Below are 113,391 nucleotides of genomic sequence, written 5' to 3'. Positions count from 1 at the left end.
CCTGCACCACCTCGAGGCCTGCGATGTCGGCCTCCACGCGCATCGGGGCCTCGAACGCGCTCGCGCCGTCGCGGTGCGGGAACCTGGTCATCCGTCGACACCCCCTCGTGTGGTTGGCCCCCACCACAGCCGGGTCTACGGCACGGCGACGAGCGCGCGCGACGCCCCTTCCTCGATGTGGAAGATCAACTGTCGCGGATCCGCTGCTGGATCAGCGAGGCGGCGCCGATCACCGCGGGTGTGAGCGCGTCTAGCCGGGCGGCGATGACGCACACGGCCGCCACCGGCTCCCCGATGCCGAGCGGTACGGCCGCACCGAGTGCGGCGACGGACGGGTCGGTCTCGCCGAGGTTCGTCGCCCATCCGCGGACTCGGCCGAGCTCGCGTTTCAGGTCGTCCCAGCCGGTGATCGAGCGTGCGGTCGTGCCCTCGAGGTGGCGGCTCGGGTAGCGCTCGCGCAGGGCGCGGTGTAGGGCCCGCTCACGCGGTCCTGCGGAGCGAACCCCGCTGGCACGCAGGTCGCGAGCAGCCGGTGCGCGGTGGGCGCGGCGACGTCCACCTCCCGCGACACCTCGGTGACCGACACCGACCCACGCCGCGTCAGCAGGCGGACCGGCGCGAGCACCGCGGCCGAGCTGATCGCCGCCTGGTGTTTTTTCCGCGCGGGGGAACGGACGGCGTCAGCGTCGGGTCAGATCGGCGAGGTCGATCGCGAATCGATGCCCTGCGACCTCGAGATCGACCACGCCGGTGTGCTCGCCGGACAGTTCGTACGTGCCGTCCACCAGGGTGTAGGAGAGCAGGCTCGCCGGCGCGTCGAGGTCGATGATCCAGTACTGGGGGATGCCGGCCTCGGCGTACTCGGACAACTTGAGCACGCGGTCGACGCGCCGAGTGCCGTCGGACAGCACTTCCACGGCGAGCAGCAGGCCGGCGCCCGTGACCCGGGCCGGGTTGGCCTCGTAGAGCTCGGTGTGGGTGACGAGTACGTCCGGCCTTCGGACCGTGAGCGGCTGGCCTGTGAGTACCACCTCGCCTTCGGTCACGGCGACGAGGTTCGCCGGGAGCTGGTCATCGAGCCGGTTGCTGAGGCGCGACCCGGCACGCAGGTGCCAGAAGAGCGGCGCGGGCGACATGGCGATGACCCCTTCCACGAGCTCGAGCCGGACCCCGTCGGTCTCGGGCAGGGCATCCCACTCCTCCAGGGTGAGCAGGTGGTCGGGCCATGGGACGGTCAGCGACCGGGTCATCGCCACCTCCTTCTGATGCGTGCAGATGGTCCCACATCGCACCGACGCGGTGGGCGAGTTCGGAGAGTGTCGGACGGAGGTGGCAGGCTGGGTGCGATGACTACCGAGGCGGACGGGCTGTTCGAGCTGGACGAGCCGGACCCGATGCCGCCGGTCGACGAGGCCGGGGCGCGGGCCACGGCGCCGCTCGCCGTCCGGATGCGCCCGCGCACGCTCGACGAGGTGGTCGGGCAGGCCCACCTGCTGCGTCCCGGTGCCCCGCTGCGCCGGCTCGTGGAGGGCGGGGCGGCCGCGTCCGTGCTGCTCTACGGACCGCCCGGCACGGGCAAGACCACGATCGCCCGGCTGCTCGCGGGCGTGGGGAGCCGGCACTTCGTCGCGCTGTCGGCGCTCTCGTCGGGCGTGAAGGAGTTGCGGGCCGTCATCGACGACGCCCGGCGCCGCCGCGACCGGCTCGACCAGCAGACGGTGCTGTTCATCGACGAGGTGCACCGCTTCTCCAAGACCCAGCAGGACGCGCTGCTGGGCGCGGTGGAGGACCGGCTCGTGCTGCTCGTCGCGGCCACCACGGAGAACCCGTCGTTCTCGGTGGTGGCGCCGCTGCTGTCGCGGTCGCTGGTGCTGCAGCTGCAGTCGCTCACCGACGACGACGTCCGCGGGCTGTTGCGCCGTGCCGTCGCCGACCCGCGCGGGCTCGGGGACGCGGTGTCGCTCGCCGCCGACGCCGAGGACGCCATGGTCCGGCTGGCCGGCGGCGACGCCCGGCGCGCGCTCACGGCGCTCGAGGCGGCCGCGGACGGCGTCACGGGCACCGGCGCAACCGAGATCGACGTCGCCGCGGTCGAACGCGCGGTCACCGAGGCCACCGTGCGCTACGACCGCCAGGGCGACCAGCACTACGACGTGATCAGCGCGTTCATCAAGTCGATCCGCGGCTCCGACCCGGACGCCGCGCTGCACTACCTCGCCCGCATGCTGGTGGCGGGGGAGGACCCGCGCTTCGTCGCCCGGCGGCTGATGGTGCACGCCAGCGAGGACATCGGCCTCGCCGACCCCACCGCCCTGCAGGCCGCCGTGGCGGCCGCCCAGGTCGTGCAGCTCGTGGGGATGCCGGAGTGCCGGCTCGCGCTCGCCCAGGCCACCGTCCACCTGGCCACGGCGCCGAAGTCGAACGCCGTGATCACCGGCATCGACGAGGCGATGGCCGAGGTGCGCGCCGGCGCCGCGGGGGCGGTTCCCCCGCACCTGCGCGACGGCCACTACGCCGGCGCGCAGAAGCTGGGCAACGCCGTCGGCTACCGCTACCCGCACAACACCACCGACGGCGTTCTCGCGCAGCAGTACCCGCCCGACGGCCTGGTGGGCCGCGACTACTACCGGCCGTCCGCACACGGCGCCGAGCGTGCGCTCGCCGAACGGCTGCCCAGGCTGCGTCGCGTCGTGCGGGGAGAGCGTCCGTAGAACCACGGATCCGGACGCGGCGGGTGGATGGCACGCTCACCCGGTGTCGATGTTCAGCCTCGTCGCGATCGCCTTCGCGGGCATCCTGGGATTCCGCGCGTACACGCACGTCCGGGTGGCGCTGGCCGGGCGGTCCCGGCGCCGGCGGTCGCTCGGCGCCACCCCGGTCACGGTGGCCGAGCTCGTGGCGATGGCGGACGCCGCGCGCGCGGAGCTCGGTCCGGGCGTGTTCGACCAGCACGTCGTGGTCTCGGGCCCGGCCGAGCGATCGGCGGACGGGGCGCTCGAGGCACCCTTCAGCGGGACGTCCTGCCTCTGGTACCGGGCGACGACCATCCGGGTCGTTGCGGACCGGGACGGTGGCACCCGCCACGAGATCGACGCCGACACCACCAGCCGGCGGGAGTTCCGGCTGGTCGACGGCGGCACCGAGCTCACGGTGCGGCCCGGGGCCACCCGGATCGAGGGCTCGACGCAGACGATGGACCAGCTCGTCGAGAGCCCCGACGAGGGAATCGACCTCGGCCTGGTGCGGATCGTCTCCAGTCCGGACCGCACGATCCGCCGCGAGTGGGTCGTCCGGGCCGGGACGCGGCTCACCGTCGTCGCCGACGTGAAGGACGTCGCGGGGAGGCTCACGGCCGAGGAGCGGCCGGACGCGCCCATCCGGATCACGACCGACAGCTCGTCGGAGGCGGTCGAGGCCGACGAGCGGGCCGAGCGCGCCGGGTGGCGGTCGGGTGCACTGTGCGCGGCCGGGGCGATCGCCGCGCTGCTCGTCGCCGTGATCGGTACGTTCTGACCTCGCGGTGGGCGGGACGAGGGCGCCTGCCGCCTACCGGCGTTCCGCGGATCGCCCCATGCGGACGGCGTCGACATCGGCCGGGTTCCACGCCGGGTCGCGGCCCAGCAGCGTGAGGACGCGGGTCCAGGCGTCCGCGTCCTGCGGTGCGGGGCGCGCGTGGGCGAAGGAGGCGCCGGGAGTCTCGCGGTACTCGTCGTCCGGGATCTGCTCGGACATGGCGAGGGCCGCGCCGACGACCTCGGCGTCCAGGTCGCTGACGTAGTCGTCCTGGATCCCGAGAGTCGTGGCCACGTCCCAGCCGTGCACCAGCGTGTCGATCAGGTGCATCTGCACGACGACCGGCGCGGGCGCCCGGCGGTCGAACTCCGCCAGCAGGACGAGGCCGTCGGCCCCGTCGGCGAACGCGGCCACCACCTCGTCGAGGCCTTCCGCGAGGGTCGCGGCGGGGGACGGGCCGAGCGGGTGCGGGGCGTAGGCCGACACGCCCGCGTCGTCGCCGGCGCGGGTCGCGCGGACGGCCGCGGCGAACCCCCGGTCCTGGCCCGTCATGTGTTCCAGCAGGGTGCGCAGGTCCCAGCCGGCGCAGGGGGTGGGGCGGTCGAGGTCGGCGGGCGTGATCCGGTCGATGACGGGACGGATGCCGGCGACGGAGCGCCGGTGCAGTTCGACGATGTTCTCCATAGGTAGATAGTCTACCGCAGTAGACGATAGGTCAAGGGATACCGTTGTCCCGTGGACGGGCAGCGACACGATCTCGGCGCGGCCTTCGCCTGGCTCGCCCGCGCGATGATCACGGCGGAGGAGCCGATCCTGCGCGCCCACGACGTCGAGATGTGGGACTACGTCGTGCTCGCGACGCTCGAGCGCGGGTCGGCGCCGACCCAGTCGGAGCTCGCGGCGGCCTCGGGTCGGGACAAGACGCGCCTCATCCCGATCCTCGACCGCCTCGAAGCCCGCGGCCTGGTGCGGCGCACGCCCGACCCGGCGGACCGGCGCAACCGCATCGTGGGGCTCACCCCGGCGGGGCGGGAGGTCGTGGCGTCCTGCCGGGAGGGGATCCGGGCGATGGAGGCGGAGTTCCTCACCGGCCTCGAGCCGGGCGAGCGCGCCACCTTCGTCGCCGTCCTGGACCGGCTCGCGGACGTGGTCCGCGAGCGCTGAGTCCGGCCCGTTGACGCCGGATAAGTTCTACCGTAGAACTTAGCCCGCCACGACGAGGTGAACGGAGCGCGCCGATGACGCGGCCCCCATCGACCCAGCCCGCCGCAGACCCGGTCCACCTGCGCGCAGGCGGGGTGAGCGTCGTCCTCGGAACCGGCGGTGATCGGCTGCCCGCGGTGCTGCACTGGGGTGCCGACCTCGGCGAGCTGACCGCCACCGACCTCGCCGAGCTGGCCGGCGCCGGCGTGCCCGCCACCGTTCCGAACGACCTCGACCAGGTCACCCGGGCCGGGATCCTCGCCGAGCACGCCGCGGGCTGGACCGGCCGGCCGGGCCTCGCCGGGCAGCGCGCGGGCCGGGCGTGGTCGCCGCTGTTCACGCTCACCGACCTCGCCGTCGAGCACTCCGTGGACGGCGGGGGACGCGTCCGCGCGACCGGCCGGGACCCCGAGGCCGGCCTGGACCTGCACCTCGAGCTGGAGCTGCTGCCCTCCGGTGTGCTGCGCCAGCGCGCCGGCGTGGCGGTTCCGGCCGGCAGTGACGTGCTCGGGGACGCCGAGCCGTTCGTCGTCGACGGGCTGGCCCTGACGCTGCCGGTTCCGCCGGTCGCCACCGAGCTGTTCGACCTGGCCGGGCGCTGGGGACGCGAGCGCGCGCCGCAGCGGGCGCCGTTCGTCGTCGGCATCCACTCCCGGGAGAACCGCCGCGGCCGCACCGGCCCCGACGCCCCGCTGGTCCTCGCCGCGGGCGCGGCCGGTTTCGGCAACTCCGCCGGCGAGGTCTGGGCGGTCCACGTCGCCTGGAGCGGCAACCACGTCACCTACGCCGAGCGCCTCTCCACCGGCGCCGCCGTGCTGGGCGGCGGTGAGCTGCTGCTGCCCGGGGAGGTGCGGCTGGGGCCGGGGGAGTCCTACACCGGCCCCTGGGTCTACGCGGCGCACGCCGTCGACGGGCTCGACGGCATCGCCGCGCGGTTCCACACGATGCTGCGCTCCCGCCCGCACCACCCGGTGCAGCCGCGCCCGGTCGTGCTGAACACGTGGGAGGCCGTCTACTTCGACCACGACCTCGACCGGCTCGTCGAGCTCGCCCGGGTCGGCGCCGACGTGGGCGTGGAGCGCTACGTGCTCGACGACGGGTGGTTCCGCCACCGCCGCTCCGACCACGCGGGCCTGGGTGACTGGTACGTGGACGAGGACGTCTGGCCCGAAGGCCTGCACCCGCTGGTGCGGGAGGTGCGGCAGCGGGGCATGGAGTTCGGGCTGTGGGTGGAGCCGGAGATGGTGAACCCCGACTCGGACCTCGCGCGCGCCCACCCCGACTGGATCCTGCGGACCGGCGGCCGGCTGCCGATCCCCTCCCGGCACCAGCAGGTGCTCGACCTCGCCCACCCGGACGCCTACGCGTTCATCATGGAGCGGCTCGACGCGCTGCTCACCGAGTACCCGATCGCCTACCTGAAGTGGGACCACAACCGCGACCTGGTGGACGCCGGGCACGGCCCGCTCGGCGTGCCCGGCGTGCACGCCCAGACCCGCGCCGTCTACCGCCTGGTCGACGAGCTGCGCGCCCGCCACCCCGGCGTCGAGATCGAGTCCTGCTCGTCCGGCGGGCTGCGCGTCGACCTGGAGATCCTCGAACGCACCGACCGGATCTGGGCCAGCGACATGATCGACCCCCTCGAACGCCAGCAGATCCAGCGGTGGACCGCGCAGCTGCTCCCGCCCGAGCTGGTCGGCTCGCACGTCGGCTCCCCGCGCTCGCACTCCACGGCGCGCACGCACGACCTGTCGTTCCGCGCCGGCACGGCGCTCTTCGGCTCGTTCGGCATCGAGTGGGACGTCACCACCGCCGGACCGGAGGAGCGCAAGGAGCTCGCCGCGTGGGTGCAGCTCTACAAGGACGTCCGCGGGCTGATCCACACCGGCACGGTGGTCCGGGCCGACCAGCACGACCCGGCGTTCGCCCTGCACGGTGCCGTCGCCCCGGACCGCTCCGACGCCCTCTACGCGCTGGTGCAGCTGGCCACGCCGGTGACGTCGGTGCCGGGCGCACTGCGGCTGCCCGGCCTCGACCCGGACCGGCGCTACCGCGTCACCACGCAGGCTCCCGGTGACCGCCCGTCCCTGCGGGCGCGGCAGGCGCCCGGGTGGCTCGCCCGAGGGGTCGAGCTGCCCGGGCGCGTGCTCGCCGAGGTCGGACTGCGCGCGCCGGCCCTCAACCCCGAGCAGCTCCTGCTCCTGCGCGCGACGGAGGTGGCGTGACGTCCACCGTCGCCGTGCCCGCGGCGCGCACGTCCGCCGTGGCCCGGCCCACCCGCCGGAACCGCCGCGAGACGTGGGTGGCGCTGGGCTTCATCCTCCCGACGGTCTTCGGGTTCGCAGTGTTCTACCTGTGGCCGTCGCTGCGCGGGCTGGGCCTGAGCCTCACCGACTACGAGTTCTTCTCCGCGACCTCGTTCGTCGGTCTCGGCAACTACCAGCGCCTCCTCACCGACGAGACGTTCTGGAACGCCATGCTCGTGACGGTCGAGTACGTCCTGCTTAACATCGGGTTCCAGACCGTGCTGGCCGTCCTGCTCGCGGTGCTGCTGCACCGGCTCACCCGTTCCGTCGTGATCCGCGGCCTCGTGCTGCTGCCGTTCCTGGTGGCGAACGTCGTGGTCGCGCTGCTGTGGTTCTGGATGCTCGACGCGCAGATCGGGATCGTGAACCAGGTCCTGTTGTGGTTCGGGCTCGGCCCGGTCTCGTTCTTCGGCAGCGAGTCGTGGGCGATCCCGACGATCGCGTTCGTCAACACGTGGCGCCACCTCGGGTACACCGCGCTGCTGATCTTCGCGGGGCTGGTGATGATCCCGCGGACGCTCTACGAGGCCGCCCGGGTGGACGGGGCGAGCGAGTGGCAGATGTTCCGGCGGATCACCCTGCCGCTGCTGCGCCCGGTGCTGGCACTGGTGCTGGTGGTCACGGTCGTGGGCTCGTTCCAGGTGTTCGACACGGTGGCCGTCACCACGGGCGGCGGGCCGGCCGACGCCTCGCGCGTGATCCAGTACTACATCTACGACCTCGCCTTCCAGCGCCTCGACTACGGCTATGCCTCGGCGGTCTCGGTCGTGCTGCTGGTGGTCCTGTCCGTCATCGCCTTCGTGCAGCTGCGGCTGATGCGGGCGAACGAGTCGGACCTCGCCTGAGTCCCCGCAGGAGCTGACATGGTCACCGTCGACGTCGCTGCCGCTCCGACCGGTCGTACCCGGGGTCAGGAGGCCGGCGGCCCCACGCCCGGGCGGGTGCTGGCCTGGGCCTGCCTCGTCCTGATCATCGCGATCACGCTGTTCCCGTTCTACTGGATGCTGCGCACCGCGCTCTCCAACGGCACCACGCTCGCCACGGCCGGCACCTCGTGGCTGCCGGTGGACTTCACCTGGGGCGCGTTCAAGCGCGTCCTCGGGCTGGCCACGATCGAGGAGGCGCAGGCGGAGGGCGGCTCGGGCGCCGCCGTCGACTTCTGGGTCTACCTGCGCAACTCCGTGGTCGTCGCGGCACTGATCACGGCCGGGCAGGTGTTCTTCGGAGCCCTCGCCGCCTATGCGTTCGCCCGGATGAGGTGGCCGGGGCGCGACGCCGTGTTCTTCGTGCTGCTGACGGCGCTGATGGTGCCGCCGATCTTCACGCAGCTGCCGAACTTCCTGCTGATGCGCGACCTCGGGATCCTCAACACCTACGCCGCGATCGTGCTGCCGTTCTTCTTCATGACGCCGTTCGCGGTGTTCTTCCTGCGGCAGTTCTTCCTCGGGATCTCCCCGGAGATCGAGGAGGCGGCCCGGCTGGACGGCGCGGGCCACGTCCGCACGTTCTTCCGGATCATCGTGCCGATGAGCTGGGGGCCGATCACCACGCTCGCCCTCCTGCAGTACGTGCAGGCGTGGAACGAGTACCTGTGGCCACTGCTGGTGGGCAGTGAGCGGGGTGTCCGCACCCTGACGGTGGCGCTCGGCGTGTTCCGGTCCCAGACGCCGCAGGGCAACCCGGACTGGCCCGGGCTGATGGCGGCCACGCTGATCGCCGCGCTCCCGGTGCTCCTGCTGTTCATCGCCTTCGGGCGCAAGATCGTCGACTCCATCGGCTTCTCGGGGATCAAATGACGCACAAGCGCACCCGTCCCGTCATCGCCCTCGCCGCTGCCGCCGTCGTCTCGCTCGCCTCGGCCTGCGCCGCCGAGCGTCCACCCGCCGAGTCGGGCGGGTGGGACGACACCGGCGAGGTCACCTACTGGATGTGGGACTCCGCCCAGCTGCCCGGTTACCAGCAGTGCGCGGCCGACTTCGAGGCCCGCAACCCGGACATCCACATCGCCGTCGAGCAGATCCGATGGGACGACTACTGGCACCGCCTGCTCACCGCGTTCGTCGCGAACGCCGCCCCGGACGTCTTCGTCGACCACACGTCCAAGTACGGCGACTACACCTCCCGCGGCCTGATCGAGCCGCTCGACGAGCTGATCGCGCGGGACGGGCCGGACCTGTCCCAGTTCGTCGAGGGCACCCCCGACCTGTGGGTCGGCGACGACGGCAAGCGCTACGGCCTGCCGAAGGACTTCGACGCGGTCGGCGTCTTCTACAACGTCGAGATGGCGCAGGCCGCGGGCATCACGCCGGAGCAGATGCAGGACCTGACCTGGAACCCGCGGGACGGCGGCACCTTCGAGGACGTGCTCGCCCGCCTGACCGTCGACCGCAACGGCGTGCACGGCGACGAGCCCGGCTTCGACAAGAACGCCGTCGCGACCTACGGGCTCGGCCTGGCCCCCAACCTGGGGGACGGGGCGGGGCAGACCCAGTGGTCGATGTTCACCGGCGCGCTCGACTGGTCCCACACCGACCGGCCGCTGTGGGGCACCCGCTGGGGCTACGACGACCCGCGGTTCCAGGACACCGTCCGCTGGTGGCGCAGCCTCATCGAGAAGGGGTACATGCCGCCGCCGGAGCTGGCGGTGGGTGGCCAGCTGTCCCAGCTGCTCCAGGCCGGCCGGGCCGCACTGGTCACCGACGGCTCGTGGAACATCAGCACGTACGCGAGCCTCGGCGGGATCGAGCTGGCGACGGCGCCGACGCCGATCGGTCCGCGCGGACACCGCTCGTCGATGACCAACTCGCTCTCCGACTCGATCGCGGCCGGCTCGCCGAACAAGGGCGCCGCCTGGAGGTGGGTGCGCTACCTCGCCTCGCCCGAGTGCCAGTCGGCGGTCGCGAAAGCCGGGGTGGTCGTGCCGGCCACCGCGTCGGTCGTGCCCACCGCCGAGGCGGCGATCGGCGAGCACGGGCTCGACATCACCCCGTTCACCCGGCAGCTGAAGGAGGGCACCGCGTTCCCGTACCCGGCGTCGCAGCATGCGGCCGACGTCGACTCGATCATGGGGACCGCGATGGAGCGGGTGATGGCGGGCAGCGCCGACCCGTCCTCGCTGACCGCGGCGAACGAGGAGGTCAACGCCCTGTTCACGCAGGGTTGAGCGGCAGCCCCAGGACGCTCGCACACCAACTTCGGTGCTCACACACGAACTGCAGTTGGTGTGTGAGCACCAGAGTTGGTGTGCGAGCGCCTCGGACAGTCAGCCGAGCACGTGGGCCTGCACGGCAACCGCCGCGGCACCGCGCGCCCATTCCGTGAACGGGAACGGGCGCACGTCCAGCCGCACCGGGGCGAGCGGGGGTTTGCGGTTCTCCTCCAGCGCGGCGTCCAGCGCGGGCCGGGCGACGTCGACCAGGCCGATGCCGTCGCCGGTGAGGATCACGAGCTCCGGGTCGAGCAGGTTGGCGAAGTCGGCCACGAGCACGCCGAGCGCGCCGGCCGCGTCGTCGGCGACGCGGCGGGCGGCCGCGTGCCCCTCCGCCGCGAGCGCCAAAGCCTCGGCGTAGCCCACCGGCCGGCCGAGCGCCTGCGCGACGGCCCCGGAGATCGCGCCGGACGAGACGAGGCCCTGCGCGCACCCGCGGTGTCCGTCCTCGCACACCACCGAGCTCAGGACCGGGCGGTGCCCGATCGAGCCGCCGCCGCCGTGCGCCCCCTCCACCACGAGGTCGTGCACGACGATCCCGCAGCCGACGCCCGCCCCGATCGTGATCACGAGCAGGGACCGGAGGCCGCGACCGGCGCCGAACCAGTGTTCGGCCGCGGTGAGCGCGCGGACGTCGTTGTCGACGACGGCGGGCAGGCCGGTGGCCTCGTGCAACATCGCGGCGAGCGGGACGCGCTCGTCCCAACCGAGGAAGTGGGCGCGCGCGACGTCGCGGCGGTCGACCACGAAGCCGCCGATCCCGACCCCGAGCCCGACGGCGCCGGGGTGCTCGGCCCGCAGCAGCCGGGCGGCGTCGGCGGCCGCGCCGACCACGGCCGCCGGGTCCGTGCCGGGCAGCGGGCGGGTGTGTTCGGCGAGCACGTGCGCGCGCAGGTCGGTGACGACGGCGAAGAGCGTGTCACCGGTGATCTTCATGCCGAGGAACCGGCGCGTGGTCGGCCCCACGTCCAGCGGGAGCGACGGCCGGCCGGTGCGCGCGGGATGCTCGGAACTCCCCTCGACGAGCAACCCGGAGTCCACGAGCGGACGGGTGAGGCGGGTCAACGAGCCGGGGGAGAGGCCGAGGCGCCGGGCGAGCTGCGCGCGGGGGAGCGGGCCGAACCGCAGGACCTCGACGGCGACGCGCTGGTGGCTGCCGTCGAGCGCGCTCCAGTCGGCGGAGGGCGGGGTTTGTTCCGCGACGGAAGTCACCGGATGACGATACCGGGCCCCCGGCCGCGTCGCCGTTGATTTCACCCGCGGAAGACCGCGTGACCCGGCGTCAGGATGCCGGCGGGGTCGTACCGGCGCTTCAGGTCGACGAGGTGCGGCCAGCGGTCGCCGTAGTGGTCGCGCCAGTCGGCGGGCGCGCTCGGCACGGTGCCGATCGGGTAGCGCGTGCCGCCGGCGGCCAGGGCCCGGTCGAGCAGCCGGCGGTTGCGCCGGAGCATCGCGGCGCCGAACCCGGGGCCGGCGTCCGGCGGTCCCGCGGTCATCACGGTGAACAGGTGCACGAGGTCGCTCCCGTCCGGTGCCGGCAGGCGCAGCGACGGACGGGTCAGGGCCGCCCGGCGGTGGGTGTAGAGCAGCACGAACCCGCCGACGCCGACGTCGGCCGGTGCCATCTCGGCGAGCGTCGCACCGACGACCTCCTCGACCCGCGAGTCGGGCAACCACACCGTGAGCCACGGCTTGGGCAGCGCGTCCCAGCCGATCGCCGTCCGCAGCTCGGTCACGGCGTCGTCGATGCGCGTGACGTGCTCCAGGTAACCGGCCTCGTGGACCTCCACACCCGCGGGAGGGGCGAGCTCGCCGTCGAAGGTGAAGGCGTTCAGGTGGTGCAGCTCGCCCGTCTCACCGGGGCGCCACCATTCCCCGAAGACCTCAGTGACCTCGCCACCTCTCACCAGCGCACGGAGGTCGGCGAAGAACTCGGCCGGGTCGGTGTAGGGCCGCGACCAGCCGCGCACCCTCACCGGCGTGGGCACCAGCCCGACCGTGGCCTCCGTGATGATCCCGAACTGGCCGAGCCCGGCGAGCACGGCCTCGAACAGCTCGCGGTCCGCCCCGGGCGAGCAGCGGCGCAGCTCGCCGTCCCCGGTGACGACCTCCAGCTCGTGGACGTGGTCGACCTGGGCGCCGGACGCGACGGCGGGTGGGATCCCGCCCACCGACAGCGTGCCGCCGACCGTGAGGCCGAGGTAGCCGGTGGCGGCCGGGATCGCGAGGCCGTGCGGCGCGGCGGCGCGGGCCAGCTCGAGCCAGGTGGTCCCGGCCCCGACGGTGGCCCGGTCCGGACCCACGGCGCGGACGCCGGACAGCGCCGTCGCGTCGACCACGACCCCACCGGGCACGAGCGACTGCCCACCGGTGGTGTTGCCCAGGCCGCGCGCCGCGATCGGGATGCCGTGGCGCCGGCAGTACCCGACCACGCGCGCCACGTCCTGCGCCGAGCCGGGCCGCAGGACGGCGGCCGGCATCCCGGTGCCGATCCGGCCGGCGTCGACGGCGCAGCGGTGCCGGGTGTCGGGATCGACGTGGAGGGAGCCGTCGAGCCCCGGGACGTCGCCGGGAAGGGCAGCGGGGTCTCCGACCATGCCTGCTTGCTACACCGCCACCGCTCCGGTGGGGACGCGCGGGGTCGAGAGGAGCTTCCGCAGCTCCGATCGCGTACCCCGCTTCTCGCCGGTGACCGCGAACCAGGCCAGGCCGGCGTCGGACACGTCGCCCTTCTCCGCCACCTCGAGCCGCGAGTACAGCCACTCCATGTCGGGGCCCAGCTTCTTCAGGTAGTCCCAGTCGGACAGGTCGGTGGGGCCCAGGTTGCCGTTCTGGTCGGGGATCTGGACGCGCTGGCAGCCCAGCTCGATCACGTCGTCGTAGGAGTGGCCGTCGTGGTCGGTCTTCCCGTGGGTCTGGTTGAAGCTGCCGTCACCGTGCGACACGCACTTGACGTGCCGCCGGGCCTGCGGTGACGCCTTGTCGAGGGCCATCCACGTCGTCTCCATCGGCCCGGCGAGCAGGATCGTCAGCTCGTTGCCGGGGCCGGAGGCGTTGATCTCGGCGGTCAGGGCCGCGACGCCCGCGGCGAGGCCCTCGGGGTCGGCGCCGTCGTAGAAGCGGGAGGTGTCGAACCCGAACCGCTTGCCCCCCTCCAGGACGCTCTCGGTCATGTTCTTGCGGTGCTCCGGGTCGGAGTCCCAGATGTGGTTGTCGTAGATGTAGTTGACGACGTTCTTCTGCAGGCCGCTCTGGGCCAGGATCGCCAGCGTCATGGCCGACGACGCCCAGTCGTCCTCGTCGTGCTGGTTCCCGTCGGCCGACAGCGCGATCCGCCCGACGCCCTCGGCGGGAGCGGTCGAGGCCGCGGGGGCGACGGGGCCGGCGACGGTGGGGATCGACGTGGCGACGAACGCGGCGAGGGCGGCTGCACACCAGGAGATCACGCTCCGCATCCTGCGCGCCACGGCGCGCGCCCGCGGCGGTTCGGCGGCTACGTGCCGCCGCCGGGTGGCAAATGATCACCCGTCAGGGTGTCACGCGGGCTCTCGAACGACCGGGCAGCTCATGCACCGGGGCCCGCCGCGGCCACGGCCGAGCTCGCCGCCCGGGATGTCGAGCACCTCGATGCCGGCGCGGCGCAGGAAGCGGTTGGTGGTGACGGTGCGCTCGTAGGTGACCACCACCCCGGGCGCGACCGCGAGGGTGTTGCACCCGTCGTCCCACTGCTCGCGTTCCGCGGAGTGCACGTCCTGCACCGGGGTGAGCACGCGGATCGACGGGAGCCCGAGTGCGTCGGCGATCGCGCGGTGCATGTCCTCGGGCGGGTGGTCGTGCAGGTCCAGCTCCTTCTCGGTGTCGCCGGGCCGGATCGTGTACGCGGGGAGCATCCCGAGCCCCGCGTACTGGGTGAACGTCTCCGGGTCGACCATCGTGAGGACGGTGTCGAGGTGCATGAACGCGCGCGCCTGCGGCATCCGCAGCGCCACGATGCGGTCCACCTCGCCGCCGGCGAACAGGCGCCGCGCCAGCCGCTCCACCCCCTGCGGCGTGGTGCGCTCGGACAGGCCGATCAGCGCGGCCCCGCCGCCGAGCACGAGCATGTCGCCGCCCTCGGTGGTGGCCGGCCCGTTCACCGCGCCCGCGGACCAGACCGCGAAGCCCGCGCCCGCGAACAGCGGGTGCCAGCGGTAGACGGCCTCGTAGTGCACGGTCTCGCGCATGCGGGCCTTCTTGCGCATGCTGTTGATCGCGACCCCGCCGTAGATCCACGCCGACGTGTCGCGCGTGTAGAGGTGGTTGGGCAGCGGCTCGAGCACGAAGTCGTCGGGATCGAGCACGTGGAAGGCGATCGAGCGCGGCTCCGGGATCCGGTCGAGCACCTCCCGTTTCGTGATCCCGCCGACGAGGTGGTCGGTGAGCGTGGCGGGGTCCATCGCGTCGAAGCAGTTGCGCAGCGCGTCGATGGCCAGCGGCCCGTACACCCGGTCGTCGAAGATCCGGTCCAGCACGTACTTGCGCGCATCCGGGATCTCCAGCGTGCTGCGCAGCAGGTCCCCGAACAGGTGCACGGTGACGCCCCGGTCGCGCAGGAGCGCCGCGAACCGGTCGTGCTCCTCCTGGGCACGCGCCACCCACAGCACGTCGTCGAAGAGCAGGCGGTCCTTGTTGCCCGGCGTGAGCCGTTTCAGCTCCAGGCCCGGCCGGTGCAGGATCACCTCGCGCAGGACGCCGACCTCGGAATCCACCCGGTACATGCCCGACATCCTGCCGCGTCGCGGCGCCACCGTGGGGGGACGATGGGCGGGTGCAGCTGGACCGCCTGGACTCCGACATCATCGCGCTGCTGGTCGAGGACGCCCGCCGCAGCTACGCCGAGCTGGGGCAGCGGGTCGGCCTGTCCGCGTCGGCGGTGAAGCGGCGGGTCGACCGGCTGCGGGCCGGCGGCGCGATCACCGGGTTCACCGTGCGGCTCGACCCCGGCGCCCTGGGCTGGGAGATCGAGGGCTACGTCGAGCTGTACTGCCGCAACAGCACCGCGCCCGGCGTGATCCGGAAGGCCGTGGACCGGTTCCCCGAGGTCGTCGACGCCAGCACGGTCTCCGGCGACGCCGACGCCGTGCTGCGGATCCTCGCCACCGACATGCGCCACTTCGAGCAGGTGCTCGAGCAGATCGGGGCCCAGCCGTTCGTGGCGCGGACGAGGTCGGTGCTCGTGCTCTCGCCGCTGCTGCGCCGCGCGTCGACACCGCCGCCGCGCTGAGGCTGGAGGCCCTCCGGCCCACGCCGGTCTGCCGCTCACACACGAACTCTCGTGCTCACACACGAACTGCAGTTGGTGTGCCGCCACCACAGTTGGTGTGCGAGCCCTGCGTCGACGCTTGCGTAGCCTTCCGGTGCTGGTGTGACCCGCCGGCGACCAACGCGTGCGCGAGGAAGGTCGGGTTGTGTCCTCCGCCTACCTCCGCCGGTAGTCGCCGTCGCGCTTCTCGAAGAACGCGCGCAGCGCCTCCTGGTGGTCCTCGGTGTGGAACATCTCGAGGAACTTCGCCCGCTGCAGGCTCTGGCCCTGCGCGAAGTCGAGCTCGAAGGCCCGGGTGACCGAGGACTTGGTGGCCTCGACCGAGAGCGGGGCGCGGGTGGCGATGCGGCGGGCCTTGGCCAGCGCGGCGGGCAGGAGGGCGGCGGGCTCGTGGACCTCCGTGACGAGCCCCCAGTTCAGCGCCTGGTGCGCGTCGTAGCGGGCCCCGGTCAGCAGGATCTCCTTCGCCGGGCCGAGACCCACGACCCGCGGGAGGCGCCAGAAGCTGACGATCAGCCCGACGTTCACGCCTGCCGCCACGAAGAACGCGTCGGTCGAGGCGATGCGGATGTCGCAGGCGAGGGCGAACTCGAGCCCGCCGCCCACCGTGGCGCCGTTGATCGCCGCGATGACCGGGGCGCGGAAGGCCTCGAGGTCGCCCAGCATGCCGCCGAAGTCGTCCAGGTAGGCGCCCAGCTCGTCGTCGGTGAGCGCCTCGTCCTCCCGCAGGTTGGCGCCCGAGGTGAACGCCCGCCCGGTGCCGGTGACGACGAGGCAGCGGATCGCGTCGTCGGCCGCGAGCAGTTCGAGCCCACGGCGGAACGACTTGCGGCTCTCCCAGCTGAAGGCGTTGGAGGGCGGGCTGTCGATCGTGAGCACCGCGATGTGCGGGGTCTCGTGGTGCAGGGTCACGCCGGTGCCGAGCTCGGCCGTCGTCATGGGTCTCCCCTTCGCTCACTCCGTGGACAGGCGGCGGCCGAGCAGGCGCACGGCCAGCATGGTCACGCCGATGTTGATGGTCAGGACGACGACGGAGAGCGCGCCGGCGAGCTGGTAGCGCGACTCGTTGGCGAACCCGTAGAGCACGGTGGCGATCGTCGGGTTCGCGCCGGTGTAGAGGAACACCGACAGCTCCAGCTCGCGGAACAGCAGGACGAAGTTGAGCAGGGCCGCGGCGAGCAGCGACGGCCGCAGCAGCGGGACGGTGACGCGGGTGGTGGTCCGCAGCCACGGGGCGCCGAGGCTGCGGGACGCCTCTTCGACCTCCGACCCGATCTGCCCCATCCCGGCGTGCACGTAGGCGTAGGTGAGGGGGAGCGCGTTGCCGATGTAGCCGATGAGCAGGATCAGCAGCGTGCCGCCGAGCCCGAACGGGACCCCGGCGTAGGCGATGATGATCCCGATGCCCAGGATGGCGCCGGGGAACGCCAGCGGGGCCGCCATCACCGGGCCGACCAGCGCGTTGCTGCGTGCCCGCGTCCGGTGCACCAGCCACGACGCGACGAGGGCGATGACGATGGCGCCCGCGGTGCCGCCGACGGCGAGCGCGAAGCTGTTGCCCATGGCCGCCGCCACCCGGGGCTGGCCGAACACGGCCGCGTAGTTCTGGGTGAGCACGAAGTTGTCGGGGCCGAACGGGAGCCCGATGGCCCGTCGCATCGACGTGGCCAGCAGGATCCCGAACGGCAGGATGATGCTGAGCACCAGCACGAGCGAGCAGAGCCCCACCGCGAGCGGGGTGTACGCCCCGAGCCGGACCGCGTCCTGGCGTCCGGGCTTGCCGCCGATCACGGTGAACCGGCGCGTGCCGACGAGCTTGCGCTGCACCAGCAGCAGCACCGCGACGAGGACCAGTACCGGGACGGAGACGACCGCGGCCACCTCGATGCGGGGTGGGAAGTTCATCAGGCTGAGCAGCACCGTCGGGATCGTCTGGAACTGCGCGGGCGCACCGAGCAGGGCGACCGGCCCGAAGATCACGAACGAGGTGACGAAGACGAGGATCGTGCCCGCGACCACGGACGGGAGGACCAGCGGGAAGGTCACCGTGGCGAGGACGCGCAACCGGGACGCGCCGAGCCCGGACGCCGCGTGCTCCATCGCCGGGTCGATCCCCTCGAGGGAGGCGGCGACCGGCAGGAAGACCAGCGGGTACAGGAACAGCGCGAGGACGAAGATGATCCCCCACGGCGTGAAGATGTCGAACGGGGCCTCCTCGAGCCCGAACAGCGCCATCAGGAAGTGGTTGAGCACCCCGCTGCTCGGTCCGAGCAGCAGGATCCAGCCCAGCGCCGCGATGAAGCTCGGCGCGGCGAACGTGAGCAGGGCGCTGGCGCGGAAGAACCCCTTCAGCGGCATGTCCGTGCGCACCACCAGCCACGCGATCGGCATGCCGAGCAGCAGGCTGCCGACCGACGTGCCGACGGCGATCCACAGCGAGTTGAGCGTGGCCTCCAGCAGGAGCGGTTCGGTGGCCAGCACGGCGTAGTTGCCGAGCGAGACACCGCCGTCCTCGCCCAGGAAGCTCTGCCCGAACACCAGCGCGATCGGGTAGCCGACCATGGCGAGCACCGCCAGCGCCCAGGCCACGCGCAGCAGCCGCTCGGCCGAGGGGCGCCGCTCCGTTCCCGCGGCCGAGCGGCGCGGCCGGACGGTGACGGCCACCGTCAGCGCCGGAAGAGCTGGTCGAAACTGCCGCGCAGGTCGTCGCGGACCGCAGCGACCTCCTCGACGCTGGTGGTGAGCAGCTTCCGGTCGCTGATGTCCTGCGACCCCGGGGGCGGCGGCACGCCCTCGAGCACACTGCGCGCGCCCTGCTCGGCGAGGGCCCGCTGGAACTCGTCGCTGAGGTGGTAGCGCACGGTGAGCGCCGCGGCGTTGGGGTGCGGGGCCTCGGCGAGCATCGCGATCTCGCTGGCGAACACGGGCACGCCGTCGGTCGGGTAGGCGATGGCGAGCGGTTCGCCGCCCGCGGCCGCGGAGAGCACCGCGGACTCGATCGCCGGGATCCCGATGTCGGTCTCGCCGGTGAGGACGAGCTGGGGCAGGGCGAGGCTGCTGTCGGTGACGATCGGCTCGCGCGCGGCCAGGTCGTCGAGCCAGCCGTCGGGGTACAGCTTCGTGAGCATGGCGTAGAACGACAGCGCGGTGCCCGATGCGCTCGGGTCCGAGGTCACCATCCGCCCGAAGTCGCCGGTGGCCAGCTCGGCCCAGGTCGGCGGCAGTGCCGAGGCCTCGGTATTGGCGGAGTTGTACATGATCCCGAGCGGGATCTGGCTGTAGGGCAGCTGCGCGTTGGACGGGTCGTCGAGGCCATCGACCACCGCGTCGAGGTTGGCGACGCCGGCGTCGGCGATCACGCCCTCGTCCGACCACGCCTGCATCGTGGCGGGGTCGGTCAGGCTCACGACGTCGGCGCCCAGCCGGCCGCTGGCCAGCTCGGCGGAGATCGAGTTCGCGATGTTCCCGGAGTCCTCCCGCGTGAACGTCACCTGCAGGCCGAAGCGCTCCTGGATGCGTTGCTGGAGGAGCTCGAGGGCCTCGCGGGTGTGGCCACCCCCGTAGAGCACCACGCCGCCCTCCGCCTGGGCGCCGGAGATGAGCTCGGCCGTGATGCCGGGGATCTCGCCACCTTCCGCTGAGCCCGCGCCGGAGGCGGATCCGTTGCCGCAACCCGCGAGTGCCGCGGCGGCGAGGGGGACGGTCAGGAGGGCGGCGGTTCGCCCGCGCCATCGAGAGTGGAACACCGCCAGTCCTTTCTCTAGTGGGTCGCGCCCGCAAGGGGGACGGGGTCCGCGGCCGGGACCGGGTCGTCGAGGACGGCGGCCGCGTCCGGCTCGACCTCGACGCGGACGCGGGCGCCGACCGCGAGCCTGCGCGACCCGGGGCCGTTCGCCCGGACGGGGACGGGCTCGCCGGGGACGTCGAGCTGGTACTGCACGAGGTCGCCGAAGAACAGGGCCTCGGCGATCCGGCCCGTCGCCTCGGCGTCGTCCTCGACCGGCACGAGCGCGACGTCCGCGGGCCGGATCGAGACCGCGACATCGGTGCCGGAGCGCACCTCGTGCGCGGTGGTCACGTCGACGTTCCCGAGCACCCGCAGGTACCCCCGGCCCGCCGGGCTGCCCGAGGCGGCGACGATGTTCGTCGCGCCGAGCGCCCGGGCGACGTAGCTGTTGCGCGGCCGCCGGTAGACCTCCTCGGGCTCACCCAGCTGCGCGATCGTCCCGGCGTTCATGACGACGAGCCGGTCGGCGAGCGACAGGGCCTCGGCCTGGTCGTGGGTGACGTAGAGCATGCTCACCCCGAGCGAGCGCTGGATGCGCTTGACCTCGGCGCGCAGGTCCTCGCGCAGGCGGGTGTCCAGGTTCGACAGCGGCTCGTCGAGCAGCAGCAGCGCGGGGTCGTTCACCAGCGCCCGTGCCAGCGCCACCCGCTGCTGCTGCCCGCCGGAGAGCTGGTGCACGTAGCGCCCGCCCATGTCGGGCAGCTGCACCATGTCCAGCGCCTCGGCCACCCGGCGCCGGACCTCCGCGCGCCCGACCTTCGCCGTGGTCGGTCCGTAGCCGACGTTCTGGTCGACGGTCATGTGGGGCCACAGGGCGTAGCTCTGGAACACGACCGACATCCGCCTGCGCTCCGGCGGCACGAACGTGCCGGAGCCGGCCAGCGTGCGGTCGCCGAGGCGGATCTCGCCGTGGTCCGGGCGCTCGAACCCGGCGATCATCCGCAGGCAGGTGGTCTTGCCGCAGCCGCTGGGGCCGAGCAGGACGACCGCCTCCCCGTCGTCGACGGACAGGTCGATGCCGTCCACGGCGGTCGCGGTGCCGAACCGCTTGGTCAGCTGCGACAGCACGAGGGGTGTCATGCGCGCACCTCGGCGGGCTCACGCGCGACTCCGGCGGCGAGCAGCTCGTCGATCTCGGCGCCGTCCAGCCCGGCCTCGGCGAGCACCGCCCGGGTGTGCTCGCCCAGCAGCGGTGCGGTCCGCCGGATCCGCGCCGGGGTGGCCGAGAGCTTGACCGGCGGGCCGATGTGGCGGACCTCCCCGAGCCGGGGGTGCTGCGTGGACACCAGCATGTCGCGGGCCTGGACGTGCGGGTCGGCGTAGACCTGCTCCAGGTCGTACAGCGGGCCGCACGGGACGCCGGCGGCGGACAGCGCGTCGACCCACTCGTCGGTGGTGCGGCGGCGCAGCCGGCACGCCAGCTCGTCGGCGAGCTCGCCCCGGTGGGCCATGCGGGCGCGGTTGTCGGTGAACCGGTCGTCGGTCAGCAGCTCGGGGCTGCCCAGCACCTCGCAGAAGCGGACCCAGTTGCGCTGGTTGGCCGCGCCGATCGCCACGTGCCCGTCCGCGGTGGGCAGCACCTCGTAGGGCGCCGACAGGCGGTGGGCCGACCCGAGCGGGCCCGCGACCTGCCCGCTGCCGAACAGCAGTGCGGTCTCCCACACGGTGTAGGCGATGCCGCCCTCCAGCAGGGAGGTGTCGACCAGCTGGCCCTGCCCGGTGCGCAGGCGGTGCACGTAGGCCGAGAGCACCCCGTACGCCCCGAAGAGGCCCGCGTTGAGGTCGCAGACGGGAACGCCGACCTTCACCGGGCCACCGCCGGGTTCCCCGGTCATGCTGATCAGCCCGCTCATCGCCTGCGCGACCAGGTCGAAGCCGCCCTGCCGGGAGTAGGGGCCGGTGGCACCGAACCCCGAGATCGAGCAGTAGACCAGTTCCGGCCGCAGCTCGCGCAGGTCGGCGTGGCCCAGCCCGAGCCGGTCGAGCGTGCCGGGCCGGAAGTTCTCGACCAGCACGTCCGCCCCGGCCACCAGGCGACGCAGCGCGGCGGCGCCCCGGGCGTCCTTCAGGTCGAGGGCCAGCCCGCGCTTGTTGCGGTTCATCGCGGCGAACGCGGGGGAGGAGTCGACGTCGGCCCCACCCATCGCGCGGGTGTCGTCGCCCCGGTCCGGCCGCTCGACCTTCACGACGTCGGCGCCCATGTCGGCCAGCAGCGCCGAGCAGTAGGCACCGGCCATCACCTGGGTGAGATCGAGAACGCGCACTCCGGCCAGTGGGCCATCCGCGACGTCGTCGGGCACGGTGCCTCCTCGGCAATGGTCCACAGAGTGGAACACCATGGCTGGGAATGGAACACTTGTGCGGTGGCTACGGTAGGCGGGAGTGATCGGAGCGGTCAAGCGGTGAGAAGCGTTGCGGCGGCGCTGGCCGTGCTCGAGGCCGTGTCGGAGCGCCAGCCGGCCGGGGTCTCGGAGCTGGCGCGGGCCCTCGGGCTGCCCAAGTCGACGACGCACCGGATGCTGGTCACGCTGTCGGACCTGGGGTGGATCCGGGCCACCGACGACGCGCCCACCCGATGGCTGATCACCTCGAAGGCCTCGGCGATCGGTTCACGCCTGCAGCCCGCCCAGGAGCTGCGCGCGGCGGTGGCGCCGGTGATGCGGGCGCTGTCGGGCACCACCGGCGAGACCATCCACTTCTCGGTGCCGGACCAGCGCTGGATCGTGTTGATCGACAAGGTCGAGGGCGAGAACGAGGTCCGGACGACGGCCACGATCGGCCACCGCGCCCCGGCCCACGCCACGTCGGCGGGCCAGGCCGTGCTGGCCGCGCTCCCCGAGTCGGTGTGCCGCACCCTGCTCTCGGCGGCCCCGCTGGAGGCGCTCACGCCCAAGACCATCGTGGACCTCGAGCAACTCATGACCGAGCTGACCGCCGTGCGCAAGCGTGGGTACGCCCGGTGCCTGCAGGGCCGGCACAGCGACGTCGCGGCCACCGGCGCGGCGGTGTTGAACAGCGTCGGGTCGCCGGTCGGGGCGCTGAGCATCTCCATGCCCGTCCACCGGTTCCCCAGACGGCTCTGGGCCGAGTACGGGCGGCTCGTCATGGCGGCCGCGGCGTCCTGCAGCGCCTATCCCGGCATCGGCGACCGCTGACCCGAGGCCCCCCACCCGCGGCGCCGCAGTGCGGTGTTCGGCTGTTGTCAACCGCGTCCGCATCCGCGAAGATCGGTGATCGACGTGATCAGAGCCCGTGCCGCCTTCTTCCTCTGGAACGAGTGCACCGACTCGCCGAACGGAGACCCGTGACCTGGGAAGAAGACGGCGAGCTCGTGACCGCTCTGGCGCGCAGCGGTGTGGCCCGAGCCGCTCCGGAGGAGCTGCCCCAGTTCGAGGTCACCGCGCGTGCCTTTCTCGCCGCGCCGCCCCGGGTCACCCGGCTCAACCGTCGAGGTGACCCTCTCGGGCTGGGACTCGAAAGCGTCGACGTCCTCGCGAGTACCGTTGCGCTGACCATTACCGTCGAAGTGCTCAAGCACTTGGCGGAGCACTACTCGGACAAAGTCGCCCACGGGCTGTGGAGGAAGGTCCGCGCGGCGATCGGCAAGCGCCGTTCCCCGGGGGCCGACACGCGGGAAATGGTCCTTCCAGAGCTCTCGGCGGCGCAGTTGGACGAGGTGCACGCACTCGTCAAGCGCCGGGCGAGCGCACTGGACCTGTCCGAGGAGAAGGCCGCTCGCATCGCGGACGGAATCGTGAGCGAGCTGTCCAGGCGGATCGGCCCGCCGCCGGGCGATGACGGGTGAGACCGCGCGACCCCGCCTCGACCCGTTCGTCGTTCCGTCGGGAACGGGTCTTCGCTTTGCTCTGATCATCGCCGCCAGCTCGACGCTCGCCGTCTCGACCCTCTCGCAGATGACGGCGTCCTGGATGGGCGTCGCCCAGGCCGAGGTGCTCGAGTACCAGATCTGCATGAGGGCGCGCGGGCCGGGCGAGGCCGCCAACCCGTGCCGGGATCCCCGTGTCGAGTACGGGGTGTGGCCTGCGGTGAGCGCGCTGGTGTTGTTCTGGGCCGCCGTGTTCCTCGTGTACTGGTGCATCCCCGCGTGGCGGGTGCGCCGGAGGCGCTTGCACCGCCTCGGCGGTGACCTGCTGCCCGAACTGGTGGCCCACGTGCGTGGCCTTCAGCAGGAGGTGTCGGTCGGGACGAGGATCACCTATCTGCTGGCTCCGCTCGATTCGCGGGTCGCAGGCCTCGCGTTCGGACGGGTCGGCCGTCGCTACATCGTGATCAGCGGGGGCCTCGCCGCGCTCTTCGTCCGCGACCCGCGGGCTTTTCGCACGGTGCTCCTGCACGAGCTCGCACATTTCCGGAACCGCGACGTGGACATCGCGTTCCTCGTCGTGGTGACGTGGCGGGTCTCGCTCTTCCTCCTGATCTACCGCCTCCTGGCGAACTCGGTGAACATCGCGCTCGGCAGATTCCCGGACTTCGGGGTCCTGAGCGAGATCGCCGCCACGGCGGCGGCCGCCGGGTTGGCCGTGCTCGTGCCGCTCACGCGCAACGCCGTCCTGCGCAGCCGCGAGCTCTACGCCGATGCCCGCACCACGCTCTGGTCGAACGAGCACGCCGAGTTCCAGCGATTGTTCGACGAGTACTCACGTGGCCCGACCGGAAGGTCCGCACCGCTGATGCGGGTTCATCCACCGATGGAGGAGCGGCGAGAAGCGCTCACCGATGCGAGCAACCTCTTCGCGTTCGGCTTCTGGGACGCGTTGGGAACAGGTGCCGTCGTTGCGCTCTCGCACGTCGGTCTCGCCGTGTTCCTCGCACATCCGACGGGCTCGCCCGTGGATCAGGTCAGCAGCCGGGTGGCGATCGTGTGCGCAGGCACATTGCTCGCCGCGTGTGTGGTGATCTCGGCGTGGCGGGTGTCGCTGCGGCGCTTCGTGCGTCGAGAGCGGGTGGACGTGAACGGAGCCGGCGTCGGTATCGCGATCGGGATCGGCGTCGCGAGCCTGGCCAGTCCGACGCTGGCGAACCTGGTATCCCGCGTGCCGGTGGCGTCGGCGAGTGCAGTCCTCGTTCTCTGGTGGCCGATCGTGTTGCTCAGCGGCTGGCTCATCGTCCGCTGGTGCGCATCGCTCACCGCTTCGTGGGTGCGCGTGGCGGCCGGCCGCCGCCGCCCGGCGCTGGTCGTGGTCGGGGTGTCGGTTCTGGCGGCGACCCCGATGACGATCTGGCTGCACCTCGTCCTCCAGTTGCGTGATCTGGCTGTCGTCGGGGAGTGGATCGGCACGTTCGACTCGGTCATCGCCACCTTCCTCTTCGCTGTTCTCGTCGATGTCATCGTCAACGCCGTGCCGGCGCTCGTGTTCGTGCTGTCGCTCGTGCTGCTCCCGCTCGCGGGCCGTACCTGGGCGAACCGGCGGGATCGCAGGCGGCGGCCCGGCACGTCCGTCGTGTCGGAGAATCGGGCGTTGTGAGTGACCACAGTGCCCCGAGCGCCGCCGAGGCTCCGGACCTGCTTCGTGCCAGAGCGGGCGACGACGCCGCGTTCACCCGGCTCGTCGCACCGCTGCGCCGGGAGCTGCACGCCCACTGCTACCGGATGCTCGGCTCCGTCCACGACGCCGAGGACGCCCTGCAGGACGGCCTGGTGCGGGCGTGGAAGGCCCTCGCGGGCTTCGAGGGCCGCAGCTCGCTGCGCTCCTGGCTCTACTCCGTGGTCACCCACGCCTGCCTGGACGCGGCGCGCCGGCGCGGCCGCCGGGCCACGCCGGTCGACCTCGGCCCGGCGAGCGAGCGCGCCGTCACCGACTCCGCGCCGCGCACCGACGTCGCCTGGCTCGGCCCGTACCCGGACGCGATGCTCGCCGAGGCGCGCCAGGAGCAGCGGGAGGCGGTCGAGCTGGCCTTCGTCGCCGCGTGCCAGCACCTGCCGGGCAACCAGCGCGCGGCGCTGCTGCTGTTCGACGTCCTCGGCTTCTCCGCCGCGGAGATCGCCGAGATGATGCGGACGTCGCGGGCGTCGGTGAACAGCGCCCTGCAGCGCGCCCGCGCGGTCGTCGCGCAGAAGATCCCGCCCCGCACCCAGCAGCAGACGCTGCGGGAGCTGGGCGACGCGCGGCTGCGTCGGATCGTCACCGGGTTCTCCGGCGCGCTGGAGCGCCGCGACACCGACGGCCTGGTCGCGCTGCTCACCGAGGACGTCACGTGGACGATGCCGCCGCTCCCGCACTGGTACCGGGGCCTCCCCGCTGTCACCGACTGGGCGGAGCAGGTGCCCCTGGGCTCCTGCGGGGCGTGGCGGCACCTGCCCACGGGCGCGAACGGCCAGCCCGCCGTGGCCTGCTACCTCTGGGACGACGCGGCCGGGGCGCACCTGGCGTGGGCGGTCAACGTCCTCACCCTGTGCGGTGACCGGATCGCCGGGATCACCTCGTTCCTCGGCGGTGAGCAGGTCGCCGCGTTCGGGCTGCCGGCCGCGCTCCCCTGATCGTCCGCGCTCGAATCGAGCGCGGCACCTGTGGAACTCGCAACGATCCTGCGCGAAGAGGGAGGACTTCGCGATTGTCGGTCGACCGGGCCCCTTCCTACCGTGATCAATGTGACCAGCATCCTCCCCCGGCCGGTTGCGGCCCCCGAACCCGTCGCCCGTCAGCGCCACTACCTGATGTGCCGGCCCGCGCACTTCGAGGTCCGCTACGCCATCAACCCGTGGATGCGCCCCGGCGCGCCCGTCGACCGCGGGCGGGCCCTCGCCCAGTGGGAGGCGCTGCGGCAGACCTACCTGGACCTGGGCCACCGCGTCGAGCTGATCGACCCGGTCCCCGGCCTGCCCGACATGGTGTACGCCGCCAACGGCGCCACCGTCGTCGGCGGCACGGTGCTCGGCGCCCGGTTCCGCCACCACGAGCGCGCGGCGGAGGCCGGCGCCTACCTCGCCTGGTTCGAGGCGGCGGGCTACCGCGTGGTCGACCCGGAGTTCGTGAACGAGGGCGAGGGCGACCTCCTGGCCGTCGGCGGCGTCGTGCTCGCGGGACACGGTTTCCGCACCGACCCCCGCGCCCACGCCGAGGCCGCCGCGGCGCTCGGGCGCGAGGTGGTCCCGCTCCGGCTGGTCGACCCGCGCTTCTACCACCTCGACACGGCGGTGGCCGTGCTCGACGACTCGACGATCGCCTGGCTGCCCGCCGCGTTCGACCCCGCGTCCCAGGAGATGCTGCGGACGCGGTTCCCCGACGCCGTGGTCGCCGACCCGGCCGACGCGGCCGTGCTCGGCCTCAACGCCGTGAGCGACGGCCGGAACGTCGTGCTCCCCGCACCGGCCACCGGCCTGGCCGCCACGCTGCGCGAGCGCGGGTACACACCCGTGCCCGTCGACCTGTCCGAGCTGCTCAAAGGGGGCGGCGGACCGAAGTGCTGCACGCTGGAGGTGCGCTCGTGACGCTCATGCAGTCGGCGACGGAAGCCCACGAGGAGCTCGTCGAACGGCACTCGGCGCACAACTACCACCCGCTGCCCGTCGTGGTGGCCGAGGGCAGCGGGGCGTGGGTCACCGACGTCGAGGGCCGCCACTACCTCGACTGCCTGGCGGGCTACTCCGCCCTCAACTTCGGCCACCGCCACCCCGCGCTCGTCGCCGCCGCGCACCGCCAGCTCGACCACCTCACGCTCACCAGCCGCGCGTTCGGCAACGACCAGCTGGGCCCGTTCTGCGCGGAGCTGGCGGCGCTCGTCGGCAAGCAGCGGGTCCTGCCGATGAACACCGGCGCGGAGGCCGTCGAGAGCGGGCTGAAGGTGGCGCGCAAGTGGGGGTACGAGGTCAAGGGCGTGCGGGCGGACCGGGCGCGGATCGTCGTGGCCGCCGGCGGGTTCCACGGCCGCACGATCAGCATCGTCGGCTTCTCCACCGACCCCGACGCCCGTGGCGGTTTCGGGCCGTTCACCCCCGGCTTCGACGTCGTGCCCTACGGCGACCTGGACGCGCTCGCCGCGGCCGTCACCCCGGACACGGTGGCCGTGCTGCTCGAGCCCGTGCAGGGGGAGGCCGGCGTGATCGTGCCGCCCGACGGCTACCTGGCCGGCGTCCGGGCGCTCTGCGACGCCGCCCGCGTGCTCTTCGTGGCCGACGAGGTGCAGTCCGGCCTGGGCCGCACCGGGCACGTCCTCGCGACGCGGGGCGCGGGAACCGACGCCGACGTGTACCTGCTGGGCAAGGCGCTGGGCGGCGGGATCCTGCCGCTCTCGGCCGTGGTCGCCGACGACGACGTGCTCGGCGTGCTGCGACCCGGCCAGCACGGCAGCACGTTCGGTGGCAACCCGCTCGCCTGCGCGGTCGGCCGCGCCGTGCTGGGCCTGCTCGCCGACACCGGGCCGCACGGCGTGCTGGCGGCCGCGCGGCGCCTGGGGGCGGCGCTGCAGGCCCGGTTGACCGGCCTCGTGGGCCACGGTGTCGAGGCGGTGCGGTGCACCGGCCTGTGGGCGGGCGTCGACGTCGACCCGCGCCTCGGCACCGGCCGGGCGGTCAGCGAGGCGCTGGCCCGGCGGGGCGTGCTGGTGAAGGACACCCACGGCTCGACGATCCGGCTGTCCCCACCGCTGGTGGTGACGGAGGAGGAGATCGATTTCGCGGTCGACGCGCTCTCCCGGTCGCTGGCCGAGCTCGCTGCGCACTGATCTTCCCCACTGGTCTTCCCCGCTGATCTTCTCGGGGTACCCTCGGCGCCGCAGCAGCCGAGAGGGGAGAACGGGATGTTCTGGACGGTCGTGGGCTGGATCGTGTTCGGGCTGATCGCGGGCTACATCGCCCGCGCCATCGTGCCCGGCAAGGACGACATCGGAATCCTTCGCACGATCGTCCTGGGTTGCGTGGGGTCCGTGGTCGGCGGGCTGATCTTCGGGCTGCTGACGGGTGGCCTGCGCGGCTTCGAGCCCACCGGGTGGATCGGGTCGATCATCGGCGCGATCGTCGTGCTCATCGCGTACAACCAGATCACCGGGCGCAAGCGCAACCGCGCCTGACCACGCCCGACCGCCCGGCGGTCACGATTCGGGGCGGTCGCCCGGTGGTGCGGGCCGCTCGTCCGAACCTGCTCGGCGGAACGGCCGCTCATCGGTACCGGCGTTCGCGAGCAGTTCGGGGCGCAGCATCCCGAACAGCACGGTCAGCAGCAGCTCCGCCGTGAGCTCTGCGGGCTCGTCCTGCCGATTGATGCTGCGCAGCAGCAGCAGGTTGACGACCATTCCGCTCACTTCGAGCGCGCTCGGGAACGGGCGCAGCTCGCCCGTGCGCTGGCCGTGCTCGATCAGCTTCCGCAGCGGGGTGGGCACGGGCGCCAGCGTGCGCGGGTCGACGTCGTCGGCCGGGTTCGGCGGGCCGGAAACCTTGATCGTGTACTCCTCGACCGCCGACCAGAAGGCGGCCGTGAGCTTGCGGTTCCGCCCGCTGATCCGGGCGAGGGCCCTGATCTGGTCGGTGAGCGCGTCCGCCACGGGCCGGCCGATGGCGATGTCGTGCTGGGCCTCGGTCAGCAGCGGACGCACCAGCGGTTCGTACACGCAGCCGACGAGCACGTGCTTCGACGGGAAGTGGTTGTAGGCCGTCGCGGCGCTGACCCCGGCCGCGGCCGCGATGTCCTCCATCCGGGTGTCCGCCCACCCCCGGCTGCCGAACGTGGCATCGGCGGCGTCCAGCAGCGCCCGTCGCGTACGGTCGCGCTTCGTCTGTGCCGCCCGGGCGCGCGGATCGTCCGGTTCAGCGGCGGCGGAGGCTGCCATTGAGCGCAGCGTAACCGCTTTCGAGTCGAACTGCTCTTGACTCCAACTTGGGTTGGACCCAAACTCCGTGCTTGAACGTCGAACGACCCGATTGCCGCAGGGCACGGCGGTGATCGGCCGGAGGGAACCGGAACGGGCGGGCGCCTGCAGTCGGGGGACTGGGCAGGTATCACCGGCCGCTCCGGCCACTCCTCCTCAGCATGGGCAACGCAGATCAGTAACACCGAGCACGACTCCGCACGAACGCAGTACGCGCCGTCCGGCCGACCGGCGGCACGCAGTCGCCCGCGGTGCGTCCGCAGGGTGCAGGGGAGGGGAACCCGATGAACGCGACCGATCTGTTGTCCGACCGTTTCCGCCGACGTCTCGGGGCAGCGTCCGCCACCACGTCGCCCGTCACGGCAGTCCCGTTCGTCACGGCAGTCCGGCCATGAGCGCCCCCGCGGTCGCCTCCGGCGGCCCGAGCGCCGACCCGATCCCGCTGCCGCTGCCGCTGCCCGACATCACCGTTCCGGTGCTCGGCACCGTGGCGGAGACCGATCCGCCGCTGCTGGAGAGCCTGCTGCGGGCCGCCGTCGCCGGCGAGCCGCGGGCCCGGGAACGGCTGCTCGCCGAGATCCACCCGCTCGTGCTGCGGTACTGCCGGGCCCGGCTGGGCCGCCAGGAGACCGTGATGGGCTCGGCCGACGACGTCGCGCAGGAGGTCTGCCTCGCCGTCGTCAACGCCCTGCCCGGCTACACGCTGCGCGGGCTGTCGTTCCGCGCCTTCGTCTACGGCATCGCCGCCCACAAGGTCACCGACGCGTTCCGGGCCATCGGCCGCAACCGGAGCGAGCCCGTGGCCGACATCCCCGACACCCCGCTCGTCCACGACGGGCCGGAGCACCACCTGCTCCAGGTCGAGCTCACCGAGCGGCTCGGCGCGCTGCTGCACCTGCTCACGCCGCGGCAGCGCGAGGTGCTCGTGCTGCGCATCGCGGTCGGGCTCTCGGCCGAGGAGACCGCGCAGGCCGTCGGGTCCACCCCGGGCGCGGTCCGCGTCACCCAGCACCGGGCGCTCAACCGGCTGCGCCGCAAGATCCTCATGGCCATCGAGGCGGGTGTCGACGTCGAGGCCGTCGCCGCGGACGAGCCGGCCGACGACGAGTAGGAAACCCCGGGTCATCGGCCGGATGCCTCGGCGCGCCCTGACGGTAACGGGATGCGGGCGGGGAGTAACCTGAGGAGATCAAGAACGGCGATCGGGGTGGTCGCCGTGCAGGATCCGGGGAGGCTTCGTGTCGGCTGGCCAGATCGCGGCGCTCGTTGCCGCGGGGGCCTTCGTGGTCCTCGTGCTGCTGCTGGCCGTCCCGCTCCTGAAGCTCGGCCGCACGCTCGACGAGGCCACCATCGCCATCCGCAAGGCCCACGAGGGCAGCGACCCGCTGCTGCGGGACGCCCAGACCACGCTGCACCAGGTGAACACGCAGCTGGAGCGGGTCGACGGCATCACCTCCAGCGCGCGCACGGTGTCGAGCAACGTCTCGGTGCTCACGTCGCTGTTCACCGCCACCCTCGGCGGTCCCCTGGTGCGGGCCGCGGCGTTCAGCTACGGCCTGAACAAGGCGATCAAGGCCCGCCGCTCCGGGCGCGACGCCGGTGCCCACTCGCGGCCCGGCCGGAGGGGGCGGCGGAAGTGAAACGCCTGTTCTGGCTCGGGGTGGGGCTCGCCGTGGGCGTGTACGCCACGCGGCGCGCGTCCGAGGCGGCCCATGCGCTCACCCCGGCCGGGGTGGGGGCCAACGTCGCCGACGGCCTGCGCGAGCTCGGCGCCGGGCTGGGCGCGTTCGGCGCCGAGGTGCGCGCCGGGATGACCGAGCGGGAGCGGGAGCTCACCGACCTCGTGGAGCGCCGCACCGGCGCCCCGTTGCCCGCCGTGAGTGACGCGTTCGACGAGCCGGCCCCCGCGTACCGGCCGTCCCCTCGCGCGCGAGCGCGCCGGGCAGGGGCCTGACCGCGCCTGCGCGCGCGTCCCCCTGCCGTTCCGTGTCCCGCTCGCTGCGGGAGACTGGGCCGCGCCGCCTGAGGACGCCTGCCTCCCGTTCGACCCTTGGAAGCCAACCGTGCAGACCCACGAGATCACCCGTCGTTTCCTCGACCACTTCACGAGCGCCGGGCACACCCGCGTGCCCAGCGCCTCCCTGATCCTCGACGACCCCAACCTGCTCTTCGTCAACGCGGGGATGGTGCAGTTCAAGCCGTACTTCCTCGGGCAGGTACCGCCGCCGTACCCGCGGGCCACCTCGATCCAGAAGTGCGTGCGCACCGGCGACATCGACGAGGTCGGCAGGACCACCCGCCACAACACGTTCTTCCAGATGGCCGGGAACTTCTCCTTCGGCGACTACTTCAAGGAACGCGCGATCGAGCACGCCTGGAACCTGGTCACGGGCAGCCAGGACGCGGGCGGCTACGGCTTCGACCCGGACCGCATCTGGCCCACCGTCTACCAGGACGACGACGAGGCCTTCGAGCTGTGGCGCCGGATCACCGGCCTCCCGGCGGAGCGGATCCAGCGCCGCAGCGGCAAGGACAACTACTGGGACATGGGCATCCCCGGTCCGGGCGGGCCCTGCTCCGAGATCTTCTTCGACCGCGGGCCCGAGCACGGCCGCGAGGGCGGGCCCGAGGTCGACGAGGACCGCTACCTGGAGATCTGGAACCTCGTCTTCATGCAGGACGAGCGCGGCGAGCGGTCCCCGAAGGAGGGGTACCCGCCGGTCGGCAGCCTGCCGAAGAAGAACATCGACACCGGCATGGGCGTCGAGCGGGTGGCCTACCTGCTGCAGGGCGTCGAGAACGTCTACGAGACCGACCTGGTCCGGCCGGTGATCGCCCGTGCCGAGGAGTTCTCGGGCCGGCGCTACGGCGCCGATCACACCGACGACGTCCGCTTCCGGGTGATCGCCGACCACGCGCGCTCCGGCGTGATGATCATCGGCGACGGGGTCACGCCCTCGAACGAGGGCCGCGGCTACGTCCTGCGCAGGCTGCTGCGCCGCATCGTCCGCTCGGCCCGGCTGCTCGGCGTGCACGAGCCGGTGCTCGGCTCGTTCGCCGAGGTGGTGCGCGACGCGATGGCCCCGTCCTACCCCGAGCTCGTCACCGACTTCGAACGGATCTCGGCGGTCGTGCGCGCCGAGGAGGAGGCCTTCCTCGCCACGCTCACCGCCGGTTCGCGGATCTTCGACACCGCCGTCACGGCCACGAAGGAGGCCGGCGGCAGCCACCTCGCCGGCGACAAGGCGTTCCAGCTGCACGACACGTACGGCTTCCCGATCGACCTCACGCTCGAGATGGCCTCCGAGGCCGGGCTGTCCGTCGACGAGCAGGGCTTCCGCACACTGATGGAGGAGCAGCGCGCCCGCGCCAAGGCCGACGCCGCCAAGCACAAGGTGGGCCACGGCGACGCCTCCGTCTACCGCGCCGTGCTGGACGCCGCGGGCGGCAGCGAGTTCCTCGGCTACACCGACCTCGCGTCCGAGGCCCGCGTCGTCGGGCTCGTCGTCGACGGGGGCGGCGTTCCCGCCGCGGGCGCGGGCACGAAGGTGGAGGTCGTGCTCGACCGCACGCCGTTCTACGCCGAGGGCGGCGGCCAGCTCGCCGACACCGGGTGGATCCGGGGCGACGGGTTCACCGTCGACGTGGACGACGTGCAGTCGCCGGTGACCGGGCTGGTCGTGCACCGGGGCACCGTCACCGCCGGCGAGGCCCGCGTCGACGCCACCGTGCACGCCGAGGTCGACACCACCCGGCGCGGCGCGGTGTCGCGGTCGCACTCGGCCACCCACCTCGTGCACGCCGGCATGCGCAAGCACCTCGGCGACGCCGCCGCCCAGGCCGGCTCGCTCAACGCGCCCGGACGGCTGCGGTTCGACTTCACCTCGCCCGCCGGGGCCGTGCCGACGTCAGTGCTCACCGACGTCGAGGACGAGGTGAACGCGGTCCTGCAGAACGACGAGGAGGTCCGCTGGTTCATCACCTCCCAGGACGAGGCCCGCAAGCTCGGGGCGCTCGCGCTGTTCGGCGAGAAGTACGGGGACCGGGTGCGCATCGTCGAGATCGGCGACTACTCCCGCGAGCTGTGCGGCGGCACCCACGTGCACCGCTCCGGGCAGCTCGGGCTGGTGAAGCTGCTCTCGGAGGCCTCGATCGGGTCCGGTGTGCGCCGGGTGGAGGCACTCGTCGGGCTCGACGCGTTCCGGTTCCTCGCCAAGGAGCACGTGCTGGTCTCCCAGCTGGCCGAGCAGTTCAAGGCCCGGCCCGAGGAGCTGCCCGAGCGCATCGGCGGGATCGTCGAGCGGCTGCGGCAGGCCGAGCGGGAGCTGGAGAAGGTCCGCGCCGACGCCGTGCTCTCCTCGGCCGGCGCGCTCGCCGACGGCGCGGAGGACGTCGACGGGGTCGCGCTCGTCGCGGTCGCCGCCCCGGACGGCGTCGGCGGCAACGACCTGCGCGCGCTCGCCTCCGACGTCCGCGGCCGGCTGGGTGCGCGGCCCGGCGTCGTCGCGCTCTTCTCGGCCGACGGGGGCAAGGTGTCGTTCGTCGTCGCCACCACGGCCGCGGCCCGCGACCGGGGCCTCGCCGCCGGGAAGCTGATCCCGGCGTTCGCCCCGGCCGTCGGCGGCCGCGGCGGCGGCAAACCGGACCTCGCCCAGGGCGGGGGCACCAACGCCGCCGGCGTCCCCGACGCCGTGGCCGCGCTGCGCGGCGCGCTGCACGGGTGAACCGCGGACGGTTGCTCGGCATCGACGTCGGCGCCGTCCGGGTCGGGGTCGCGGTCTGCGACCCGGACGGCGTACTGGCCACCCCGCTGGTCACGGTCCCGCGCGACGTCGACGGGGGAACCGACCTGCGGGCCATCGCCGCACTCGCGGCCGAGCACGAGGCGGTCGGGGTGGTCGTCGGGCTGCCCCGCACCCTCGCCGGTCGCGACGGTCCCGCCGCCGAGGCGGCCCGCGCCTTCGCCGACGCCCTCTCGGGCGTGCTCACCGTGCCCGTCGAGCTGTCCGACGAGCGGCTCACCACCGTGGTGGCCACCCGGCAGCTGCGGGAGCGCGGCGTGAAGGGCCGCAAGCAGCGGGCCGTGGTGGACCAGGCCGCCGCCGTCGCGATCCTGCAGGGTTGGCTGGACGCGCACCGGCGCGGCTGATCATGCAACGGTTCGGGGGCCGTGACGCCCGACCGGACGACCCATGGCTACTCTCCGGTGTCGTGAACCCGGACGGATGGGACCACCGACGGCCGCCCCGCTCCGCGGGTGCCGGCGAGCGGCCCGGGTCGCGTCCGGTCCCACCGGCGCGGCCGCAGACCAGGCCGCCCATGCCGCCGATGCCCCCCGTGCCGCGGAACGGTTCGAACCCGGCGATGCGGCCCGCCCCGATCACGGACCCGGGCCCCAACACGGAGCCGGTGCCGGTGGTCGGGCCGAGGGTGCCCGCCGGACCGCGCCGGCCCGGCCCGGCCGGGCCCGCCCGGCACGGGCAGGCCGCCCGCCGGGACGTGCCGGCGACCGGCCCGCGTCCCGAGGACGTGCCCGAACCCCGCGCACCCGAGCAGGACGACGCGCCCGCGAAGCCGCCGCGGAAGAAGCGCAGGCGCACCACGGTGCTCCTGCTCGCGGTGCTCCTGCTCGGTGGGGTCGCGACGGCCGGGGTGTACTCGTTCGTCACCTGGTTCGCCGTCCCCGACTTCGAGGGGAACGGCACGGGTGACGTCGTGATCGAGGTGGAGGACGGCGACTCCACCAGGCAGATCGGCGCCGTTCTCGCGCAGAACGGCGTGGTGGCGGCCCCGGAGTCGTTCACCCGCGCCGCCGAGGACGAGGACCGCATCCGCGGCGTGCAGCCGGGCTTCTACCAGCTGCGTCGGCAGATGTCGGGGGCCGCGGCCGTGGAGATGCTGCTGGACCCGGCCGCCCGCGTCGGCCAGCTGGACATCCGCGGCGGCGTCCAGCTCGACGACACGCGGGCGCCCGACGGCTCGGTCGCACCGGGAGTGCTGACCCTGATCTCGGAGGCCACCTGCGCCCGGCTGGACGGCGAGGAGCGGTGCGTCTCGGTCGACGAGCTGCGCTCGGCCATGACCGACACCGACCCGGCCACCCTCGGCGTGCCCGAGTGGGCCCTCGAAGGCGTGTCGGCCGCCGAACCGCGGCGACGGCTCGAAGGCCTGCTCGTACCCGGCCGGTACGACGTCCCCCCCGGCGAGACCGCCGTCGACGTCCTGCACGGCCTGCTCGCCACCTCAGGGGCGCGGCTCGAGGCGGCCGGCCTGGTCGCCGGCGCGCAGAGCATCGGCTCCAGCCCGTACGAGGTGCTCACGATCGCCTCGCTCGTGGAGAAGGAGGCGATCAACCCGGACATGCCGAAGGTGGCCCGGGTGATCTACAACCGGCTCGGCGCCGGGCGGCGGCTCGAACTGGACTCGATGGTGAACTACCCGCTGGACCTGCAGGCGCTGCGCACCACCGCGGAGGACCGGTCGCGACCGGGCCCGTACAACAGCTACGCCGTCGCCGGCCTCCCGCCCACGCCGATCGCGGCGCCCGGCAAGGAGGCGATCGCCGCGGCGCTGGAACCCGAGCCGGGGCCCTGGCTGTACTTCGTGCGCTGCCAGACCGACGGCACGTCCTGCTTCGGGGCGACGATCGAGGAGCACAACGACAACGTGCGCGCCGCGCGCCAGAACGGCGCCTTCTGACCGGTCGTGATCGCAGCGAGTTGCACGCTGTGGTCGCCGGGACAGCGCCGGTGCACTGCTCGAACCGATCACGTGCCGCGAGCAGCACCTCGGCGTTGCCGCGGCCGCAGCGTCGTGCTGGTCGCATCGATCACGGGCTGCGCTGCTGCGCGGTGCGGGCAGGCCGTACCCGGCCAGCCGCTGCGTCACCGGTCACGGCCTCGGCGAGGGTCCGGTGCGTCCCGCGGAACCGATCCGCGCGGTCCACGGACTCGGCATCGATTCCGCGCGCCCCGGGCCCGCACGGCCGCGGTGCAGGTGCAGCGCGGGTTACCCGGGGACCCGAACGAGGAGAACCACTAGTCCTCGGGCCTGCCGAAGAAGCCCGGCGGGGGGATCGGGGACGGTGTCGCGGCACCGTCCACGGGCACCGCGACACCGTGGGCGAAGCGGCGGAGCTCGGGCCCGGTGAGCACCCGCGCCGGGAACGGGTCACCCGCGGCCCGCCGCGCGAGCTCGACCACCGGTAGCGGCTCCGCGGACGCGACGAGGACGAGGTTGCCGAACCGGCGCCCGTGGAGCAGCTGCGGCACCGCCAGCACGGCGACCTCCGCGAACACCGCGGCGGCGGCCGCGACCTGCGTGCGGGCGAACGCGAGCGACCCGCCGTCGGCGACGTTCGCGGCGTAGATCCCGCCGTCGGTGAGCACGGCGGCCGCGGCGCGCACGAACTCCACCGAGGTGAGGTGCGCCGGCGTGCGCGCACCGGCGAACACGTCGAGCACCAGCAGGTCGGCCGAGCCCGCGGGCACGTCGGCGAGCGTGGCCCTCGCATCGCCGACGACGACCTCGATGCCGGTGCCGTCGGCGGGTAGCCGGGAGGAGACGAGCTCGACGAGGCCCCCGTCCAGCTCGACCACCCGCTGGGGGGACCGGGGGCGGGTGGCGGCGACGTAGCGGGCGAGGGTCCAGGCGCCACCGCCGAGGTGCAGCGCCCGGAGCGGCGCGGTGGGCGGGGCCATGAGGTCGGCGACGTGCGCGAGGCGCCGCACGTACTCGAACTCGAGGTGCGTGGGGTCGTCGAGGTCGACGTGCGACTGCGCCGTGCCGTCCAGCAGCAGGGTCCAGCCTTGCGGCCGGTCGGGGTCGCCGACGAGCTCGGCCGTCCCGTGATCAACCTCGGCGGTGACGACCGCCCGCGCCACCCGCTGCTGCACGCCCCGATCCTGCACCCCTCGATCCTGCCCTGCCGCCGCCCGCGCCGCCCTCGGCGGCCGGCGGGTTGTCCACCTCGCGGTCCGGCCGTCCACAGATCCGCGGCGGCGCTCGGCCGGGGCCGCCCCCACGCCGAACATCGACAGCACGCAGCGGTGGCGGGGAGGGGCTGAAGGACATGGTCGGGACGGGGAGCGTGCAGGTGGGGATCGCGCTGCCGGTCGTGATGTCCGCCGGTGCCGGTGTCTGGGCCGGCGCCGGTGCGCGGGTGCTGTTGCGCCGGCTCCGCCGAGGCACCCGGATCCCGCCGCCCCGGTGCGAGCTGGGGGTGGCCGCGCTCTGGGCGGCCACGGGAGCGGCGTGGGCCGCAGGCGGGGTGCCGGGGGAGTGGGTACCCGCCCTGCTGGGGCTGGGGTGGCTCACCGTCGCGGCCGGCGCGGTCGACCTGCGGCACCGGCGGTTGCCGAACGCGCTCACGGTGCCGGCGCTGCCGGTCGCGTTGGTGCTCCTGCTGCCGGTGGGCCCGGAGGCGGTCGTCCGGGGCGCGGGTGGCGGGGCCGTGGCCGCCGCGGCGCACCTCGCGCTCCACCTCGTCGACGCGCGGGCGGTCGGCGCGGGCGACGTGAAGCTCGCCGCCCCGCTGGGTGCGGTGCTGGCGGCGGTGACGTGGCCGGCGCTCGTGCTGGGGGCGGTGGCGGCCGCGACGTTCACGGTCGTGCTCGCCGCGATCGGCTCGCCCGCGCGGTCCGGGGCCCGGGCGCCGGCCACTGCGGGGCCGGGGCCGCCGCGCGGGCGGCGGCTCGTGGCTCGGGCGGTGCCGCACGGGCCCTCGATGCTGCTCGCCACCTGGCTGGTTGCGGTCGTGCTCCTCGCACTGGGTGCGGGGCCGGACAGGTGGGGGAGGTGAGAGAATCCCGATCGTGCTGCGCTGGATCACCGCCGGGGAGTCCCACGGTCCTGCCCTGGTCGCCGTGCTGGAGGGCATGGTCGCCGGGGTCGGGATCACCACCAAGGAGGTCGCCGCGGAGCTCGCGCGCCGCCGCCTGGGCTACGGCCGGGGTGCGCGGATGAAGTTCGAGGCCGACGAGCTCGAGGTCATCGGCGGGATCCGGCACGGCGTCACCCAGGGCGGCCCGGTCGCGGTCCGCATCGGCAACACCGAGTGGCCGAAGTGGGAGACGGTCATGGCGGCCGATCCCGTCGACCCCGAGCTGATCGCCGGGCGGGCCCGCAACGCGCCGCTCACCCGGCCCCGTCCCGGTCACGCCGACCTCGCGGGGATGACGAAGTACGGCTTCGACGACGCGCGGCCGGTCCTGGAGCGCGCCAGCGCCCGCGAGACCGCGGCGCGGGTCGTGCTGGGCACCGTCGCGAGGGCGTTCCTGGCCCAGGCCTTCGACGTCGCGATCGTGTCGCACGTGGTGGCGCTCGGCGCCGCGGAGGCGCCCGAGGGCGAGGCCCCCGGTCCGGGCGACCTGGATCGCGTGGACGCGAGCCCGGTGCGGGCCTGGACGGACGAGGCCACCGCGGCCATGGTCGCCGAGGTCGACGCCGCGCAGCAGGACGGCGACACGCTCGGCGGCGTGGTCGAGGTGATCGCCTACGGCCTCCCGGTGGGCATCGGCTCGTACGTGCAGAGCGACCGCAGGCTCGACGCGCGGCTCGCCGGGGCGCTCATGGGCATCCAGGCGATGAAGGGCGTCGAGATCGGCGACGGCTTCCGCACGGCCCGCCGGCGCGGCAGCGCCGCGCACGACGAGATGGTGCCCGGTGAGCCGGTGCAGCGCCTGTCCAACCGGGCCGGCGGCATCGAGGGCGGCATGACCAACGGTGAGCCGGTGCGGGTGCGGGTCGCGATGAAGCCGATCTCCACGGTCCCGAGGGCGCTGCGCACCGTCGACGTGGCCACCGGCGAGCCCGCGCTGGCGATCCACCAGCGCTCCGACGTCTGCGCCGTACCGGCGGCGGGCGTGGTGGCCGAGGCGATGGTCGCGCTGGTGCTGGCCGAGGCCGCGCTGGAGAAGTTCGGCGGCGACTCCCTCGCCGAGACCCGCCGCAACCTGCGCGGGTACCTCGACACGACGCCCACCGGCACCACGCCGGCCGACACGGTGGACTGAGGCAGCGGCGCCACCCGCGGGCCGCTCGCGCGGATCGTCAGGGTTCGGCGCGTTCCCGGGCGCCGCCGCGGCCGCGGTGGGTCCCCGCGTGGAAGGCCGCGGCGCGCTCCGACGGCTTGCCCCGCTCGCGGCACTCGGCCGGGCCGGCCGCGGTGGGCTCGGGGTCGTCGTCGGCCACGAAAGCGGTGAACGGCGTCCCGGAGTCGATGCCACCGGGGGCGCGCAGCTGCGGTTCGATGTGCGACTGGCGTCGGCGGCGGGGGAGCGGAAGCTGCTCCCGCGCGGGCGTGGGCCCGTCCGGCGGCAGGGGCATGGCGTCCGGGTGGGTCACCGATCGCCCTCGCTGCGCCGCTCGCTCTCGCGGTGGGTCACCAGCTGCTCCGATCGTGCGGAATCGCGGTCCTGGCGCACGATATCTGATCTCCGATCGGGCCGCCGACGGAGCCGGGCAGGAGCACCCGTACGTGCCTGCACCGGGTCTTCCCGGCGGTCACTACGCTGGTTGCGTGCCTGTCGAGAGTCGCCCCACGCTCGTCGTCGTCGGTCCGCCCGGGTCCGGGAAGACCACGGTCGGTCGCGTCCTGGCCCGGCGCCTCGGCGTCGCCTTCGCCGACGTCGACGCGATGATCGTGGAGCGCACCGGGCGGGCGATCGCCGACCTGTTCCTCCAGGACGGTGAGGACGGGTTCCGGCGCATCGAGCGGGAGGTCGTCGCGGAGGCGCTGGCGAACCACGACGGGGTGCTCGCCCTCGGCGGCGGTGCCGTCCTCGCGGCCGAGACCCGCGCGCTGCTGGGGGCCCACCGGGTCGTGCACCTGTCCGTCGGGCTGGCCGACGGGCTGCGGCGCACCGGCATGTCCACGGCGCGGCCGCTGCTCGCGGGCGTCAACCCGCGTGCCACGTTCAAGGCACTCCTCGACGCGCGGGCGCCGCTGTACCGGGAGGTGGCCACCGTGGAGGTCGCCACGGACCGCCGCAGCCCCAACCAGGTGGCGCGGGCGGTGCTGGAAGCGCTCGGCGAGATTCCTGCCTCCGCCGCGCCCGACCCGGTCGACCCGGACGACCCGCTCGACCGGCCCACCCCGCGGGGTGGCTCCACGCTGCCGGACCCCACCGTCCGGCTCTGAACCGACCGGCGCCGACCCGTCAACCTCTGGGCGCAGCGGCCGTCAGTAGGGTGATCGCCGTGACTTCGACGGTGCGGATCGACGTGGCCACGGAGCGGCCGTACCCGGTGCTCGTGGGCCGCGGGGTCCGCGCGGAGCTGGCGGCCACCGTCAACGGGCTGGACGCGGCGGCCGCGCTGATCGTGCACCAGCCGGCGCTGGCCGACCTGGCGGAGGCGGTCCGGGAAGAGCTTTCGGACGCGGGCGTCGACGCGCACCGCGTGGAGGTCCCGGACGCCGAGGACGGCAAGGCCTTGGCCGTCGCCGGCTTCTGCTGGGAGGTCTGCGGCCGGATCGGCCTGACGCGGGGCGACGTCGTCGTGTCGCTGGGCGGTGGCGCGGTCACCGACCTCGCCGGGTTCGTCGCGGCCACCTGGATGCGCGGTGTGCGGGTGGTGCACGTGCCCACCACGCTGCTCGCGATGGTCGACGCGGCGGTCGGCGGGAAGACCGGCATCAACACGGCCGCGGGCAAGAACCTCGTCGGCGCGTTCCACGAGCCCACCGCGGTGCTCGTCGACCTGGCGGTGCTCGACACGCTGCCGGCGCCGGAGCTGGTGGCGGGGAGCGCGGAGATCGTGAAGACCGGCTTCATCGCCGACCCGATGATCCTGGAGCGCATCGAGGCCGGTGCGGCGGCGGCGCTGGACCCGGCGGGCGCGGTGCTGCCCGAGCTGGTGGAGCGCTCGATCCGGGTCAAGGCCGACGTGGTGGCGGCGGACCTGCGCGAGTCGCACCTGCGGGAGATCCTGAACTACGGCCACACGCTCGGGCACGCGATCGAGCGGCGCGAGGAGTACCGCTGGCGCCACGGCGCCGCGGTGAGCGTCGGCCTGGTGTTCGCGGCCGAGCTGGCGCGGGCCGCGGGCCGGCTCGACGATGCCACGGCCGACCGGCACCGGGCGGTGCTCGAGTCGCTCGGGCTGCCCGTCGGCTACGCGGCGGGGGTGCTGCCCGAGCTGGTCGAGTCGATGCGTGGCGACAAGAAGGCGAGGGCGGGCACGTTGCGTTTCGTGGTGCTGGACGGGTTGGCGAAGCCGGGGCGGCTGGAGGGTCCGGACCCGCAGCTGCTGGAGCGGGCGTACGCGGCGGTGTCGGCATGAGCGAGCAGAACCGGGTCCTCGTGCTCAACGGGCCGAACCTGGGCCGGCTCGGCACCCGGGAGCCCGCCGTGTACGGCCGCACCACCTACGCCGACCTCGTCGCGCTGTGCGAGCGCACCGGCGCCGAGCTGGGCTGCCACGTCGAGGTCCGCCAGACCGACCACGAGGGCGAGCTGCTGGGCTGGCTGCACGAGGCCGCCGACGCGGGCGCGCCGGTGGTGCTCAACGCCGCCGCGTGGACCCACACCTCGGTGGCGGTGCGCGACGCGTGCTCCCAGCTCACCGCGCCGCTGATCGAGGTGCACATCACGAACGTGCACCGGCGTGAGGAGTTCCGCCACCACTCCTACATCTCCGGGGTCGCCACCGGCGTGATCGTCGGGCTCGGGGTGGACGGCTACGCACTGGCCTTGCGGTGGATCGCCGCCCACACGCAGGCCCAGGCGTAGGAGCGGCACATAGGGTGGGCCCATGTCCTTCCCCGCGCGGCGATCGGCCCTGCGTGCGCTCCTGACCGGCGCGGGCGTCGACGCGCTGCTCGTCACCGACCTGGTCAACGTCGGCTACCTGACCGGTTTCACCGGGTCGAACGCGGCGCTGCTGGTGCACGCGGACGGCGACGGCGCGAGCCGCTTCTGCACCGACGGCCGCTACCGCACGCAGGCGGCGGCGGAGGTGCCGGACCTGGAGACCGTGATCGACCGGGCCAGCGGGCTGGGGCTGGCGACGCGGGCACCGAAGCTCTCGATCGAGCGGTTGGGCTTCGAGTCCGACGCGGTCACCGTCGACGCGCACGACGCGCTGGCCACGGCCGCAGGCGGTGTCGTCCTGCACCGGGCGCCCGGGCTCGTGCAGCGGCTGCGGGCGGTGAAGGACGCCGCCGAGGTCGAGGCGTTGCGGCGGGCCTGCGGGGTGGGCGACGCGGCCCTCGCGGCCCTGCTCGCGGCGGGCGGGCTGCGGCCGGGGCGCACCGAGCGGGAGGTGGCGCTCGACCTGGAGGACCGGATGCGGGCCCACGGCGCCACCGCCCCGGCGTTCGAGACCATCCTGGCCGCCGGGGAGCACTCGGCCGTGCCGCACCACCGCCCGACGGCCGCCGAGCTGCGGCCGGGCGACCTGGTGAAGCTCGACTTCGGCGCGCTCGTCGACGGGTACCACTCCGACATGACCCGCACCGTCGTGCTCGGCCCGCCCGCGGACTGGCAACGGGAGCTGCACGCGCTCGTCGCCGAGGCGCAGGCGGCGGGCCGCGCGGCGCTGGCGCCCGGCGCCGAGGTCACGGCGGTGGACGCCGCGGCCCGTGGCGTGGTCGAGCGGGCGGGGCGCGGCGAGGAGTTCGTGCACGGCCTAGGCCACGGCGTCGGCCTGCAGATCCACGAGGCGCCGTACGTGGGCAAGACCGGCACCGGGGCGCTCGCCGCCGGCATGGTGGTGACGGTGGAGCCCGGCGTCTACCTCCCCGGCCGCGGCGGTGTGCGGATCGAGGACACGCTCGTGGTGCGGGACTCCGGCCCGGAGCTGCTCACCCACACCACGCGCCGGCTGCTCGAAGTCTGACGGTAAACTGGGTCGTGGACGACGGCGCCGCTGCAGCGCGCCGCTTCATGGAACAACCCCGGCGCGTGACGAGAGCGATCGACCCTGCGCGCCCGTAGACGCAAGGAGTCAGGCGCACGTGGCGACGACGAACGACCTCAAGAACGGTCTGGTGCTCAACCTCGACGGCCAGCTGTGGTCGATCACGGCGTTCCAGCACGTGAAGCCCGGCAAGGGCGGTGCGTTCGTGCGCACCACGCTGAAGAACGTGCTCACGGGCAAGGTCGTCGACAAGACCTTCAACGCCGGCACCAAGGTCGACACCGCCACCGTCGACCGGCGGGACATGACCTACCTCTACCGGGACGGCGCCGACTTCGTCTTCATGGACGGCGACACCTACGACCAGATCCCGGTCCCGGAGACGGTGGTCGCCGGGAACGCCGGCTACATGCTGGAGAACCAGGGCGCGATGGTCGCGTTCCACGAGGGCACCGCGCTCTACGTGGAGCTGCCGACGTCGGTGGAGCTGGTCATCTCCCACACCGACCCGGGCTTGCAGGGCGACCGCTCCACCGGCGGTACCAAGCCCGCCACCCTGGAGACCGGCGCCGAGATCCAGGTGCCGCTGTTCGTCACGACCGGCGAGAAGGTCAAGGTGGACACCCGCGACGGGCGCTACCTGGGCCGCGTATCGAACTGATGGCCGAGCCACGGCTGCAGAGGGCGCGCACGAGGGCGCGAAAGCGCGCCCTCGACATCCTCTTCGAGTCCGAGGCGCGCGGCGACGACCCGCTCACCGTCCTCGCGCAGCGCCGCGAGACCGATGACGCGCCCCCGGTCTCGGACTACGCCGCGATGCTCGTCGAGGGCGTGGTGGCGCACCGCGAGCGCATCGACCAGCTCCTCGCCGAGCACGCCGAGGGCTGGACGGTGGCGCGGATGCCCGCGGTCGACCGCACCTTGCTGCGGATCGGCGTGTTCGAGCTGCTGTGGGTCGACGAGATCGACGACCCGGTGGCGATCACCGAGGCGGTCGAGCTGGCGCGGGCCCTCTCCACCGACGACAGCCCGCGCTTCCTCAACGGCGTGCTCGGTCGCATCGCCGACATCGCCGAGCACCTGCGCGCCACCCGCTGAACGCGGTCGCGCGCTCTCCCGGATCACGCAGCTCCGCCCGGCCGCACACACTCTCGCCGCACGGCACACACGCCCCAGCGTGTGCGCCGACCCGACTCGCTGTGTGCGGACCGCCCGCCCCCGGGCGCCCAGCGGCTCAGAGCGCTGTTCCTGCGGCTAGGGCCAACACCAGTAGCAGGCCCGCCTGGCGCACGTGCACCCAGGCCAGCGCGGCGTACCAGAGCGGCCAGACCGGGAACCCCGGCGGCGGCTCGGCAGGCGGTGGGCGACGGAACCGGGGCCACACCTTCGCCAGCCGCGGCAGCGCGAGCACCACGGCGAGCGCGGGCCAGGGCATCGCCCCCACCAGCACGCACAGGACCACCAGCACGTAGAAGGCGGCCATCAGCGCGAGCGTCACGGTGCGGGCGCGGCGCTCGCCGAGGATCACCGGCAGCGTCCGGATCCCGAGCGGGGCGTCGAAGGGGATCTTGTCGATGTGCTTGCCCATCAGCACCGTGGTGCAGAGCAGGCCGTAGGGCAGCGACGCGAGCAGCACCGTCCAGGTGATCGACCCGGTGGCCGCGAAGTAGGTGCCCCCGACCATGAGCGGCCCCCACACCACGAGCACGTCCGGCTCGCCGAGCCCGCGCTTCTTCAGGCGCAGCGGGGGTGCGGTGTAGGCGACGCTGAGCACGAACCCGGCCACGGCGAACGCCACCACCGGCCAGCCGCGCGCCAGCGCCAGCACCACGAGGATCGCCAGGTCAGCGAGGTTGACCAGCACGATCGCGACGAGGAGCGTCCGGCGCGACACCAGCCCGGAGAGCACGGGGTGCGGGGCGTAGAGGGCGCGCGGGTAGCTCGCCGTGTCGCTGCCGGCCTGCGTGTCGTACAGGTCGTTCATGAGGTTGTTGGCGACGTGCGCCAGCACGATCCCGACGACGGCGAGCGTGAGCCACCGCCAGTCGAGACCCGGCTCGCCGACGGCGAGCAGCGCCGCGACCAACCCCGACACCACGGTCATCGGCAGCACGGCCGCCCGGCTCACCACGATCCAGCGCGTGATCGGATCGATCGGCCCGTCGGGCGGTGGGTTGGTGGTGCGCAGCGCGTACGCCCACGAACGCAGCCTGCCAGCCTCAGCCACGACCCGAGGGTACTGCCGACTACCGGATGAACCGGTCCACGAAGCCGGCCCCGAGGCCGACCTCCTCGTAGTGCGAGCGGCACAGGTCGATGTAGTCGAAGACGTCGAAGGTGCCGTCCGGCTTGCCCTGCTCGTCGAGCCAGATGAGCGGGCCGGTCACGTTGAACGTGATGCGGGTCGGCTCGTCGGACTCGTAGGTGACGAGCGTGTGGCCCTCGCCGGGCGCCTCGTAGACGAAGTCGCCCGCGACGGCGACCCAGTCGTGCTCCAGGTAGCCCCACTTGCCCGAGATCGTGTACGCGAACACCTGGTGCGGGTGGTAGTGGCGGTTCACCAGGCCCGCGCTGCGCGCCATGAGCACGTCGCACCAGCGGTTCTGGCTGGTCGAGATGAACAGCGGGCGGGAACCGACCGTCTCGGACAGCGGGATGTAGTAACGGTCGTCGTCGATGGGACCGTCCGAGACGTGCAGGTCCGGCAGGGCTCCCGGCCGGAAGACGTTCTCGATCGGCTCGATCTCGCGCCAGAACTCCGTCGTCATGGCCGACAGGATCCGCCGGTCGGGCCGTGCGCGCCCGTCTCAGGGTGCACGGCGCCCGACCGTGGGCGTACCGCCGCCCATGGCGCGGGCCCGCCACCGGCGCGGCGGGCAGCCGTACGCGGCGCGGAAGACCCGGCTGAAGTGGTCGGCGTTCGGCATGCCCCACGCGCTGCACACGGACTCGATCGTGTGCCCGGCGAGCGCCGGGTCGGCGAGGTCGCGCCGGCAGCGTTCCAGCCTGCGCCGCTGCACGAGCTTGGACACGGAGGTTCCCTCGCGCTGGAAGAGCTTGTGCAGGTAGCGCACCGAGATGAAGTGCGCGGCCGCGATCTGCTCGGGGCCGAGGCCCGGCTCGGCGAGGTGCTGCTCGATGTAGGCGTGGATGCCGCGCAGCAGGAGCGCGGCCGGGTCGCTCGGCACCGCGGGCCGCCCGGTGCTGAAGAGGGAGCGGAGCAGTCCGACCATGCTGTCGGTCAGGCCGTCGGACTCGGAGACGGAGCCGTCGTCGAGCCCGTCGAGGAGCCCGGTGAGGAAGGGCCCGATCCGGGCCGCGAGCCCCGAGTCGCCCGCGATGCGCATGGCCGTGCGGGTGCTGATGTGGTCGGCGTGCGGGCCGAGCAGGTACTTCGGGAAGTTGAAGACGATCAGCTCGAACGGCTCGTCGGACCGACCGTTGATGATGTCGATCGTGTAGGGCCGCGACGTGTCCTGGGTGCACAGGTCGCCGGGCACGAGCACGCCCGCCCGGTCCTGCTGGCTCACGCGGCAGTTCCCGCGGCGGACGAGGTGCAGCTGCAGCTCCTCGGGATCGCCCGCCCGGATGCCGCGCGGGGTGCGGATGCAGGTGTTCGGGTCCCCGGTCACCCGGTACGCCTGGATCGGGCCGAGCCGGTGCCCGAGCACCCGGCCGAAGAAGGGCCCGAACGTGGGCACTGCCCGTTCCCGCTCGATGCGGAGCGGGAAGAAGATCTTCGACGCGGCCTCGTGCCAGCACTCGAACCGCTCGGCGGGCGGGACGCTGCGCGTGTCGACAAGGACGGCCATCGTCGTCCGCCTCCTCGCGGTCGCCGGTGCTGACCATCACAGTTGCCGGGTCGGCGCGGTGTCAAGGCGATGCCGTGACGTGGAAAGATCATCTACGTACCACGGTGCGTAGCGAGTCGTTCACCTGACGTCATCGGCATCCGTGCGGGCGCGCACTGCTCCCGCGCTCCCGCGCACAGGTCCCGGCGGAGTGCCTGCCCCCGTCCCATGGCTCGCTAGCGTCCCGCGGCAGTTGATCGTGACGCAGGCCGAAGGGCGGGGTCATGGGCGTTCCCCTCCGCAGGCGCGAGTTCCTGCGCGGTGTGGCCACGGCGGGCTCCCTGGCCGGGGCGTCGGGCCTGCTGGCCGCCTGCGGCGGCCTCGCGGGTTCGGAGCAGTCCGGCGGCACCGGCGGCACGACGATCCGGATCGCCCACATCACGCCGCAGACCGGCCCACTGGCGGGTTTCAGCGAGCCGGACGCCTACCTCCTCGATCTCGTCCGCGCCGCGTACGCCAAGGGCGTGCAGGTCGGCGGCACGACGTACCAGCTCGAGATCATCACGAAGGACGCGGCGTCGGACACGAACCGGGCGGCGGAGGCGGCGCGCGAGGCGATCCTGCACGACCAGGTGGACCTCATCGTCACCGGCGTGACGCCGACGGTCGCGAACCCCGTCTCCGACCAGGCGGAAGCCGCGGGCGTGCCGTGCATCGCCTCGCTCGTGCCGTGGGAGAGCTGGTTCACCGGCCGGGGTGGGGACCCGGCGACCGGGTTCCGGTACACGGTCTGCTTCTTCACGGGGGCGAGCGGGGAGATCGAGGCCGTGCCGCCGGTGTGGCAGCGCCTGCCCGTCCCGGAGCGGACGATCGGGGCGCTCTGGCCGAACAACGTCGACGGCGACACGTTCCGCGCCGCCTTCACCCCCGCGATCGAGGGCATCGGCTTCCGGCTCGTCGACCCCGGCCCGTACGCGGAGCCCGCGAGCGACTACAGCGCCCAGATCAACCAGTTCCGCTCCGACGGGGTGCAGATCTTCACCGGGTGCCCCGCCCCGCCCGACTTCACGACGTTCTGGCGCCAGTGCCGGCAGAACGGGTTCGTGCCGCCGTACGCCTACGTGCACAAGGCGATCCTGTTCCCGGCGGCGGTGGAGGCGCTCGGCGATCTCGGCGAGAACCTCATGACGAGCGCGTGGTGGACGCCCGACCTCCCGTACACGTCGTCGCTGGACGGGATGACCGCGAAGGCGCTCGCCGAGGGGTACCAGCAGCGGAGCGGGCACCAGTGGATGCAGCCGATGGGGTTCACCTACGCGCTCTTCGAGGTGGCGCTCGCGGGGATCAGGGCGGCCGCGGACCCCAAGGACCGCGAGGCGCTCGCCGGCGCGCTGCGGGCCCTGCGCACCGAGACGATCGTCGGCCCGCTCGACTTCGGCGCCGGGCCGGCCCCGAACGTCGCGTTCACGCCGGTGTTCCCCACCCAGTGGCAGCGCGGGACCGGACCGTACCCGTACGAGCTGGTGATCGTGGACAACGCGGTGGCCCCGGACGTCGCGATCACGGGCGACGTCCGGCCGCTCCCGGGGTCGGGGGCGGCCTAGTGGTGGTGCCGCTCGTCGCCCCGGCCTTCGAGGTGGAGCACGTCGCGCTGGCGTTCGGCGCGCACACCGTGCTGCGCGACGTCTCGCTGGCCGTGGCCCCCGGCGAGGCGGTCGGGATCGTCGGTCCGAACGGGGCCGGGAAGTCGACGCTGCTCGACGTCGTCACCGGTGAGCGGCGGCCGGACGGCGGCCGGGTGCGCCTGTACGGCAGCGACATCGGGCGCGAGCCGGCGCGCCGGCGCTGCATGCTCGGCCTGGGCCGCACCCACCAGATCCCGCGCCCGTTCACCGGCCTGACGGTGCTCGAGAACGTGCTGGTCGGGGCGTTCCGCGGGGCTGGGCTGCGGCGCGGGGACGCGTACGCGGCGGGCCTCGCGGCGCTGGAGCGCACCGGCCTCGCCGACCGGGCCGACCGGCCCGCGGGCGACCTCGGCCTGCTCGACCGCAAGCGCCTCGAGCTCGCCAGGGCGCTCGCCACCGGGCCGGACGTCCTGCTGCTCGACGAGATCGCGGGCGGGCTCACCGCGCCCGAGACGGAGTCGCTCATCGCCCTGCTGCGCGAGCTGCACCGCGGGGGCACCACGATCGTCTGGGTCGAGCACGTGCTGCGGGCGCTGACCCGGATCGTCACGCGGGTGGCCTGCCTCGCGGTCGGCGAGATCATCGCCGACGGGCCGCCGGACGCGGTGATGGCGGACCCCCGGGTGGTCGCGGCGTACCTCGGTCGACCGGGGGCGGTGCTCCTGTGACCCGGCTCCTGGAGGCCGACGGCCTCGACGTCTTCCACGGGCACCTGCAGGCGCTGCACGAGGTGTCGATCAGCGTGGACGAGGGCGAGACGGTGGCGCTGGTCGGCGCGAACGGCGCCGGGAAGTCGACGCTGCTCAGCACGCTCGCCGGTGCCCACCGGCCCCGCCGCGGGCACGTCCGGTGGGGCGGGCGGGACGTGACCGCGTTGCCGGCCCACCGCCGCGTCCGTCTCGGCGTGTCGCTCACCCCGGAGGGCAGGCGGCTCTTCCCGAGCCTCACGGTGGAGGAGAACCTGCAGGTCGGCGGCTGGAGGGCGCGGCCGGGTGCCTGGAGCACCGAACGCGTCTACGAGGAGTTCCCGCTCGTGGCCGGCGTGCGCGAGCGGCGGGCCGACGCGCTCTCCGGCGGGGAGCGGCAGGCCGTGGCGATCGCCCGCTCGCTGCTCGCGAACCCGCGCGTGCTGCTGCTCGACGAGGTGTCGCTCGGCCTCGCCCCGGTGGTCGTCGACCAGCTCTACGCGTCGTTGTCGGCCGTCCGCGGCGGGGGCACCGGCCTGCTGCTGGTCGAGCAGGACCTGCAGCGGGCGATGGAGGCCTGCGACCGGATGTACTGCCTGCTCGAAGGCCGCGTCGTGCTCGCAGGCCGGCCGGGCGAGCTGAACCGCGACCGGGTGGTGGCCGCGTACTTCGGGATGCGGGACGCGTCATGACGCAGGCGCTGGTGCAGGGCGTCCTCGTCGGCGGGCAGTACGCGCTCTTCGCCGCCGGGCTGTCGCTGATGTTCGGCGTGATGCGCATCGTCAACCTCGCGCACGGCGCGCTCGCCGTGGCCGGCGCGTACCTCGCGAGCACCGCGATCGTCTCGCTGGGCGTGCCCGCGCCGGTGGCGGTCCTGCTCGCCCTCGTCGTGATGGCCGGAGTCGGGTGGGCCCTGCAGCGGCTCGTGCTGGATGCGACGATGCGGTCGGGCGAGTTCACGACGCCGCTGGTGACGTTCGCGCTGTCGGTCGTCATCGGGAACCTGTTGCTGATGCTCTTCGGCTCCGACGTGCGGTCGATCGCGCTCGCCGGGCTGGAGACCGCGAGCGTCCCGATCACGGCGACGCTGTCGGTGGGCTGGATCAGCGTGCTGGTGTTCGTCGCGGCGGTGGTGATCCTCGGCGGGGTGCAGCTGTTCCTGCACCGCACGGTGCTGGGCCGGGTGGTGCGCGCCGCGGCCGACGACAGCGCCACCGCCGCGCTCATGGGCGTCGACCACCGCGTCGTGTTCTCGGCGGTCACGGCGTTCGGGCTGGTCACCGCGACGATCGCGGGGATCGCGTTCGGGGTGCAGTCGAGCTTCGACCCGAACAGCGGTGTGCTGCTCCTGCTGTTCGCCTTCGAGACGATCGTGATCGGTGGGCTCGGCTCGCTCTGGGGCACGCTCGCCGGCGGGATCGTGCTCGGGGTGAGCCAGACGGTCGCCGCGGCCGTCGACGTGCAGTACTCGCTGCTCGCCGGGCACGTCGTGTTCCTGGCGTTCCTGTTCGCCCGCCCGCGCGGGATCTTCCCGGGGACGTGGCAGTGACGGTGGCCGAGCGCGGCAGGGCCACCGCCCCGGTGGTCCGGGTCGTGCGCCTGGACCGGACCTCGATCGCGGCACTGGTCGGCGCCGCCGCGCTGCTAGTGGCGCTCGCGGCGCTGCCGTTCGTGTTCGCCGGGCCCGTGCAGAACGCCCTGACCACCGTGTTCCTGCTGGCCACGATGGCGTCAATGTGGAACCTGCTCGCCGGGTACGCCGGGCTGGTGTCCTTCGGACAGCAGGCGTTCCTCGGCGTCGGGGCCTACACGTTGCTCGTGGCCGTGCGCGCCGGCGTCAACCCCTTCGCGGCCGTCCCCATCGCGGCGGTGGTGTCGCTCGCGGTCGCGGTGCCGCTGTCGTACGGGTTGTTCCGCACCCGCGGTGCCTATTTCGCGATCGCCACGTGGGTGGTCGCCGAGGCGTTGCGGCTGCTCGTGATCACCGTCCCGGCACTCGGCGGCGGTGAGGGGGCGACGCTGCCCCCGACCGGGCTGGACCCCGTCCTCCGCACCGCGCTGACCTACTGGACCGCCCTCGCCGTCGTGACGGCGTCGCTCGCCGGGATCTGGCTGCTGCTGCGGTCCCGGACCGGCCTCGACGCGGCCGCGGTGCGCGACGACGAGCGGGCCGCGGTCGCCGTGGGCGTGCGCGCGAGCCGGGCCCGGCGCGTGCCGTACCTGGTGTCCGCGGCCGGGTTCGGCGCGGCCGGTGCCGTGCTGTTCCTGGCCAACCTGCGGCTCGAGCCGGCGTCGATCTTCAACGTGAACTACAGCGCGAACGCGTTCTTCATGGCGCTGATCGGGGGCGTCGGCACCGTCGAGGGACCGGTGGTCGGCGCGCTGGTCTTCTACGCGCTGCAGTTCTTCCTCGCCGACCTCGGGGCCGCCTACCTCGTGCTGCTCGGGGTCGTCGCGATCGTCGTGATGCTGGTGGCACCGGAGGGCCTCTGGGGTCGGTTCTCGCGGTGGCGCGGGGTCGTGCTGTTCCCGATCGGATACCGGGTGCGCCCGGAGCGGACGCAACGAGAAGGGGAGTCGTAGATGAGAGCCTTGGTGACCCGGGGAGCCCGGACCATGGAGGTCGGCGAGGTGGCCGACCCCGGCGAGCCCGGGGCAGGGCAGGTGCTGATGCGGCCGGAGGCGGTCGGGATCTGCGGGTCCGACCTGCACTTCTACACCGGCGAGCTGGCGACGCCGCGGGCGTTCGGCTCGCAGTACCCGCGGGTGCAGGGGCACGAGTTCTCCGCGGTCATCGAGGCGCTCGGCGCCGGCTGCCCGCCCGGGCTCGCGGTCGGGCAACGGGTGGCCGTGCACCCGCTGTCGGCGTGCGGGCGGTGCCGGGCGTGCCGGATCGGGCGGGGGAACGCGTGCCCGAACTTCCGGCTGGTCGGGGTGCACGTCGATGGTGCGCTCGCCGACCGTGTCACGGTGGCGGCCGAGCAGGTGTTCGCCGTCGGCGACCTGCCGCCGGCCGTCACGGCGTTCTGCGAGCCGATGTCGATCGGGGTGCGCGCGCTGGAGCGCGGAGCGGTCGCCGGGAGCGACACGGTCGTCGTGCTCGGTGCGGGCCCGATCGGCCAGGCCGTCACGGTCGGCGCGCTCGACCGCGGCGCCCGGGTGCTGGTCGGCGACCTCGTCGCGGACCGGCTCGCGCCTGCCGCGCGGGCGGGGGCGGACGTGCTCCACGGCGCGGACGCGGACATCGTGGCGGCCGCGCGGGAGTGGTCGGGCGAAGAGGGCCCCTCGGTGGTCGTCGACTGCACCGGGCACCCGGCCGCGATCGCCGACGGGGTGGCGATGGTGTCGCCGGCCGGACGCGTGGTCGTCGTCGGCATCTCCCACGAGAAGGTGGCGCTGCCCGTCAACGCGTTCACGCGCAAGGAGATCGACCTGCTCGGCTCGACCGTCTGCAGCGCGGCCGACTTCGCCGAGGCCGTGCGGCTCGTCGGTCGGCACCGGGAACAGGTCGAGCGGCTGGTGACGCACCAGGTTCCGCTGGCGGAGGCGCCGGCGGCCGTGGAGCACGCGCTGCACCATCCCGGCGACGTCATGAAGCTGGTGATCCGGACGGACGGCGCCTGATTCGCCGCCGGAGTTCGTGGCCGCGCCGATCGAGCCGCAGGCGGTCGAACGGGTCGGCGAGCCCGACGAGGTCGGGTTCGCCGTGACCCACCTGTGCTCGGATCGAGCCGCGTTCGTGACCGGCGCGGCGCTACCCGTGGACGGCGGATACGCGGCTCAGGCGCTCGGACGGGCCTCGGGCGGCAGCACACCCCAGTCGATCAGCTGGTCGGTGAGCTCACCGGGCGTCATGTCGTAGATGATCGACAGCGACCGCAGGTCCTCGGAGCGGATCGACAGCACCTTGCCGTTGTAGTCCCCGCGCTGGCTCTGGATCGCCGCGGCGTAGCGGGCGAGCGGGCCCACCTTGTCGGCGGGGAGCTGCTGGAGCCGTTCGAGGTTGATCACGATCTTGGTGGCCGGCTCCGACCCGGACGGGATGCGACCCTCGGGGAGCAGCTCGGCGACGGGCACGCCGTAGAAGTCGGCCAGCTCAGCCAGCTTCTGCACGGTGACGGCGCGGTCACCGCGCTCGTAGGAGCCCACCACGACGGCCTTCCAGCGGCCGCCGGACTTCTGCTCGACGCCGTGCAGCGACAACCCCTGCTGCTGCCGGATGGCGCGGAGCTTGCCGCCGAGCGCCTTGGCGTAGTCGCCCATCTGGCGACCTCCTCACTTGCTGCTCGCTCGGCCGCGGGACCGAGCTGTTCCGGTGGTGCTGCCGTCCCGGCGTCGTGGTCGGCGCCGGTCCTAGCGCCCCGAGTGGACCCCCCGCTACCGCGGCCACCCAGGGAGCAATGTCTAGATACGGAGAGTAATCATGCGCGCGCCCCGACAATCGGTCAAGTTGTCGTCCCCCTCCAGGTACCACAGTGGACCGAGACCACTCGAACGGCTGATCGAGCGTCCCCCGCCAGGCGTTACGCCCCCATCAGCGCGCACCTGGCCGCTGTGATGGTGTCAGCCGCACCATCACGCTGTGACGGGTGGGGTATGTGTGGGTGGCGGCGGAGGGTACGGCGTGTGACATCCGCGATGTCACGGCGCGCGAGCAGGGGTCGGCGGGCGCCGCGCTGGTAGCGTCCGGTCGACCGGTTCCTTTAAGCCCGTCCCGTGAGGCGGGGAAGGAGAATCTCTGTGGCGGAGCACCGCCGCGGGGGCCCGGCAGGCGAGGGCGCTCCCACCCGGGAGCTGCTCGGCGCCGCCGACGTCACCCGCACCATCGCGCGCATCGCGCACCAGATCATCGAGAAGACCGCGACGGGCTCCGCGGGCATGGCCGACGTCGTGCTGATCGGCATCCCCACGCGCGGCGCCGTCCTCGCCCGCCGGCTCGCCGCCACGATCAGCGAGTTCGAGGGCACGGGCGTGCGAGTCGGGTCGGTGGACCCCACCCTGTACCGCGACGACCTGCGCCGCAGGCCGGCCCGGGCCCTCGAGGACACGGCGGTTCCCGAGGGCGGCCTGGACGACGCGCTCGTCGTGCTCGTCGACGACGTGCTGATGTCGGGGCGCACCGTGCGCGCGGCGCTCGACGCGCTGTCCGACCACGGCCGCCCGCGCGCGGTGCAACTGGCCGTGCTCGTCGACCGAGGGCACCGGGAGCTGCCGATCCGCGCCGACTACGTCGGCAAGAACGTGCCGACCTCGCGTGACGAGCAGGTCCTCGTGCTGCTGTCGGAGACCGACGACGTGGACGGCGTCCGGTTGCGGCGCAGCGAGACGGGGCGGGCCGAGTCGTGAAGCACCTGCTCTCGGTCACCGACCTCGACGCCGCGTCCGCCACCGGCCTGCTCGACACCGCCGACCGGCTCAAACAGGCCCTGCTGGGCCGCGAGGTGCGCAAACTGCCCACGCTGCGCGGCCGCACCGTGATCACGATGTTCTACGAGAACTCCACCCGCACCCGGGTGTCGTTCGAGGCCGCGGGCAAGTGGATGAGCGCCGACACCATCAACGTCAGCGCGTCCGGCTCGTCGGTGGGGAAGGGCGAGTCGCTGCGCGACACGGCCCTCACCCTGTCGGCCGTCGGCGCCGACTGCGTGGTCGTGCGCCACCCGGCGTCCGGCGCGGCGCACCGGCTCGCGGGCTGGATCGACCGCGACGCCGAGAAGACCGGCACGCACACCTCGATCGTCAACGCCGGGGACGGCACGCACGAGCACCCCACCCAGGCCCTCCTCGACGCCGCCACCCTGCGGGACCGGCTCGGCGGCGTCGCGGGGCGCCGGATCGGGATCGTCGGCGACGTGCTGCACAGCCGCGTGGCGCGCTCCAACGTCTCCCTGCTCGCCACGCTGGGTGCCGAGGTCGTGGTTGTGGCCCCGCCCACCCTGCTGCCGGTGGGCGTGCAGCAGTGGCCCTGCCGCGTGAGCCCCGACCTGGACGCCGAGCTGCCCGCACTGGACGCGGTGATGATGCTGCGCGTGCAGGCCGAACGGATGCACGGCTCGTTCTTCCCGTCGGCGCGCGAGTACGCGATCGGCTACGGCCTGTCCGACGACCGGGCGCGGCTGCTGCCCGAGCACGCGGTGGTGATGCACCCGGGACCGATGGTGCGCGGCATGGAGATCGCGCCCGCGGTGGCCGACAGCCCGTCGTCGGCGATCCTCGCGCAGGTCTCCAACGGCGTGCACGTCCGCATGGCGGTCCTCTACCACCTGCTGGCGGGAGCCCCCGAATGAACCGCCGGCGCGCCCCCCAGTGGTTCAGGAAAGCCACATTCATGAACGTGGAGGACAGGAATGTGGCTTTCCTGAACCTCCGGGGGAGGGACTCGTGAGCGACCTGCTGATCGTCGGGGCGCGGCCCTACGGCGACGACCCCGTCGACCTGCTCGTGCGCGACGGCGTGGTGACCGAGATCGGCGCGGGCCTGGACCGGCCCGCAGGGGTCGAGGTGCTCGGCGCCGACGGCGCCGTCCTGCTGCCGGGGTTCGTCGACCTCCACACCCACCTGCGCGAGCCGGGTGGGGAGGAATCCGAGACGGTCGAGACCGGGTCGCGGGCCGCGGCGCGGGGCGGCTACACCGCCGTGTTCGCGATGCCCAACACCGACCCGGTGGCCGACACCGCCGTCGTCGTGGAGCACGTGCGGCGGCTGGGCGAGGAGGCCGGGCTGGTCGACGTGCACCCGGTCGGCGCGGTCACGGTGGGGCTCGAGGGCGCCAAGATGGCGGAGCTCGGCACGATGGCGCGCTCGCGCGCCCGGGTGCGGATGTTCTCCGACGACGGCCGTTGCGTGCACGACCCGGTGATCATGCGCCGGGCGCTGGAGTACGCATCGGCGCTGGACGTCGTGATCGCCCAGCACGCCGAGGACCACCGGCTCACGGTCGGCGCGCAGGCCCACGAGGGCGTGGTGGCCTCGCAGCTCGGGCTCACCGGGTGGCCGGCCACCGCGGAGGAGACGATCGTGGCCCGGGACTGCGCGCTGGCGCGCGAGGCCGGTGCCGCGCTGCACGTCTGCCACGTGTCGTCGGCGCGCACGATCGCGGTGCTGCGGGCGGCGAAGGCGCAGGGCGTGCGGGTGTCGGCCGAGGTCACCCCGCACCACCTGCTGCTCACCGACGCGGCGCTGACCAGCTACGACCCGGTCAACAAGGTCAACCCGCCGCTGCGCACCGGCGAGGACACGAAGGCGATGCGGGCGGCGCTGGCCGAGGGCGTGATCGACGTGGTGGGCACCGACCACGCGCCGCACGCGGCGCAGTACAAGGACACGGAGTGGGCGGCGGCGAAGTCCGGGATGCTCGGCCTCGAGACCGCGCTGTCGGTGGTGGTGCACACCATGGTCGAGCCCGGCCTGCTGGACTGGCGGGGCGTGGCGCGCGTGCTGTCGGAGCGCCCGGCGGAGATCGCCGGCCTCCCCGACCAGGGGCGGCCGATCGCGGTCGGTGAGCCCGCCACGTTCGCGCTCGTCGACCCGGACGCGGTCTGGACGGTGCGCGGCGCGGCGCTGGCCAGCCGGGCGTCCAACACCCCCTTCGAGGGGATGAGGCTGCCGGTGACGGTGGTGGCCACGGTGCTTCGAGGTCGGATGACCTCGCGAAACGGGGAGGTGCAGGCGTGACGGCATCGCTGGTTCTGGAGGACGGGCGGATCTTCCGCGGCGAGGCGTACGGCGCCCGCGGTGAGGGACTCGGCGAGGCCGTGTTCACCACCGGGATGACCGGCTACCAGGAGACGCTGACCGACCCCTCGTACCACCGCCAGATCGTGGTGCAGACCGCGCCGCAGATCGGCAACACCGGCTGGAACGACGAGGACGACGAGTCGCGGGGCATCCAGGTGGCCGGCTACGCGGTGCGTGATCCCGCCCGCACGCCGTCGAACTGGCGGTCCCGCCGGTCCCTGGAGGACGCGCTGCGGGAGCAGGGCGTCGTGGGGATCGCCGGGATCGACACGCGTGCCGTGGTGCGCCACCTGCGCGAGCGCGGCGCGATGCGCGCCGGGGTCTTCTCCGGGAACGCGCTCGCGGCCGACGACGACCTGGTGCAGCGGGTGCTCGCGAGCCCGCGGATGGAGGGCGCGGACCTCTACGGCGCGGTCACCACCCGCGAGCCGTACGTCGTGCCCGCCGACGGCGAGCGGCGGTACCGGGTGGCCGCGCTGGACGTCGGGATCAAGTTCAACACCCCGCGGATGATGGCCGCCCGTGGCATCGAGGTGCACGTGCTGCCGGCCCACACGTCCATCGCGGAGGTCGACGAGCTGGCGCCGGACGGGTTCTTCCTGGCCAACGGCCCCGGCGACCCGGCCACCGCCGACGCGCCCGTGGAGCTGACGAAGCAGGTGCTGGAGCGGCGGATCCCGACGTTCGGGATCTGCTTCGGCAACCAGATCCTCGCCCGCGCCCTCGGGCGCGGCACGTACAAGCTGCGTTACGGCCACCGCGGGATCAACATCCCGGTGGTCGAGCACGCCACCGGACGCGTGTCGATCACCTCGCAGAACCACGGGTTCGCCGTGGAGGGCGAGGCGGGGGAGCGGTTCGACACCCCGTTCGGCGCAGCCCAGATCAGCCACACCTGCCCGAACGACGGCTGCGTCGAAGGGCTGCGGGCCCTTTCCGTGCCCGCGTTCAGCGTGCAGTACCACCCCGAGGCCGCCGCGGGCCCGCACGACGCCGCGGACCTGTTCGACCGGTTCGTCGAGCTCATGGACGGGAGCAAGAGCTGATGCCGAGGCGCGACGACATCCGGCACGTGATGGTGATCGGCTCCGGGCCGATCGTCATCGGCCAGGCGGCCGAGTTCGACTACTCCGGGACGCAGGCGTGCCGCGTGCTGCGGGCCGAGGGGCTGCGCGTCTCGCTGGTGAACTCGAACCCGGCCACGATCATGACCGACCCCGAGTTCGCCGACGCCACCTACATCGAGCCCGTCACCCCGCAGTTCCTGGAGCAGGTGATCGAGGCGGAGCGGCCGGACGCGATCCTGGCGACGCTGGGCGGGCAGACGGCGCTCAACGCCGCCGTCGCCCTGCACGAGAGCGGCGTGCTGGAGCGCTACGGCGTGGAGCTGATCGGCGCCGACATCGACGCCATCCAGCGTGGCGAGGACCGGCTCAAGTTCAAGGAGATCGTGCAGTCGGTCGGCGGCGACGTGCCGCGCAGCGCCGTCTGCCATTCGATGGACGAGGTGCGGGCCGCGGTCGGGGAGCTGGGCCTGCCGGTCGTCATCCGGCCGTCGTTCACCATGGGCGGCCTGGGCTCCGGGATGGCCCACAACGAGGCCGACCTCGAGCGCCTCGCCGGTGGCGGGCTGGCGGCGTCGCCGGTCACCGAGGTGCTCATCGAGGAGTCGGTGCTCGGGTGGAAGGAGTACGAGCTCGAGCTGATGCGCGACCGCCGCGACAACGTGGTCGTCGTCTGCTCGATCGAGAACCTCGACCCGATGGGCGTGCACACCGGCGACTCGATCACCGTGGCGCCGGCCATGACGCTCACCGACCGCGAGTACCAGCGCATGCGCGACGTCGGCATCGACGTGCTGCGGGCGGTGGGCGTCGACACCGGTGGCTGCAACATCCAGTTCGCGGTGCACCCGGAGACCGGGCGGCTCGTCGTCATCGAGATGAACCCGCGGGTGTCGCGCTCGTCGGCCCTCGCGTCGAAGGCCACCGGCTTCCCGATCGCGAAGATCGCCGCGCGGCTGGCCATCGGCTACACGCTCGACGAGATCCGCAACGACATCACCGGCGAGACCCCCGCCGCGTTCGAGCCGACGCTCGACTACGTCGTGGTGAAGATCCCGCGGTTCGCGTTCGAGAAGTTCCCCGGCGCGGACCCCGAGCTCACCACGACGATGAAGAGCGTCGGCGAGGCGATGGCGCTGGGCCGGTCCTTCCCGGAGGCGCTGGGCAAGGCCATGCGCTCGATGGAGACCACCCGTATCGGGTTCTGGACCGCCCCCGACCCGGAGGGCGAGCCGGACGTCGCCGCCAGCCGCGACGGGCGGATCTACGCCGTCGAGCGCGCGCTGCGGGGCGGGACGAGCGTGGCCGACGTGGCCGCGGCGTCCGGGATCGACCCGTGGTTCGTCGACCAGATCGCTGCGCTCACCGAGCTGCGGCAGGAGATCGAGGACGCGGCGGTGCTCGACGCGCGGCTGCTGCGGCGGGCGAAGCGGGCCGGTCTCTCGGACCGCCAGATCGCGGTGCTGCGCCCCGAGTTCGCCGGCGAGGACGGCGTGCGCTCGCTGCGGCACCGGCTGGGCATTCGCCCGGTCTACAAGACCGTGGACACCTGCGCGGCGGAGTTCGCCGCGCGGACGCCGTACCACTACAGCGCCTACGAGAGCGACCCCGCCGCGGAGTCGGAGATCGCGCCGCAGACCGAGAAGCCGAAGGTCCTGATCCTCGGCTCCGGGCCGAACCGCATCGGGCAGGGCATCGAGTTCGACTACTCGTGCGTGCACGCGGTGATGGCGCTGCGCGAGGCCGGGTTCGAGACCGTGATGGTCAACTGCAACCCGGAGACCGTCTCCACCGACTACGACACGGCCGACCGGCTGTACTTCGAGCCGCTCACGTTCGAGGACGTCCTCGAGGTGGTCCACGCCGAGCAGCAGTCCGGCACGGTCGCGGGTGTGATCGTGCAGCTGGGCGGGCAGACGCCGCTCGGCCTCGCCCACCGGCTCACCGCTGCGGGCGTGCCGGTCGTCGGGACGTCCGCGGCCGCGATCGACCTGGCCGAGGACCGCGGCGCGTTCGGCGAGGTGCTGCGCAAGGCGGGCCTGCCGGCGCCGGCGTTCGGCATGGCCACCTCGAACGACTCGGCCCGCGGGATCGCCGCGCGGATCGGCTACCCGGTGCTCGTACGGCCCTCCTACGTGCTCGGCGGGCGCGGCATGGAGATCGTCTACGACGACGAGACGCTCGCCGGCTACATCTCGCGCGCCACGACGATCAGCGAGGACCGGCCGGTGCTGGTCGACCGCTTCCTCGACGACGCGATCGAGATCGACGTCGACGCGCTGTGCGACGGCGGGGAGGTCTTCGTCGGCGGCGTGATGGAGCACATCGAGGAGGCCGGGGTCCACTCGGGCGACTCGTCGTGCGCGCTGCCGCCGATCACGCTGGGCCGTTCGGTGCTGGAGCAGGTGCGCCGCTCCACGGAGGCCATCGCGCACGGCGTCGGGGTGCGCGGGCTGCTCAACGTCCAGTACGCCCTGCACGGGGAGACGCTCTACGTGCTGGAGGCCAACCCGCGGGCGTCGCGGACCGTGCCGTTCGTCTCCAAGGCCACGGCCGTGCCGCTGGCGAAGGCGGCGGCGCGGATCATGCTCGGGGCCACGGTCGCCGAGCTGCGCGCCGAGGGCCTGCTCCCGGCCGAGGGCGACGGCTGCGAGCTGCCGCCCGACGCGCCGATCGCGGTCAAGGAGGCGGTGCTGCCGTTCCACCGGTTCCGCACCGTCGACGGCCACGGGGTCGACCCGCTGCTCGGCCCGGAGATGAAGTCCACCGGCGAGGTGATGGGCTTCGACGGCTCGTTCGGCGCGGCGTTCGCCAAGTCGCAGGCCGGCGCGTACGGGCCGCTGCCCACCTCGGGGCGGGTGTTCGTGTCGATGGCCGACCGGGACAAGCGCGCGATGGTGTTCCCGGTGCTGCGGCTGGCCGACCTCGGGTTCGAGGTCCTCGCGACGGAGGGCACCGCCGACGTCCTGCGCCGCCACGGCGTCGCGGCCACGGTCGTCCGGAAGCACTACGAGGGTGGGGAGACGATCGTCGACCGGATCCTGGCCGGCGACGTCGACCTGATCATCAACACCCCGTACGGCAACTCCGGACCCCGCGTGGACGGCTACGAGATCCGCAGCGCGGCCGTGTCCCGCGGCGTGCCGTGCATCACCACCGTGCAGGGCGCCGGAGCCGCGGTGCAGGGGATCGAGGCGATGAAGGCCGGCCGCATCGGGGTCCGCTCCCTGCAGGACGCCCACGCGAGCCTGCTGAAGGCACGTTCGTGACCGCGTTCGGTGCCCGGCTGGCCGTTGCCGTCGACGAGCGTGGGCCCTTGTGCGTGGGGATCGACCCGCACCCGGGCCTGCTGGCCTCCTGGGGCCTCACCGACGACGCCGACGGGCTCGCGCGGTTCGCCGAGGCGTGCGCGGCCGCGTTCGCCGGGTACGTGGCCGTGGTGAAGCCGCAGTCGGCCTTCTTCGAGCGGCACGGCTCGCGGGGCATCGCGGTGCTGGAGGAGCTCCTCGGGGCCTTCACCGGCACGCCGACGCTCACGCTCCTCGACGTCAAGCGCGGTGACATCGGCTCGACGATGGACGGCTACGCCGACGCCTACCTCGGCGTCGGCGCGCCGCTCGGGGCCGACGCCGTGACGCTCTCGCCGTACCTGGGCTTCGGGTCGCTGGCCCCCGCCCTCGACACGGCGGCCGACGCGGGGCGCGGGGCGTTCGTGCTGGCCAGGACGTCCAACCCGGAGGGCGCGGAGGTGCAGTTGGCGGAGTTCGGCCGCCGGTGCACGGCCCAGTCGATGGTCGACGGGGCGGCGGGGCGCAACGCGGGGGCGGCCCCGCTGGGCGACGTCGGCGTGGTCGTGGGGGCCACCCGCGAGCACGGGCTCGACCTGTCCGCCCTGAACGGCCCGGTGCTCGCGCCGGGTCTCGGTGCCCAGGGCGCCGGTCCCGCGGACATCGCCGCGATCTTCGCGGGGGTGCACGGCCTCGTCCTGCCGGCGGCGTCGCGGTCGGTACTGGCCGCGGGCCCGGCCGTCGAGGCGCTCCGCGGGGCGGCGGAGTCGCTCCGCGACGAGTTGGCCGCCGCGGTCTGAAACCGCACTTCGCGCACGTTCTACGCACTTCGTACGAGCCCCGGCGGCCGCGAGGTGCCCACCGGGTGCGCGACGTCGCCGAAACGTGCCCGAACGCGGTCCGCACGTGGGTGTTTGCTGCCGGTGATCGCGCCGGGGCCGCCGTCGGCAGCGGCTTCCGGCAGCTCGGCGCGCCCGGATGACTGGTCGGCGCGGCCGCATGCCGTTCCCCCGGACGGCGGGATCGGCGTACCCGCGCGTTCGACGGAGGCGGCGGCCCGGTGGCACCCAGGCGACGGTCGGTCCCGTGCGCCGAGCGGGCGGGTCGAACCCCCGATCGGGCGCATTCGCGTGGTATCACCCGGTCGGGTGGGCGGCGGCGAGAACCGGCAGGTGGCACCCCCGTTTCCCTTTCGGGGCCGGGCGTGAGTACGTTCGGTGCGAACCGCGGGCCAGGCCCGCGACGGTGGTGAGGATGCGCCTGATTCCAGGCCGCACGAAGAAAGACGGAGGAGACCGTGGCCCTTCCCCAGCTGACCGAGGAACAGCGTGCTGCCGCCCTGGAGAAGGCGGCTGCGGCGCGCCGGGCCCGGGCCGAGCTGAAGGACCGGCTCAAGCGCGGCGGGACGACCATCGGGGAGGTCCTGAAGCAGTCGGATACCGACGAGGTGCTGGGCAAGATGAAGGTCTCGGCGCTGCTCGAGGCCATGCCGGGCGTCGGTAAGGTCCGTGCCGCTCAGATCATGGAGCGGCTCGAGATCGCACCGTCGCGCCGGCTGCGTGGGCTCGGCGACCGGCAGCGCAAGGCGCTGCTGGCCGACTTCGAGTCCTGACGCCGGGAGTCCGGAGCTCTGAGAGACTGAGCACCGTGTCTCGTGACGTGCGGAGGGGTCGGCTGGTCGTTCTGGCCGGCCCCTCCGGCGTCGGCAAGTCCAGCGTGGTCGACGCGCTGCGCGGCCGGCTGCCGGAGCTGTTCTTCAGCGTGTCGGCCACGACGCGCGACCCGCGGCCGGGCGAGGTCGACGGCGTGCACTACCGCTTCGTCGGCCCGGTCGGGTTCGAGGAGCTCATCGCGCACGGCGAGCTCCTCGAGTGGGCCGAGATCCACGGCGGGCTGCAGCGTTCCGGCACCCCGCGGGAGCCGGTCGAACAGGCCCTGACCGCCGGGAAACCGGTTCTGGTCGAGGTCGACCTCGCCGGTGCGCGCACGATCAAAGCGGTGCTCCCGGAGGCCGTCACCGTGTTCCTGGCGCCGCCGTCGATCGACGAGCTGGAGCGGCGCCTGCGCGGGCGGGGCACCGAGTCGGATGCGCAGTTCCAGCGCCGCCTGGAGACCGCCCGCGAGGAGATCGCGGCCTGCGACGAGTTCGATGTGGTCATCGTCAATGCCGATCTGCAGGACGTCGTTCCGCGGTTGGTAGACTTGCTGGTCGGTGCGGGTAACCCCGCCGCACGGCACTTCCCCCAGGAGTCTTCTTCGTGAGCATGCCGCTGACCGGCGTTGTCGCCGGGTCCACGCCCGAGGGCATCACCAACCCGCCCATCGACGACCTGCTCGGCCAGGTCAGTTCCAAGTACGCGCTGGTGATCTATGCCGCCAAGCGCGCCCGCCAGATCAACGACTACTACTCGCAGCTCGGCGAGGGTCTGCTCGAGTACGTCGGCCCGCTCGTCGAGCCGGGCCCGCGCGAGAAGCCGCTGTCGATCGCGATGCGCGAGATCCAGGCCGGGCTGCTCGAGCACACCGAAGGCGAGTAGTGGCCGGCCCCCGGGTCCTGCTGGGTGTCGCCGGGGGCATCGCCGCCTACAAGAGCGCGGAGCTGCTGCGCCGGCTCACCGAGACCGGTCACTCCGTGCGGGTGCTGCCGACGCCGTCGGCGCTGCAGTTCGTCGGCGCCGCAACTTTCGAGGCGCTGTCCGGCCAACCGGTGCACACCGGTGTCTTCGCCGACGTCCCGGAGGTGCCGCACGTCCGGCTCGGCCAGGAGGCCGAGCTGGTCGTCGTCGCGCCGGCCACCGCCGACCTGATGGCCCGCGCCGCCGCCGGCCGCGCCGACGACCTGCTCACCGCGTCGCTCCTGACGGCCCGATGTCCGGTGCTGTTCGCACCGGCCATGCACACCGAGATGTGGGAGCACCCGGCCACGCGCGCCAACGTGGAGCTGCTGCGCTCCCGTGGTGTGGTCGTCATGGAACCCGCGTCCGGGCGCCTCACCGGCGCCGACACGGGCCCCGGGCGGCTTCCCGACCCGGCCGAGGTCGCTGACGTCGCCCGGCTGCTACTGGAGCGTCCGGACGCGCTGCCGCGGGATCTCGCCGGCCGCCGCGTCGTGGTGTCGGCGGGTGGCACGCGGGAGGCGCTCGACCCGGTGCGCTACCTCGGCAACCGCTCGTCGGGGCGGCAGGGCTACGCGCTCGCGCGGGTCGCCGCACAGCGGGGGGCCCACGTCACGCTGGTGGCCGCGCACACCGCCGACCTGGGTGACCCGGCCGCCGTCGAGATGGTGCGGGTCGGCTCGGCGCTGGAGCTGCGGGACGCGATGCACGCCGCGGCGAAGGGCGCCGACGCCGTGGTGATGGCGGCGGCCGTGGCCGACTTCCGGCCCGACGCCCTCGCCGAGCACAAGATCAAGAAGGATGGGTCGGAGCCGCCGCCGCTGCGCCTCGCGCTGAACCCGGACATCCTCGTGGAGCTGGTCGCAGCGAGGGAGTCGGGGCAGACCGTCGTGGGTTTCGCCGCCGAGACCGGCGACGCATCGGGCGACCCGCTGCACCACGGTCGCGCCAAGCTCGCCCGCAAGGGCTGCGACCTGCTGGTCGTCAACGCGGTCGGCGACGGGCGCGCGTTCGAGGTGCCGGACAACGCCGGATGGCTCCTGGGTGCCGACGGCACGGAGCGCGAGCTCGAGTCCGGCTCGAAGGCGTTGCTGGCCTCCCACGTCTGGGACGCGGTGGCCGCCCGCCTGGTCTAGCACTGCAGCCGGACCTCGTGATCGCGTGCGATGCGGGCGCCGCCGTCGTCGTGATCAGCAGGATCGGAAGATGGGCGGCACCCGGTGTCCGTTGCTGAATCGGGTGCGCGGCCGGCGCATCTCGGGTCGGCTCGCGCATGCGGTGTGGGTGGATGCCGCCCTGTCGACCGGTGCGTGAAGGGAGACGGGTGCGTGGCCGGGCCCGGGCTCGGCCCGGCTCCCGGTATGCCTGGTCGGTGGGGCCTCCGGTGGCGCCACCGGAGGCCGGCTTCGCGGGCATGATCACGGCTTCGGTGCGGGGGCGGCCGTATGCAGCGGATGTCCCTTTTCGCTGATCACACACTCGCGGTCGCCTCCCGAAGGGCGTCGGGCGGGTTCTCGCAGCGATCATCGGGTCGTGATCGGTCCGGGATGCGCCGCAGCGCCCGCCGGGGGGCGTCGAGCCGCAGGTCGTCATGATCTCCGGTCGCCCCGGGCGGAGATCTGCGTGCACGCACACCGTGTGGCTTGAGTCCCGCGTCGGGGGAGACGGGGTCCGACAGAGCCCGCGGGGCGGGCGCGGCTGCGGGTCGGGGGTACCCGGCGCAGCCCGCCCCGCGGGTGGCACCCGCGTGTGGCTGGTGACGACCCGGCCGGTGGGAACCGGCGGCGGGTTCAGCCGAGCAGACCGCCGATGCCGCCGGAGCGCGGCGCCCGGGCCGGAGCGGAGGCCTCGCCGTCGCCGGACTCGTCGCCGGACTCGTCGGCCGAGTCACCGGTCTCGTCGGTGCCCTCGTCGCTCCCGCTCTCGCCGGCGTCCTCCTCGTCAGCCTCGTTCGCGCCGGAGCCGCCGCGGTGGGCGTCGCTGCCGTGGGCGCCGTGGCCCGCTCGCCCGCTCTCGCGGGCGTCGCTGCCCGAGAGGCGGTTGCTCGCGTCCTCGGAGTCGTCGTCCTCGGAGTTCGTGGTGCGCGCGGCGGGGGCCGGGGCGCGCCCGTTCACCGAGACGTACTCCTGGGCCGCCCAGCCGCCGAGGTTGCTCAGCCGCAGGAACCCGTCGCGGGACTCGGCGACCTGGACCGCGGTGCCCTCCTCGCACAGCGCGACGATCCGCGAGTCGGTGTCGGGCTCGGCGCGGACGTTGACGTTCTTGGTGCACTTGCCGGACTTGCCGTCCTCGGGCGTGGCGGCGGCGGTGCCGGAGAGCAGTGCGACGGCCGCGGTCGCGCTGACCGCGACCACCGCACCGACGACGGCGGTGGCGCGGCCGGGTCGGTCGAACAGCGACTTGGGGGCCTTCATGATCAGGTTTCCTCCGTGGGTTTGGGTCCTCGCAGGGGACCAACGAGCGTTTCCGTTACCGATTCGCTACCGAGCGCAACATCACCGGATGGATTGACGATCCGGGGGCGTGTCGTGCACGACGTGACGTTCCGTGCTCATCGGGCGCCCGGACCTGGTGCCGCCCAACCCGTCCGGTGCGTCGACTAGGCTCGCCCGTCGGACATCGGGTGCGCGCGAGGCCCGAGCGGGCGAAGCGGACGGAGTACGGCGTGGCGACACCAGGGCGGCGGCTGTTCACCAGCGAGTCGGTGACCGAGGGTCACCCGGACAAGATGTGTGACGCGATCAGCGACACCATCCTCGACGCGCTGCTGGCGCAGGACCCGCGCAGCCGCGTGGCGGTGGAGACGCTGGTCACCACCGGGCAGGTCCATGTGGCCGGCGAGGTCACCACCAGCGCCTACGCCGACATCCCCACGCTCGTGCGGGACAAGGTCCTCGAGATCGGCTACGACTCGTCGGCGAAGGGCTTCGACGGCACGTCGTGCGGCGTGAACGTCGCGATCGGCGCGCAGTCCGCGGACATCGCGCAAGGCGTCGACACCGCGTACGAGAGCCGGGTGGAGGCGTCGGAGGACGAGATCGCCCGGCAGGGTGCGGGCGACCAGGGCCTCATGTTCGGCTACGCCAACACGGACACCCCGGAGCTGCTCCCGGTGCCGATCGCGCTCGCCCACCGCCTGGCGCGCCGCCTCACCGGGGCCCGCAAGTCCGGTGTGCTGCCCTACCTGCGCCCGGACGGCAAGACCCAGGTCACCATCGAGTACGACGGCGACAAGGCCGTGCGCCTCGACACGGTGGTCGTCTCCACCCAGCACGCCGCCGACATCGACCTGGACGCCCTGCTCGCGCCCGACATCCGCGAGCACGTCGTGGGCCCGGAGATCGCCGAGCTCGGCCTGGACGTCTCCGACGTGCGGCTGCTGGTCAACCCCACCGGCCGCTTCGTCGTCGGCGGCCCGATGGGTGACGCCGGCCTCACCGGCCGCAAGATCATCGTTGACACCTACGGCGGATTCGCCCGCCACGGGGGTGGGGCGTTCTCGGGGAAGGACCCGTCCAAGGTCGACCGGTCCGCCGCCTACGCGATGCGCTGGGTCGCCAAGAACGTGGTGGCCGCGGGGCTCGCCGAGCGCGTCGAGGTACAGGTCGCGTACGCGATCGGCAAGGCCGCTCCGGTGGGCCTGTTCGTCGAGACGTTCGACACCGAGCACGTCGACCCGGTGAAGATCCAGTCGGCGATCACCGAGGTCTTCGACCTGCGCCCGGCCGCGATCATCCGTGACCTCGACCTGCTGCGCCCGATCTACGCCCAGACCGCGGCGTACGGGCACTTCGGCCGCACCGACGTCGACCTGCCGTGGGAGAGCACCGACCGCGCCGCCGTGCTGAAGGCCGCGGCCGGCGCCTGACCGCCGTGAGTGGATACGAGTGCAGGAGCACTCGTATCCACTCACGACCGCCGGAGGCGGAGTGAGCACGATCAGGTGAGCACGGCCGCCCGGCGGGGTCGCGACCGCACCTCCCATCGGGGCGAATGGCAGCCCGCCGCGCACCTGCCCGTGGCGCGGGTCGCCGTCGACGTCCCGCTCCCGCACCTGGACCGGCCCTTCGACTACCGGGTGCCCGAGCACCTGGACGCCGACGCGGTTCCGGGGGCGCGGCTGCGCGTGCGGTTCGCCGGGCGCGCGGTGGACGGGTACCTGCTGGAGCGGGTGCCGGAGTCCGCCCACGGCGGGCGGCTGGCCTGGGTCGACAAGGTCGTCTCGGCCGAGCCGGTGCTCTCCGCGGAGGTGGCGGCGCTGTGCCGGGCCGTGGCCGACCGGTACGCCGGCGTCCTCGCCGACGTCCTGCGCCTCGCCGTCCCGCCCCGGCACGCCCGGGTGGAGAAGGAGAGCCCGAAGGAGCCGGAGGTGGCCGAGACGCCGGCGGTGCCTCGGGAGGGGTGGGCGCGGTACGGGCGCGGGACCGCGCTGCTCGACGCCCTCGCCGGTGGGCGCGCAGCCCACGCCGTCTGGCAGGCCCTGCCGGGCGAGGACTGGCCGCGGCGGCTCGCGGAGGCCGCCGCCGGCACCGCCGCCACCGGGCGCGGGGCGCTGCTCGTGGTGCCGGACCAGCGCGACGTCGACGCCCTGCACGCCGCCTGCACGCAGCTGCTCGGCGCCGGCGCGGTGGTCGCGCTCACCGCGGACCTGGGACCCGCCGAGCGGTACCGGCGCTGGCTCGCCGTGCGGCGGGGGCAGGTGCGGGTCGTCGTCGGCACGCGGTCGGCCGCGTTCGCCCCGGTCCACGCGCTGGGGCTGCTCGCGGTGTGGGACGACGGTGACGACCTGCACGCCGAGCCGCGCGCGCCGTACCCGCACGTCCGCGACGTGCTCGTGCTGCGCGCCCACGGCGCCGGCGCCGCGCTGCTGGTGGCGGGGTTCGCGCGCACCGCGGAGGCGCACCTGCTCGTCGAGTCCGGCTGGGCCCGCGAGGTGGTGGCCGACCGGATCACGGTCCGGGACGCGATGCCGCGGGTGGCGGCGGCGGGCGAGAGCGATGCCGAGCTGGCGCGCGACCCGAGCGCGCGGGCGGCGCGGCTGCCGCACGTCGCGTTCGACGCGGCGCGGACCGCGCTGACCGCCGGGCGCCCCGTGCTCGTGCAGGTGCCGCGCTCCGGGTACCTGCCGTGGCTCGCGTGCGGCGCCTGCCGGGAGACCGCCCGGTGCCGGAACTGCGCCGGGCCGCTGGGATTCACCGGCCGCCGGTCCGCCGACCCGGGGGAGGCCGAGCTGCCGCAGTGCCGCTGGTGCGGGCGCCCCGAGACGGCGTTCCGCTGCCCGGCGTGCGGGTCGCGGCGCCTGCGGGCCGGGGTCGTCGGTGCGGGGCGCACGGCCGAGGAGCTCGGCCGGGCGTTCCCGGGCACCACGGTGCGCGCGTCGGGCGGCGGTTCCCCGGTGCTCGCCGAGGCGGCGGCCCGGCCGGAGCTCGTGGTCGCCACGCCCGGCGCGGAGCCGCGCGTGCCCGGCGGCTACGGCGCGGCCCTGCTGCTGGACGGGTGGGCGCTGCTGTCGCGGCCCGACCTGCGCGTCGTCGAGGAGACCCTGCGCAGGTGGCTCGCCGCGGCCGGGCTCGTGGTGCCGCACGGCGCGGGCGGGCGCGTGATCGTGATGGCCGACGCCGAGCTGCCCGTCGTGCAGGCGCTGGTGCGCTGGGACCCCGCGGGCCACGCGCACGCCGAGCTCGCCGGCCGGACCGAGGTCGGCTTCCCGCCCGCCGTGCGGATGGCATCGGTGGAGGGCGGGCCCGCGGCCGTCGCCGAGGTGGTCGACGGCGTGCTGGCCGGCCTGCCCACGGCGGAGGTGCTCGGGCCGGTGGAGGTCGAACCCGACCGGCCGGAACATGGACGACAGGGGGAGACCGAGGTGCGCGAGCGCGCGCTGGTCCGCGTCCCGCGTGCCCAGGGCAAGGCCCTGGCCGCCGCGTTGCACGCCGCGCAGGCCGGCCGCACCGCGCGCAAGGCCACCGACCTCGTCCGCGTCCGGCTCGACCCCGTGGAGATCGGCTGAAGCGGCGTTCCGGACGCGTGGCAGAATCGAGGGCCGCCGCCGCGCCTCCCGCTCCAGCAGCACCCGATCGTCTGCGCGGCGCCTCCTGGAGGAACCCGCGTGTCCGTCCTTCCCGTCCGGCTGTTCGGCGACCCGGTGCTGCGCACCGAGGCCGTCGAGGTCACCACGTTCGACGCCGAGCTGCGCAAGCTCGTGGCCGACCTCACCGACACGATGCACGACGAGGGCGGCGCCGGCCTGGCCGCGCCGCAGCTCGGCGTGGGGCTGCGGGTGTTCGCCTACGACTGCGACGGCTTCGCCGGTCACCTCGTCAACCCCACCTGGGACGTCGTCGGGGACGAGGAGCAGCTCGGGCCGGAGGGGTGCCTGTCGATCCCGGGCCTGCGCTGGGACTGCCGCCGGCACCTGCACGTCGTGGCGCGGGGCTGGGACATGCACGGCGAGCCGGTCGTCGTCGAGGGCAGCGAGATGCTCGCCCGCTGCATCCAGCACGAGACCGACCACCTGGACGGCGTGCTGTTCGTCGACCGCCTCGACCCGGAGACGCGCCGGCAGGCGATGGCCGAGATCCGGGCGGCCGAGTGGTTCGGTGCGCCGGCACCCGAGGTGCGGGTGAGCCCGCACCCCCTCTTCGGAAAGGTCAGGTAGTGCGGCTCGTCTTCGCCGGCACCCCCGATCCCGCGGTGCCGTCCCTGCGGGCGCTGCTGGACTCCCCGCGGCACGAGGTCGTCGCCGTCGTCACGCGCCCGGACGCGCCCGCGGGCCGCGGCCGGAGGCTGGTGCGCTCGCCGGTGGGCCGCCTCGCCGACGAGGCCGGCGTCCCGGTGCTCACGCCGGCGCGGCCGTCCGAGCCGGACTTCCTCGCGCGGCTCGCCGACCTCGCCCCCGACTGCTGCCCGGTGGTGGCCTACGGCGCCCTCGTGCCCCGCAAGGCCCTCGACGTGCCGCGCCACGGCTGGGTCAACCTGCACTTCTCGCTGCTGCCCGCGTGGCGGGGTGCCGCGCCCGTGCAGGCGGCGGTGCGCCACGGCGACGAGATCACCGGCGCCACCACGTTCCGGCTCGAGGAGGGGCTCGACACCGGGCCGGTCCTCGGCGTCGTCACCGAGGAGGTGCGTCCCGTCGATACCGCAGGGGACCTGCTGGGCCGGCTCGCGACGTCCGGCGCCGGGTTGCTGGCGGCCACGCTCGACGGGATCGAGGACGGCACCCTGGAGGCGCGCCCGCAGCCAGCCGACGGCGTCTCGCTCGCCCCGAAGGTCACCACCGCGGCCGCCCGTGTCGACTGGGGTGCGCCGGCGGTCGCGATCGACCGGCTCGTCCGCTCCGTCACCCCGGAACCAGGAGCCTGGAGCACGTTCCGGGACGAGCGCATCGGGCTCGGCCCGGTCACCGTCCTCGGGGCCGACGCACCCGAGCTCGCGCCGGGGGAGCTGCGCGCCGAGAAGCGGCGCGTGCTCGTCGGCACGGCGGGCGCGCCCGTGCAGCTGGGCGAGGTGCGGCCGGTGGGCAAGCGGGCCATGCCGGCCCCGGACTGGGCCCGTGGCGTGCGCATCACCGCGGGGGAGGTGCTGGCATGACGGGCGCCGGCCCGCGCCGGGAGGGACCCCGGCGGCCGAGGCGTGATCGCGGCGCGACCCCGCGCCGGTCCGGACCGCCCCGCGGCCGGGAGGGCCCGCCCCGCCCGCCCGAGCCGGACCCCGCGCGGCTGGCCGCACTCGAGCTGCTCACCGCCGTGCGCACCCGCGACGCCTACGCCAACCTCGCCCTGCCCGCGATCCTCCGCCGCCACCGCCTGCGCGACCGCGACGCGGCGCTCGCCACCGAGCTGGGCTACGGCACCCTGCGGGCCCAGGGCCTGCTCGACGCCGTGATCGACGAGTGCACCGACCGTCCGCTGGCGAAGGTGGAGCAGGCGCTGCTCGACGCGCTGCGCCTGGGCTCCTACCAGCTGCTGCGCACCCGGATCCCGCCGCACGCCGCCGTCGCGACCACCGTGGAGCTGGTGCGCGCCGAGGCGGGGAGCCGCGCGGCCGGGTTCGTCAACGCCGTGCTGCGCCGGGTCGGGGAGCGCGACGAGCAGGCCTGGGTGTCCGCGCTCGCGCCGTCCGCAGGCGAGGACCCGGTGGGGCACGCCGCATTCGCCCACTCCCATCCGCGCTGGATCGCGCAGGCGTTCGCCGACGCGCTGGGCCGCTCGGCGGACCCGGCCGCGGAGCTGGAGGCCGCGCTCGCCGCCGACGACGCCCGCCCCACCGTGCACCTGCTGGCCCGGCCCGGCGAGATCACCGCCGCCGAGCTCGCGCTCGTGACCGGCGGCGAGGAGGCCCCGTACTCGCCCTACGGCGTGCACCTCACGCCGGGCAGCGGCGACATCGGTGAGATCGACGCCGTGGGCGAGGGGCTCGCGATCGTGCAGGACGAGGGCAGCCAGCTGGTGGCGCTCGCCCTCACCCGCGCCGAGCTCACCGGCGAGGACGGCGGCCGCTGGCTCGACCTGTGCTCCGGCCCCGGTGGCAAGTCCGCCCTGCTGGGCGGCCTGGTGGCCATCGACGGCGGCACGCTCGACGCCGTCGAGCCCAGCGAGCACCGCGCGGGGCTGGTGCGCCGGGTCACCGACGGGCTCCCGGTCACCGTCCACCAGGCCGACGGCCGGGAGGCGCCGCTGCCCGAGGCGGCGTTCGACCGCGTGCTCGTGGACGCGCCCTGCACCGGCCTCGGCGCGCTCCGCCGCCGCCCGGAGGCCCGGTGGCGGCGGCAGCCGTCGGACGTCGCGGCGCTCACCGCCCTGCAGCGGGAGCTGCTCACCGCCGCGCTGCGGCACGTGCGCCCCGGCGGTGTGGTGGCATACGCGACCTGCTCGCCGCACCTCTCCGAGACCGCGGGCGTGCTGGCCGCGGTGCGCCGCAGGCACCCCGAGGTGGAGCAGCTCGACGCGCGGGAGTGCCTGCCCGGCGTGCCCGGCCTGGGCGACGGGCCCATCGTGCAGCTGTGGCCGCATCGCCACGGCACCGACGCGATGTTCCTGGCGCTGCTGCGCCGCTAGCTCCACCGGCCCGCGGCGGCCCCACTGAGCCAGTGGCACTTTCGTGCGCCAGTGCGAGAGTGCCGCTCGTGCAACAGAAGCACTCCCTGGAGTGCAGAGGACCGGGACTCGCGCGGATCGGTGCCTGGTGATCGATCCGAGATGTTGGTAACTGCCCTGACGAGGGCGTTCGGCGTGGTCTCGCAGCGATCAAGGTCGCATGATCGGTCCGAGTTGCGGCGGATCGCCCTGTCTGGGGCGCTGAGCCGCGTCCCGCAACGATCACGTCGCGGGGTTCATGATCATGTCGACTCTTCAAGTGTTCGGTCTTGATCTGAGACACGTGGGGTCGACCTGATCAGGAAATGGGCGGCTTGGCGCGCCGTCCCCGGCAGCCGACGTGGGGGCACGCCCGTCCTGGACGAGACCGCCATTGCCGGGTGCCCACGCCACTGTCCGGTGGTCCCGATCCGTGATTGCAGGGTGACCACACGCAGTCGACCTGTCGTCCAGGTGAGTGCTCGTACGCAGGTCCGGGAGGCAGGACGAGCATCTCGCAGAGCGCCCACGGACTCGGTCGTTCCCCACCCGGCTCTGTCCGTACCGCCGCGCGCAACGCGCCGCGCGCCCACTCGCGTACCCGACGCGAATCCACGAGGGCCTGCCCGACCTGCCGAACACATCTCTGACCGGCCAACGCGAGGCGCAGCCGAGAATCGCGCCAACCCCACCCACTCGCGGCTACCGAGCTGCGTCCGGCAAGGGCACGTCACGATGTCGAGGTGCGCTTGGCCGTTGTTCGACAGGTGCGAGCGACGGTGCCGCTCGGCCCGGGCCGGGGGCGCCTCACCCGCGGCGGCGGGCACGGAGGGCTTCCAGCAGCCGCCGCACGTCCGTCTCGTCGTTGTAGTGGTGGAACGACAGGCGCACCACGCGGCCGCGGGGGCTCGCGACGATCCGGCGCGAGGCCAGGTACCCGGTGAGGGACTCGGGGTCGTCGTCGACGAGCGCCACCATCGGGCCGCGCAGCGCGGGGTCGGCCGGCGAGGCGAGCTGCTCGCCCATGGCCCGCAGCTCGGCGTCGAGCAGCGCGGTGAGGTCGCCGACGTGCCGCCGCACGGCGTGCGCGTCGAGCAGGTCGAGCATGCCGAGCCCGGCGACCGCCCCGTACGCGGACGGCACGGACGGCGTGCCGCTCTCGAACCGCCGCGCGGTGTCCGGGTAGTCGATCGACCGGGGGTCGAACCCGAACGGGTCGACCCGCCCGAACCACCCGGTCTGCGCGGGTGGCACCTCGTCCCGCATCCCGCCGCGCACGTAGAGGAACGCGATGCCGGAGATGCCGAGCAGGTACTTCAGGCTCCCGCAGATCAGGTAGTCGCAGCCCAGCTCGCGGACGTCGACGGGTTCGACGCCGGCTCCCTGGTAGGCGTCGACGACGGTCCGCGCGCCCCGTTCCCGGGCGAGCGCGACGACCTCGCGGACCGGCAGCCGCGACCCGTTGGCGTAGGTGACGAGCGGCACCGAGACGAGCGCGGCCCGCTCGTCGAGCAGGCGCGCGTAGTCCTCGACGTCGACGACGCCGTCCCGGGCCGGTACGTGCACGACCTCGACGCCCCGGGTGCGCTGCGCGAGCCAGACGTGCGCCACGGAGGGGAACTCGAGGTCCGTCGTGACCAGGCGCCTGCCCTCGCCGAACCGCTGCGTGGAGGCCACCTGGTAGGCGCCGTGCGACGCCGAGGACACGATCGCGACCTCGTCCGGCTCGGCCCCGATCAGCCGGGCGAACGCCGCCCGCGCCTCCTCCCACCGCTGCATCCAGGTGCCCCACGGGGCCCCGTGCTCCAGGAGCGACGACTGGAACTCGGCGAGCGCCGCGGACAGCGAGTCCGAGAGCGCGCCCTGGCTGCAGCTGGCCAGGTGGACGGTGTCGCGCAGGGCGGGGAAGCGCCGGCGGAAGCCCTCGGGGGTGCTCATCGCTCGGCCTCGCTTGCGCTCGGCCGGCCCATCGGGAAATAACGCAGCGCGCGGGCGCTGCAACATGATTCGCTCGCAAGCTCGCTCATGACGTGCGCTCCGCGCCGGCGCGGAGGGTCTGCTGGATGCGCCGGGCCTCGGCGGCGCGCTCCCCGAGGCCGGGGATGGGCGTCAGGGCGTGCCGCCTGCCCCGCGCCATCACGAACACGGGGCGGGCCAGGGCGCGGTGGTCGGTGGTGGGGTCGCCGTCGACGGCCACGACGTCGGCGGAGAGTCCGGGGGCGAGCCGGCCGGTCCGGTCGGCGACCCGGCAGACCTCGGCGGCGACGTTCGTGGCGGCCGCGAGGATCTCCCGCGGCGCCATGCCGGCGTCGGCGAGCACCGAGAGGCCGTCGGCGTAGCGCTCGAAGTGCACGAGTCCGATCCCCGCGTCGGTGCCGGCGACGAGCGTGATGCCCGCGCGGTGCATGGCCCGCAGGTTGTCGACGACGTGGTCGCGCTCGTCCCACGGGCAGAAGTAGTCGTCCGCCAGGCACGCGGAGTTCATCGTGGGGCTGACGCTGACCCCCTTGTCGACGATCGCGCGCGCGATCCGCTCGTCGAACCGCGACCCGTCGCGCGTCACCCAGCCGCAGTGCTCGATCGTGTCGACGCCCGCCGCGACCGCGCGCTCGATGCCCTCCACGCCGAGGGCGTGCGTCGTCACCCGCATCCCGTGCTCGTGCGCGGTCTCCACGACCGCCAGGAGCTCCTCGTACGAGTAGCGGGCCTCCCACGGGCGGCTGCCCGCGGTCATGAACCCGCCGGTGGTCATCACCTTGATCAGGTCGGCGCCCTCGCCCGCCCGGCGGCGGACCATCGCCCGCACCTCGTCCACGCCGGTCGCCTCGCCGCCCATGGCGTGCGCGTGCCCGCCGTGCACGGTGATCGGGGCGTTCGCGACGAGCAGCCGCGGCCCCTCGGCCTCGCCACGGGCGATCCGGTCGCGGACCGTGGTGGCGACGACCCCGGGGGCGCCCAGGTCGCACGCCGTGGTGACACCGGCGTCGAGGAGCCTGCTCGCGTTGGCGACCATCAGGCGCGCGGCGTCCTCGTCGGTCAGCGTGGGGGCGGCCGACGTGTGGCCCGCGGCCGGGTCCATCGTGAGGTGGACGTGGCAGTCGAACATCCCCGGCACGAGCGTGACGTCGCCGAGGTCGAGGACCTCCGCGCCGCCTGCGACGTCCCGCCACGGTCCGACGGCACGGATCGTGTCGCCGTCGACGACGACGGCCCCGTCCTCGATCGGTTCCGCCGCGGCGTCCGGAACCACCTTGTGTGCGCGGATCGCGACCTGCACCAGGACCTCCCGTATTCAGCTGTGGTGAAAGTAGGTCACGGATGCGACGGCTGTCCATGCGTTGACGTGCACAGACGCGACGGCCACACTGTCGGCGTTTCATCCCAGATGAAAATTGGACGGAGCGACCCATGCCGGACGACGAGCCGACGACGACGTCGGCGCCCCGCAGGCCCCGACGCCACTGGTGGCTGCTCACGATCCCGTTCCTGTGGTGCATCGTGGCCGTCCCGTTCGTCGGCCGGCAGGCCTACGTCTGGGGCTCCGTGCCGTTCCTCCTGGTGTGGATGACGGCCGGCGTGATCGTCGGCAGCGTCGCCATCGGCGTCGTCTACGCCATCGACCGCCGCAACGGCGACCTCGAGAGGGTCTGACCCATGGCTCTCGCGATCGGGCTCGTCGTCGCCGTCGGCGCGGTCCTCGGCGGCACCCTGCTGGCCCTGCGCGGCACCAGGATGGACGTGCAGGAGTGGTCGGTCGGCGGCCGGCGCTTCGGCACGTGGCTCTTCTGGTTCCTGCTCGTCGGCGAGACGTTCACGACGTTCGCGCTGCTCGGCGCGTCCCAGGGTGTGTTCAGCACCGGCGCCGCCGGCTTCTACGTGCTGGGCACCGTCGTGCTCACCGCCTCCGTCGGCTACTTCCTCGTGCCGCGGATCTGGCGGGCGGGCAAGGACCGGGGCCTCGTCACCATGGGCGACTTCTTCGCCGCCCGCTTCGACGCCCCGTGGTTCGGTGCCCTGCTCACGGTGTTCGGCATCATCGCGCTGCTGCTCTACAGCAGGGTCCAGCTCACCGGTCTGGCGCTGATCCTGGCCACGCTGTTCGGCCTCGACGTGCCCGCCATCGTCTACGTGTCGGCAGGCGGCCTGGTCGTGGCGCTGTTCGTCCTCGTCGGCGGGATGCGCAGCGCCGCGTTCGTCGCCGTGGTCAAGGACGTCCTGCTCGTGGTGATGCTCCTCGTCGTCGCGGCCGGGGCGGCGGGAGCGGTGGGGGTCGCCGGCATCGGCGAGGTGTTCGACGGCGTCCGGGCCGCGCACCCCGACGCCGCGACGCTGCCGGGGATCGGCGGCGGTACGGCCACCAACCAGTGGTGGTGGATGAGCTTCCTGCTGCTCACCCCGCTCGGCGCCTTCGCACTGCCGCACGCGTTCCAGGTGTGCTTCAGCGCGAAGGACATCCGGACCATCCGCAAGAACCAGATCATCCAGCCGCTGTACTCGCTGTTCTACGTCCTGATCGTGATCATCGCGATGGCGGCGCTGCTCGCCCTGCCGGACCTGCCCGCCTCGGACGCCAACGGCTCGCTGCTCGTGTTCGTCCGGGAGTACTACCCGGACTGGGTCATCGGGCTGCTCGCCGGGGCCGGGGTGCTCGTCGCGCTCGTCCCGACGGCGGTGCTCATGCTCACCTCGAGCAGCATGTTCACCTCCAACGTGCTGGGGCTCGCGCGGCCGGAGCTGAAGTCGTCGCTGGCGGCCACCCGGGTCGGCGTCCTCGTGTTCACCGTGATCGCGGTGGCGTTCACGGCGCTGCAGAGCGACACCCTGCTGACGATCATGACCGGCGTCTACAGCGCGGTCGGGCAGCTCGCGCCGGCCCTGTTCCTGTCCGTGCTGTGGCGGCGGGTCACGGCCGTCGGGCTCACCGCCGGCGCGGTCGTCGGCGGGCTGATCGTCGCCGTTCCGCAGCTCGGCGCCGCCGCGCAGGCCCTGTTCCCCGCAGGCACCGTCGTCGGTCTCCCGGCGCTCGTGGTCAACCTCGTGCTGGCGGTGGTGGTCAGCCTGCTGACGGCACCGCCGTCGGCCGCCGCCGTGGCGGTCGGCCTCGGCCCGGCCGATCCGGCCCGGCGGCGCGCCCCGACGGCAGGATGACCGCCATGACGTTGGCCCGGATCAGGGAGCTGCGGCAGCAGAAGGGGCTCACCCTCCACCAGCTGGCCGGCCTCACCGGACTGTCGGTCGGCATGATCAGCCAGGTCGAGCGGGGCATCACCGACCCGAGCCTGGAGACGCTGCGGCGGATCTCGGACGCGTTCGGCGTGCCGCTGTTCGACCTGTTCCGCGAGGACGAGCCGGAGCCGGTCACGGTGGTCCGGCGGGACGAGCGGCGCCGGGTGTCCTCACCCCAGGGCCAGGTCGTGTACTCGCAGGTGTCGCGCACCGGCGGGAAGCTCGAGGTGCTCGAGGCCGCCATCGAACCGGGCGCGGTGTCGTCGGGAGAGCGGCGGTCCCACGCGTCGGAGGAATGCGTCCTGGTGCTCTCCGGCAGGCTGCGGGTCGAGGTCGGCCGCGACGCCTACGACCTCGACGCGGGCGACAGCTGCCACTTCGACTCGATGATCCCGCACCGGTTCGTCAACCCGCACGGCGCGGTGGCCCGCTACCTGGTGGCGGTGACCCCGCCGTCGACCTGAGGTCCGGCATACCTGCGGCGTACCCTCCACGGGTGCACCCCATGATCGCGCCGAGCATCCTCGCGGCCGACTTCGCCCGGCTCGCCGACGAGGCCGCCGCGGTGGCGGGACCGTCCGGCCGCGGTGCCGACTGGCTGCACGTCGACGTGATGGACGCCCACTTCGTGCCGAACCTGACGCTCGGGCTGCCGGTGGTGCAGGCCCTGCGCAAGGCCACGGACGTGCCGCTCGACTGCCACCTGATGATCGACGACCCGGAGCGCTGGGCCCTGGGCTACGCCGAGGCCGGCGCCCACAACGTCACGGTGCACGTGGAGGCCTCCCGCGATCCGGTGGCGCTGGCGAGGGACCTGCGCGCCGCCGGTGCCCGCGCCGGGCTGTCGGTCAAGCCCGGCACGCCGCTCGAGCCGCACCTGGACACCCTGCGGCACTACGACACGTTGCTCGTCATGAGCGTCGAACCCGGGTTCGGCGGGCAGGAGTTCATCCCGGAGGTCCTCGACAAGGTGCGCACCGCGCGCCGCCTCGTCGACACCGGGCACCTCACGCTGCTGCTCGAGATCGACGGCGGCATCAACACGGACACGATCGAGGCGGCGGCGGAGGCCGGCGTCGACTGCTTCGTTGCCGGGTCCGCCGTCTACGGCGCGGCCGAGCCGGCGCGCGCCGTGGAGGCGTTGCGCGAGCAGGTGCGCGGCGCCTCCGCGCACCGCTGGGTCTGAGCGGGTAACGATCGGCCCGCCAGGTGGGTTGCACCGGCCGAGGTGCGGAAGGGGAGTGCGGGGATGTTCACGGGGATCGTCGAGGAGATCGGCGAGGTCAGCGAGGTGCGGGAGGACGCCGACGTCGTGCTGTTCACGGTGCGCGGGCGCATCGTCACCTCGGACGCCCGGCACGGCGACTCGATCGCCGTCAACGGCGTGTGCCTCACGGTGGTGGATCCCGCTGGCAGCACCGACGGCACATTCACCGTCGAGCTGATGCCCGAGACGCTCAAACGCTCGAGCCTCGAGGCGGTCGTGCCCGGCACGCGGGTGAACCTGGAGCGGGCCGTCCCGGTGAACGGGAGGCTCGGCGGCCACATCGTGCAGGGGCACGTCGACGGCGTCGCCACGCTGCTCTCCCGCTCGCCCGGTGAACGCACCGACGAGCTGCGCTTCAGCCTGGCCCCCGACCTCGCCCGGTACGTCGTGGAGAAGGGCTCGATCACGGTCGACGGGGTCTCGCTCACCGTGGCGGGTGTGTCGCCCGACACGTTCACCGTGGCGCTCATCCCCACGACGTTGTCGCACACCACACTCGGATTCCGGCAGCCGGGGGATACCGTGAACCTTGAGGTCGACGTGGTGGCGAAGTACGTCGAGCGGCTGACGGCGGGGTACAGCGGGGCCCCGTCGGCGCACGAGGAGGCCCGGGCTCGGTGACAGACGTGGACGGCGCGACAGACGTGGATGGTGTGGCGGCGCAGCCGGTGACGCCAGGAGGTTTCGAGTCGATCGAGCGCGCGATCGCCGACCTGAAGGCGGGGAAGGCGATCGTCGTCATCGACGACGAGGACCGCGAGAACGAGGGCGACCTGATCTTCGCGGCCGAGATGGCCACGCCGGAGCTCGTGTCGTTCATGGTGCGCTACACGTCCGGGTACATCTGCGTGCCGCTCACCGAGAGCGAGTGCGACCGGCTCGACCTGCCGCCGATGCACCACACGAACTCCGACAACTTCCGCACCGCGTTCACCGTCACCGTGGACGCGAAGTCGGGCGTCAGCACCGGGATCTCGGCGGCCGACCGGGCCCACACCATCCGGTTGCTCGCCGACCCGGCCACGGGGCCCGGCGACCTCGTGCGCCCCGGCCACATCCTCCCGCTGCGCGCCCGTGAGGGCGGGGTGCTGCGCCGCGCAGGCCACACCGAGGCCGCGGTCGACCTGGCGCGCCTCGCCGGGCTGAAGCCGGCCGGGGTGCTCTGCGAGATCGTGTCGCAGAAGGACATCGGCGACATGGCCCGCGCCGACGAGCTGCAGGTGTTCGCCGAGGAGCACGACCTCGCCCTCATCACGATCGCCGACCTGATCGCGTACCGGCGCCGCTTCGAGAAGCACGTCGTTCGGGTGGCCCAGGCCCGCATCCCCACCGCCCACGGCGACTTCATCGCCTACGGGTACGACTCGCTGCTGGACGGCATCGAGCACATCGCGATGGTCCGCGGCGACGTCGCCACCCCGGAGGGCGGTGTCTTCGGGGACGGGGGCGAGGACGTGCTCGTGCGCGTGCACTCCGAGTGCCTCACCGGCGACGTCATGGGGTCCCTGCGCTGCGACTGCGGCCCCCAGCTCGACGCCGCCCTCGCCGCGGTGGCCGCCGAGGGCCGCGGGGTCGTCCTCTACATGCGCGGGCACGAGGGCCGGGGCATCGGCCTGCTGCACAAGCTGCAGGCCTACCAGCTGCAGGAGGCCGGCGCCGACACCGTCGACGCCAACCTCGCACTGGGCCTGCCCGCCGACGCCCGTGACTACGGCACGGGGGCCCAGATCCTCGCCGACCTCGGCATCAGGTCCATGCGGCTGCTCACCAACAATCCGGACAAGCGCGCCGGGCTCGAGGGCTACGGCCTCACGATCACCGGCCGCGTGCCGCTCCCGGTGCGCGCCCACCGGGAGAACCTGCGGTACCTGCGCACCAAGCGGGACCGGATGGGGCATGATCTCCCCGATCTGGACGTGGTCGAGCGGGGCGGGGCGCTCGCCGACAGCACGGGCTCCTAGGGGGAGGCCATGAGCGAGCGGAGCGAGCGAATCATCAGCGCAGCGTGTTCGCGAAGTGGTCGCCGGAGCGTCGGCGAGGGCGGACGATGAGGGAGCGGAGCGAGCGAATCATCAGCGCAGCGTGTTCGCGAAGTGGTCGCCGGAGCGTCAGCGAGGGCGGACGATGAGTGGCGAAGGCCGTCCGGCGGCGCAGCCGCCCGACGCGTCGGGCCTGCGGCTGGCGATCGCGGCCACCACGTGGCACGCGGAGATCGTGGACGTGCTGCTGGAACGGGCGATCGCCACGGCGGGGAAGGCCGGTGTCGAACCGCCCACGGTGGTGCGGGTGCCCGGCACGGTCGAGCTGCCCGTGGTCTGCCAGGAGCTCGCCGTGCGGCACGACGCCGTCGTGGCGCTCGGCGTCGTGATCCGGGGCGGCACCCCGCATTTCGAGTACGTGTGCGACGCCGTCACCGCCGGCCTCACCCGGGTGGCGCTCGACGAGCGCACCCCGGTCGGCAACGGGGTGCTCACCTGCGACACCCGCCAGCAGGCCCTGGACCGCTCCGGTGGGCCCGGCGCGACCGAGGACAAGGGTGAAGAGGCGTGCGTCGCCGCGCTGCAGACGGCGCTCGTGCTGCGGGACCTCAGGACCGAGCGGTGACCGCTCCGCAAGCCGGTACGGTGGGCGCCGTGGCCGCCCGGGAGCGCGACGTCGTGGTGGTGCGCCCCCGGAAGATGCTGATCTCGTCCTGGGTGGGCGCCGTGGTCGTCCTGGCGCTGTTCGTCGGGATCGCCGTCGTGCTCCGCACCGTCCAGACCGGGGTGTACTTCCGGTTCGCCGACCAGGTGGCGCTCGTGCTGCTCGGCCTGTTCATCGCGGGCGGCCTCCTCCTGTTCGCCCGCCCTCGGGTGCGCGCAGACGCCGAGGGCATCGAGGTGCGCAACATCCTCGTCACGCGGCGGCTGCCCTGGTCGCTGGTCCTGCGGGTGGCGTTCCCGGACGGTGCCTCCTGGGCCCGGCTGGACCTGCCCGACGACGAGTACCTGCCCGTGCTCGCCATCCAGGCCGTCGACGGGCAGCGTGCGGTGGACGCGATCACCCGGGTGCGCGCCCTGCACGCCCGGTCCCGGTCCTCCTCCTGACGCGCACGTAACATCGGGGCGTGCTGCGCTCCCGCGAGACGAGTCCCCACGACCCGGCGGCCCACGACACGGCAGAGAGCGTGCGGCTGGGCGACATCGTGCTCCGCAACCGCCTCGTCACGTCGTCGAGCCTGCTCGGGTACGGCGTGGCCAACTCCCCGCTCGTGCCCTACGGCATGAGCCCCGTGTCGCTGTTCGTGCCGCTGGCCGAGTTCGGCGCCGTCACCACGCGCACGCTCACCGTCGAGCCGCGCGAGGGGCACTTCACCACCCGCGACGACTGGTCGCTGCACGAGCTGCCCGCGCTGCTCAAGCGGTACGCCACCGTGTTGCGCGGCACCGACGGCGGGTTCCTCAACGCGTTCGGCTGGTGCAACATCGGCATCGACGCCTACCTGCGCGACTACTACCCCCGCACCCGCGACCAGCGCACGATCATCTCCCTGGGCGGCTTCTCGGCGGAGGAGTTCGTGACGCTCGTGGACAAGGTGAACGACGCGGTGCCCGCGGGCGACGTCGCGGCCGTCGAGTTCAACGTGAGCTGCCACAACGTCAACTTCGACTTCTCGGCGATCCTCCAGGACGTGCTCGACGAGGCCGTGCCGCGCAGCAACCACCCGGTGATCCTCAAGCTCTCGGCCGACTACGACTACCTGCGCAACGCCCGGCAGGCCGCCGCGGCCGGGGTGTCCGCGCTGACGGCGATCAACACGGTGAAGGCGCTGCGGCTCGACCCCCGCACCGGCACCCCGTGGCTCGCCAACCGCTACGGTGGCCTGTCCGGCCGGGCGATCAAACCGATCGCCCTGCGCGTGGTGAGCGAGCTGCGCGAGGCCGGCGTCACGCTCCCGATCATCGCCACGGGCGGCATCCGCACCGTGGCCGACTGCCGCGAGTACTTCTGGGCCGGCGCCGACGCCGTGAGCCTCGGCAGCGCGACGTGGCTGGCGAGCTACCCCGGGTACGCCCTCGCTCCGTTGCGGGCGCTGCACGTTCGGCGCGTGTTGCGGGCCGTTCGGCGCTACTCAACGCTGCCGATTCGCAACAGCCCGTCGCGCTGAGCGACGATCTTCACCCGAACGGGGTGTCTGCAGCTAGGCGGCCCCAGAGAGGGGTCCGATGACGATCACGTCGGGTGCCGCCACCACAGGCGGGCTGCGTGCTCCCGATCGGCGGCCGCGCGCCGTGCTCTTCGATGTGTTCGAGACCATGCTCCAGGTCGACGCGCTGCGGGCCCGGTTCGTGGACGTGGGCCGTCCCGAGCACGAATGGGAGCTCTTCTTCGCGCGCACGCTCCGCGACGGCATGGCCCACACGCTCGCCGGCGCGGTACGCCCCTTCGGCGACGTCGCCCGCGCCGCGCTGCGCACCACCACCGGCCACACCCTCTCCGCCGAGGCCGTCGAGCACGTGCTCGCCGGGTTCCGGGAGCTGCCGCCGCACCCGGACGTCGAGCCGGCCCTGATGGCGCTGGCCCGCGCCCGGATCCCGGCGTTCGGGTTCACCCACGGCACCGAGTCCGTGGCCTGCGACGCGCTCGACAAGGCGGGCCTGCGCACGTACCTGCGCGACACCTTCTCCACGGAGCGGATCGCCTCGTTCAAGCCACCCGCACGCGTCTACCACTGGGCGTGCCAGCGGGTGGAACTGGCGCCCGAGAAGGTGGCGGTTGTCGCCGTCCACTCCTGGGACGTGCACGGCGCCGTCCGTGCAGGGCTGATCGGCGGCCTGGCCACCCGGCTCGAGGGGGCCGTGCCGGACGTGGTGGAGCCCCCGCACGTGGCGGCCGAGCGGCTGGACGCGGTGGTGGACCGGCTCATCGCCCTGCCGGTCTGAACCCGAGGGTCGCGAGCGAGCTACCGATGCCGGGCGCTCCGGCGCGGTGATCGGCCGGATCGGGACCTGGGGTGCACCTCTGCAGCTGATGTCCCGTTCCCGCTGATCAGGTCCGTGCCCGGGGGCTCTGCTCGGGGCCTCCGGTGGCGCCGCGCATCGTGCGGGGGCGCCCCTCACCTGTCAATGGCGCTTCGCGTCGCTCCGCGAGCGCTTCGCGCCCCTTGACAGGCGAGCCTCTGCGCCCCCTCCCGGGCATATCGCAGGCAGGCCAAGGCCTGCCCGGTGGGGCGCGCGGCGCCACCGGAGGCCGGTCTCGCGGGCATGATCGAGGCTTCGGCGCGAAAGCGGGCGAATCCGGCCCGAGAACGCGCCCAATCGCTGATCATGTGGGGTGGCGCGACCTGGTGATCGCCGATCAAGGGAAAGGGTCGTCGAACGATCTTCGGGGGCAACCGTCTGCCCTTGATCGTTCAACGCTGCACATCCCTGCCCGCCGTTACGCTCCGAGCGCCCGTGGCCTCCCCACCCTGAGCCCGCCGCCCCCGCCGAGATCCGCCCGCTGCCCGGCCTGCGCCCCGGCGGCGCGGCCGGAGCCGGACAGCATGCTGGGGCGCAGGGTGGCCAGGCGGGGGTAGGTGGAGGCGAACTCCTGCTCGACGCGTCGGCGCCGGTCCGCGAGCACCACGGCGACCCCCGGGTGCGGACCCTCGGGGGTGTGGCCGGCGGCGCGCTCCTCCGCCTCGACGAGGCGGCGGTGGATCTGCGCGGAGAACCCCTCGAGCCAGGACCGCCGGTAGGCGGCCACGGATTCGCCCGGCCGGGGCGGTCGCACCCGTACGAGCTGCGCGGTGGCCTGCAGCAGTAATGACGTGTAGAGCAGCTCCACCCGTTCGCGGTCGGAGGCGTGCCCGAACACGGTGACGGCGGCGACCTTGCCGGCCCACGCGCCGTGCAGCACCCACCGGCAGCCCAGTGCGGCGGCCGTCCAGCCGAGCAGGCGCGCCTTGCCGGCGCTGTAGGGGTCCTGCATGGCGACCCGGAGCGGGCCGATCACGTCGCTGCCGGGGGTGGCCGCCGCCAGCAGGGCGGCGTCGATGCCGTGGCGGGCCATGAGCTCGACGGCCTTGGCGGTGTAGGTCTCGGACTCGGCCGCCGTGGCCGCGCGCTCGGCCTTGGCGAGCAGCTTGCGGACGGTGGCGAGCTTCGCCGTGCCGATCATCGTGCCCATCGTCGTGGCCGTCGTCGGGCTCATGAGAACCTCCTCGGATCGAACGGGTGTTCGTACTCGGGAGATGTAACCACGGGGCGGCGACAGTTCTCCGGAGCGCCTACACCACCCCCGCGACGCGCCGGGAAGGCAGCCCCGCCCGGGCGTGTCGCGCCGCGGTCCTACCCTGGAGGAGCCATGCGCGATCCCGTCTCGAACGACCCCTCCCGGTACCGCCCGGCGCCCGGCACCATCCCGGAGGCGCCCGGGGTGTACCGGTTCTCCGACCCGCACGGGCGCGTGATCTACGTCGGCAAGGCGAAGAGCCTGCGCCAGCGGCTCAACTCCTACTTCGCCGACCTCGCCGGTCTGCATCCCCGCACCCGGCAGATGGTCACCACCGCCGCGAAGGTCGAGTGGACGGTCGTCACCACAGAGGTGGAGGCACTGCAGCTCGAGTACAACTGGATCAAGGAGTTCGACCCGCGGTTCAACGTCCGGTACCGCGACGACAAGACCTACCCGGTGCTCGCGGCCACGATGAACGAGGACTTCCCGCGGCTGCACGTCTACCGCGGCCCGCGGCGCAAGGGTGTGCGCTACTTCGGCCCGTACGCGCACGCGTGGGCCATCCGGGAGACGCTCGACCTGCTGCTGCGGGTCTTCCCGGCGCGCACGTGCAGCGCAGGCGTGTTCAAACGCCACGGCCAGATCGGCCGGCCGTGCCTGCTGGGGTACATCGACAAGTGCTCGGCGCCGTGCGTCGGGCGGGTCGACGCCGACGAGCACCGGGCGATCGTCGAGGACTTCTGCGACTTCCTGTCGGGCCGCACCGACCACCTGGTCCGCCAGCTCGAGCGGAAGATGGCCGCGGCGTCCGAGGAGCTGGAGTTCGAGCGGGCGGCGCGGCTGCGCGACGACATCGGCGCGCTGCGCCGCGCGATGGAGAAGCAGGCCGTGGTGCTGGGCGACGGCACCGACGCCGACGTCGTGGCGTTCGCCGAGGACGAGCTCGAGGCCGCGGTGCAGGTCTTCCACGTGCGGGGCGGGCGGGTCCGCGGCCAGCGCGGCTGGGTGATCGACAAGGTGGAGCCGACGGACACCGCGCAGCTCGTGGAGCGGTTCCTCACGCAGTTCTACGGCGAGCAGGCCGCGCTGGCCGGCTCGGCCGACGACGCCACCCAGCCCGTGCCGCGCGAGATCCTCGTGCCCGAGCTGCCGCCCGAGGCCGGGTCGCTGTCGGAGTGGCTCTCCGGGCTGCGTGGTGCGCGGGTGCAGCTGCGGGTGCCGCACCGGGGTGACAAGCGGGCGCTGGCCGAGACGGTCGCGCGCAACGCCGCGGAGGCGTTCACCCAGCACAAGCTGCGCCGCGCCGGCGACCTCACCGCGCGCTCCGCGGCGCTGCAGGAGATCCAGGACGCGCTCGGGCTCGGCAGCGCCCCGTTGCGGATCGAGTGCGTCGACGTGAGCCACGTGCAGGGCAGCAACGTCGTGGCGTCCCTGGTGGTGTTCGAGGACGGGCTGGCCCGCAAGTCGGAGTACCGCCGGTTCGAGATCCGCGGCGGCGCCGAGGGCGGTGACGTCGCCGCGATCGCCGAGGTGGTGCGTCGCCGCTTCCGTCGGTACCTCGCCGAGACCGGCGGCGAGACCGGCGCCGATGCGCACACGGGTAACGGCGGGCCCGGCCGCGGCGAGTCCGGTGAGGTCGACGCGTCCGACACCGCAGATCACCGCCCCGGCATCGACCCCGAGACCGGTCGCCCGCGCAGGTTCGCCTACCCGCCGAACCTGCTGGTCGTCGACGGTGGGCAGCCGCAGGTGGAGGCCGCCGCCGACGTGCTCGCCGGGCTGGGCGTCACCGACGTCGCCGTGTGCGGGCTCGCCAAGCGGCTGGAGGAGGTGTGGTTGCCGGCCGAACCCGACCCGGTGATCCTCTCGCGCACCAGCGAAGGGCTCTACCTGCTGCAACGCGTCCGCGACGAGGCACACCGGTTCGCCATCACCTACCACCGGCAGCGACGCTCGCGCAGCATGGTCGCCTCGGAGCTGGACGCCGTGCCGGGGCTGGGTCCCGCCCGGCGCGCCGCGTTGCTGAAGCACTTCGGATCGCTGCGCAAGATCAAGGCTGCCGGCGTGGACGAGATCGCCGCGCTGCCGGGTTTCGGCCCGCGCACCGCGGCGGCGGTGCTCGACGCGCTGAACGGGCGGTCCAGCACGGAGCCGGCATCGGCAGGACAGGGGACGCAGTGACGGGGGACGCGGTGGACGACGGCACGGCGAGCGGGGGCGGACGCGGGGGTGTGATCACCGGGTCCCAGCCGCCGGGCATCGAGGTCACGCTGGTCAGCGGGCTGTCCGGCGCCGGCCGCAGCACCGCCGCGAAGGTGCTGGAGGACCTCGGCTGGTTCGTCGTCGACAACCTGCCCCCGGAGCTGATCGCCACGATGGTCGACCTCGGCGCCCGGGCCCGCGGCGAGATCACCCGCATCGCCGTCGTCATGGACGTGCGCAGCCGGGCCTTCACCGCCGACCTCGGCGCCGTCATCAAGGACCTCGACGCCCGCGGGTACAAGCCGCGGCTGCTCTTCCTGGAGGCGTCCGACGCCGTGCTGGTGCGCCGCTTCGAGCAGGTGCGCCGCAGCCACCCCCTGCAGGGGGACGGCCGGCTCGTCGACGGGATCGCGGCCGAGCGGGAGCTGCTCACCCCGCTGCGGGAGAACGCCGACCTCGTCGTCGACACCTCCACGGTGGCCGTGCCGCAGCTGCGTGCCACCCTGGAGCGGGCGTTCGGCACCGAGGCCGCGCAGGTCACCCGCATCACGCTGGTGTCGTTCGGCTACAAGTACGGGCTCCCGATGGACTCCGACCTGGTCGTGGACGTCCGGTTCCTGCCCAACCCGTTCTGGATCCCGGAGCTGCGCGACTCCACCGGCCGCGACGAGACCGTGCGCGACTACGTGCTGTCCCAGGACGGCGCGGAGGAGTTCATCGGCCGCTACCTGGAGCTGCTGCGGCTCGTCGGTGCCGGCTACCGGCGCGAGGGCAAGCGGTACCTGACGGTCGCCGTCGGGTGCACCGGCGGCAAGCACCGCAGCGTCGCGATCAGCGAGGAGATGGCCCGCAGGCTCGCCGGCTCCGAGGGGGTCACCGTGAACGTCACGCACCGCGACCTGGGGCGCGAATGATCGCGCCGCGACCTGGGGCGCGGCTGGGATCGGCCGTCGCCTTGGGCGGCGGTCACGGGCTGCACGCCACCCTGTCGGCGCTGCGGCGGCTCACCGACGACGTCACGGCCGTCGTCACGGTCGCCGACGACGGCGGCTCGTCGGGCAGGCTGCGGCGCGAGCTCGATCTGCTCCCGCCCGGCGACCTGCGGATGGCGCTCGCCGCCCTCGCCGCGGACGACGACTCGGGACGCCGCTGGGGCCAGCTCGTGCAGCACCGCTTCGGCGGCACCGGGGCGCTCGCCGGGCACGCCGTCGGCAACCTGCTGCTCGCCGGGCTGATGGAGGTGCTCGGCGACCCGGTCGCCGCGCTCGACGAGGTCGCCGCGCTGCTGGGGCTCCGCGGCCGGGTGTTGCCGATGAGCTGCGACCCCCTCGACATCGAGGCCGAGGTCACCGGGCTCGGTTCGCCCGACGGCGCGCTGATCCGCGGGCAGGTCGCGGTGGCGTCCACCCCCGGGCGGGTGCAGCGGGTGTGGCTGCGCCCGGACCGGCCGCGGGCGTGCACGGAGGCACTCGATGCGGTGAAAGCTGCGGACGTCCTGTTGCTCGGTCCGGGGTCCTGGTTCACGAGCGTGATCCCGCACGTCCTGGTGCCCGAACTGCGAGAAGCCCTGATCACGTCCCCTGCGCGCCGCATCGTCGTGCTCAACCTGGCGCCGGAACCGGGGGAGACCGCCGGGTTCTCACCCGAGCAGCACCTCGCCGTACTCTCGCAACACGCCCCGGAACTGCGGGTCGACGCGGTCATCGCCGACGTCGCCGCGGTCCCGGTGCCCGAGCGGCTGCAGCGCACCGCGGCCGCGATGCTCGCCCCCGGAGGCCGGGTCCACCTGGCGCCGGTTGCCGCGGCCGACCCCGCGGTACCGCGCCACGACCCGGCCGCGCTGGCCGACGCCCTCGGCGTCGTGCTGGCGGAACACGGCGCCGTGCTCGGCACGGAGCTGGACATGCACACCGGACCCGACGGTGCCGCCGGGCCAGTTCACACGGGGGCGGAGCCGCACCGGCCCGCACCCGGGGGGCAGGAAACGAGGAGGTCGAACCCATGGCGATGACCGCCGCGGTCAAGGACGAGCTCTCCAGGCTCGTCGTCACGAAGCCGTGCTGCCGCCGGGCCGAGGTCGCGGCGCTGCTGCGGTTCGCGGGCGGGTTGCACATCGTCGGTGGCCGCGTCGTGGTCGAGGCCGAGGTCGACACCGGATCGGTGGCGCGGCGGCTGCGCCGCGAGATCCACGATCTCTACGGGCACACCTGCGAGGCCCACGTGATCAGCGCGGGCGGGCTGCGCCGCGGCGCGCGCTACGTGCTGAGGGTGGTGCGTGACGGTGAGGGCCTCGCGCGCCAGACCGGCCTGCTCGACGTCCGCGGCCGCCCGGTGCGCGGCCTGCCGCCGCCCGTCGTGTCCGGCGGGGTGTGCGACGCGGAGGCGGCGTGGCGCGGGGCCTTCCTCGCGCACGGCTCGCTCACCGAGCCCGGCCGCAGCTCGGCCCTCGAGGTGACCTGCCCGGGCCAGGAGGCGGCGATGGCGCTGGTCGGCGCGGCGCGCCGGCTCGGCGTCGGGGCGAAGTGGCGGGAGGTGCGCGGGGCCGACCGGGTCGTCGTCCGGGACGGCGACGCGATCGGCGCGCTGCTCACCCGCATGGGCGGCCACGAGAGCGTGCTGGCGTGGGAGGAGCGGCGGATGCGCCGCGAGGTCCGCGCCACCGCCAACCGGCTGGCCAACTTCGACGACGCCAACCTGCGCCGCTCGGCCCGCGCCGCCGTGGCCGCCGCGGCCCGGGTGCAGCGGGCGCTGGAGATCCTCGCCGACGACGTCCCGGATCACCTGCTGGCCGCCGGCAGGCTGCGCGTCGAGCACACCCAGGCCTCCCTGGAGGAGCTCGGCCAGCTCGCCGACCCGCCCATGACGAAGGACGCCGTCGCCGGCCGGATCCGCAGGCTGCTGCACATGGCGGACAAGCGCGCCGCCGACCTCGGCATCCCGGACACCGACTCGGCCGTCACCCCGGAGATGCTGGAAGAGGCGTGACGGGCCTGCTCGCGAGGAAGACGTAGCGGTTCAGGCTGAAGAAGGCGGCGTCCCCCAGCGACGTGACGTCGTCGATCCAGGCCTGGACGTCGGCGGCGTCGATGCCGGCCCGGCCCTTGACGTACTCGCCGATCGTCGTGGCGTTCATGGCGCTGAACGTGTTCGGGTCGTACCCGACGTTCAGCAGCGGGAGGACCCGCACCCGGACCTCCGTGAACCCCGCGGCCCGCAGCGTGGGAACGAGGGTTCGCGGCAGGTTCGGGTCCGCGAGGTGCGCGTCCCACGCGGCCAGGACGCGGGCGGCGCGGGCGTCGTCGCGGGAGCGCCAGACGATCGAGTCCCAGTCGGTGTCGAGCACCAGGAGCCGTCCGCCCGGCCGGAGCACGCGGTGGGCCTCGGCCAGCGCGCCGGGCACGTCGGCCACGTACTCGAGGACCTGCGTGGAGACGGCCGCGTCGACGCTCGCGTCGGGCAGGGGGAGCGCGTCCGCGGACCCGGCCGCGATCTCCACCGGGGCGGCGTCCGGCGGCCGGGTCCGCGCGGCCGCGAGCGCGCGCATGCTGTCGCTCGGCTCGATCGCGTGCACGCGGCCGTCCCGGCCGACCTCGGCCGCCATCTCGGCGGCCAGCAGGCCCGGGCCTGCGCCGATGTCCACGACGTGCTCACCGGGGCGCAGGGCGAGAATCCGCCGCACCTCGCGGCGTTGCCCGACGACATCCGGCGTGGTGTAGACGGCTTCGAGCTTGCGGGCGCCTGCCTCGTCGAACTGCAGCATCCCGGACACGGTGATCTCCTTCGGGGCGGTGCGGTCGGGCCCGCCGCGCACATCGTCGCAGCACCGCACACATGCCCGACCCTGTGTGCGGACCCCGGACGGTGTGTGCGGCCACCCGGCCTGTCGAACCGGGGGCCGGTTGCTCCTAGGGCTCGCTGCGCACCCGGTACCGCAGGTGCGTGACGTCGCGGCCCTCGAGGATCCGGACCGGTTCGAGCTCGATGCGGTCGGGCCCGAGCGCGTCGAACAGGCGCCGTCCCCCGCCGAGCAGGACCGGCACGAGGTGGATCTCCACCTCGTCCAGCTGGCCGGCCCGCAGCAGCGCCTGCGCGGCGCCCGCCCCGTGCACGAGCACGGCACCGTCGTCGCCCGCCGCGGCACGGGCCTGGGCGGCGCACTCCTCGACGTCGGTCACGAACCGCGCGCTGCCCGGTGGGACGTCGCCGTCGTCGAACCGATGGGTGAGGACGAAGATCGGAACCCCGTCGTGATGATCACCCTGCCAGCGCCCGGCCAGCTCGAAGGTGCGCCTTCCGGAGATCACCGCGCGGGTCGCCATGGCCTCCTGGAACACCTGGCCGTTCGGCCCGGGCGACAGCCGGTCGTCCAGCCAGTTGAACAGCCGGAAGCCGCCGCGGCCGAGCTCCTGCCCCGCGCGGTCGTCGGGCCCGGCTATGAAGCCGTCGAGCGACATGGACATGTACAGGACGAGTCGGGACAACGGGACTCCTTGGGGGACAGGACCGCATCCGGGTCGGTCGCGGCGCGGATCCGCTGCAGCCGCCCGTGGTTGTCGCCGTGGTACGCCGCGGCGGGCAGCGTGCGGTCGGGATCGGGGAAGTTCGGGTAGACGCGGCCGGTGCCGAAGCGGGCGGCCGTCGACCAGGAGCGCTCCAGCCGGTCGGGCGCTCCGGCCGTCCTCCCGGCCGCGACGAGGCCGACCTCGAGCAGGTACGCCTCCCCGCGGTGCGCGAACGCGGTGGCCTCGGGAGGCACGCGGTTGTAGGCGCCGCCCCACGGCGTGAGGGCGACCTCCTGGGTGTGGCCCGGCACGCGGCCGCCCAGGACGCTGCGTGCGAGCGCGGCCGCGGCGCCGGGCGGCAGCGGGCGGCGGAAGAACCCCGACCGGCCGTACCGGACGCCCGGCAGCCCCGACCCGTCCCCGCCCGTCGCCGCCAGCGACCGCTTGGCCTCCCGGAACGATCCGGGCACGAGCGTCCAGGTCGTGGGCTCGGCCCCCGCGCGCCGGACGAACGCGTCCAGGAGGCCGCTCGGGTCGCCGTCGAGCATGGTCCCGACCAGCTCGACCGTGCCCGGCTCGCCGGGGTCGGCAGGAGCGGCGATCCGCAGGGTGGCGGTGAGCTCGTCGGGGGCGCCGGGAGCCCAGCGCGTCCACGCCGCCACGACCGGCCCGGCGCACCCGGCGGGCCACGCCAGGCGGAACGTCGTGGTCGCCGGCGCCGGGACCGGGGTGAACCGGAGCGAGGTGACGACCGCGCCGCCCCCGCCCCCGCCCCGCAGCGCCCAGAAGAGGTCCGGCTCGCGATGGGTGTCGCAGTCGACGACCCGGCCGTCGCCGCGCACGACGCGGGCGCCGACGAGCCGGTCGCAGGTGAGCCCGTGCCGGCGGCCCAGCGGCCCGAACCCGCCGCCGAGGGTGAGCCCGGCGATCCCGACGGTCGACCCGCAACCGGCCGGCAGGGCGAGGCCGTGGTCGGCGAGGGCGTCGTAGAGCGCACCGAGCCGCGTCCCGGCGCCGACGACGGCCACGCCGTCCCGGAGGGCGACGGTGCCCATCGGGGAGACGTCGACGAGGATCCCGGTGGTCGAGGAGCGGCCCGCGAAGCAGTGGCCGCCGCCGCGGACCGCCAGCGGCGCGCGCAGCAGGCGCGCGACGGCGAGGGCCTCGACGACGTCCTGTTCCGCGGCGCAGCGCACGATCGCGCGCGGGCGGATGTGGTGGAAGCGCGCGATCGCGGGGCGGCGGGCCGTGTCGTAGCCGGGCGACCCGGGCAGGACGACCTCGCCCGCGATCGCCCCCTGCAGGGCGCTGAGCTCACGGTCGCCGTCGGCCACGAGCCGACGCTACGGTCGGCCCGGCGCATCGTTCTTGAACGAACCGGCCAGGAGCGGACCGTAGGACGCCGCGTGGTCGTGCCCGCAGGCACAGGTGTCCAGGGTCTCGGCGAGGTACGCGCGCGGCGTCGCGCCGGTGAGGCGCACGCACTCGCGGGTGAGGTGCGCCTGGTCGGAGTACCCGGCGCCGACGGCGAGGTCCGCCAGCGCGCCGGGCGGGCGCCCCGCTGCGAGGGCCTGCTGCGCCCGGGCGAGGAAACCCTGGAAGCGCAGCGTGCGGTGCAGCGACTTGGGTCCCAGGCCGACCGCCGCGAGGCAGCGCCGCCGCAGGTTGCGCTCCGAGACGGCCAGGACCCCGGGGAGCCCGGCGACGTCGGTGGCCCGGCCGGGCATCAGCCGCCGGACGGCCTCGGCCACGAGCGCGTCCGGGTTCCCTCCGGCCGCCCGCCGGGCGATCACGGCCCGCTGCAGGGTGGTGAGCGACCGGGCGGGCGACCCGGCGGCGGCCACGCTCTCCCCGATCCGGGCGGCGGCCGGGCCCCAGAGCACGTCGGCGGGCACCGCCAGGTCCACCAGCTCGGACGGCGGCGGGCCCAGCAGCGCGCCGGCGGCGCCCGGACGCAGCCGCACGCCGACCACGGTGGTGCCGGGTGCGAGCACCTCGACGTTCGGACCGGTGAGCGGTCCCAGCACCCGGGGGATCCCCCCGATGGCGCAGACGATCTCGGTGCCGCCGTGCGGCAGGTTGCGGTGCCGCAGCGCCGGCGCGTCCGCCGCCACCTCCTGGACCCACACCGCCGAGACGACGTCGGCGAGGGCGGCGACCGGAGGGCGCTCGACGTACCGCTGCGGGGTGGGAGCGGCGTCGGCCATGCCGGCATCCTGCTACGGAGCGGGCAGTCGGCAAAGACCGGTGCGTGCACGTGGCAGGATTCCGGCGTGGACTCCGCGGTTCGGGCAGTCATCGACCGGGTGACCGACGCCGCCGCGCGGCACGACGCCACGCAGGCGGACCGGCTCGACCGGTGGCGGGTCCTCGAACCGGACGCCGGCCGGTTCGTCTGGTTCCTCGCGCAGGCGATGGGCGCACGGAGGATCGTGGAGGTCGGCACCTCCCGCGGCGTGTCGACGCTCTGGCTGGCCGATGCCGCGCGCGCAACCGGTGGGCGGGTGACCAGCTTCGACACCGACGCGGCGGCGCAGCGGGACGCCGCCGCGAGCCTCGCGGAGGCCGGCCTCGCCGGGCACGTCGACCTGCGGCTCGCCGACGGCGGCGCGGGGCTGGCGGCACTCGGCGACGGCGAGGTCGACCTGCTGTTCCTGGACGCGGAGCGCACCGAGTACCCGTCGTGGTGGCCGCACCCGGCGCGGGTGCTGCGCGCGGGTGGGGTGCTCGTCGCGGACAACGCGCTGTCGCACCCGGACGAGATCGCGCCGTTGGGTGAGTTGGTGCGCGCCGAGCTGACGAGCGTCGCGACGATGCCGATCGGCAAGGGGGAGCTCGTCGCTCGTCGACCGTATACGACCACGTGAGATTGACCGGAATCGATTAAGGGGCTCGGGGTTCCGGGCCCGCCACCGGCGACTAGGGTTGATGCCGGTTCGAGACACGCAGAGGTGACAGGAGGCGCACATGACCGTGCGGGTGGGCGTGAACGGGTTCGGCCGCATCGGCCGCAACTTCTGGCGGGCGGTCGACGCCCAGCGGGCGGCCGGCACCAGCGACATCGAGATCGTCGCGGTGAACGACATCACCGACAACGCCACGCTGGCGGGTCTGCTCAAGTACGACTCGATCCTGGGCCGGCTGCCCTACGAGGTCACCCACACCGACGACGAGATCGTCGTCGACGGCAGGGGCTTCAAGGGCCTGGCCGTGCGGGACCCCTCCGAGCTGCCGTGGAAGGACCTCGGCGTCGACGTCGTGGTGGAGTCCACGGGCATCTTCACCAAGCGCGATGCGGCCGCCAAGCACCTGGACGCCGGCGCGAAGAAGGTCGTGATCTCGGCCCCGGCCACGGAGCCCGACCTCACCGTGGTCATGGGCGTGAACGACGACGAGTACGACGGCTCGCAGGCCATCATCTCCAACGCGTCCTGCACCACCAACTGCCTGGCGCCGCTGGCGAAGGTGATCGACGACGCGTTCGGGATCGAAAAGGGTCTGATGACCACGATCCACGCCTACACCCAGGACCAGAACCTGCAGGACGGCCCGCACAAGGACAAGCGCCGCGCCCGCGCCGCCGCCCTGAACGTCGTGCCGACCTCCACCGGCGCCGCCAAGGCGATCGGCCTCGTGCTGCCGCACCTCAACGGCAAGCTCGACGGCTACTCGCTGCGCGTCCCGGTGCCCACCGGCTCGATCACCGACCTCACGGTGGACCTGCGCAAGGAGGCCTCGGTCGACGAGGTCAACGCCGCCTACAAGGCCGCGGCGGACAACGGCCCCCTGAAGGGCTACCTGCGCTACAGCGACGACCCCATCGTCTCGTCCGACATCGTCACCGACCCGGCGTCCTGCATCTACGACGCGCCGCTCACCAAGGTGATCGGCAACCAGGTCAAGGTCTTCGGCTGGTACGACAACGAGTGGGGCTACTCGAACCGCCTGGTCGACATCACGGCGCTCGTGGCATCCAAGCTGTGAGGACGCTCGACGACCTCCTCACCGAGGGCGTGTCCGGGCGGACCGTCCTGGTCCGCTCGGACCTGAACGTGCCGCTCGACGGCTCGACGATCACCGACGACGGCCGGATCCGCGCCTCCGTCCCGACCCTGTCGACGCTGCGTTCGGCGGGGGCGCGGGTGGTCGTCACGGCGCACCTGGGCCGGCCCGAGGGCGGGCCCGATCCGAGGTACTCCCTGGCCCCGGTCGCCGGGCGGCTCGGCGAGCTGCTCGGCACCGAGGTCACCCTCGCCGGCCACGGCGACGAGGCACGGGCCGCGGTCGGCGCGCTGACCGACGGCGGCGTCGTGCTCCTGGAGAACATCCGGTTCGACCCGCGCGAGACGTCCAAGAACGACGACGAGCGCGCGGCGCTGGCCCACGAGCTCGCCGCGCTCGCGGGTGCGCGCGGCGCGTTCGTCTCCGACGGGTTCGGCGTGGTGCACCGCAAGCAGGCCTCCGTCTACGACGTGGCCCAGGACCTGCCGGCGTACGCGGGCGGGCTGGTCCTCACCGAGGTCGAGGTGCTGCGGCGGCTCACGGAGTCGCCCGAGCGGCCCTACACGGTGGTGCTCGGCGGCTCGAAGGTCTCCGACAAGCTGGCCGTGATCGAGGCGTTGACGCAGGTCGACGCGCTGCTCGTCGGCGGGGGCATGTGCTTCACGTTCCTCGCCGCGCAGGGATACGGGGTCGGCGACTCGCTGCTGGAGCGCGACCAGGTCGACAACTGCCGCAAGCTGCTCGAGACCGGCAAGATCGTGCTCCCGTCCGACGTGGTGGTGGCCGACGACTTCTCGGCCGAGGCGAAGACGCGGACGGTCGCCGCCGACGCCATCCCGGACGGGTGGAAGGGCCTCGACATCGGACCGGCCTCGGTGGTGGCGTTCGCCGAGGTGCTAGCGGGCGCGGCCACCGTGTTCTGGAACGGCCCGATGGGCGTGTTCGAGCTGGCCCCGTTCGCGGAGGGCACCCGCGGGGTGGCACAGGCCATCGTGGACGGCACCGCCTCGGGCGCGTACAGCGTGGTCGGCGGCGGCGACTCGGCGGCCGCGGTGCGGGCGCTCGGCCTCCCCGAGGACGGGTTCTCGCACATCTCCACCGGCGGCGGCGCGTCGCTGGAGTACCTGGAGGGCAAGTCCCTCCCCGGCATCGCCGTCCTGGAGAGCTGATGGCTCCGTCTACCCACCCCGCCGGCTCCGCAAGCTCCGCCGGCTCACCGTCCCCCAGGCGCACGCCGCTGATCGCCGGCAACTGGAAGATGAACTGCAACCACCTCGAGGCCATCGGGCTGGTTCAGAAGATCGCCTTCGCGCTGCCGGAGAAGTACTTCGCCAAGGTGGAGGTGGCCGTCCTGCCGCCGTTCACCGACATCCGGTCGGTGCAGACCCTGATCGACGGCGACCAGCTCAAGCTCGTGCACGGGGCACAGGACGTCTCGCCGCACGAGTCCGGCGCCTACACCGGGGACGTCTCCGGCGCGATGCTGGCGAAGCTGGGCTGCCGCTACGTCGTCGTCGGGCACTCCGAGCGCCGCGAGATCCACGGCGAGGACGACGCGCTGGTCAACCGCAAGGTGCGCGCGGCGATCAAGCACGGGATCGTGCCGATCCTGTGCGTGGGGGAGAGCCTCCAGGTCCGGGAGGCGGCCGACCACGTCGGCCACTGCACCCGGCAGGTCACCGGGGCCCTCGAGAAGGTGCAGAGCGAGCACGCGCAGAACCTCGTGATCGCCTATGAGCCGGTGTGGGCGATCGGCACCGGGCGCGTGGCGAGCGCGGCCGACGCGCAGGAGGTGTGCGCGGCGATCCGCGCGGCCGTGTCGGCCAAGTACGGCGAGGCCGTCGCCGCGAGCGTCCGGGTGCTGTACGGGGGCTCGGTGAAGGCCAAGAACGTCGGCGAGATCGTGGCGGAGTCCGACGTCGACGGGGCGCTCGTCGGCGGCGCCAGCCTGCAGGCCGACGAGTTCGCGCAGCTCTGCGCGATCGCGGCGGGCGGCCCCCTGCCGTAACCACGTCGTGAGCGGTTACGGCCTCGTATCCGCTCACGACCCCCGGTCGGGGCCGAGGGCCGTCACGGTACCCTTGAGATTCCCGGCACATGTGTCGGAGCGCGTGGGCAATACGGAAAGAGGATCGATGGAACTGGCCCTGCAGATCGTGCTGATCCTCTCCAGCGTGCTGCTCGTGCTGCTGATCCTGCTGCACCGCGGTCGCGGTGGCGGCCTCTCCAGCCTCTTCGGCGGCGGGGTGCAGTCGAGCCTGTCGGGGTCGAGCGTGGTCGAGAAGAACCTCGACCGGCTCACGTTGTTCGTCGGTGCGATCTGGGTGATCGCGATCATCGGCACCGGGCTGCTGGTCCGGGTCGGGTCCTGAGGGAGGCATGGCGATGTCCGGCGGCAACGCGATCCGCGGCACCCGCGTGGGGGCCGGCCCGATGGGGGAGTCCGAGCGGGGCGAGACCGCGCCGCGCTCGCGCATCCCCTACTTCTGCGCGAACGGCCACGTCACCACCCCGTCGTTCGCCAACGAGGCGGACATCCCGGAGTCGTGGGACTGCCCCCGCTGCGGCCTGCCCGCCGGGAGGGACGGGGAGAACCCGCCCGCACCCCCGCGCACCGAGCCGTACAAGACCCACCTCGCGTACGTGAAGGAGCGCCGCAGCGACTCCGACGGCGCGGCCATCCTGGAAGAGGCGCTCAGCCGCCTCCGCGCCTCGCGCGAGCTCTAGGCCGGCCCGTTTGGCGGAGGACCCCTAGCTGCCCAGCGCAGTCACCTGCTGGTCGAACGCCACCACCAGCTGTGCGGCGGTGGTGCCCGTGGGCACGGCCGAGGCCGCCAGGGTCACCAGGCGGCCGTCGTGCGTCACGGCGGCGAACACGTTGCCGCCCTGGTAGCGGCACACGAAGCCGGCCGTGCCCACCGGCGCCCGGGAGCCGCCCTCGCAGAGCTCCGCCACCGTGTCGAGGGAGGCCGCCGGGTCCTGGGTGACGTCCACGGACAGGAAGGCCGGGCCGTCGGCCGGGCGCGGCGTGCCGGACGGGTCGTAGACGCAGCGGGTGTCGCTCGCCGTGCTCGCATCCGGTGCCCAGGTGAGGCCGGTGGTCGTCGTCAGGACGCCCGTGTCGAGCAGGCACGCGGCCGGTGGCGGCGGTGGAGGTGGGGGCGGGGCGACCGGAGCCGGCGCTTCCGCCGCCGAGCAGCCGCCGAGGGCTGCCGCCAGAACCACCGCGCCCACCAACCGCTTCACGGCCCCACTCTCCCACGCGGCCGGAGCGCACCGTGGAGCCACGGGTCAGCAGCCGTACGGCGTCGTCAGCGGGTCCGGTTCCGGGTGGGTGAGGCCCGTGTCCGTCTCGACCGGGAAGCCCTCCCGGATCCAGTACTCGATACCGCCCAGCATCTCCCGCACCACGTAACCGAGGCGGGTCAGGGAGAGGGCGGAGCGGGTGGCGCCGTTGCACCCCGGGCCCCAGCAGTAGGTGACGACCGGCAGGCCCCCGTCGAGCACGGCGTGCGCGCGTTCGGGGATCTCGGCGGTGGGCAGGTGGACCGCGCCGGGGATCCGCCCCTGCGCCCATGCGGCGGGGCTGCGCGAGTCGACGAGCACGAATCCGGGGGCGCCGCTCGCGAACCCGGCGTGGACGTCGGCGACGTCGGTCTGGAAGGCGAGGCGGGAGGCGAAGAAGGCGACGGCGTCGGGGCTCACCGAAAGTGTCATGTGCGCGACGGTAGGAGCGCGTCGGCCACCGGTGAAGGTGGGAACCACGGTAGCTTCGCGATATGGCCGTGGAATCCCTGGACGACCTGGACTGGCGCCTGTTGGAAGCCCTGCAGCGCGACGGGCGGGCCAGCTACGCCGACCTCGGGCGGCTCGTCGGCCTGTCGCCCAGCGCCGCCACCGAGCGGGTGCGCCGGCTCGAAGAGGGCGGCGTGATCACCGGGTACAGCTGCGAGGTCGACCCGGAGAAGCTGGGCCTGCCGATAATGGCGCTCGTCCGCCTGCGCTACCCGCACGGCAACTACAAGCCGTTCCGCGACCTGCTCGCCACCACACCCGAGGTCACCGAGGCCCACCACGTCACCGGGGAGGACTGCTTCGTCCTGAGCGTGCGGGCCCGCGAGATGCGCCACCTGGAGCAGGTGACGGGCCGGATAGCCGGCCTGGGTGCGGTGACGACGAGCGTGGTCTACAGCACCCCGCTGCAGCGGCGATCGGCGGTGACGAGCGCGGTGAGCTCCAGCGGACGGGCTGCGAGCGAGAGCACCCGCCGAACGTGAGCACCGTGGAGCCATGACGTGCTCACGGCGGGGGGAGGGCGCCCAGCAACCGTCCTGGGCCTGCCGTTGACGCTCCGACCGCGCGCACCCGCTCCTTCAGGGCGCGGTCGGCCGTCACCACCAGCACCGGGGCCTCGGGGGCCAGTTCGGCAGCCACGGTCGCGATCGTCTCGTCACCGTCGGCCGGCGCGCGGACGACCGCGAGCCGCGGGTGGGTGGGGAGGTCCGGCACGCCGGCGGCGGCGCCCTCCAGCACCAGGTGCACCTGCAGGTCGGCGTCGGGGTGCCCGAGACCGTCGGCGAGCGGGGCCGGGTCGACCGTGAGCGCGGTGACGATCCGGCCGGCAAGGCGGCGGGCCGCTCCGGGACGGTCGCGCCACCACCCGTCGGGGCGTGCGCCCACCACGTTCGCGGCGTCGACGATCACGTGGAGCATCAGCCGATGCGCGGCACCAGGTGGCGGGGCAGCTTGGCCGCGGCGGCCCGGTCGAGCAGCCACCGGGTGCGCCTCCTGCCCTGCGCCCCGGCCACCGGGATCGCCACCTCGCCCGCCCCGCCCAGGGCCATCGCGACCGCCGCGGCCTTCGCCTCGCCGGTGGTCATGATCCAGACCTCGGCGGCGCGGCGGATCGCCGGCAGCGTGAGCGACACCCGGGTCGGCGGGGGCTTCGGGCAGCCGTGGACGGCCACGACCGTGCGCTCCGTCTCGTAGACGGCGGGGGAGTGCGGGAAGACCGACGCGGTGTGGCCCTCGCCGCCCATGCCGAGCATGAGCACGTCGAACGACGGCACCGGGCCGTGGTCCTCCGGCCGGGCCGCCCCCCGGAGGAGCTCCGCGTACGCCTCGGCGGCCGCCTCCGCGCCGGCCGGCCCGGTGCCCGTGTCCGCACCCATCGGGAACACCTTCGCCTCGTCCACCGGGACGTGGTCGAGCAGCGCCTCGCGCGCCTGCGTCTCGTTGCGCTCGGGGTCGCCGGGCGGCAGGAACCGCTCGTCGCCCCAGTAGAACTCGACCTTGCCCCAGTCGACGGCGTCCCGGGCGACGGAGGCGCGCAGCTGCTCCAGCACGCCGATGCCGGTGCCGCCGCCGGTGAGCACGATCTTCGGTGTCGTGCCGGCCGCCTGCAGGTCGACGAGCTTGGTGGTCAGCCGTGCGGCCACCGCCGCGGCGAGCACGTCCGGATCGGCGTGGACCGCGATGTCCGGGGCGGGCATCACGCACCGGCCAGCGTGGGCACCTTGATCGGGGTGCGGCCGCGGGTGATGCGCCCGATGCCCTCGAGGGCGGCGCCGTATATCTCGTCCGCGTCGAGCCGGCGCAGCTCCTCCGCGAGGCAGTCGCGCACTTCCCGGCGGGCGAGCGCGACCAGCCGGTCCGGCTGGCCGGGCTGGCGCAGCGTGCCCACCTTCCCGTCCGGGCGCACGAGCTCGATCGGTCCGGAAGGGCGCTCCAGCCGCACCGACACCACACCCGGCCCCGACGCCGCGGGCGAGCGCTTCACCTTGGCGTCCAGCCGGACCGCGAGCCAGCCGGCCAGCAGCTCCGTGGACGGGGAGATGGCCTCGCCTGCCACGACCACGTTGGTGACGGGCTCGTACGGCGGGGCGTCGAGCGCGGTGGCGAGCAGCGCCCGCCACGGGGTGAGCCGTGTCCACGTGAGGTCGGTGTCGCCCGCGACGTAGTTCGCCCGGCGCTGCTCGAACGCCTTCGTCGGGTTCCGCGCCGAGAGCGCGTCGGTGATGCGTCGCGTCGCCAGCTTGCCGACCGCGTCCTCGGACGGGACGGCGGGCGCGTCGTTCGGCCACCACGCCACGACGGGTGCGTCGGGCAGGAGCAGCGGCGTCACCATGCCGGCGCCCGCCTCCTCCGCGGCGAGCGGGCCGTAGCCGCGCAGCACGATGACCTCGCTGGCACCGGCGTCGCCGCCGACGCGGATCTGGGCGTCGAGCCGCGGCGCGGCCTTCCGCTGGCCGTGGGCGAGCACGATGATCCGGCACGGGTGCTCGTGGCTGGCGGCGTTGGCCGCGGCGATCGCGTCCTCGATGCCTGCGCCGTCCTCGGTGAGGATCACCAGCGTGAGTACGCGGCCCATCGTGAGCGCGCCGCCGCTCGCCCGCATCTCGACGAGCTTGCGGTTGACGGCCGAGGTGTTGCTCGAAGGAAGATCGACGATCATGGCTGCGCTTTCCTCCTCAGGGCCGGCGCCACGTGCGGCCGGTTCGGGCGAGCATCGCGTTGGCCGAGTCCGGCCCCCAGCTCCCCGCCGGGTAGGGGTCGGGCGCCTTCTCCTGCCGCGCCCAGTGCTCGATCGCCGGGTCGAGGATCTCCCAGGAGCGTTCGACCTCGGCGTTGACCGGGAACAGCGACGGCTCCCCGAGCAGCATGTCCAGGATCAGCCGCTCGTACGCCTCGGGCGACGCCTCGGTGAACGCCGCGCCGTAGCCGAAGTCCATGGAGACGTCCCGGACCTCCATCTGGCTGCCCGGCACCTTCGAGCCGAACCGCATGGTGACGCCCTCGTCCGGCTGCACGCGGACGACGAGCGCGTTCTGCCCGAGCTCCTCGGTCATCGTGGCGTCGAACGGCAGGTGCGGGGCCCGCTTGAAGATCACCGCGATCTCGGTGACGCGCCGGCCGAGGCGCTTGCCGGTGCGCAGGTAGAACGGCACGCCCGCCCACCGCCTGGTGTCGACCTCGCAGGTGATCGCCGCGAACGTCTCGGTGCGCGAGTTGGGGTCGAACCCCTCCTCCTCGGTGAGGCCCTTGACGAGCTCGCCACCCTGCCAGCCACCGGTGTACTGCCCGCGCGCCGTGGTCTCGTCGAGCGGCCCGATTGGCTTCGTCGCGTTCAGGATCTTGATCTTCTCGAGGCGCAGCTCGTCGGAGGAGAACGAGACCGGCTCCTCCATCGCGGTGAACGCGAGCAGCTGCAGCAGGTGGTTCTGGATGACGTCGCGGGCGGCGCCGATCCCGTCGTAGTAGCCGGCGCGCCCGCCCAGGCCGATGTCCTCGGCCATCGTGATCTGGACGCTGTCGACGTAGTGGCTGTTCCAGATCGGCTCGAAGAGCTGGTTGGCGAACCGCAGCGCCAGGATGTTCTGCACCGTCTCCTTGCCGAGGTAGTGGTCGATCCGGAAGACCGAGTCCTCGGGGAAGACGTCGTTCACGATCTCGTTGAGCTCGATCGCCGAGCGCAGATCGTGCCCGAACGGCTTCTCGATCACCACCCGGCGCCAGCCCTCGCCGTCCTGGCGCGCCAGCCCGGAGCGGGCGAGCTGCTTGAGCACCACGGGGAACGCGCCGGGCGGGATGGACAGGTAGAACGCGTGGTTGCCCGCCGTGCCGCGCTCCCGGTCGAGCGCCTCGACGGTCTGCCCGAGCCGGTCGAACGCGTCGTCGTCGTCGAAGGTGCCGGACACGAACCGGAAGCCCTCGGCGAGCCGGTCCCACACGTGCTGGCGGAACGGGGTGCGGGCGTGCTCCTTCACCGCGTTGTAGACGACCTGGCCGAAGTCCTGGTTGGCCCAGTCGCGGCGGGCGAAGCCGGTGAGGGCGAAGCCCGGCGGTAGGAGGCCCCGGTTGGCGAGGTCGTAGATCGCGGGCATGAGCTTCTTGCGCGACAGGTCACCGGTGACCCCGAAGATGACCAGGCTGCACGGTCCCGCGATGCGCGGGAGCCGCTTGTCCCGCGGATCGCGCAACGGGTTGGTCCACCCCGCTGCCGCGGACGTGGCGGCGCTCATCTGACTCCTCGCTGGCTTGATGTCGTTCGGGTTGCGGGGATCATCCCAGGTCTCCTAGAGCTGCTGCACGGCACGCGCCACGGTGACCAGGCCCGCCACCCGGTCGGTGAAGTGGAGGCGGAGCACGGGCCGGCCACGGGCGGCGAGGGCGGCGGCGTCGGCGCCCGCGAGCCCCTGCTGCACGGCGTCGAGGGCGCCGGCCGCCTCGGGGCGCAGGCCCGGGTCGTCGGGGTCGGCGGTGAGCTGGCAGACCCGGGTGGCGGGCGGGCCACCCTTGGCGTGCTGGCCGCTGCCGGGCAGGCAGCGGGGCGCCCACCCGAACGTGGTGGGGAGGCCGGTGCGGCGCGCCAGCTCGGCGCGCAGCACGGCCGCGGAGGCGTCCTCGATCCGGTCGAGGTAGGCGTGCACGGCCAGGTGGTGCGCCCCGTCGCCGTCCGGGCCCACGAGCGCGCGCAGCGCGTCGGCGACGGTGGCCGTCCCGTCCGGCAGCCAGTCGCCCGCGTGGACGTCCACACCGCCCTCGGTGAACACGGGCGCGCCGCCGGCCGCGGGCGTCACGTCGTGCGCGTCCGGCCGGTCGGTGGGGTCGACGCCGAGCAGGTGCGCCGCCGCGGCGACGGCGTGCTGCCAGGTGGCCATCTGCTCGGCCACCGACCCGTCCGTGACGAACACCGCGCCCTGCACGTCCCCCAGCCCGACGGCGGGTAGGGTGCCCCACTCCGGGGACCCCGGGCCTTCCACCACCACGGGGAGCGGGCCGCGGCCGTCCTTCCCCAGACCGCCGGCCACGAGCTGTGCCGCCCATTCGGCGAGTGCGGGCGCGTCGGGTGCGGCGAGCGCGACGGCGGGTGCGGACGCGAGCAGCGCACCGAGGCCCAGCGCGTTCCCACCAGCGGTGGCGAGCTCGGCCCGGACCGCACCGGCCTCGGCGAGCACCGCCCCGACGTCGGCGCCGGCGAGCCCGGCGGGCACGAGCGCGTACGCCGTGAACGCCGCCCACGGGCCGTCGACGTCGTCGGGCCCGAGCACCACGACCGGGCCGTCCCGGCCCGCGTCCGCCGGCAGCAGCGGACCGTCCGGCGGCGTGACGACGACGGTGTGCGCGTCGGCGTCCACGCCCTCGGCGCGGAAGGCCGCGTGGACCGTGTCGCGCAGCAGCCGCACCGGCTCCGGGTCCTCGCCGGGCGGCACCGACACCACGAGCACCGTGGCGGCCAGCTCGCCGGCGAGCGCGTCCGCCACCTGGGGTGGGTCGGTGGTGTCGAGGACGACGAGGCGGGGGTCGGTCCCGGTGAGGGCTTCGGCGGTGACGCCGGTGCCCCCGGCGGTCGCGAGCAGGACCCGGACCTGCCCGCCCACGCGGCGCTGCTCGGCCAACGCCGCGATCTCGCCGACCAGAGGACGTGCCGCGCGCACCGCCCCAGTCCACCCGGGCCGGGCGACCCGCGGCCACAGGGCCGGGTCACCGTCCGCGACGCGGGCGGCGACGCCGTTCTCGACGAGCCGCGCGAGCATCTCCTCCTCGGACGGCACCGGTCGCGCGGTCACCGCGTGCGCTCCCCTCCGGTCCGCTGCAAGCGCTAGCGGGCCTGCTGCAGCTGCCCGGTGACCGTGTCGCCGAGCTCGGTCCAGGACTTCTCGAACTTGTCGACGCCCTCGTCCTCCAGAACGCGGAACACGTCGGGCAGGTCGATGCCCACCTGCTCCAGCGCGTCGAACACGTCCTGCGCCTCGGCGCCCGTGCCCGTGACGCGGTCGCCGTGGACCTCGCCGTGGTCGCGGAAGGCGTGGAGTGACTTCTCCGGCATCGTGTTGACGGTGTCGGCGACGACGAGCTCGGTGATGTAGAGCGTGTCCGGGTAGTCCGGGTTCTTCACGCCGGTGGAGGCCCACAGCGGCCGCTGCGGGCGGGCGCCCCTGGCCTCGAGCGCCGCGTACCGGTCGGAGGAGAAGACCTCCTGGAACGCGGCGTAGGCCAGGCGGGAGTTGGCGACGGCGGCCTTCCCGCGCAGCGCGAGCGCGTCGCCGGAACCGATCGCCTCCAGGCGCTTGTCGATCTCGGTGTCCACGCGGGAGACGAAGAAGCTCGCCACGGACGCGATGCTCGCGAGCTGGTGCCCGTTGGCCGCCGCCTGCTCGAGCCCGTCGAGGAAGGCGCCCATGACGGCGCGGTAGCGCTCGACGGAGAAGATCAGCGTGACGTTGATGCTCACGCCCTCGGCGAGCGCCCGGGTGATCGCCGGCAACCCCTGCTCGGTGGCCGGGATCTTGACGAGCAGGTTGGGCCGGTCGACGGCCTTCCACAGGTCCAGGGCCTGCGCGACCGTGGCCTCGGTGTCGCGGGCGAGGCCGGGGTCGACCTCCAGCGAGACCCGCCCGTCGACGCCGTTCGTGGTCTCCCACGTGCCGCTGAAGACGTCGCAGGCCTGCTGGACGTCGGAGACCGTGATCTCGCGGACCGTGTCCTCGACCGACGCGCCGCGCGCGGCGAGCTCGCGGATCTGCGCGTCGTAGGCCGCGCCCTTCGACAGCGCGGTCGCGAAGATCGTGGGGTTGGTGGTGACCCCGACGACGTGCTCGTCGGTGATCAGTTCCTGGAGGCTGCCGCTGGTGAGGCGCTCGCGGGACAGGTCGTCCAGCCAGATGGACACCCCTGCGGCCGCGAGCTGCCCGAGTCGATCGTTGCTCATTGGTTGGTCCTCCTAAGGGGGCTCAGCGAAGCTTTGCGAGGCTGCGCTTCGCGGCGGCGACCACGTTCTCCGTGGTGAAGCCGAACTCGCGGAACAGCGTCTGGTGGTCGGCGCTCGCGCCGAAGTGCTCGATGGAGACGTTCTCGCCCGCGTCGCCGGTGAAGCGGATCCAGGGCTGCGCGATGCCGGCCTCGACGCTCACCCGCGCGCGGGTGGCAACGGGGAGCACCGACTCGCGGTACGCCTCGTCCTGCTCGTCGAACCACTCGACGCACGGCATGGACACCACTCTCGTGGCAACACCGTCGGCCTCGAGGACGTTCCGGGCCTCGGCCGCGATCTGCAGCTCCGAGCCGGTGGCCATGAGGATCACCTGCGGGGCGCCGGACGACGCGTCCGCGAGGACGTACCCGCCGCGCGCGACACCCTCGGCCGAGGTGCCCTCGAGCACCGGCAGGTTCTGCCGGGTGAGCGCCAGCCCGTTGGGGCCCGCGGGCCGCTCCAGCACGGCGCGCCACGCGTGCGCGGTCTCGTTCGCGTCGCCCGGCCGGACCATCGCGAGGCCGGGGATCGCCCGCAGGGCGGCCAGGTGCTCGATCGGCTGGTGCGTGGGGCCGTCCTCGCCGAGCCCGATCGAGTCGTGCGTCCAGACGTAGGTCACGCCGGCCTGCATGATCGCCGCGAGGCGCACCGCCGGGCGCATGTAGTCGCTGAACACCAGGAACGTGCCGCCGTAGGGCCGGGTGGGCCCGTGCAGCGCGATGCCGTTGAGGATCGAGCCCATCGCGTGTTCGCGGACGCCGAAGTGCAGGGTGCGGCCGTACGGGTGGGCGTCCCACATCTTCGTGGCCGTGGAGGTGGGGCCGAACGAGTCGGCGCCCTCCATCGTGGTGTTGTTGCTCTCGGCGAGGTCGGCCGAACCACCCCACAGCTCCGGCAGCACGTCGGCGAGCGACTTGAGCACCTCACCGGACGCCTTGCGCGTGGCCAGGCCCTTGGCGTCGGGCTCCCACACGGGCAGCGCCTTCTCCCAGCCGACCGGCAGCTGGCGGCCGATCAGGCGGTCGAAGAGCTCCTTGCGCTCCGGCTCGCGGGCGGCCCAGGCGTCGAAGGTCGGCGTCCACGCCTCGTGCGCCGCGCGGCCGCGGTCGACCACCTCCCGGGCATGCGCGAGCACCTCGTCGCCGACCTCGAAGGACTGCCCCGGGTCGAACCCGAGGATCTTCTTGACCTCGGCCACCTCGTCGGCGCCCAGCGCCGAGCCGTGGGCTTTGCCGGTGTTCATCTTGTTCGGCGCCGGGAAGCCGATCACGGTGCGCAGCAGGATGAACGACGGCCGCGAGGTCTCCGCGCGGGCGTTCTCCAACGCCTCGAGGATGCCCGTGACGTTCTCGCCGCTCTCGACGACCTGCACGTGCCAGCCGTAGGCCTCGTAGCGCTTGGCCGTGTCCTCCGACAGCGCGATCGTCGTGTCGTCCTCGATGGAGATCTTGTTGTCGTCGTAGATCACCGTGAGGTTGCCGAGCTCCTGGTGACCGGCGAGCGACGACGCCTCGGAGGTGACGCCCTCCTCGATGTCACCGTCGGAGGCGATCACGTAGATCTGGTGGTCGAACGGGCTCTCCCCGGGCGCGGTGTCCGGGTCGAACAGGCCGCGCTCGCGCCGGGCGGCGATCGCCATCCCCACCGCGTTGGACAGGCCCTGGCCGAGCGGGCCGGTGGTGGTCTCGACGCCGCGCGTGTGGCCGTGCTCGGGGTGGCCGGGCGTGAGCGAACCCCAGGTGCGCAGCGCCTTCAGGTCGTCGAGCTCCAGGCCGTAGCCGGACAGGTACAGCTGGATGTACAGCGTGAGGCTGGAGTGGCCCGCGGACAGCACGAACCGGTCGCGGCCGACCCAGTCGGCGTCGTTCGGGTCGTGCCGCATGACGCGCTGGAACAACGCGTAGGCGAGCGGGGCGAGGCTCATGGCGGTGCCGGGATGGCCGTTGCCGACCTTCTGCACGGCGTCCGCGGCGAGGACGCGGACCGTGTCGACGGCGCGCCGGTCCAGATCGGTCCAGTCGTCCGGGATGCTCGCCCGGGTGAGGGTCTCGATGTCGATGTCGGCCACAGCTCTTCCCTCGGGTTCGGGTGGGGATGTGCAGGCGGTACGCCGCGACGCGACCGCTCAGCGCTGACTCGCTCCGGGGGCCACCCTAGTCGCGTCGGGCGCCCGTGTGTGATCACGTGCCGCCCGGTCGTGAGGGGTCTACCCGGCCGAGGGTGCCGGCATGCCCCGGGCTACCATCGACAAGCCGTAGAAATAAACCGCGAGCTCGAGCCTGTCGAGTTCCCACCACGCGGATCGAGGTTGTGCCGGTGACTCTGCCCGTGTCCCGCTCGGGCCACCCTGCCCAGGGTGCCCCGGACGCCTGGCGGGCCGGCTGGGGACGGTTCCGGGGCACCGTGCGCGCCTACCTCGGGCTCACGAAGACCCGGATCATCGAGCAGTTGCTCGTGGTCACGGTGCCGGCCATGTTCCTCGCCGAGCGCGGCGTGCCGTCGGTGTGGCTGATCATCGCCACGCTGCTGGGCGGTGCGATGGCCGCGGCCAGCGCGCACGCCCTCAACTGCGTGGTCGACGCCGACATCGACGCCGTCATGAAGCGCACCAGCCGCCGGCCGCTCGCGAAGGGGCAGGTGCCCACCCGGCACGCGCTGGTGTTCGGGCTCGTCCTGGGCGCGCTCTCGGCGGCGTGGCTCGGGTTCACCACCAACTGGCTGGCCGCGGGACTCTCGGTGGCCGCCATCGCGTTCTACGTGCTCGTCTACACGCTCCTGCTGAAGCGGCGCACCTCGCAGAACATCGTGTGGGGCGGCGCGGCGGGCTGCATGCCGGTGGTGATCGGCTGGGCCGCCGTCACCGGATCGGTGGAATGGCCCGCGCTGGTGATGTTCGGCGTCATCTTCTTCTGGACGCCGCCGCACTTCTGGGCGCTCGCCATGCGCTACCGCGAGGACTACGCCGCGGCGAAGGTCCCGATGCTGCCCGTGGTGGTGCCGCCGGAGGAGGTGTCGCGGCGCATCGTCATCTACGCGTGGGTGATGGCGGTCTGGTCGCTGCTGCTGCTCCCGAGCACCTCCTGGATCTACGCCGTCGTCGCCGCGCTGGGCGGCACCTGGTTCGTCCTGCAGGCCCACCGCCTGCACCGCGGCGTGCTGGCCGGGGTGGAGACGCGCCCGATGCGCCTGTTCCACCTCTCGAACGTGTACCTCTGCTGCCTCTTCGCCGCCATCGCGGTGGACGCGGCGATCGGCCTGCCGGTCCTCTCGCTGTAGGCCCTCCGGTCTTCGCGGGCACTTCACACATCCCGCATGGGCTTCACACCCGGCCGAGGCCGGCCGTGTGTGAAGCCGGTCGTGGGTGTGTGAAGTCCTGCGGGTGAACCCGCTTCCGCACGTCGACGGAACCGCGTGTATCAGGGAGCGGGCGGCGCGCTCTTCGAATGCATGTCGAACTCCCGTCACGTTCTCGTGATCGGGGCCGGGATGAGCGGCCTGTGCGCCGCGATGCTCCTGGCCAGGGACGGCCACCGCGTCACCGTCCTGGAGCGCGACCCCGCGCCGCCGCCCGCGCCGGAGGACGCCTGGCAGGAGTGGGACCGGCGCGGGTGCGCGCAGTTCCGGCTGCCGCACTTCATGCTGCCGAGGTTCCGGCAGCTCCTCGACGCCGCGCTGCCCGACGTCGCCGCCGCGCTCGTCGCGGCCGGCGCCACGCGCTACGAGCTGCTGGAGTGGCTCCCCGAGGGGATGGCCGGTGACCGGCGCGCCGACGACGGGCGGTTCGCGGCGCTGGCCGCCCGCCGGCCGGTGCTCGAGGCCGTGGTCGCCCGGGTCGCGGCGGCCGAGCCTGGGGTGCGGGTCCGCCGCGGCACGGCCGTGCGGGGCCTCCTGACCGGGCACGCGGACCGCGCGGGCGTGCCGCACGTCGCCGGCGTCGTCACCGCGGAGGGCGAGGACATCCCGGCCGACCTCGTCGTCGACGCGGGTGGCCGGCGCTCCGCGCTGCCGGACCTGCTGGCCGCCGCCGGGGTCACGGGGGTGGTGGAGGAGCGTGAGGAGTGCGGCTTCGTGTACTACGGGCGGCACTTCCACAGCCCGGACGGCCTGCCGCCCCTGCGGGGACCGCTGTCGCAGCAGTACGACTCCGTCGGGCTGCTGACCATGCCCGCCGACCGGAACACCTGGTCGGTGACGATCATCTCGAGCTCCCGGGACCGGGAGCTGCGGGTCCTGCGCGACCCGGACCGCTGGCTGGCCGCGGTGCGCAGCTACCCGCTCGCCGCCCACTGGGTCGACGCCGAACCGATCGACTCCGGGGTCGCCGTCATGGCGGGCATCGAGGACCGGATCCGCCGGTACGTCGTGCCCGGTTCCGGCCGCCCGGTCGCCACGGGCGTGCTGGCCCTCGGCGACGCGTGGGCGTGCACCAACCCGTCGCTCGGGCGCGGCACGTCGATGGGCCTGTGGCACGCCGTGCTGCTGCGCGACCTGCTGCGCGCCGAGAGCGCGCCGGCCGCCGTGTCCGCGCGGTGGTGGGAACGCACCGAGGAGCTGCTCGCGCCGTGGTATCGGGCCACCATCGTGGCCGACCGCGCCCGGCTCGCCGAGATCGAGCGGGACCGCGCCGGGGTCTCCCGCCCCCCGGACGACCAGGCGGGGACGCTGGCGAAGGCCCTCGCCGCGGGCGCGGGCCACGACCCCGACGTGCTGCGCGACCTGCTCGAGATCGCCTCGATGCTCACGTTGCCGGCGGAGGTGCTCGGGCGGCCCGGCGCGGCCGAACGGGCACTGGCGGCCGGGGCGGGCGCACCGCAGTACTCGCTGCCCGGCCCCGACCGCCGCACCCTCCTGTCTGCCGTGGGGGCCGTCCCGGCCGCCTGAGCGCGGGGCTACGCCGCCGGGACCATCCCGTGCGGGTCGAGCACGTACTTGCGGGCAGCGCCCCGGTCGAACTCCTGGTAGCCGCGCGGGGCGTCGTCGAGCGAGATGACCGTGGCGTTGACCGCCTTCGCGATCTGCGCCTTGTCGTGCAGGATGCTCATCATCAGCCCGCGGTTGTACTTCAGCACCGGGCACTGTCCGGTGGTGAAGGAGTGGCTCTTCGCCCAGCCGAGGCCGAGCCGCACCTTGAGCGTGCCCTCCTTGGCGTCGGCGTCGGACGCGCCCGGGTCGCCGGTGACGTAGAGGCCCGGGATGCCGAGCCGGCCACCGGCGCGCGTGAGCGACATGACCGAGTTGAGCACGGCGGCGGGCTGCTCACCCGCACCCGCGCCGTGCCCGGTCGCCTCGAACCCGACGGCGTCGACCGCGCAGTCGACCTCGTTCGTGCCGAGGATCTCCGCGATCTGGTCCTCGAGGGTGGCGTCCTGGGAGACGTCCACGGTCTCGCAGCCGAACGAGCGGGCCTGTTCGAGCCGTTGCGCGTTGAGGTCCCCGACGATGACGACGGCGGCGCCGAGCAGCTGCGCCGAGTGGGCCGCAGCGAGCCCGACCGGCCCCGCCCCCGCGACGTAGACGGTCGACCCCGTGGTCACGCCGGCCGTGTAGGCCCCGTGGTAGCCGGTGGGGAAGATGTCCGACAGCATCGTCAGGTCGCGGATCTTCTCGAGCGCCTGGGCGCGGTCGGGGAACCTCAGGCAGTTGAAGTCGGCGAACGGGACCATCACGTACTCGGCCTGCCCGCCTTCCCAGCCGCCCATGTCGACGTAGCCGTACGCCGACCCGGCCCGGGCCGGGTTCACGTTGAGGCAGACGCCGGTCTGGCCTTCCCGGCAGTTGCGGCACCGCCCGCAGGCGATGTTGAACGGCACCGAGACGATGTCGCCGACGTCGAGGAACTGGACGTCCTCGCCCTTCTCGACGACCTCCCCGGTGATCTCGTGGCCGAGCGTCTGCCCCGCCGGTGCGGTGGTGCGCCCGCGCACCATGTGCTGGTCGGAGCCGCAGATGTTCGTGGCGACGTTGCGCAGGATCACCCCGTGTACCGCCTTCTGGGTGAGCCCCTTGCTCTTCGCGACGTCGACGGGTACCTCCAGCTTGGGCGGGTCGTGGTCCTCGACGTCGACCCGGCCCGGCTCCTTGTAGACAACGATCTTGTTGCCGCCCATGGGTGATCCACCTCACTCCCTGGTCCCCGTCCCGGTCTACCCCCGACCGGCGGTGGCCACAAGACGGCCATAAGGGGCGCTCCTGACTGATCCGTGGGTCGCGGGGCGCGCCTGTGTAGGCGGCACGCCGCTCCCGCTTAGGTTCCTGAACTGTCGAGGATCAGGTGCCATAGAGCGGAGAGCGGTGTGCCTGCAGG

112 protein-coding genes and 1 pseudogene (1 of these 113 only partly in view) are annotated in these 113,391 nt (G+C 73.8%); 75 read left to right on the top strand and 38 right to left on the bottom strand.

The window, feature by feature from the left end; translation table 11 throughout:
- The 3 genes from ACU436_RS00565 to ACU436_RS00555 all read right to left on the bottom strand — a co-directional run.
- A protein-coding gene (locus tag ACU436_RS00565) for a carotenoid oxygenase family protein (protein WP_459020614.1) crosses the window boundary here: on the bottom strand, positions 1-91 show its beginning. 1,364 nt of this gene lie to the left of the window's left edge; only the first 91 of its 1,455 coding nucleotides appear in the window; its start codon is at positions 89-91; the stop codon falls past the left edge of the window.
- A gap of 297 nt (positions 92-388) precedes the next feature.
- Positions 389-625, bottom strand: a complete 237-nt coding sequence (locus tag ACU436_RS00560) for a helix-turn-helix domain-containing protein (protein WP_459020613.1) — start codon at positions 623-625, stop codon at positions 389-391.
- A 55-nt stretch (positions 626-680) separates the two neighbouring features.
- Positions 681-1,250 carry a Uma2 family endonuclease gene (locus ACU436_RS00555; RefSeq protein ID WP_459020612.1) on the bottom strand — a complete coding sequence of 190 codons (570 nt, stop codon included), beginning with the start codon at positions 1,248-1,250 and terminating at the stop codon, positions 681-683.
- A gap of 96 nt (positions 1,251-1,346) precedes the next feature.
- On the opposite strand from ACU436_RS00555, the gene ACU436_RS00550 reads away from it, so the two are divergent.
- The gene (locus ACU436_RS00550; protein WP_459020611.1) at positions 1,347-2,711 is read left to right on the top strand and encodes a replication-associated recombination protein A; all 1,365 of its coding nucleotides are present in this window, start codon (positions 1,347-1,349) and stop codon (positions 2,709-2,711) included.
- Between the two features lie 49 nt (positions 2,712-2,760).
- Entirely contained in the window at positions 2,761-3,513 is a 753-nt protein-coding gene (locus tag ACU436_RS00545; RefSeq protein ID WP_459022569.1) for a GIDE domain-containing protein, read from the top strand.
- Positions 3,514-3,546: 33 nt separating this feature from the next.
- Here ACU436_RS00545 and ACU436_RS00540 read toward each other — a convergent pair whose 3' ends face one another.
- Positions 3,547-4,197 carry a TIGR03086 family metal-binding protein gene (locus tag ACU436_RS00540; RefSeq protein WP_459020610.1) on the bottom strand — a complete coding sequence of 217 codons (651 nt, stop codon included), beginning with the start codon at positions 4,195-4,197 and terminating at the stop codon, positions 3,547-3,549.
- A 51-nt stretch (positions 4,198-4,248) separates the two neighbouring features.
- On the opposite strand from ACU436_RS00540, the gene ACU436_RS00535 reads away from it, so the two are divergent.
- The 5 genes from ACU436_RS00535 (at position 4,249) to ACU436_RS00515 (ending at position 10,185) form a co-directional block, all read left to right on the top strand.
- Positions 4,249-4,677 carry a MarR family winged helix-turn-helix transcriptional regulator gene (locus ACU436_RS00535; protein ID WP_459020609.1) on the top strand — a complete coding sequence of 143 codons (429 nt, stop codon included), beginning with the start codon at positions 4,249-4,251 and terminating at the stop codon, positions 4,675-4,677.
- A 74-nt stretch (positions 4,678-4,751) separates the two neighbouring features.
- Positions 4,752-6,941, top strand: a complete 2,190-nt coding sequence (locus ACU436_RS00530) for an alpha-galactosidase (RefSeq protein ID WP_459020608.1) — start codon at positions 4,752-4,754, stop codon at positions 6,939-6,941.
- Positions 6,938-7,867 (top strand): carbohydrate ABC transporter permease, encoded by a 930-nt coding sequence (locus tag ACU436_RS00525; RefSeq protein ID WP_459020607.1) that lies wholly within the window; start codon positions 6,938-6,940, stop codon positions 7,865-7,867. Before ACU436_RS00530 ends, ACU436_RS00525 begins: the two co-directional genes overlap by 4 nt.
- An 18-nt stretch (positions 7,868-7,885) precedes the next feature.
- A complete protein-coding gene (locus tag ACU436_RS00520) occupies positions 7,886-8,818 on the top strand; it encodes a carbohydrate ABC transporter permease (RefSeq protein ID WP_459020606.1) in 933 nt (310 codons plus the stop codon).
- Positions 8,815-10,185 carry an ABC transporter substrate-binding protein gene (locus ACU436_RS00515; RefSeq protein ID WP_459020605.1) on the top strand — a complete coding sequence of 457 codons (1,371 nt, stop codon included), beginning with the start codon at positions 8,815-8,817 and terminating at the stop codon, positions 10,183-10,185. Before ACU436_RS00520 ends, ACU436_RS00515 begins: the two co-directional genes overlap by 4 nt.
- A 99-nt stretch (positions 10,186-10,284) precedes the next feature.
- On the opposite strand, the gene ACU436_RS00510 is transcribed toward ACU436_RS00515, so the two are convergent.
- The 4 genes from ACU436_RS00510 to ACU436_RS00495 all read right to left on the bottom strand — a co-directional run bounded on the left by ACU436_RS00510 (position 10,285) and on the right by ACU436_RS00495 (position 14,987).
- Complete coding sequence (locus ACU436_RS00510) at positions 10,285-11,442, bottom strand: ROK family transcriptional regulator (protein ID WP_459020604.1); 1,158 nt, start codon at positions 11,440-11,442, stop codon at positions 10,285-10,287.
- Between the two features lie 41 nt (positions 11,443-11,483).
- A complete protein-coding gene (locus tag ACU436_RS00505) occupies positions 11,484-12,827 on the bottom strand; it encodes an FAD-binding protein (RefSeq protein ID WP_459020603.1) in 1,344 nt (447 codons plus the stop codon).
- A 9-nt stretch (positions 12,828-12,836) separates the two neighbouring features.
- Positions 12,837-13,676 (bottom strand): hypothetical protein, encoded by an 840-nt coding sequence (locus tag ACU436_RS00500; protein WP_459020602.1) that lies wholly within the window; start codon positions 13,674-13,676, stop codon positions 12,837-12,839.
- A 90-nt stretch (positions 13,677-13,766) separates the two neighbouring features.
- Positions 13,767-14,987 (bottom strand): arginine deiminase, encoded by a 1,221-nt coding sequence (locus ACU436_RS00495; protein ID WP_459020601.1) that lies wholly within the window; start codon positions 14,985-14,987, stop codon positions 13,767-13,769.
- A 50-nt stretch (positions 14,988-15,037) separates the two neighbouring features.
- On the opposite strand from ACU436_RS00495, the gene ACU436_RS00490 reads away from it, so the two are divergent.
- Positions 15,038-15,493, top strand: coding sequence for an Lrp/AsnC family transcriptional regulator (locus ACU436_RS00490; RefSeq protein WP_459020600.1), 456 nt, complete (start codon positions 15,038-15,040; stop codon positions 15,491-15,493).
- Between the two features lie 195 nt (positions 15,494-15,688).
- Here ACU436_RS00490 and ACU436_RS00485 read toward each other — a convergent pair whose 3' ends face one another.
- From ACU436_RS00485 to ACU436_RS00465, 5 genes are read right to left on the bottom strand one after another with little or no spacing between them, the layout of a single operon-like run.
- Positions 15,689-16,471 (bottom strand): enoyl-CoA hydratase/isomerase family protein, encoded by a 783-nt coding sequence (locus ACU436_RS00485; RefSeq protein ID WP_459020599.1) that lies wholly within the window; start codon positions 16,469-16,471, stop codon positions 15,689-15,691.
- Between the two features lie 15 nt (positions 16,472-16,486).
- The gene (locus tag ACU436_RS00480; RefSeq protein WP_459020598.1) at positions 16,487-18,196 is read right to left on the bottom strand and encodes an ABC transporter permease; all 1,710 of its coding nucleotides are present in this window, start codon (positions 18,194-18,196) and stop codon (positions 16,487-16,489) included.
- A 2-nt stretch (positions 18,197-18,198) separates the two neighbouring features.
- Complete coding sequence (locus ACU436_RS00475; RefSeq protein ID WP_459020597.1) at positions 18,199-19,278, bottom strand: ABC transporter substrate-binding protein; 1,080 nt, start codon at positions 19,276-19,278, stop codon at positions 18,199-18,201.
- Between the two features lie 14 nt (positions 19,279-19,292).
- The gene (locus ACU436_RS00470; RefSeq protein ID WP_459020596.1) at positions 19,293-20,399 is read right to left on the bottom strand and encodes an ABC transporter ATP-binding protein; all 1,107 of its coding nucleotides are present in this window, start codon (positions 20,397-20,399) and stop codon (positions 19,293-19,295) included.
- A complete protein-coding gene (locus ACU436_RS00465; protein WP_459020595.1) occupies positions 20,396-21,619 on the bottom strand; it encodes a CaiB/BaiF CoA transferase family protein in 1,224 nt (407 codons plus the stop codon). The genes ACU436_RS00470 and ACU436_RS00465 overlap by 4 nt, the downstream gene beginning before the upstream one ends.
- Positions 21,620-21,721: 102 nt before the next feature.
- Between ACU436_RS00465 and ACU436_RS00460 the strand changes: the two genes are divergently transcribed.
- The 7 genes from ACU436_RS00460 (at position 21,722) to ACU436_RS00430 (ending at position 28,346) form a co-directional block, all read left to right on the top strand.
- Positions 21,722-22,474: an IclR family transcriptional regulator gene (locus tag ACU436_RS00460; RefSeq protein ID WP_459020594.1), complete on the top strand. Its 753-nt coding sequence runs from the start codon at positions 21,722-21,724 to the stop codon at positions 22,472-22,474.
- A 149-nt stretch (positions 22,475-22,623) separates the two neighbouring features.
- Complete coding sequence (locus ACU436_RS00455; RefSeq protein WP_459020593.1) at positions 22,624-23,124, top strand: hypothetical protein; 501 nt, start codon at positions 22,624-22,626, stop codon at positions 23,122-23,124.
- A gap of 109 nt (positions 23,125-23,233) precedes the next feature.
- Complete coding sequence (locus ACU436_RS00450) at positions 23,234-24,805, top strand: M48 family metalloprotease (protein WP_459020592.1); 1,572 nt, start codon at positions 23,234-23,236, stop codon at positions 24,803-24,805.
- Entirely contained in the window at positions 24,802-25,818 is a 1,017-nt protein-coding gene (locus tag ACU436_RS00445) for a sigma-70 family RNA polymerase sigma factor (RefSeq protein ID WP_459020591.1), read from the top strand. Before ACU436_RS00450 ends, ACU436_RS00445 begins: the two co-directional genes overlap by 4 nt.
- Positions 25,819-25,923: 105 nt before the next feature.
- On the top strand, positions 25,924-26,769 hold the full coding sequence (ddaH, locus tag ACU436_RS00440; protein ID WP_459022567.1) for a dimethylargininase: 846 nt from the start codon (positions 25,924-25,926) through the stop codon (positions 26,767-26,769).
- Between the two features lie 5 nt (positions 26,770-26,774).
- Positions 26,775-28,001 carry an ornithine--oxo-acid transaminase gene (rocD, locus tag ACU436_RS00435; RefSeq protein ID WP_459022565.1) on the top strand — a complete coding sequence of 409 codons (1,227 nt, stop codon included), beginning with the start codon at positions 26,775-26,777 and terminating at the stop codon, positions 27,999-28,001.
- 75 nt (positions 28,002-28,076) lie between these two features.
- A complete protein-coding gene (locus ACU436_RS00430) occupies positions 28,077-28,346 on the top strand; it encodes a GlsB/YeaQ/YmgE family stress response membrane protein (protein ID WP_459020590.1) in 270 nt (89 codons plus the stop codon).
- A 21-nt stretch (positions 28,347-28,367) separates the two neighbouring features.
- Here the strand turns inward: ACU436_RS00430 and ACU436_RS00425 are convergent, their stop codons facing one another.
- Positions 28,368-29,102 carry a TetR/AcrR family transcriptional regulator gene (locus tag ACU436_RS00425; RefSeq protein ID WP_459020589.1) on the bottom strand — a complete coding sequence of 245 codons (735 nt, stop codon included), beginning with the start codon at positions 29,100-29,102 and terminating at the stop codon, positions 28,368-28,370.
- Between the two features lie 430 nt (positions 29,103-29,532).
- Between ACU436_RS00425 and shbA the strand changes: the two genes are divergently transcribed.
- From shbA to ACU436_RS00395, 6 genes are all read left to right on the top strand, one after another.
- Positions 29,533-30,252 carry an RNA polymerase sigma factor ShbA gene (gene shbA / locus ACU436_RS00420; RefSeq protein ID WP_459020588.1) on the top strand — a complete coding sequence of 240 codons (720 nt, stop codon included), beginning with the start codon at positions 29,533-29,535 and terminating at the stop codon, positions 30,250-30,252.
- 127 nt (positions 30,253-30,379) lie between these two features.
- Positions 30,380-30,781, top strand: a complete 402-nt coding sequence (locus ACU436_RS00415) for a DUF948 domain-containing protein (protein WP_459020587.1) — start codon at positions 30,380-30,382, stop codon at positions 30,779-30,781.
- Positions 30,778-31,095 carry a hypothetical protein gene (locus ACU436_RS00410; RefSeq protein ID WP_459020586.1) on the top strand — a complete coding sequence of 106 codons (318 nt, stop codon included), beginning with the start codon at positions 30,778-30,780 and terminating at the stop codon, positions 31,093-31,095. The genes ACU436_RS00415 and ACU436_RS00410 overlap by 4 nt, the downstream gene beginning before the upstream one ends.
- Positions 31,096-31,204: 109 nt before the next feature.
- Positions 31,205-33,865, top strand: a complete 2,661-nt coding sequence (gene alaS, locus ACU436_RS00405; protein ID WP_459020585.1) for an alanine--tRNA ligase — start codon at positions 31,205-31,207, stop codon at positions 33,863-33,865.
- A complete protein-coding gene (gene ruvX, locus ACU436_RS00400; protein ID WP_459020584.1) occupies positions 33,862-34,290 on the top strand; it encodes a Holliday junction resolvase RuvX in 429 nt (142 codons plus the stop codon). The genes alaS and ruvX overlap by 4 nt, the downstream gene beginning before the upstream one ends.
- Positions 34,291-34,469: 179 nt before the next feature.
- Positions 34,470-35,840 carry an endolytic transglycosylase MltG gene (locus ACU436_RS00395; RefSeq protein ID WP_459020583.1) on the top strand — a complete coding sequence of 457 codons (1,371 nt, stop codon included), beginning with the start codon at positions 34,470-34,472 and terminating at the stop codon, positions 35,838-35,840.
- 338 nt (positions 35,841-36,178) lie between these two features.
- Here the strand turns inward: ACU436_RS00395 and ACU436_RS00390 are convergent, their stop codons facing one another.
- A complete protein-coding gene (locus ACU436_RS00390; protein WP_459020582.1) occupies positions 36,179-37,051 on the bottom strand; it encodes a spermidine synthase in 873 nt (290 codons plus the stop codon).
- A gap of 161 nt (positions 37,052-37,212) precedes the next feature.
- Here ACU436_RS00390 and ACU436_RS00385 point away from each other — a divergent pair, with 161 nt between their 5' ends.
- On the top strand, positions 37,213-37,941 hold the full coding sequence (locus tag ACU436_RS00385; RefSeq protein WP_459020581.1) for a prepilin peptidase: 729 nt from the start codon (positions 37,213-37,215) through the stop codon (positions 37,939-37,941).
- A gap of 13 nt (positions 37,942-37,954) precedes the next feature.
- The gene (gene aroC, locus ACU436_RS00380) at positions 37,955-39,154 is read left to right on the top strand and encodes a chorismate synthase (protein ID WP_459020580.1); all 1,200 of its coding nucleotides are present in this window, start codon (positions 37,955-37,957) and stop codon (positions 39,152-39,154) included.
- Between the two features lie 37 nt (positions 39,155-39,191).
- On the opposite strand, the gene ACU436_RS00375 is transcribed toward aroC, so the two are convergent.
- On the bottom strand, positions 39,192-39,485 hold the full coding sequence (locus ACU436_RS00375) for a hypothetical protein (RefSeq protein ID WP_459020579.1): 294 nt from the start codon (positions 39,483-39,485) through the stop codon (positions 39,192-39,194).
- Between the two features lie 175 nt (positions 39,486-39,660).
- Here ACU436_RS00375 and ACU436_RS00370 point away from each other — a divergent pair, with 175 nt between their 5' ends.
- From ACU436_RS00370 to nusB, 6 genes are all read left to right on the top strand, one after another.
- Entirely contained in the window at positions 39,661-40,281 is a 621-nt protein-coding gene (locus tag ACU436_RS00370) for a shikimate kinase (RefSeq protein WP_459020578.1), read from the top strand.
- 59 nt (positions 40,282-40,340) lie between these two features.
- Positions 40,341-41,423 carry a 3-dehydroquinate synthase gene (gene aroB / locus ACU436_RS00365; protein ID WP_459020577.1) on the top strand — a complete coding sequence of 361 codons (1,083 nt, stop codon included), beginning with the start codon at positions 40,341-40,343 and terminating at the stop codon, positions 41,421-41,423.
- Positions 41,420-41,872: a type II 3-dehydroquinate dehydratase gene (gene aroQ, locus ACU436_RS00360; protein ID WP_459020576.1), complete on the top strand. Its 453-nt coding sequence runs from the start codon at positions 41,420-41,422 to the stop codon at positions 41,870-41,872. Before aroB ends, aroQ begins: the two co-directional genes overlap by 4 nt.
- A gap of 22 nt (positions 41,873-41,894) precedes the next feature.
- A complete protein-coding gene (locus ACU436_RS00355) occupies positions 41,895-42,980 on the top strand; it encodes a M24 family metallopeptidase (RefSeq protein WP_459020575.1) in 1,086 nt (361 codons plus the stop codon).
- 118 nt (positions 42,981-43,098) lie between these two features.
- Positions 43,099-43,662: an elongation factor P gene (efp, locus tag ACU436_RS00350; protein ID WP_459020574.1), complete on the top strand. Its 564-nt coding sequence runs from the start codon at positions 43,099-43,101 to the stop codon at positions 43,660-43,662.
- Complete coding sequence (gene nusB, locus ACU436_RS00345) at positions 43,662-44,099, top strand: transcription antitermination factor NusB (protein ID WP_459020573.1); 438 nt, start codon at positions 43,662-43,664, stop codon at positions 44,097-44,099. The genes efp and nusB overlap by 1 nt, the downstream gene beginning before the upstream one ends.
- A 136-nt stretch (positions 44,100-44,235) precedes the next feature.
- On the opposite strand, the gene ACU436_RS00340 is transcribed toward nusB, so the two are convergent.
- The 3 genes from ACU436_RS00340 to ACU436_RS00330 are packed head-to-tail and all read right to left on the bottom strand — an operon-like array spanning position 44,236 to position 46,813.
- A complete protein-coding gene (locus ACU436_RS00340) occupies positions 44,236-45,228 on the bottom strand; it encodes a prenyltransferase (RefSeq protein ID WP_459020572.1) in 993 nt (330 codons plus the stop codon).
- Between the two features lie 19 nt (positions 45,229-45,247).
- Positions 45,248-45,769 carry a 2,4'-dihydroxyacetophenone dioxygenase family protein gene (locus ACU436_RS00335; protein ID WP_459020571.1) on the bottom strand — a complete coding sequence of 174 codons (522 nt, stop codon included), beginning with the start codon at positions 45,767-45,769 and terminating at the stop codon, positions 45,248-45,250.
- Between the two features lie 39 nt (positions 45,770-45,808).
- Positions 45,809-46,813 carry a helix-turn-helix domain-containing protein gene (locus ACU436_RS00330; RefSeq protein WP_459020570.1) on the bottom strand — a complete coding sequence of 335 codons (1,005 nt, stop codon included), beginning with the start codon at positions 46,811-46,813 and terminating at the stop codon, positions 45,809-45,811.
- Positions 46,814-47,076: 263 nt separating this feature from the next.
- On the opposite strand from ACU436_RS00330, the gene ACU436_RS00325 reads away from it, so the two are divergent.
- The 8 genes and pseudogenes from ACU436_RS00325 to ACU436_RS00290 all read left to right on the top strand — a co-directional run bounded on the left by ACU436_RS00325 (position 47,077) and on the right by ACU436_RS00290 (position 53,025).
- The gene (locus ACU436_RS00325) at positions 47,077-48,396 is read left to right on the top strand and encodes an ABC transporter substrate-binding protein (protein WP_459020569.1); all 1,320 of its coding nucleotides are present in this window, start codon (positions 47,077-47,079) and stop codon (positions 48,394-48,396) included.
- An 83-nt stretch (positions 48,397-48,479) separates the two neighbouring features.
- Positions 48,480-48,890, top strand: a pseudogene (locus ACU436_RS00320) (ATP-binding cassette domain-containing protein); the annotation flags it as partial.
- A gap of 108 nt (positions 48,891-48,998) precedes the next feature.
- Positions 48,999-49,145: an ABC transporter ATP-binding protein C-terminal domain-containing protein gene (locus tag ACU436_RS00315; RefSeq protein WP_459022563.1), complete on the top strand. Its 147-nt coding sequence runs from the start codon at positions 48,999-49,001 to the stop codon at positions 49,143-49,145.
- Positions 49,142-49,855, top strand: a complete 714-nt coding sequence (locus ACU436_RS00310) for an ABC transporter ATP-binding protein (RefSeq protein ID WP_459020568.1) — start codon at positions 49,142-49,144, stop codon at positions 49,853-49,855. The genes ACU436_RS00315 and ACU436_RS00310 overlap by 4 nt, the downstream gene beginning before the upstream one ends.
- Entirely contained in the window at positions 49,852-50,712 is an 861-nt protein-coding gene (locus tag ACU436_RS00305) for a branched-chain amino acid ABC transporter permease (RefSeq protein WP_459020567.1), read from the top strand. The genes ACU436_RS00310 and ACU436_RS00305 overlap by 4 nt, the downstream gene beginning before the upstream one ends.
- The gene (locus tag ACU436_RS00300) at positions 50,703-51,746 is read left to right on the top strand and encodes a branched-chain amino acid ABC transporter permease (RefSeq protein ID WP_459020566.1); all 1,044 of its coding nucleotides are present in this window, start codon (positions 50,703-50,705) and stop codon (positions 51,744-51,746) included. Before ACU436_RS00305 ends, ACU436_RS00300 begins: the two co-directional genes overlap by 10 nt.
- A complete protein-coding gene (locus tag ACU436_RS00295) occupies positions 51,747-52,787 on the top strand; it encodes a zinc-binding dehydrogenase (RefSeq protein ID WP_459020565.1) in 1,041 nt (346 codons plus the stop codon).
- A 16-nt stretch (positions 52,788-52,803) separates the two neighbouring features.
- Positions 52,804-53,025 carry an SDR family oxidoreductase gene (locus tag ACU436_RS00290; RefSeq protein WP_459020564.1) on the top strand — a complete coding sequence of 74 codons (222 nt, stop codon included), beginning with the start codon at positions 52,804-52,806 and terminating at the stop codon, positions 53,023-53,025.
- Here ACU436_RS00290 and bldD read toward each other — a convergent pair.
- A complete protein-coding gene (gene bldD, locus ACU436_RS00285) occupies positions 52,944-53,426 on the bottom strand; it encodes a transcriptional regulator BldD (protein WP_075952821.1) in 483 nt (160 codons plus the stop codon). The genes ACU436_RS00290 and bldD overlap by 82 nt on opposite strands.
- A gap of 477 nt (positions 53,427-53,903) precedes the next feature.
- Between bldD and pyrR the strand changes: the two genes are divergently transcribed.
- From pyrR to coaBC, 10 genes are all read left to right on the top strand, one after another.
- Positions 53,904-54,509, top strand: coding sequence for a bifunctional pyr operon transcriptional regulator/uracil phosphoribosyltransferase PyrR (pyrR, locus tag ACU436_RS00280; RefSeq protein ID WP_459020563.1), 606 nt, complete (start codon positions 53,904-53,906; stop codon positions 54,507-54,509).
- On the top strand, positions 54,506-55,450 hold the full coding sequence (locus ACU436_RS00275) for an aspartate carbamoyltransferase catalytic subunit (protein WP_459020562.1): 945 nt from the start codon (positions 54,506-54,508) through the stop codon (positions 55,448-55,450). The genes pyrR and ACU436_RS00275 overlap by 4 nt, the downstream gene beginning before the upstream one ends.
- 94 nt (positions 55,451-55,544) lie before the next feature.
- Positions 55,545-56,837 carry a dihydroorotase gene (locus ACU436_RS00270; RefSeq protein WP_459020561.1) on the top strand — a complete coding sequence of 431 codons (1,293 nt, stop codon included), beginning with the start codon at positions 55,545-55,547 and terminating at the stop codon, positions 56,835-56,837.
- The gene (gene carA / locus ACU436_RS00265) at positions 56,834-57,946 is read left to right on the top strand and encodes a glutamine-hydrolyzing carbamoyl-phosphate synthase small subunit (RefSeq protein ID WP_459020560.1); all 1,113 of its coding nucleotides are present in this window, start codon (positions 56,834-56,836) and stop codon (positions 57,944-57,946) included. The genes ACU436_RS00270 and carA overlap by 4 nt, the downstream gene beginning before the upstream one ends.
- Positions 57,946-61,233 carry a carbamoyl-phosphate synthase large subunit gene (gene carB, locus ACU436_RS00260; protein ID WP_459020559.1) on the top strand — a complete coding sequence of 1,096 codons (3,288 nt, stop codon included), beginning with the start codon at positions 57,946-57,948 and terminating at the stop codon, positions 61,231-61,233. Before carA ends, carB begins: the two co-directional genes overlap by 1 nt.
- On the top strand, positions 61,230-62,051 hold the full coding sequence (pyrF, locus tag ACU436_RS00255) for an orotidine-5'-phosphate decarboxylase (protein WP_459020558.1): 822 nt from the start codon (positions 61,230-61,232) through the stop codon (positions 62,049-62,051). Before carB ends, pyrF begins: the two co-directional genes overlap by 4 nt.
- A 497-nt stretch (positions 62,052-62,548) precedes the next feature.
- A complete protein-coding gene (gene mihF / locus ACU436_RS00250; protein ID WP_142101581.1) occupies positions 62,549-62,863 on the top strand; it encodes an integration host factor, actinobacterial type in 315 nt (104 codons plus the stop codon).
- Between the two features lie 35 nt (positions 62,864-62,898).
- Positions 62,899-63,513 (top strand): guanylate kinase, encoded by a 615-nt coding sequence (gmk, locus tag ACU436_RS00245; RefSeq protein WP_459020557.1) that lies wholly within the window; start codon positions 62,899-62,901, stop codon positions 63,511-63,513.
- Between the two features lie 2 nt (positions 63,514-63,515).
- Positions 63,516-63,788, top strand: a complete 273-nt coding sequence (gene rpoZ / locus ACU436_RS00240; RefSeq protein ID WP_343945613.1) for a DNA-directed RNA polymerase subunit omega — start codon at positions 63,516-63,518, stop codon at positions 63,786-63,788.
- Complete coding sequence (gene coaBC / locus ACU436_RS00235) at positions 63,788-65,002, top strand: bifunctional phosphopantothenoylcysteine decarboxylase/phosphopantothenate--cysteine ligase CoaBC (RefSeq protein ID WP_459020556.1); 1,215 nt, start codon at positions 63,788-63,790, stop codon at positions 65,000-65,002. The genes rpoZ and coaBC overlap by 1 nt, the downstream gene beginning before the upstream one ends.
- A gap of 654 nt (positions 65,003-65,656) precedes the next feature.
- On the opposite strand, the gene ACU436_RS00230 is transcribed toward coaBC, so the two are convergent.
- The gene (locus tag ACU436_RS00230; protein WP_459020555.1) at positions 65,657-66,280 is read right to left on the bottom strand and encodes an SH3 domain-containing protein; all 624 of its coding nucleotides are present in this window, start codon (positions 66,278-66,280) and stop codon (positions 65,657-65,659) included.
- Positions 66,281-66,531: 251 nt separating this feature from the next.
- Between ACU436_RS00230 and metK the strand changes: the two genes are divergently transcribed.
- The 5 genes from metK to ACU436_RS00205 all read left to right on the top strand — a co-directional run bounded on the left by metK (position 66,532) and on the right by ACU436_RS00205 (position 72,919).
- Positions 66,532-67,734: a methionine adenosyltransferase gene (gene metK / locus ACU436_RS00225; RefSeq protein ID WP_459020554.1), complete on the top strand. Its 1,203-nt coding sequence runs from the start codon at positions 66,532-66,534 to the stop codon at positions 67,732-67,734.
- A gap of 75 nt (positions 67,735-67,809) precedes the next feature.
- Entirely contained in the window at positions 67,810-69,873 is a 2,064-nt protein-coding gene (locus ACU436_RS00220) for a primosomal protein N' (RefSeq protein WP_459020553.1), read from the top strand.
- A gap of 99 nt (positions 69,874-69,972) precedes the next feature.
- On the top strand, positions 69,973-70,521 hold the full coding sequence (gene def / locus ACU436_RS00215; RefSeq protein WP_459020552.1) for a peptide deformylase: 549 nt from the start codon (positions 69,973-69,975) through the stop codon (positions 70,519-70,521).
- Positions 70,521-71,453 (top strand): methionyl-tRNA formyltransferase, encoded by a 933-nt coding sequence (gene fmt / locus ACU436_RS00210; RefSeq protein WP_459020551.1) that lies wholly within the window; start codon positions 70,521-70,523, stop codon positions 71,451-71,453. The genes def and fmt overlap by 1 nt, the downstream gene beginning before the upstream one ends.
- On the top strand, positions 71,450-72,919 hold the full coding sequence (locus tag ACU436_RS00205; protein ID WP_459020550.1) for an RsmB/NOP family class I SAM-dependent RNA methyltransferase: 1,470 nt from the start codon (positions 71,450-71,452) through the stop codon (positions 72,917-72,919). Before fmt ends, ACU436_RS00205 begins: the two co-directional genes overlap by 4 nt.
- Before the next feature lie 825 nt (positions 72,920-73,744).
- Here the strand turns inward: ACU436_RS00205 and ACU436_RS00200 are convergent.
- Positions 73,745-74,875: an aminotransferase class V-fold PLP-dependent enzyme gene (locus ACU436_RS00200; RefSeq protein WP_459020549.1), complete on the bottom strand. Its 1,131-nt coding sequence runs from the start codon at positions 74,873-74,875 to the stop codon at positions 73,745-73,747.
- An 85-nt stretch (positions 74,876-74,960) separates the two neighbouring features.
- On the bottom strand, positions 74,961-76,214 hold the full coding sequence (locus tag ACU436_RS00195) for an amidohydrolase family protein (RefSeq protein ID WP_459020548.1): 1,254 nt from the start codon (positions 76,212-76,214) through the stop codon (positions 74,961-74,963).
- Positions 76,215-76,345: 131 nt separating this feature from the next.
- Here ACU436_RS00195 and ACU436_RS00190 point away from each other — a divergent pair, with 131 nt between their 5' ends.
- From ACU436_RS00190 to ACU436_RS00145, 10 genes are all read left to right on the top strand, one after another.
- On the top strand, positions 76,346-76,588 hold the full coding sequence (locus tag ACU436_RS00190; protein WP_459020547.1) for a DUF3311 domain-containing protein: 243 nt from the start codon (positions 76,346-76,348) through the stop codon (positions 76,586-76,588).
- Positions 76,589-76,591: 3 nt separating this feature from the next.
- A complete protein-coding gene (locus ACU436_RS00185) occupies positions 76,592-78,085 on the top strand; it encodes a sodium:solute symporter family protein (RefSeq protein ID WP_459020546.1) in 1,494 nt (497 codons plus the stop codon).
- A 5-nt stretch (positions 78,086-78,090) separates the two neighbouring features.
- A complete protein-coding gene (locus tag ACU436_RS00180; protein ID WP_459020545.1) occupies positions 78,091-78,627 on the top strand; it encodes a helix-turn-helix domain-containing protein in 537 nt (178 codons plus the stop codon).
- Between the two features lie 41 nt (positions 78,628-78,668).
- Entirely contained in the window at positions 78,669-79,349 is a 681-nt protein-coding gene (gene rpe / locus ACU436_RS00175; RefSeq protein ID WP_459022560.1) for a ribulose-phosphate 3-epimerase, read from the top strand.
- A 63-nt stretch (positions 79,350-79,412) separates the two neighbouring features.
- Complete coding sequence (locus ACU436_RS00170) at positions 79,413-80,051, top strand: riboflavin synthase (RefSeq protein WP_459020544.1); 639 nt, start codon at positions 79,413-79,415, stop codon at positions 80,049-80,051.
- 5 nt (positions 80,052-80,056) lie between these two features.
- Complete coding sequence (locus ACU436_RS00165; RefSeq protein ID WP_459022558.1) at positions 80,057-81,391, top strand: bifunctional 3,4-dihydroxy-2-butanone-4-phosphate synthase/GTP cyclohydrolase II; 1,335 nt, start codon at positions 80,057-80,059, stop codon at positions 81,389-81,391.
- 163 nt (positions 81,392-81,554) lie between these two features.
- Positions 81,555-82,034, top strand: a complete 480-nt coding sequence (gene ribH, locus ACU436_RS00160; RefSeq protein ID WP_459020543.1) for a 6,7-dimethyl-8-ribityllumazine synthase — start codon at positions 81,555-81,557, stop codon at positions 82,032-82,034.
- Between the two features lie 74 nt (positions 82,035-82,108).
- Positions 82,109-82,516, top strand: coding sequence for a PH domain-containing protein (locus ACU436_RS00155; protein WP_459022556.1), 408 nt, complete (start codon positions 82,109-82,111; stop codon positions 82,514-82,516).
- 20 nt (positions 82,517-82,536) lie between these two features.
- Positions 82,537-83,577: a beta/alpha barrel domain-containing protein gene (locus ACU436_RS00150; RefSeq protein ID WP_459020542.1), complete on the top strand. Its 1,041-nt coding sequence runs from the start codon at positions 82,537-82,539 to the stop codon at positions 83,575-83,577.
- A 58-nt stretch (positions 83,578-83,635) separates the two neighbouring features.
- Positions 83,636-84,352, top strand: a complete 717-nt coding sequence (locus ACU436_RS00145; RefSeq protein ID WP_459020541.1) for an HAD-IA family hydrolase — start codon at positions 83,636-83,638, stop codon at positions 84,350-84,352.
- Positions 84,353-84,848: 496 nt separating this feature from the next.
- On the opposite strand, the gene ACU436_RS00140 is transcribed toward ACU436_RS00145, so the two are convergent.
- Positions 84,849-85,604 carry a DUF2786 domain-containing protein gene (locus ACU436_RS00140; protein ID WP_459020540.1) on the bottom strand — a complete coding sequence of 252 codons (756 nt, stop codon included), beginning with the start codon at positions 85,602-85,604 and terminating at the stop codon, positions 84,849-84,851.
- A gap of 153 nt (positions 85,605-85,757) precedes the next feature.
- On the opposite strand from ACU436_RS00140, the gene uvrC reads away from it, so the two are divergent.
- From uvrC to whiA, 4 genes are read left to right on the top strand one after another with little or no spacing between them, the layout of a single operon-like run.
- Positions 85,758-87,809, top strand: coding sequence for an excinuclease ABC subunit UvrC (gene uvrC / locus ACU436_RS00135; RefSeq protein ID WP_459020539.1), 2,052 nt, complete (start codon positions 85,758-85,760; stop codon positions 87,807-87,809).
- Between the two features lie 50 nt (positions 87,810-87,859).
- The gene (gene rapZ / locus ACU436_RS00130) at positions 87,860-88,744 is read left to right on the top strand and encodes an RNase adapter RapZ (protein WP_459022554.1); all 885 of its coding nucleotides are present in this window, start codon (positions 87,860-87,862) and stop codon (positions 88,742-88,744) included.
- On the top strand, positions 88,741-89,841 hold the full coding sequence (locus tag ACU436_RS00125; protein WP_459020538.1) for a gluconeogenesis factor YvcK family protein: 1,101 nt from the start codon (positions 88,741-88,743) through the stop codon (positions 89,839-89,841). The genes rapZ and ACU436_RS00125 overlap by 4 nt, the downstream gene beginning before the upstream one ends.
- Positions 89,832-90,815: a DNA-binding protein WhiA gene (whiA, locus tag ACU436_RS00120; RefSeq protein ID WP_459020537.1), complete on the top strand. Its 984-nt coding sequence runs from the start codon at positions 89,832-89,834 to the stop codon at positions 90,813-90,815. Before ACU436_RS00125 ends, whiA begins: the two co-directional genes overlap by 10 nt.
- Here the strand turns inward: whiA and ACU436_RS00115 are convergent.
- From ACU436_RS00115 to ACU436_RS00100, 4 genes are all read right to left on the bottom strand, one after another.
- Complete coding sequence (locus tag ACU436_RS00115) at positions 90,787-91,590, bottom strand: methyltransferase domain-containing protein (RefSeq protein WP_459022552.1); 804 nt, start codon at positions 91,588-91,590, stop codon at positions 90,787-90,789. The genes whiA and ACU436_RS00115 overlap by 29 nt on opposite strands.
- 145 nt (positions 91,591-91,735) lie before the next feature.
- Positions 91,736-92,311: a dihydrofolate reductase family protein gene (locus tag ACU436_RS00110; protein ID WP_459020536.1), complete on the bottom strand. Its 576-nt coding sequence runs from the start codon at positions 92,309-92,311 to the stop codon at positions 91,736-91,738.
- A complete protein-coding gene (locus tag ACU436_RS00105) occupies positions 92,263-93,666 on the bottom strand; it encodes an FAD-binding oxidoreductase (protein WP_459020535.1) in 1,404 nt (467 codons plus the stop codon). Before ACU436_RS00105 ends, ACU436_RS00110 begins: the two co-directional genes overlap by 49 nt.
- 9 nt (positions 93,667-93,675) lie before the next feature.
- Entirely contained in the window at positions 93,676-94,539 is an 864-nt protein-coding gene (locus ACU436_RS00100) for a DUF6597 domain-containing transcriptional factor (RefSeq protein WP_459020534.1), read from the bottom strand.
- A 66-nt stretch (positions 94,540-94,605) separates the two neighbouring features.
- Between ACU436_RS00100 and ACU436_RS00095 the strand changes: the two genes are divergently transcribed.
- From ACU436_RS00095 to ACU436_RS00070, 6 genes are all read left to right on the top strand, one after another.
- Positions 94,606-95,199 (top strand): O-methyltransferase, encoded by a 594-nt coding sequence (locus tag ACU436_RS00095; protein WP_459020533.1) that lies wholly within the window; start codon positions 94,606-94,608, stop codon positions 95,197-95,199.
- 100 nt (positions 95,200-95,299) lie between these two features.
- Positions 95,300-96,316 carry a type I glyceraldehyde-3-phosphate dehydrogenase gene (gene gap / locus ACU436_RS00090; protein ID WP_459020532.1) on the top strand — a complete coding sequence of 339 codons (1,017 nt, stop codon included), beginning with the start codon at positions 95,300-95,302 and terminating at the stop codon, positions 96,314-96,316.
- Positions 96,313-97,503, top strand: coding sequence for a phosphoglycerate kinase (locus ACU436_RS00085; protein WP_459020531.1), 1,191 nt, complete (start codon positions 96,313-96,315; stop codon positions 97,501-97,503). Before gap ends, ACU436_RS00085 begins: the two co-directional genes overlap by 4 nt.
- The gene (gene tpiA, locus ACU436_RS00080) at positions 97,503-98,342 is read left to right on the top strand and encodes a triose-phosphate isomerase (RefSeq protein WP_459020530.1); all 840 of its coding nucleotides are present in this window, start codon (positions 97,503-97,505) and stop codon (positions 98,340-98,342) included. Before ACU436_RS00085 ends, tpiA begins: the two co-directional genes overlap by 1 nt.
- Before the next feature lie 127 nt (positions 98,343-98,469).
- Positions 98,470-98,706 (top strand): preprotein translocase subunit SecG, encoded by a 237-nt coding sequence (gene secG / locus ACU436_RS00075; protein ID WP_459020529.1) that lies wholly within the window; start codon positions 98,470-98,472, stop codon positions 98,704-98,706.
- 13 nt (positions 98,707-98,719) lie between these two features.
- Entirely contained in the window at positions 98,720-99,061 is a 342-nt protein-coding gene (locus ACU436_RS00070; protein WP_459022550.1) for an RNA polymerase-binding protein RbpA, read from the top strand.
- A 24-nt stretch (positions 99,062-99,085) separates the two neighbouring features.
- Here the strand turns inward: ACU436_RS00070 and ACU436_RS00065 are convergent, their stop codons facing one another.
- Positions 99,086-99,580 carry a hypothetical protein gene (locus tag ACU436_RS00065; RefSeq protein WP_459020528.1) on the bottom strand — a complete coding sequence of 165 codons (495 nt, stop codon included), beginning with the start codon at positions 99,578-99,580 and terminating at the stop codon, positions 99,086-99,088.
- Positions 99,581-99,625: 45 nt separating this feature from the next.
- Complete coding sequence (locus ACU436_RS00060; RefSeq protein ID WP_459020527.1) at positions 99,626-100,051, bottom strand: rhodanese-like domain-containing protein; 426 nt, start codon at positions 100,049-100,051, stop codon at positions 99,626-99,628.
- 62 nt (positions 100,052-100,113) lie between these two features.
- On the opposite strand from ACU436_RS00060, the gene ACU436_RS00055 reads away from it, so the two are divergent.
- On the top strand, positions 100,114-100,611 hold the full coding sequence (locus ACU436_RS00055; RefSeq protein WP_459020526.1) for an Lrp/AsnC family transcriptional regulator: 498 nt from the start codon (positions 100,114-100,116) through the stop codon (positions 100,609-100,611).
- 22 nt (positions 100,612-100,633) lie between these two features.
- Here ACU436_RS00055 and ACU436_RS00050 read toward each other — a convergent pair whose 3' ends face one another.
- From ACU436_RS00050 to tkt, 7 genes are read right to left on the bottom strand one after another with little or no spacing between them, the layout of a single operon-like run.
- A complete protein-coding gene (locus tag ACU436_RS00050) occupies positions 100,634-101,047 on the bottom strand; it encodes a hypothetical protein (RefSeq protein WP_459020525.1) in 414 nt (137 codons plus the stop codon).
- Positions 101,047-101,826 carry a 6-phosphogluconolactonase gene (gene pgl, locus ACU436_RS00045; protein WP_459020524.1) on the bottom strand — a complete coding sequence of 260 codons (780 nt, stop codon included), beginning with the start codon at positions 101,824-101,826 and terminating at the stop codon, positions 101,047-101,049. The genes ACU436_RS00050 and pgl overlap by 1 nt, the downstream gene beginning before the upstream one ends.
- Positions 101,826-102,788, bottom strand: coding sequence for a glucose-6-phosphate dehydrogenase assembly protein OpcA (gene opcA / locus ACU436_RS00040; protein ID WP_459020523.1), 963 nt, complete (start codon positions 102,786-102,788; stop codon positions 101,826-101,828). Before opcA ends, pgl begins: the two co-directional genes overlap by 1 nt.
- A 16-nt stretch (positions 102,789-102,804) precedes the next feature.
- On the bottom strand, positions 102,805-104,355 hold the full coding sequence (gene zwf, locus ACU436_RS00035; RefSeq protein ID WP_459020522.1) for a glucose-6-phosphate dehydrogenase: 1,551 nt from the start codon (positions 104,353-104,355) through the stop codon (positions 102,805-102,807).
- Positions 104,356-104,409: 54 nt separating this feature from the next.
- Positions 104,410-105,903: a glucose-6-phosphate isomerase gene (locus tag ACU436_RS00030; RefSeq protein WP_459020521.1), complete on the bottom strand. Its 1,494-nt coding sequence runs from the start codon at positions 105,901-105,903 to the stop codon at positions 104,410-104,412.
- Between the two features lie 32 nt (positions 105,904-105,935).
- Positions 105,936-107,045 carry a transaldolase gene (tal, locus tag ACU436_RS00025; protein WP_459020520.1) on the bottom strand — a complete coding sequence of 370 codons (1,110 nt, stop codon included), beginning with the start codon at positions 107,043-107,045 and terminating at the stop codon, positions 105,936-105,938.
- 22 nt (positions 107,046-107,067) lie between these two features.
- Complete coding sequence (gene tkt / locus ACU436_RS00020) at positions 107,068-109,155, bottom strand: transketolase (RefSeq protein WP_459020519.1); 2,088 nt, start codon at positions 109,153-109,155, stop codon at positions 107,068-107,070.
- 335 nt (positions 109,156-109,490) lie between these two features.
- Here tkt and ACU436_RS00015 point away from each other — a divergent pair, with 335 nt between their 5' ends.
- The gene (locus ACU436_RS00015) at positions 109,491-110,363 is read left to right on the top strand and encodes a heme o synthase (protein ID WP_459022548.1); all 873 of its coding nucleotides are present in this window, start codon (positions 109,491-109,493) and stop codon (positions 110,361-110,363) included.
- 171 nt (positions 110,364-110,534) lie between these two features.
- Positions 110,535-111,968: an FAD-dependent oxidoreductase gene (locus tag ACU436_RS00010; protein WP_459020518.1), complete on the top strand. Its 1,434-nt coding sequence runs from the start codon at positions 110,535-110,537 to the stop codon at positions 111,966-111,968.
- 8 nt (positions 111,969-111,976) lie between these two features.
- Here ACU436_RS00010 and fdhA read toward each other — a convergent pair whose 3' ends face one another.
- A complete protein-coding gene (gene fdhA / locus ACU436_RS00005; protein ID WP_459020517.1) occupies positions 111,977-113,194 on the bottom strand; it encodes a formaldehyde dehydrogenase, glutathione-independent in 1,218 nt (405 codons plus the stop codon).
- Positions 113,195-113,391 lie beyond the last annotated feature (197 nt).

It is taken from the genome of Pseudonocardia wallangbongensis (assembly GCF_054486945.1).
This window is presented reverse-complemented; position numbering and strand designations above follow the sequence as displayed.

Excerpts from the sequence above, each read along its gene's own strand:
- tpiA (WP_459020530.1), top strand. The coding sequence starts at position 97,503 with ATGGCTCCGTCTACCCACCCCGCCGGCTCCGCAAGCTCCGCCGGCTCA.
- ACU436_RS00505 (WP_459020603.1), bottom strand. The coding sequence starts at position 12,827 with ATGGTCGGAGACCCCGCTGCCCTTCCCGGCGACGTCCCGGGGCTCGAC.
- ACU436_RS00555 (WP_459020612.1), bottom strand. The coding sequence starts at position 1,250 with ATGACCCGGTCGCTGACCGTCCCATGGCCCGACCACCTGCTCACCCTG.
- uvrC (WP_459020539.1), top strand. The coding sequence starts at position 85,758 with ATGCGCGATCCCGTCTCGAACGACCCCTCCCGGTACCGCCCGGCGCCC.
- ACU436_RS00330 (WP_459020570.1), bottom strand. The coding sequence starts at position 46,813 with ATGGCCGTCCTTGTCGACACGCGCAGCGTCCCGCCCGCCGAGCGGTTC.
- rpe (WP_459022560.1), top strand. The coding sequence starts at position 78,669 with ATGATCGCGCCGAGCATCCTCGCGGCCGACTTCGCCCGGCTCGCCGAC.
- ACU436_RS00335 (WP_459020571.1), bottom strand. The coding sequence starts at position 45,769 with ATGACGACGGAGTTCTGGCGCGAGATCGAGCCGATCGAGAACGTCTTC.
- ACU436_RS00355 (WP_459020575.1), top strand. The coding sequence starts at position 41,895 with ATGTCCTTCCCCGCGCGGCGATCGGCCCTGCGTGCGCTCCTGACCGGC.
- ACU436_RS00485 (WP_459020599.1), bottom strand. The coding sequence starts at position 16,471 with ATGACGACGGCCGAGCTCGGCACCGGCGTGACCCTGCACCACGAGACC.
- ACU436_RS00125 (WP_459020538.1), top strand. The coding sequence starts at position 88,741 with ATGATCGCGCCGCGACCTGGGGCGCGGCTGGGATCGGCCGTCGCCTTG.
- ACU436_RS00055 (WP_459020526.1), top strand. The coding sequence starts at position 100,114 with ATGGCCGTGGAATCCCTGGACGACCTGGACTGGCGCCTGTTGGAAGCC.
- carB (WP_459020559.1), top strand. The coding sequence starts at position 57,946 with ATGCCGAGGCGCGACGACATCCGGCACGTGATGGTGATCGGCTCCGGG.
- ACU436_RS00520 (WP_459020606.1), top strand. The coding sequence starts at position 7,886 with ATGGTCACCGTCGACGTCGCTGCCGCTCCGACCGGTCGTACCCGGGGT.
- ACU436_RS00100 (WP_459020534.1), bottom strand. The coding sequence starts at position 94,539 with ATGGCCGACGCCGCTCCCACCCCGCAGCGGTACGTCGAGCGCCCTCCG.
- ACU436_RS00385 (WP_459020581.1), top strand. The coding sequence starts at position 37,213 with ATGGTCGGGACGGGGAGCGTGCAGGTGGGGATCGCGCTGCCGGTCGTG.
- ACU436_RS00170 (WP_459020544.1), top strand. The coding sequence starts at position 79,413 with ATGTTCACGGGGATCGTCGAGGAGATCGGCGAGGTCAGCGAGGTGCGG.
- ACU436_RS00495 (WP_459020601.1), bottom strand. The coding sequence starts at position 14,987 with ATGTACCGGGTGGATTCCGAGGTCGGCGTCCTGCGCGAGGTGATCCTG.
- ACU436_RS00425 (WP_459020589.1), bottom strand. The coding sequence starts at position 29,102 with ATGGCAGCCTCCGCCGCCGCTGAACCGGACGATCCGCGCGCCCGGGCG.
- ACU436_RS00060 (WP_459020527.1), bottom strand. The coding sequence starts at position 100,051 with ATGACACTTTCGGTGAGCCCCGACGCCGTCGCCTTCTTCGCCTCCCGC.
- nusB (WP_459020573.1), top strand. The coding sequence starts at position 43,662 with ATGGCCGAGCCACGGCTGCAGAGGGCGCGCACGAGGGCGCGAAAGCGC.
- rpoZ (WP_343945613.1), top strand. The coding sequence starts at position 63,516 with ATGCCGCTGACCGGCGTTGTCGCCGGGTCCACGCCCGAGGGCATCACC.
- ACU436_RS00545 (WP_459022569.1), top strand. The coding sequence starts at position 2,761 with ATGTTCAGCCTCGTCGCGATCGCCTTCGCGGGCATCCTGGGATTCCGC.
- ACU436_RS00295 (WP_459020565.1), top strand. The coding sequence starts at position 51,747 with ATGAGAGCCTTGGTGACCCGGGGAGCCCGGACCATGGAGGTCGGCGAG.
- ACU436_RS00190 (WP_459020547.1), top strand. The coding sequence starts at position 76,346 with ATGCCGGACGACGAGCCGACGACGACGTCGGCGCCCCGCAGGCCCCGA.
- secG (WP_459020529.1), top strand. The coding sequence starts at position 98,470 with ATGGAACTGGCCCTGCAGATCGTGCTGATCCTCTCCAGCGTGCTGCTC.
- opcA (WP_459020523.1), bottom strand. The coding sequence starts at position 102,788 with ATGATCGTCGATCTTCCTTCGAGCAACACCTCGGCCGTCAACCGCAAG.
- rocD (WP_459022565.1), top strand. The coding sequence starts at position 26,775 with ATGCAGTCGGCGACGGAAGCCCACGAGGAGCTCGTCGAACGGCACTCG.
- ACU436_RS00530 (WP_459020608.1), top strand. The coding sequence starts at position 4,752 with ATGACGCGGCCCCCATCGACCCAGCCCGCCGCAGACCCGGTCCACCTG.
- ACU436_RS00070 (WP_459022550.1), top strand. The coding sequence starts at position 98,720 with ATGTCCGGCGGCAACGCGATCCGCGGCACCCGCGTGGGGGCCGGCCCG.
- ACU436_RS00010 (WP_459020518.1), top strand. The coding sequence starts at position 110,535 with ATGTCGAACTCCCGTCACGTTCTCGTGATCGGGGCCGGGATGAGCGGC.
- ACU436_RS00430 (WP_459020590.1), top strand. The coding sequence starts at position 28,077 with ATGTTCTGGACGGTCGTGGGCTGGATCGTGTTCGGGCTGATCGCGGGC.
- ACU436_RS00230 (WP_459020555.1), bottom strand. The coding sequence starts at position 66,280 with ATGAAGGCCCCCAAGTCGCTGTTCGACCGACCCGGCCGCGCCACCGCC.
- ACU436_RS00450 (WP_459020592.1), top strand. The coding sequence starts at position 23,234 with ATGACGGCGTCCTGGATGGGCGTCGCCCAGGCCGAGGTGCTCGAGTAC.
- ACU436_RS00470 (WP_459020596.1), bottom strand. The coding sequence starts at position 20,399 with ATGACACCCCTCGTGCTGTCGCAGCTGACCAAGCGGTTCGGCACCGCG.
- ACU436_RS00395 (WP_459020583.1), top strand. The coding sequence starts at position 34,470 with ATGCCCCCCGTGCCGCGGAACGGTTCGAACCCGGCGATGCGGCCCGCC.
- aroQ (WP_459020576.1), top strand. The coding sequence starts at position 41,420 with ATGAGCGAGCAGAACCGGGTCCTCGTGCTCAACGGGCCGAACCTGGGC.
- zwf (WP_459020522.1), bottom strand. The coding sequence starts at position 104,355 with ATGAGCGCCGCCACGTCCGCGGCAGCGGGGTGGACCAACCCGTTGCGC.
- ACU436_RS00140 (WP_459020540.1), bottom strand. The coding sequence starts at position 85,604 with ATGAGCCCGACGACGGCCACGACGATGGGCACGATGATCGGCACGGCG.
- ACU436_RS00155 (WP_459022556.1), top strand. The coding sequence starts at position 82,109 with ATGCTGATCTCGTCCTGGGTGGGCGCCGTGGTCGTCCTGGCGCTGTTC.
- ACU436_RS00200 (WP_459020549.1), bottom strand. The coding sequence starts at position 74,875 with ATGAGCACCCCCGAGGGCTTCCGCCGGCGCTTCCCCGCCCTGCGCGAC.
- ACU436_RS00205 (WP_459020550.1), top strand. The coding sequence starts at position 71,450 with ATGACGGGCGCCGGCCCGCGCCGGGAGGGACCCCGGCGGCCGAGGCGT.
- ACU436_RS00305 (WP_459020567.1), top strand. The coding sequence starts at position 49,852 with ATGACGCAGGCGCTGGTGCAGGGCGTCCTCGTCGGCGGGCAGTACGCG.
- fdhA (WP_459020517.1), bottom strand. The coding sequence starts at position 113,194 with ATGGGCGGCAACAAGATCGTTGTCTACAAGGAGCCGGGCCGGGTCGAC.
- tal (WP_459020520.1), bottom strand. The coding sequence starts at position 107,045 with ATGAGCAACGATCGACTCGGGCAGCTCGCGGCCGCAGGGGTGTCCATC.
- ACU436_RS00185 (WP_459020546.1), top strand. The coding sequence starts at position 76,592 with ATGGCTCTCGCGATCGGGCTCGTCGTCGCCGTCGGCGCGGTCCTCGGC.
- ACU436_RS00115 (WP_459022552.1), bottom strand. The coding sequence starts at position 91,590 with ATGCTGCAGTTCGACGAGGCAGGCGCCCGCAAGCTCGAAGCCGTCTAC.
- ribH (WP_459020543.1), top strand. The coding sequence starts at position 81,555 with ATGAGTGGCGAAGGCCGTCCGGCGGCGCAGCCGCCCGACGCGTCGGGC.
- gap (WP_459020532.1), top strand. The coding sequence starts at position 95,300 with ATGACCGTGCGGGTGGGCGTGAACGGGTTCGGCCGCATCGGCCGCAAC.
- pgl (WP_459020524.1), bottom strand. The coding sequence starts at position 101,826 with ATGCCCGCCCCGGACATCGCGGTCCACGCCGATCCGGACGTGCTCGCC.
- shbA (WP_459020588.1), top strand. The coding sequence starts at position 29,533 with ATGAGCGCCCCCGCGGTCGCCTCCGGCGGCCCGAGCGCCGACCCGATC.
- ACU436_RS00325 (WP_459020569.1), top strand. The coding sequence starts at position 47,077 with ATGGGCGTTCCCCTCCGCAGGCGCGAGTTCCTGCGCGGTGTGGCCACG.
- ACU436_RS00180 (WP_459020545.1), top strand. The coding sequence starts at position 78,091 with ATGACGTTGGCCCGGATCAGGGAGCTGCGGCAGCAGAAGGGGCTCACC.
- ACU436_RS00540 (WP_459020610.1), bottom strand. The coding sequence starts at position 4,197 with ATGGAGAACATCGTCGAACTGCACCGGCGCTCCGTCGCCGGCATCCGT.
- ACU436_RS00550 (WP_459020611.1), top strand. The coding sequence starts at position 1,347 with ATGACTACCGAGGCGGACGGGCTGTTCGAGCTGGACGAGCCGGACCCG.
- bldD (WP_075952821.1), bottom strand. The coding sequence starts at position 53,426 with ATGGGCGACTACGCCAAGGCGCTCGGCGGCAAGCTCCGCGCCATCCGG.
- whiA (WP_459020537.1), top strand. The coding sequence starts at position 89,832 with ATGGCGATGACCGCCGCGGTCAAGGACGAGCTCTCCAGGCTCGTCGTC.
- ACU436_RS00515 (WP_459020605.1), top strand. The coding sequence starts at position 8,815 with ATGACGCACAAGCGCACCCGTCCCGTCATCGCCCTCGCCGCTGCCGCC.
- ACU436_RS00145 (WP_459020541.1), top strand. The coding sequence starts at position 83,636 with ATGACGATCACGTCGGGTGCCGCCACCACAGGCGGGCTGCGTGCTCCC.
- ACU436_RS00050 (WP_459020525.1), bottom strand. The coding sequence starts at position 101,047 with ATGCTCCACGTGATCGTCGACGCCGCGAACGTGGTGGGCGCACGCCCC.